The organism is Mesorhizobium sp. P2_E6 (assembly GCF_056403835.1).
Genome location: NZ_JBFUEQ010000005.1, coordinates 280,199 through 393,677, shown reverse-complemented (window position 1 = coordinate 393,677; position 113,479 = coordinate 280,199). Strand labels below are relative to the sequence as shown.

At 63.3% G+C, this 113,479-nt stretch carries 102 protein-coding genes, 1 tRNA gene and 1 pseudogene (2 of these 104 cut by a window edge); 40 read left to right on the top strand and 64 right to left on the bottom strand.

Annotation, left to right across the window (positions count from 1 at the left end):
• A protein-coding gene (locus AC1D08_RS15325) for a DUF535 family protein (protein WP_457151832.1) crosses the window boundary here: on the bottom strand, window positions 1–406 show its 5' portion. 383 nt of this gene lie to the left of the window's left edge; 406 of the gene's 789 nt are visible here — the first part of the coding sequence; it begins with the start codon at window positions 404–406; its stop codon lies beyond the left edge, outside the window.
• Between the two features lie 227 nt (window positions 407–633).
• On the bottom strand, window positions 634–2,466 hold the full coding sequence (gene recQ / locus AC1D08_RS15320) for a DNA helicase RecQ (RefSeq protein ID WP_457151833.1): 1,833 nt from the start codon (window positions 2,464–2,466) through the stop codon (window positions 634–636).
• A 287-nt stretch (window positions 2,467–2,753) separates the two neighbouring features.
• Between recQ and AC1D08_RS15315 the strand changes: the two genes are divergently transcribed.
• Entirely contained in the window at window positions 2,754–4,175 is a 1,422-nt protein-coding gene (locus AC1D08_RS15315) for a coniferyl aldehyde dehydrogenase (RefSeq protein ID WP_457151834.1), read from the top strand.
• Between the two features lie 314 nt (window positions 4,176–4,489).
• Here the strand turns inward: AC1D08_RS15315 and AC1D08_RS15310 are convergent, their stop codons facing one another.
• The 5 genes from AC1D08_RS15310 to uxaC all read right to left on the bottom strand — a co-directional run bounded on the left by AC1D08_RS15310 (window position 4,490) and on the right by uxaC (window position 8,822).
• The gene (locus tag AC1D08_RS15310; protein ID WP_457151835.1) at window positions 4,490–4,828 is read right to left on the bottom strand and encodes a cupin domain-containing protein; all 339 of its coding nucleotides are present in this window, start codon (window positions 4,826–4,828) and stop codon (window positions 4,490–4,492) included.
• A 10-nt stretch (window positions 4,829–4,838) separates the two neighbouring features.
• Window positions 4,839–5,603 (bottom strand): 2-dehydro-3-deoxy-D-gluconate 5-dehydrogenase KduD, encoded by a 765-nt coding sequence (gene kduD, locus AC1D08_RS15305; protein WP_457151836.1) that lies wholly within the window; start codon window positions 5,601–5,603, stop codon window positions 4,839–4,841.
• On the bottom strand, window positions 5,600–6,451 hold the full coding sequence (gene kduI, locus AC1D08_RS15300; protein WP_457151837.1) for a 5-dehydro-4-deoxy-D-glucuronate isomerase: 852 nt from the start codon (window positions 6,449–6,451) through the stop codon (window positions 5,600–5,602). Before kduI ends, kduD begins: the two co-directional genes overlap by 4 nt.
• A gap of 22 nt (window positions 6,452–6,473) precedes the next feature.
• Window positions 6,474–7,250: a FadR/GntR family transcriptional regulator gene (locus tag AC1D08_RS15295; RefSeq protein WP_457151838.1), complete on the bottom strand. Its 777-nt coding sequence runs from the start codon at window positions 7,248–7,250 to the stop codon at window positions 6,474–6,476.
• 111 nt (window positions 7,251–7,361) lie between these two features.
• Window positions 7,362–8,822: a glucuronate isomerase gene (uxaC, locus tag AC1D08_RS15290; protein ID WP_457151839.1), complete on the bottom strand. Its 1,461-nt coding sequence runs from the start codon at window positions 8,820–8,822 to the stop codon at window positions 7,362–7,364.
• A gap of 96 nt (window positions 8,823–8,918) precedes the next feature.
• Between uxaC and AC1D08_RS15285 the strand changes: the two genes are divergently transcribed.
• Window positions 8,919–10,472: a mannitol dehydrogenase family protein gene (locus tag AC1D08_RS15285; protein ID WP_477423474.1), complete on the top strand. Its 1,554-nt coding sequence runs from the start codon at window positions 8,919–8,921 to the stop codon at window positions 10,470–10,472.
• Window positions 10,473–10,861: 389 nt separating this feature from the next.
• On the opposite strand, the gene AC1D08_RS15280 is transcribed toward AC1D08_RS15285, so the two are convergent.
• From AC1D08_RS15280 to AC1D08_RS15255, 6 genes are all read right to left on the bottom strand, one after another.
• Window positions 10,862–11,269, bottom strand: a complete 408-nt coding sequence (locus tag AC1D08_RS15280; RefSeq protein WP_457153767.1) for a F0F1 ATP synthase subunit epsilon — start codon at window positions 11,267–11,269, stop codon at window positions 10,862–10,864.
• Between the two features lie 99 nt (window positions 11,270–11,368).
• Complete coding sequence (atpD, locus tag AC1D08_RS15275; protein WP_477423472.1) at window positions 11,369–12,964, bottom strand: F0F1 ATP synthase subunit beta; 1,596 nt, start codon at window positions 12,962–12,964, stop codon at window positions 11,369–11,371.
• A 70-nt stretch (window positions 12,965–13,034) separates the two neighbouring features.
• On the bottom strand, window positions 13,035–13,919 hold the full coding sequence (locus tag AC1D08_RS15270) for a F0F1 ATP synthase subunit gamma (RefSeq protein WP_477423470.1): 885 nt from the start codon (window positions 13,917–13,919) through the stop codon (window positions 13,035–13,037).
• A gap of 46 nt (window positions 13,920–13,965) precedes the next feature.
• Complete coding sequence (gene atpA / locus AC1D08_RS15265; protein WP_457153764.1) at window positions 13,966–15,495, bottom strand: F0F1 ATP synthase subunit alpha; 1,530 nt, start codon at window positions 15,493–15,495, stop codon at window positions 13,966–13,968.
• Window positions 15,495–16,055 (bottom strand): F0F1 ATP synthase subunit delta, encoded by a 561-nt coding sequence (locus tag AC1D08_RS15260; RefSeq protein ID WP_457153763.1) that lies wholly within the window; start codon window positions 16,053–16,055, stop codon window positions 15,495–15,497. The genes atpA and AC1D08_RS15260 overlap by 1 nt, the downstream gene beginning before the upstream one ends.
• A gap of 245 nt (window positions 16,056–16,300) precedes the next feature.
• Window positions 16,301–16,699 carry an AGROH133_08824 family phage infection protein gene (locus AC1D08_RS15255; protein WP_477227634.1) on the bottom strand — a complete coding sequence of 133 codons (399 nt, stop codon included), beginning with the start codon at window positions 16,697–16,699 and terminating at the stop codon, window positions 16,301–16,303.
• Window positions 16,700–17,079: 380 nt separating this feature from the next.
• Between AC1D08_RS15255 and AC1D08_RS15250 the strand changes: the two genes are divergently transcribed.
• Window positions 17,080–20,049 carry a hypothetical protein gene (locus AC1D08_RS15250; RefSeq protein ID WP_477423468.1) on the top strand — a complete coding sequence of 990 codons (2,970 nt, stop codon included), beginning with the start codon at window positions 17,080–17,082 and terminating at the stop codon, window positions 20,047–20,049.
• A gap of 48 nt (window positions 20,050–20,097) precedes the next feature.
• On the opposite strand, the gene AC1D08_RS15245 is transcribed toward AC1D08_RS15250, so the two are convergent.
• Both AC1D08_RS15245 and AC1D08_RS15240 read right to left on the bottom strand, forming a co-directional pair.
• Window positions 20,098–20,793: an aspartate/glutamate racemase family protein gene (locus tag AC1D08_RS15245; RefSeq protein ID WP_457152737.1), complete on the bottom strand. Its 696-nt coding sequence runs from the start codon at window positions 20,791–20,793 to the stop codon at window positions 20,098–20,100.
• A gap of 52 nt (window positions 20,794–20,845) precedes the next feature.
• Complete coding sequence (locus tag AC1D08_RS15240; protein WP_477423465.1) at window positions 20,846–23,029, bottom strand: primosomal protein N'; 2,184 nt, start codon at window positions 23,027–23,029, stop codon at window positions 20,846–20,848.
• 90 nt (window positions 23,030–23,119) lie between these two features.
• On the opposite strand from AC1D08_RS15240, the gene fsa reads away from it, so the two are divergent.
• Window positions 23,120–23,776: a fructose-6-phosphate aldolase gene (fsa, locus tag AC1D08_RS15235; protein WP_457152735.1), complete on the top strand. Its 657-nt coding sequence runs from the start codon at window positions 23,120–23,122 to the stop codon at window positions 23,774–23,776.
• 107 nt (window positions 23,777–23,883) lie between these two features.
• Here the strand turns inward: fsa and AC1D08_RS15230 are convergent, their stop codons facing one another.
• The 3 genes from AC1D08_RS15230 to leuS form a co-directional block, all read right to left on the bottom strand.
• A complete protein-coding gene (locus AC1D08_RS15230) occupies window positions 23,884–26,592 on the bottom strand; it encodes a DNA translocase FtsK (RefSeq protein ID WP_477423463.1) in 2,709 nt (902 codons plus the stop codon).
• A 299-nt stretch (window positions 26,593–26,891) separates the two neighbouring features.
• Complete coding sequence (gene lptE / locus AC1D08_RS15225; protein WP_095084169.1) at window positions 26,892–27,473, bottom strand: LPS assembly lipoprotein LptE; 582 nt, start codon at window positions 27,471–27,473, stop codon at window positions 26,892–26,894.
• Window positions 27,460–30,084, bottom strand: a complete 2,625-nt coding sequence (gene leuS / locus AC1D08_RS15220; RefSeq protein ID WP_477423461.1) for a leucine--tRNA ligase — start codon at window positions 30,082–30,084, stop codon at window positions 27,460–27,462. The genes lptE and leuS overlap by 14 nt, the downstream gene beginning before the upstream one ends.
• 153 nt (window positions 30,085–30,237) lie before the next feature.
• Between leuS and AC1D08_RS15215 the strand changes: the two genes are divergently transcribed.
• Together AC1D08_RS15215 and AC1D08_RS15210 are read left to right on the top strand one after the other, a co-directional pair.
• Window positions 30,238–30,900 carry a YggS family pyridoxal phosphate-dependent enzyme gene (locus AC1D08_RS15215; protein ID WP_457152910.1) on the top strand — a complete coding sequence of 221 codons (663 nt, stop codon included), beginning with the start codon at window positions 30,238–30,240 and terminating at the stop codon, window positions 30,898–30,900.
• A gap of 108 nt (window positions 30,901–31,008) precedes the next feature.
• Window positions 31,009–32,058 carry an aldo/keto reductase gene (locus tag AC1D08_RS15210; RefSeq protein ID WP_457152909.1) on the top strand — a complete coding sequence of 350 codons (1,050 nt, stop codon included), beginning with the start codon at window positions 31,009–31,011 and terminating at the stop codon, window positions 32,056–32,058.
• A gap of 55 nt (window positions 32,059–32,113) precedes the next feature.
• Here the strand turns inward: AC1D08_RS15210 and AC1D08_RS15205 are convergent, their stop codons facing one another.
• Window positions 32,114–33,022, bottom strand: a complete 909-nt coding sequence (locus tag AC1D08_RS15205) for a LysR family transcriptional regulator (protein WP_457152908.1) — start codon at window positions 33,020–33,022, stop codon at window positions 32,114–32,116.
• A gap of 119 nt (window positions 33,023–33,141) precedes the next feature.
• On the opposite strand from AC1D08_RS15205, the gene AC1D08_RS15200 reads away from it, so the two are divergent.
• Both AC1D08_RS15200 and AC1D08_RS15195 read left to right on the top strand, forming a co-directional pair.
• A complete protein-coding gene (locus AC1D08_RS15200) occupies window positions 33,142–34,323 on the top strand; it encodes an MFS transporter (RefSeq protein ID WP_457152907.1) in 1,182 nt (393 codons plus the stop codon).
• 58 nt (window positions 34,324–34,381) lie between these two features.
• Window positions 34,382–35,416 (top strand): aldo/keto reductase, encoded by a 1,035-nt coding sequence (locus AC1D08_RS15195; RefSeq protein WP_457152906.1) that lies wholly within the window; start codon window positions 34,382–34,384, stop codon window positions 35,414–35,416.
• Window positions 35,417–35,578: 162 nt separating this feature from the next.
• Here the strand turns inward: AC1D08_RS15195 and AC1D08_RS15190 are convergent, their stop codons facing one another.
• Entirely contained in the window at window positions 35,579–35,851 is a 273-nt protein-coding gene (locus tag AC1D08_RS15190) for an usg protein (protein ID WP_457150557.1), read from the bottom strand.
• A 317-nt stretch (window positions 35,852–36,168) separates the two neighbouring features.
• On the opposite strand from AC1D08_RS15190, the gene acs reads away from it, so the two are divergent.
• A complete protein-coding gene (gene acs / locus AC1D08_RS15185; protein WP_477423458.1) occupies window positions 36,169–38,124 on the top strand; it encodes an acetate--CoA ligase in 1,956 nt (651 codons plus the stop codon).
• Window positions 38,124–38,873: an MOSC domain-containing protein gene (locus tag AC1D08_RS15180; RefSeq protein ID WP_457150555.1), complete on the top strand. Its 750-nt coding sequence runs from the start codon at window positions 38,124–38,126 to the stop codon at window positions 38,871–38,873. The genes acs and AC1D08_RS15180 overlap by 1 nt, the downstream gene beginning before the upstream one ends.
• Here the strand turns inward: AC1D08_RS15180 and AC1D08_RS15175 are convergent, their stop codons facing one another.
• From AC1D08_RS15175 to AC1D08_RS15165, 3 genes are all read right to left on the bottom strand, one after another.
• Window positions 38,874–40,136 carry a class I SAM-dependent methyltransferase gene (locus AC1D08_RS15175; protein ID WP_457150554.1) on the bottom strand — a complete coding sequence of 421 codons (1,263 nt, stop codon included), beginning with the start codon at window positions 40,134–40,136 and terminating at the stop codon, window positions 38,874–38,876.
• 420 nt (window positions 40,137–40,556) lie between these two features.
• On the bottom strand, window positions 40,557–41,975 hold the full coding sequence (locus tag AC1D08_RS15170) for a pilus assembly protein TadG-related protein (protein ID WP_457150553.1): 1,419 nt from the start codon (window positions 41,973–41,975) through the stop codon (window positions 40,557–40,559).
• Between the two features lie 331 nt (window positions 41,976–42,306).
• Complete coding sequence (locus tag AC1D08_RS15165) at window positions 42,307–43,176, bottom strand: transglutaminase-like domain-containing protein (RefSeq protein WP_457150552.1); 870 nt, start codon at window positions 43,174–43,176, stop codon at window positions 42,307–42,309.
• 166 nt (window positions 43,177–43,342) lie between these two features.
• Between AC1D08_RS15165 and AC1D08_RS15160 the strand changes: the two genes are divergently transcribed.
• The gene (locus AC1D08_RS15160) at window positions 43,343–44,014 is read left to right on the top strand and encodes an HAD-IA family hydrolase (RefSeq protein ID WP_457150551.1); all 672 of its coding nucleotides are present in this window, start codon (window positions 43,343–43,345) and stop codon (window positions 44,012–44,014) included.
• 98 nt (window positions 44,015–44,112) lie between these two features.
• Here AC1D08_RS15160 and AC1D08_RS15155 read toward each other — a convergent pair whose 3' ends face one another.
• The gene (locus AC1D08_RS15155) at window positions 44,113–44,334 is read right to left on the bottom strand and encodes a DUF1674 domain-containing protein (protein ID WP_457150550.1); all 222 of its coding nucleotides are present in this window, start codon (window positions 44,332–44,334) and stop codon (window positions 44,113–44,115) included.
• Between the two features lie 105 nt (window positions 44,335–44,439).
• Here AC1D08_RS15155 and htpX point away from each other — a divergent pair, with 105 nt between their 5' ends.
• From htpX to purH, 4 genes are all read left to right on the top strand, one after another.
• On the top strand, window positions 44,440–45,459 hold the full coding sequence (gene htpX / locus AC1D08_RS15150; protein ID WP_457150549.1) for a zinc metalloprotease HtpX: 1,020 nt from the start codon (window positions 44,440–44,442) through the stop codon (window positions 45,457–45,459).
• The gene (locus tag AC1D08_RS15145; RefSeq protein ID WP_457150558.1) at window positions 45,450–46,844 is read left to right on the top strand and encodes an RsmB/NOP family class I SAM-dependent RNA methyltransferase; all 1,395 of its coding nucleotides are present in this window, start codon (window positions 45,450–45,452) and stop codon (window positions 46,842–46,844) included. Before htpX ends, AC1D08_RS15145 begins: the two co-directional genes overlap by 10 nt.
• 147 nt (window positions 46,845–46,991) lie before the next feature.
• Window positions 46,992–48,716, top strand: coding sequence for a heparinase II/III family protein (locus tag AC1D08_RS15140; RefSeq protein WP_095084153.1), 1,725 nt, complete (start codon window positions 46,992–46,994; stop codon window positions 48,714–48,716).
• A 375-nt stretch (window positions 48,717–49,091) separates the two neighbouring features.
• On the top strand, window positions 49,092–50,708 hold the full coding sequence (gene purH, locus AC1D08_RS15135; RefSeq protein ID WP_477396538.1) for a bifunctional phosphoribosylaminoimidazolecarboxamide formyltransferase/IMP cyclohydrolase: 1,617 nt from the start codon (window positions 49,092–49,094) through the stop codon (window positions 50,706–50,708).
• A 152-nt stretch (window positions 50,709–50,860) separates the two neighbouring features.
• On the opposite strand, the gene AC1D08_RS15130 is transcribed toward purH, so the two are convergent.
• Entirely contained in the window at window positions 50,861–52,237 is a 1,377-nt protein-coding gene (locus AC1D08_RS15130) for an MFS transporter (RefSeq protein ID WP_477423455.1), read from the bottom strand.
• A gap of 281 nt (window positions 52,238–52,518) precedes the next feature.
• Window positions 52,519–57,309, bottom strand: coding sequence for an NAD-glutamate dehydrogenase (locus AC1D08_RS15125; RefSeq protein WP_477423453.1), 4,791 nt, complete (start codon window positions 57,307–57,309; stop codon window positions 52,519–52,521).
• A 136-nt stretch (window positions 57,310–57,445) separates the two neighbouring features.
• Between AC1D08_RS15125 and AC1D08_RS15120 the strand changes: the two genes are divergently transcribed.
• Both AC1D08_RS15120 and AC1D08_RS15115 read left to right on the top strand, forming a co-directional pair.
• The gene (locus AC1D08_RS15120) at window positions 57,446–58,009 is read left to right on the top strand and encodes a peroxidase-related enzyme (RefSeq protein ID WP_457150545.1); all 564 of its coding nucleotides are present in this window, start codon (window positions 57,446–57,448) and stop codon (window positions 58,007–58,009) included.
• A 130-nt stretch (window positions 58,010–58,139) separates the two neighbouring features.
• On the top strand, window positions 58,140–58,463 hold the full coding sequence (locus tag AC1D08_RS15115) for a YciI family protein (RefSeq protein WP_095084148.1): 324 nt from the start codon (window positions 58,140–58,142) through the stop codon (window positions 58,461–58,463).
• Between the two features lie 100 nt (window positions 58,464–58,563).
• On the opposite strand, the gene AC1D08_RS15110 is transcribed toward AC1D08_RS15115, so the two are convergent.
• Complete coding sequence (locus AC1D08_RS15110; RefSeq protein WP_457150544.1) at window positions 58,564–59,175, bottom strand: LysE family translocator; 612 nt, start codon at window positions 59,173–59,175, stop codon at window positions 58,564–58,566.
• A gap of 476 nt (window positions 59,176–59,651) precedes the next feature.
• On the opposite strand from AC1D08_RS15110, the gene AC1D08_RS15105 reads away from it, so the two are divergent.
• Window positions 59,652–60,278 carry a DUF1062 domain-containing protein gene (locus tag AC1D08_RS15105; protein WP_457150543.1) on the top strand — a complete coding sequence of 209 codons (627 nt, stop codon included), beginning with the start codon at window positions 59,652–59,654 and terminating at the stop codon, window positions 60,276–60,278.
• Between the two features lie 65 nt (window positions 60,279–60,343).
• Here the strand turns inward: AC1D08_RS15105 and typA are convergent, their stop codons facing one another.
• A complete protein-coding gene (gene typA / locus AC1D08_RS15100; RefSeq protein ID WP_095084146.1) occupies window positions 60,344–62,173 on the bottom strand; it encodes a translational GTPase TypA in 1,830 nt (609 codons plus the stop codon).
• Between the two features lie 196 nt (window positions 62,174–62,369).
• Between typA and AC1D08_RS15095 the strand changes: the two genes are divergently transcribed.
• Window positions 62,370–62,651, top strand: coding sequence for a hypothetical protein (locus tag AC1D08_RS15095; protein ID WP_245331066.1), 282 nt, complete (start codon window positions 62,370–62,372; stop codon window positions 62,649–62,651).
• 45 nt (window positions 62,652–62,696) lie between these two features.
• On the opposite strand, the gene AC1D08_RS15090 is transcribed toward AC1D08_RS15095, so the two are convergent.
• Window positions 62,697–64,271: an alkaline phosphatase D family protein gene (locus AC1D08_RS15090; protein ID WP_477423451.1), complete on the bottom strand. Its 1,575-nt coding sequence runs from the start codon at window positions 64,269–64,271 to the stop codon at window positions 62,697–62,699.
• A gap of 153 nt (window positions 64,272–64,424) precedes the next feature.
• Window positions 64,425–65,708, bottom strand: coding sequence for an MFS transporter (locus AC1D08_RS15085; RefSeq protein ID WP_457150612.1), 1,284 nt, complete (start codon window positions 65,706–65,708; stop codon window positions 64,425–64,427).
• Window positions 65,709–65,781: 73 nt separating this feature from the next.
• Between AC1D08_RS15085 and AC1D08_RS15080 the strand changes: the two genes are divergently transcribed.
• Both AC1D08_RS15080 and AC1D08_RS15075 read left to right on the top strand, forming a co-directional pair.
• Complete coding sequence (locus AC1D08_RS15080) at window positions 65,782–66,399, top strand: TetR/AcrR family transcriptional regulator (protein ID WP_095084415.1); 618 nt, start codon at window positions 65,782–65,784, stop codon at window positions 66,397–66,399.
• 45 nt (window positions 66,400–66,444) lie between these two features.
• On the top strand, window positions 66,445–67,038 hold the full coding sequence (locus AC1D08_RS15075; protein ID WP_457150614.1) for a hypothetical protein: 594 nt from the start codon (window positions 66,445–66,447) through the stop codon (window positions 67,036–67,038).
• Between the two features lie 196 nt (window positions 67,039–67,234).
• Here AC1D08_RS15075 and ppa read toward each other — a convergent pair whose 3' ends face one another.
• From ppa to AC1D08_RS15045, 6 genes are all read right to left on the bottom strand, one after another.
• Entirely contained in the window at window positions 67,235–67,768 is a 534-nt protein-coding gene (gene ppa / locus AC1D08_RS15070) for an inorganic diphosphatase (protein ID WP_457150615.1), read from the bottom strand.
• Between the two features lie 114 nt (window positions 67,769–67,882).
• Window positions 67,883–68,389, bottom strand: coding sequence for a GNAT family N-acetyltransferase (locus AC1D08_RS15065; protein ID WP_457150616.1), 507 nt, complete (start codon window positions 68,387–68,389; stop codon window positions 67,883–67,885).
• A gap of 242 nt (window positions 68,390–68,631) precedes the next feature.
• Window positions 68,632–69,270 carry a TPM domain-containing protein gene (locus AC1D08_RS15060; RefSeq protein WP_457150617.1) on the bottom strand — a complete coding sequence of 213 codons (639 nt, stop codon included), beginning with the start codon at window positions 69,268–69,270 and terminating at the stop codon, window positions 68,632–68,634.
• 9 nt (window positions 69,271–69,279) lie between these two features.
• Window positions 69,280–70,158: a TPM domain-containing protein gene (locus AC1D08_RS15055; RefSeq protein ID WP_457150618.1), complete on the bottom strand. Its 879-nt coding sequence runs from the start codon at window positions 70,156–70,158 to the stop codon at window positions 69,280–69,282.
• Window positions 70,159–70,162: 4 nt separating this feature from the next.
• A complete protein-coding gene (locus AC1D08_RS15050) occupies window positions 70,163–70,978 on the bottom strand; it encodes a TPM domain-containing protein (RefSeq protein WP_457150619.1) in 816 nt (271 codons plus the stop codon).
• A 200-nt stretch (window positions 70,979–71,178) separates the two neighbouring features.
• Window positions 71,179–71,817 carry a LemA family protein gene (locus tag AC1D08_RS15045; protein ID WP_095084414.1) on the bottom strand — a complete coding sequence of 213 codons (639 nt, stop codon included), beginning with the start codon at window positions 71,815–71,817 and terminating at the stop codon, window positions 71,179–71,181.
• 163 nt (window positions 71,818–71,980) lie between these two features.
• On the opposite strand from AC1D08_RS15045, the gene AC1D08_RS15040 reads away from it, so the two are divergent.
• The 6 genes from AC1D08_RS15040 (at window position 71,981) to AC1D08_RS15015 (ending at window position 77,503) form a co-directional block, all read left to right on the top strand.
• The gene (locus AC1D08_RS15040) at window positions 71,981–72,232 is read left to right on the top strand and encodes a hypothetical protein (protein WP_457150633.1); all 252 of its coding nucleotides are present in this window, start codon (window positions 71,981–71,983) and stop codon (window positions 72,230–72,232) included.
• A gap of 13 nt (window positions 72,233–72,245) precedes the next feature.
• Window positions 72,246–73,130 (top strand): pyridoxal kinase PdxY, encoded by an 885-nt coding sequence (pdxY, locus tag AC1D08_RS15035; RefSeq protein WP_457150620.1) that lies wholly within the window; start codon window positions 72,246–72,248, stop codon window positions 73,128–73,130.
• Window positions 73,127–73,921, top strand: coding sequence for a DUF429 domain-containing protein (locus tag AC1D08_RS15030; RefSeq protein WP_457150621.1), 795 nt, complete (start codon window positions 73,127–73,129; stop codon window positions 73,919–73,921). The genes pdxY and AC1D08_RS15030 overlap by 4 nt, the downstream gene beginning before the upstream one ends.
• A gap of 253 nt (window positions 73,922–74,174) precedes the next feature.
• Entirely contained in the window at window positions 74,175–74,819 is a 645-nt protein-coding gene (locus tag AC1D08_RS15025) for a carbonic anhydrase (RefSeq protein ID WP_457150622.1), read from the top strand.
• A gap of 95 nt (window positions 74,820–74,914) precedes the next feature.
• Window positions 74,915–75,328, top strand: coding sequence for a nuclear transport factor 2 family protein (locus AC1D08_RS15020; protein WP_477227832.1), 414 nt, complete (start codon window positions 74,915–74,917; stop codon window positions 75,326–75,328).
• Window positions 75,329–75,448: 120 nt separating this feature from the next.
• On the top strand, window positions 75,449–77,503 hold the full coding sequence (locus AC1D08_RS15015; protein WP_457150624.1) for a M3 family metallopeptidase: 2,055 nt from the start codon (window positions 75,449–75,451) through the stop codon (window positions 77,501–77,503).
• Between the two features lie 79 nt (window positions 77,504–77,582).
• Here AC1D08_RS15015 and AC1D08_RS15010 read toward each other — a convergent pair whose 3' ends face one another.
• From AC1D08_RS15010 to AC1D08_RS14995, 4 genes are all read right to left on the bottom strand, one after another.
• Window positions 77,583–79,058 carry a M81 family metallopeptidase gene (locus tag AC1D08_RS15010; protein WP_457150625.1) on the bottom strand — a complete coding sequence of 492 codons (1,476 nt, stop codon included), beginning with the start codon at window positions 79,056–79,058 and terminating at the stop codon, window positions 77,583–77,585.
• Between the two features lie 123 nt (window positions 79,059–79,181).
• Entirely contained in the window at window positions 79,182–80,006 is an 825-nt protein-coding gene (locus AC1D08_RS15005) for a carbohydrate ABC transporter permease (protein WP_095084132.1), read from the bottom strand.
• Window positions 80,003–80,872 carry a carbohydrate ABC transporter permease gene (locus tag AC1D08_RS15000; RefSeq protein ID WP_457150626.1) on the bottom strand — a complete coding sequence of 290 codons (870 nt, stop codon included), beginning with the start codon at window positions 80,870–80,872 and terminating at the stop codon, window positions 80,003–80,005. Before AC1D08_RS15000 ends, AC1D08_RS15005 begins: the two co-directional genes overlap by 4 nt.
• A gap of 207 nt (window positions 80,873–81,079) precedes the next feature.
• Window positions 81,080–82,315 carry an ABC transporter substrate-binding protein gene (locus tag AC1D08_RS14995; protein ID WP_457150627.1) on the bottom strand — a complete coding sequence of 412 codons (1,236 nt, stop codon included), beginning with the start codon at window positions 82,313–82,315 and terminating at the stop codon, window positions 81,080–81,082.
• A gap of 181 nt (window positions 82,316–82,496) precedes the next feature.
• On the opposite strand from AC1D08_RS14995, the gene AC1D08_RS14990 reads away from it, so the two are divergent.
• Genes AC1D08_RS14990 through AC1D08_RS14980 form a run of 3 tightly spaced genes read left to right on the top strand, consistent with a single transcriptional unit; the run spans window position 82,497 to window position 85,265 of the window.
• On the top strand, window positions 82,497–83,303 hold the full coding sequence (locus tag AC1D08_RS14990) for an SDR family oxidoreductase (RefSeq protein WP_457150628.1): 807 nt from the start codon (window positions 82,497–82,499) through the stop codon (window positions 83,301–83,303).
• A gap of 2 nt (window positions 83,304–83,305) precedes the next feature.
• Window positions 83,306–84,373 carry an ABC transporter ATP-binding protein gene (locus tag AC1D08_RS14985; protein WP_457150629.1) on the top strand — a complete coding sequence of 356 codons (1,068 nt, stop codon included), beginning with the start codon at window positions 83,306–83,308 and terminating at the stop codon, window positions 84,371–84,373.
• Window positions 84,374–84,383: 10 nt separating this feature from the next.
• Entirely contained in the window at window positions 84,384–85,265 is an 882-nt protein-coding gene (locus AC1D08_RS14980; protein ID WP_457150630.1) for a MurR/RpiR family transcriptional regulator, read from the top strand.
• A gap of 12 nt (window positions 85,266–85,277) precedes the next feature.
• Here AC1D08_RS14980 and AC1D08_RS14975 read toward each other — a convergent pair whose 3' ends face one another.
• Window positions 85,278–85,595 (bottom strand): DUF167 domain-containing protein, encoded by a 318-nt coding sequence (locus tag AC1D08_RS14975; protein WP_457150631.1) that lies wholly within the window; start codon window positions 85,593–85,595, stop codon window positions 85,278–85,280.
• Between the two features lie 12 nt (window positions 85,596–85,607).
• Window positions 85,608–85,898, bottom strand: coding sequence for a YggT family protein (locus tag AC1D08_RS14970; RefSeq protein ID WP_095084411.1), 291 nt, complete (start codon window positions 85,896–85,898; stop codon window positions 85,608–85,610).
• 160 nt (window positions 85,899–86,058) lie between these two features.
• On the opposite strand from AC1D08_RS14970, the gene AC1D08_RS14965 reads away from it, so the two are divergent.
• A tRNA-Ala gene (locus AC1D08_RS14965) sits at window positions 86,059–86,134 on the top strand.
• Between the two features lie 307 nt (window positions 86,135–86,441).
• Here the strand turns inward: AC1D08_RS14965 and ccoS are convergent.
• Genes ccoS through ccoN form a run of 8 tightly spaced genes read right to left on the bottom strand, consistent with a single transcriptional unit; the run spans window position 86,442 to window position 93,400 of the window.
• The gene (gene ccoS / locus AC1D08_RS14960) at window positions 86,442–86,588 is read right to left on the bottom strand and encodes a cbb3-type cytochrome oxidase assembly protein CcoS (protein WP_095084125.1); all 147 of its coding nucleotides are present in this window, start codon (window positions 86,586–86,588) and stop codon (window positions 86,442–86,444) included.
• On the bottom strand, window positions 86,585–88,879 hold the full coding sequence (locus AC1D08_RS14955; RefSeq protein ID WP_477423447.1) for a cation-translocating P-type ATPase: 2,295 nt from the start codon (window positions 88,877–88,879) through the stop codon (window positions 86,585–86,587). Before AC1D08_RS14955 ends, ccoS begins: the two co-directional genes overlap by 4 nt.
• A gap of 37 nt (window positions 88,880–88,916) precedes the next feature.
• A complete protein-coding gene (locus AC1D08_RS14950) occupies window positions 88,917–89,699 on the bottom strand; it encodes a DUF2189 domain-containing protein (RefSeq protein WP_095084123.1) in 783 nt (260 codons plus the stop codon).
• Window positions 89,700–89,749: 50 nt separating this feature from the next.
• The gene (locus tag AC1D08_RS14945) at window positions 89,750–89,980 is read right to left on the bottom strand and encodes a hypothetical protein (protein ID WP_245331065.1); all 231 of its coding nucleotides are present in this window, start codon (window positions 89,978–89,980) and stop codon (window positions 89,750–89,752) included.
• Entirely contained in the window at window positions 89,977–90,858 is an 882-nt protein-coding gene (gene ccoP, locus AC1D08_RS14940) for a cytochrome-c oxidase, cbb3-type subunit III (protein ID WP_477227600.1), read from the bottom strand. The genes AC1D08_RS14945 and ccoP overlap by 4 nt, the downstream gene beginning before the upstream one ends.
• Entirely contained in the window at window positions 90,849–91,019 is a 171-nt protein-coding gene (locus tag AC1D08_RS14935) for a cbb3-type cytochrome c oxidase subunit 3 (protein WP_095084121.1), read from the bottom strand. The genes ccoP and AC1D08_RS14935 overlap by 10 nt, the downstream gene beginning before the upstream one ends.
• Window positions 91,016–91,753: a cytochrome-c oxidase, cbb3-type subunit II gene (gene ccoO, locus AC1D08_RS14930; protein ID WP_095084120.1), complete on the bottom strand. Its 738-nt coding sequence runs from the start codon at window positions 91,751–91,753 to the stop codon at window positions 91,016–91,018. Before ccoO ends, AC1D08_RS14935 begins: the two co-directional genes overlap by 4 nt.
• A 3-nt stretch (window positions 91,754–91,756) precedes the next feature.
• The gene (gene ccoN, locus AC1D08_RS14925) at window positions 91,757–93,400 is read right to left on the bottom strand and encodes a cytochrome-c oxidase, cbb3-type subunit I (RefSeq protein WP_477227599.1); all 1,644 of its coding nucleotides are present in this window, start codon (window positions 93,398–93,400) and stop codon (window positions 91,757–91,759) included.
• A 296-nt stretch (window positions 93,401–93,696) separates the two neighbouring features.
• On the opposite strand from ccoN, the gene AC1D08_RS14920 reads away from it, so the two are divergent.
• The gene (locus AC1D08_RS14920; protein ID WP_477227598.1) at window positions 93,697–95,340 is read left to right on the top strand and encodes a SulP family inorganic anion transporter; all 1,644 of its coding nucleotides are present in this window, start codon (window positions 93,697–93,699) and stop codon (window positions 95,338–95,340) included.
• Between the two features lie 49 nt (window positions 95,341–95,389).
• On the opposite strand, the gene AC1D08_RS14915 is transcribed toward AC1D08_RS14920, so the two are convergent.
• Complete coding sequence (locus AC1D08_RS14915; protein WP_477227597.1) at window positions 95,390–96,940, bottom strand: CYTH and CHAD domain-containing protein; 1,551 nt, start codon at window positions 96,938–96,940, stop codon at window positions 95,390–95,392.
• A gap of 84 nt (window positions 96,941–97,024) precedes the next feature.
• On the opposite strand from AC1D08_RS14915, the gene AC1D08_RS14910 reads away from it, so the two are divergent.
• Both AC1D08_RS14910 and ppk2 read left to right on the top strand, forming a co-directional pair.
• A complete protein-coding gene (locus AC1D08_RS14910) occupies window positions 97,025–98,704 on the top strand; it encodes a SulP family inorganic anion transporter (protein ID WP_457154170.1) in 1,680 nt (559 codons plus the stop codon).
• A 48-nt stretch (window positions 98,705–98,752) separates the two neighbouring features.
• Window positions 98,753–99,577 carry a polyphosphate kinase 2 gene (gene ppk2 / locus AC1D08_RS14905; protein ID WP_457154169.1) on the top strand — a complete coding sequence of 275 codons (825 nt, stop codon included), beginning with the start codon at window positions 98,753–98,755 and terminating at the stop codon, window positions 99,575–99,577.
• A gap of 29 nt (window positions 99,578–99,606) precedes the next feature.
• On the opposite strand, the gene AC1D08_RS14900 is transcribed toward ppk2, so the two are convergent.
• Window positions 99,607–100,071, bottom strand: a complete 465-nt coding sequence (locus AC1D08_RS14900; RefSeq protein WP_425352276.1) for a histidine kinase — start codon at window positions 100,069–100,071, stop codon at window positions 99,607–99,609.
• Window positions 100,072–100,348: 277 nt separating this feature from the next.
• On the opposite strand from AC1D08_RS14900, the pseudogene AC1D08_RS14895 reads away from it, so the two are divergent.
• A pseudogene (locus AC1D08_RS14895) lies at window positions 100,349–100,545 on the top strand (adenylate/guanylate cyclase domain-containing protein); the annotation flags it as partial.
• Between the two features lie 389 nt (window positions 100,546–100,934).
• On the opposite strand, the gene AC1D08_RS14890 reads toward AC1D08_RS14895, so the two are convergent.
• Window positions 100,935–101,075, bottom strand: coding sequence for a hypothetical protein (locus tag AC1D08_RS14890; protein WP_457153731.1), 141 nt, complete (start codon window positions 101,073–101,075; stop codon window positions 100,935–100,937).
• Between the two features lie 381 nt (window positions 101,076–101,456).
• Between AC1D08_RS14890 and AC1D08_RS14885 the strand changes: the two genes are divergently transcribed.
• The 3 genes from AC1D08_RS14885 (at window position 101,457) to AC1D08_RS14875 (ending at window position 102,280) form a co-directional block, all read left to right on the top strand.
• Window positions 101,457–101,717, top strand: a complete 261-nt coding sequence (locus tag AC1D08_RS14885) for a nitroreductase family protein (protein WP_457153732.1) — start codon at window positions 101,457–101,459, stop codon at window positions 101,715–101,717.
• Window positions 101,718–101,775: 58 nt separating this feature from the next.
• Entirely contained in the window at window positions 101,776–102,027 is a 252-nt protein-coding gene (locus tag AC1D08_RS14880; RefSeq protein WP_457153733.1) for a hypothetical protein, read from the top strand.
• A gap of 64 nt (window positions 102,028–102,091) precedes the next feature.
• Complete coding sequence (locus tag AC1D08_RS14875; protein WP_457153734.1) at window positions 102,092–102,280, top strand: hypothetical protein; 189 nt, start codon at window positions 102,092–102,094, stop codon at window positions 102,278–102,280.
• On the opposite strand, the gene AC1D08_RS14870 is transcribed toward AC1D08_RS14875, so the two are convergent.
• Genes AC1D08_RS14870 through AC1D08_RS14855 form a run of 4 tightly spaced genes read right to left on the bottom strand, consistent with a single transcriptional unit; the run spans window position 102,277 to window position 104,526 of the window.
• Complete coding sequence (locus tag AC1D08_RS14870; RefSeq protein WP_457153735.1) at window positions 102,277–103,200, bottom strand: TonB family protein; 924 nt, start codon at window positions 103,198–103,200, stop codon at window positions 102,277–102,279. The two genes, AC1D08_RS14875 and AC1D08_RS14870, sit on opposite strands and share 4 nt — an antisense overlap.
• Window positions 103,197–103,664 carry a TonB system transport protein ExbD gene (gene exbD / locus AC1D08_RS14865; RefSeq protein ID WP_457153736.1) on the bottom strand — a complete coding sequence of 156 codons (468 nt, stop codon included), beginning with the start codon at window positions 103,662–103,664 and terminating at the stop codon, window positions 103,197–103,199. The genes AC1D08_RS14870 and exbD overlap by 4 nt, the downstream gene beginning before the upstream one ends.
• 26 nt (window positions 103,665–103,690) lie before the next feature.
• Window positions 103,691–104,407: a tonB-system energizer ExbB gene (gene exbB / locus AC1D08_RS14860; protein WP_457153737.1), complete on the bottom strand. Its 717-nt coding sequence runs from the start codon at window positions 104,405–104,407 to the stop codon at window positions 103,691–103,693.
• Window positions 104,398–104,526, bottom strand: a complete 129-nt coding sequence (locus AC1D08_RS14855) for a hypothetical protein (RefSeq protein ID WP_280952795.1) — start codon at window positions 104,524–104,526, stop codon at window positions 104,398–104,400. Before AC1D08_RS14855 ends, exbB begins: the two co-directional genes overlap by 10 nt.
• A gap of 232 nt (window positions 104,527–104,758) precedes the next feature.
• Here AC1D08_RS14855 and AC1D08_RS14850 point away from each other — a divergent pair, with 232 nt between their 5' ends.
• Window positions 104,759–105,433: a cysteine hydrolase family protein gene (locus AC1D08_RS14850; RefSeq protein WP_457153738.1), complete on the top strand. Its 675-nt coding sequence runs from the start codon at window positions 104,759–104,761 to the stop codon at window positions 105,431–105,433.
• A gap of 16 nt (window positions 105,434–105,449) precedes the next feature.
• On the opposite strand, the gene AC1D08_RS14845 is transcribed toward AC1D08_RS14850, so the two are convergent.
• Together AC1D08_RS14845 and AC1D08_RS14840 are read right to left on the bottom strand one after the other, a co-directional pair.
• A complete protein-coding gene (locus AC1D08_RS14845; RefSeq protein ID WP_477423446.1) occupies window positions 105,450–106,391 on the bottom strand; it encodes an LLM class flavin-dependent oxidoreductase in 942 nt (313 codons plus the stop codon).
• Window positions 106,392–106,528: 137 nt separating this feature from the next.
• Window positions 106,529–106,684: a hypothetical protein gene (locus AC1D08_RS14840; RefSeq protein WP_095084108.1), complete on the bottom strand. Its 156-nt coding sequence runs from the start codon at window positions 106,682–106,684 to the stop codon at window positions 106,529–106,531.
• Window positions 106,685–106,975: 291 nt separating this feature from the next.
• On the opposite strand from AC1D08_RS14840, the gene AC1D08_RS14835 reads away from it, so the two are divergent.
• The gene (locus tag AC1D08_RS14835) at window positions 106,976–107,743 is read left to right on the top strand and encodes an SDR family NAD(P)-dependent oxidoreductase (protein WP_457154248.1); all 768 of its coding nucleotides are present in this window, start codon (window positions 106,976–106,978) and stop codon (window positions 107,741–107,743) included.
• 28 nt (window positions 107,744–107,771) lie between these two features.
• On the opposite strand, the gene AC1D08_RS14830 is transcribed toward AC1D08_RS14835, so the two are convergent.
• From AC1D08_RS14830 to pcaF, 5 genes are all read right to left on the bottom strand, one after another.
• Window positions 107,772–108,716: an ABC transporter permease gene (locus AC1D08_RS14830; RefSeq protein ID WP_457154249.1), complete on the bottom strand. Its 945-nt coding sequence runs from the start codon at window positions 108,714–108,716 to the stop codon at window positions 107,772–107,774.
• Window positions 108,713–109,768 (bottom strand): ABC transporter permease, encoded by a 1,056-nt coding sequence (locus AC1D08_RS14825; protein WP_457154250.1) that lies wholly within the window; start codon window positions 109,766–109,768, stop codon window positions 108,713–108,715. Before AC1D08_RS14825 ends, AC1D08_RS14830 begins: the two co-directional genes overlap by 4 nt.
• Window positions 109,768–111,279, bottom strand: coding sequence for an ABC transporter ATP-binding protein (locus AC1D08_RS14820; RefSeq protein ID WP_457154251.1), 1,512 nt, complete (start codon window positions 111,277–111,279; stop codon window positions 109,768–109,770). Before AC1D08_RS14820 ends, AC1D08_RS14825 begins: the two co-directional genes overlap by 1 nt.
• 278 nt (window positions 111,280–111,557) lie before the next feature.
• Window positions 111,558–112,589: a BMP family protein gene (locus tag AC1D08_RS14815; RefSeq protein ID WP_457152151.1), complete on the bottom strand. Its 1,032-nt coding sequence runs from the start codon at window positions 112,587–112,589 to the stop codon at window positions 111,558–111,560.
• Window positions 112,590–112,742: 153 nt separating this feature from the next.
• On the bottom strand, window positions 112,743–113,479 hold the 3' portion of the coding sequence (gene pcaF / locus AC1D08_RS14810) for a 3-oxoadipyl-CoA thiolase (RefSeq protein ID WP_457152154.1). It continues 469 nt past the right edge of the window; only the last 737 of its 1,206 coding nucleotides appear in the window; its start codon lies off the right edge, out of view; its stop codon occupies window positions 112,743–112,745.

Below are 113,479 nucleotides of genomic sequence, written 5' to 3'. Positions count from 1 at the left end.
CAGCCTCCCTGTACAACTTGTCCTGGCCGGTCAGTTCAACCGTGACGTTGCCCGCCGTGGTCGAGAGATCCAGCAACTGTTGGCCGCCAGTGTGGCTCCTGATCAGGGCGGCGTCGGTGAAGAGTTGCGCCGCCGCGACGTAATGACCGACGACGGCGACCCGGCGATGTCCGCGCCTCAGCGAGGTCGTCAGGTAGCATCGGACGGGCTTCAGGGGAATGTCTGGATACTTCTCGAGGATCGCCGCGAAGGGTTCGGCACCGAGTTTGGACTGGATGGCGGCGATGTCGCGGCGGAATATCCAACGAAGCGCCGCCCACTTGATCGTATGGACGCATCGGTTCAGTCCGCGTCGAAAGCCGGAGGTCTGCCGTTTGCGATGAACCCGCGGCGGCGATGGCGACATTGCCCCATTCAAATGCTCACCCTTCGCATTCTCCGTGCCTCATTGTTGGAATCTTTAGCTTATCGGCGCTGCCCCGCGACATTACGGATTTGTAAGGTGGCCACGAAAATGGCCGGCTTGCGGATCGGTTTCGCCGCCGGAAAAATGGCAGTGCGCTTGTTCCCGTCGGATGCACGAAGAGTGCGACAATGAGATGCGCTGCTGCCGACGCGTGTCGCCCTCAGCCCTCAGCCACCCGACTGGTGGCCCGCGATTACGGCAAGAAAAACCTGGCCGAATTCCTTGAGCTTCGCCGCCCCGACGCCATTCACTTCGGCGAAGGCGTCGAGATCGGTTGGCCGGCGCTCGGCCATGTCGATCAGCGTGCGATCGGAAAACACCACATAGGCCGGCACCTGGCGCTCCTTGGCGAGGCGCAGCCGCAGCGTCTTCAGCGCGGCCAGCAGCGAAGCATCCACGCCTTCCATGTCCGCGGCCTGGGCGGACCGCATCTTGCCGCGCAAGGCGGGGCTGCGCACTTCGACGCGGTAGTGGAACGGCATTTCGCCACGGCCAAGCGCATGGCCTTTTTCGACGATGGCGAGGCCGCCATGGCCGCTGGGATCCGGTATCAGGAAACCACCCGCGACGAGCTGCCGTATCAGCGACAGCCAGAAATCCTTCTTGTGCTCCAGTCCGCTGCCGAAGCTTGAGAGCCTCTGGTGGTTCCTGGCCAGCACCTTCTCGGTTTCATGGCCGAGCAGGATATCGATGACATGGCCCGCACCGAAGCGTTCTCCGCTCTGCGCGACAGCTGACAGGATGATCCGCGCCTCCGCTACGCCATCGGCGCGTGGCGCCTGGTCGAGGCAGGTGTCGCAATTGCCGCAAGGCGGCGCTTCCTCGCCAAAATAGCCGAGCAGCACCTGGCGGCGGCAGTGCGCCGTCTCGCAATAGCCGATAAGCGTGTCGAGCCGGCCATGCGAGCGCCTCTTGTGCTCGGGCGGCGCATCCTCGTCGTCGATGAACATCCGCCGCATGCGGATATCGCCAAGGCCGAACAGCATATGCGCCTCGGCTGGTCGCCCGTCGCGACCGGCGCGGCCGATTTCCTGATAATAGGCCTCCAGGCTGCCCGGCAGATCGGTGTGGAAGACATAGGCGACATCAGGCTTGTCGATGCCCATGCCGAAGGCGATGGTCGCCACCATGACGACACCGGACAGGGTCATGAAGCTGTTCTGGTTGGCGTCGCGCGCGTCCTTGCTCATGCCGGCATGGTAGGCGAGCGCGGTGACGCCGTTCTTCTCGAGGAAGGCCGCCATCTCTTCCGTCTTCTTGCGCGACAGGCAATAGACGATGCCGCTGCGGCCGGGATGGCGCTCGACGAAGCTCAGCAACTGGCGCTTGCTGTCCTGCTTGGCCGCGATGCCAAGCTTGATGTTCGGCCGGTCGAAGCCCAGCACCAGGGTCTCGACCCGCTCGGCGAACAGCCGCGCCTCGATGTCGGTGCGCGTGCCCTCGTCCGCCGTCGCCGTCAGAGCGATGATCGGCACGTTGGGGAAGATGCCGCGCAGCCGCGACAGATCTTCATATTCGCGCCGGAACGCCGGCCCCCATTGCGAGATGCAATGCGCCTCGTCGACGGCGATCAGGCTGACGTCGAGCCTGGCCAGCGCATCGAGCATCCGCTCGGTCATCAGCCGCTCCGGCGCGAGATAGAGCAGCCGAGTCTGGCCCGCCGCGACGCGACGCCAGGCGGCGACATTGGCCTCGCGGTCGATCGAGGAATTGATCGTATCGGCGGCAACGCCGGCAAGGCGCAAGGCGGCGACCTGATCCTGCATCAACGCCACCAGCGGCGAAACGACGATGGTCAACCCGCCCAGAACCAGCGCCGGCACCTGGTAGCAAAGCGACTTGCCCGCACCCGTCGGCATGACGGCCAACACATGACGCCCGGCCAGCAGCGCGTCCATGACATCGGCCTGGCCGGGGCGAAAATCGTCGAAGCCGAACACGTCCTTCAGGACGCGCCGCTTGGGGTCCTCGGCCCGAACGCTCGCTGCCTGTGCCTGCATCAGTCGGACACCGGGCCGGAAACGATTTTTGGTGGATTGGAGAGGATGTGGAAACCGATCAAAACGACTCTCCGCGTGACGCCTTGGAGTAGCGCAGCCGTCATCCAACCACAACGGCCCTTTGCGGGAACCTCGGTTCGTTGACATCGCCGGGCTGCACCATGGCGGCGATGGGACCCATGTTGGAGACAGAGGCTGTCCCTTCCCTTGCGACACCTGCACTCCGCTGGATTCCCTCACCCGCTGCGATGTAAGCTTGTCCCGACCAAGGCCAGGGAGGGCGCTCTATGCTGCAGACCAGACAAGATGCTCTCGGCGAGCGGTTTCAGCTGCAGCGTACCGCCTTCGAGGCGCAGCCTTTCCCGGACATTGGCGTCCGCAAGGACCGCCTGAAACGCCTGTTGGCGCTGACCGAGAGGCATGAGGCTGAGATCTGCGCGGCGATCGACGCCGACTTTGGCGGCCGCTCCGCGCATGAGACGCGCCTGGCGGAACTGTTTGTCGTGCGCGCCGGCATCCGCCACACGCTGTCTCACCTGAAGGGCTGGATGCGAGAACGTCGCGTTGCCACCACCATGCCGTTCCTGCCCGGCAGAAATCGCCTCGTCGCGCAGCCGCTCGGTGTCGTCGGGATCGTCTCGCCCTGGAATTATCCCTTCCAGCTCGCCGTCGCGCCGATGACCGCCGCACTTGCCGCCGGCAATCGCGTGCTCGTCAAGCCGTCCGAACTGACGCCGGCTTTTTCGGAGTTGCTGGCGCAACTGGCCGGCGAGCATTTCGCACCCGACGAGCTCAGCGTCACCACCGGCGATGCGGAGATGGGCAAGGCCTTCGTGTCGATGCCTTTCGATCATCTGCTGTTCACCGGTTCGACCGCGGTCGGCCGCCAGGTTGCGATCGCCGCCGCCGCCAACCTGACCCCGGTCACGCTCGAACTCGGCGGCAAATCGCCGGCAATCTTCGATCCGTCCTGCGACCTCGATGCGGCGGCAGCCAGCATCGCCTATGGCAAGCTGTTGAATGCCGGGCAGACCTGTATCGCGCCGGACTATCTGCTGGTGCCGCAAGGGCAGGCAGGCACCGTCGCCGCGAAGCTCGCGACGGCGATAGCGCGGCTCTACCCGACCTTGCGTGACAACCCCGATTATACCGCCATCATCAGCGAGCGGCATTACCGGCGCCTGCGCGACATGATCACCGAAGCCCGCGATACCGGCGCCGATGTCATCGAAATCAACCCGGCGGGCGAGGCGTTCGGGGCCGCCAGCCGGAAGTTGCTGCCGACCTTGGTTCGCAATGCCGGCCCGAATCTGCGGCTGATGCGCGAGGAGATTTTCGGGCCGGTGCTGCCGATCGTCGAATACGCCACCGTCGACGAGGCGATCGACCATGTGAACCGCGCGGACCGGCCGCTGGCGCTCTATTGGTTCGGGCGTGACAGCCGCAACCGTCAACGCATCCTGCACGAGACGGTCGCCGGCGGCGTCACCATCAACGACTGCATGCTGCATCTGGTGCAGGAGAACCAGCCCTTCGGCGGCGTCGGCGCCAGCGGCATGGGCGCCTATCACGGCGAATGGGGTTTCCGCACCTTCAGCAAGCAGAAGCCGATTTTCCTGCAGTCGAGGCTGAGCGCGGGAGGCTTGCTGCGCCCGCCCTATGGCAAGACGTTCGAGCGGATTTTCAGCCTGCTCCGGCACATCACCTGACCTCGAGCAATTCCAAAAAAGTTGTCAAACGATTTTCCCGGGAAAAGCGCGTAGCGCTTTCCCTGAGGGAATTGCGTCAAAACAAAGAGATAGAGCGGTTCTCCGTTTCCGTGAAACGATGAAACCGCTCTGGAACAGCCATCGGTTGTAGGCGCGTTAAGCCTATGTTCACGATGATACGGCAGGCTCCACATCCTGCGGTCATGTCTAGAGTACCGCGGCGCCACAAGCGCCCAGGCAACAACCCGCGCCTCTTTGGGGCGCGGGTCATTCCCCGCGCTCGATCTCGCAGCCTTGGCTAAGCAAATCGTGGACTAGGCGAGAAAATCGGCGCGATGCGGCGTGAAACTGTCGACCAGCCGCCCCGCCTCCAGTGCCTTGACGCCGTGCACCAGATTGGACGGCACGATGAAGCTGCCGCCGGCCGCGATGATTTCGGTCCGGCCGCCGATGGTCACCTCGAAGCGACCCTCCGCGACATAGCTTGCCTGGACATGCGGGTGCGAATGCAGGGCACCGACGCCGCCCTCGTCGAAACCGAATTCGACCATCATCAGTTCATCGGTGTGCAGCAGGACGCGCCGCCTGTTGCCATCCGGCGTCGCCGTCCAGACGCCCTCGCCGGCATGCGCGAAAATCTTCGGGTCAGCCATCGTCATCTCCTCATCGCGCCAGCCAGCCGCCATCCACCGGCACCACCGCGCCATGCATGTAGTTCGACGCCGGCGCCAGCAGGAAGACGGCGGCGTCGCCAATGTCTTCCGCTTCGCCCCAGCGCCCGGCAGGGATACGCGCCAGGATGGCGGCACTGCGGTCGGGATCGGCACGCAGCGCCTGCGTGTTGTTTGTCTCGATATAGCCGGGCGCGATGGCGTTGACGTTGATGCCTTTTGCCGCCCATTCGCAAGCGAGCAGCCGGGTGATACCGAGCACGCCATGTTTCGAGGCGGTGTAGGACGCGACGCGGATGCCGCCCTGGAAGCTCAGCACCGAGGCGATGTTGACGATCTTGCCTTGCCGCTCGCCAGCAAGCGCGAGTCTGGCGAAGGATTGGCAGAGCAGGAAGGCCGTCTTCAAATTGACGTCCATGACGTCGTCCCAGTCGGTTTCGCTCAAATCGACGGCATCGGCGCGCCGGATGATACCGGCATTGTTGACCAGCCCGTCGAGCGGGCCGCTTTCGTCCCAGATCCGGTCCAGCATCGGGCCGGCGGCTGCCGTGTCGGCAAGGTCGGCGCTTACCGCCTCGAATTGCCCACCGGCTGAGGCAACCTTGCTTGCCGTATCGTCCATAGAGGAGCGGCCGACGCCGATCACCGCGCCGCCGGCACGCGCGATCGAGACGGCTATGCCTTGACCGATACCGGTGTTGGCGCCGGTGACGAGAATGCGTTTGCCGGCCAGGCTGAAGGCGGAAAGGTCGCTCATCGCAAGTCGTCCAATGCCACCGGGTCAACATCGGTATAGTCGACATTGTCGCCGGCCATCGCCCAGATGAAGGCGTAGTTCGAAGTGCCGGCGCCAGAGTGGATCGACCAGCCCGGCGACAGCACCGCCTCCTCGTTGCCCATGACGATATGACGGGTCTCGTCCGGCTCACCCATGAAGTGGAAAACACGCGCCGTCTCGGCCAGGTCAAAATAGAGATAGGCTTCCATGCGCCGGTCATGCACATGGCAGGGCATTGTGTTCCACACCGAGCCCGGCGCCAGCTGGGTCATGCCGACCACCAGCTGGCAGGTTCTTGCACCCTCGGCATGGATGAACTGGAAGATCGAGCGCTCGTTGCAGCTATCCTTGCTGCCGAGGTCGAGACGCTTGGCGTCACCGATGCGGATCAGCCGGCTCGGCCAGGCCTGATGCGCCGACGCGCTGAGCAGGTAGAATTTAGCCGGCGCGGTTTTATCCGCCGAGGCGAACGACACATCCTTGCTGCCCATGCCGAGATAGAGCATGTCGCGCGCCTGCAATTCATAAGGTTGGCCGCCGGCCGTGACGACACCGGCGCCGCCGATGTTGACGGCGATCAGCTCGCGGCGGTCGAGAAAATCCTTGGTCCCGGTCGGCTTGATCGCCTCCAGCTGAAGCGGTGCCTCAGTCGGCACGGCGCCGCCGACGATCATGCGATCGTAGTGGGTGTAGGTCAGGCTGATACGGCCGGGCTGGAACAGGTCGTCGATGTGGAAATTGTGCCGCAGTTCGTCGGTTCCCATCGCCGCGGCGGCAATAGGATCGATGGCGAAGCGCGATGTGTAGTCGGTATGGCTCTGGCTCATTGCAGTCCTGACTTGAGATGGGTCATTCGCCGGCAGCGCCCTTGACCGAACTGGCATAGAAAACCTGCCTTGCATGCAGCCGCTCGCGGTAGCGCTGTTGGCTGGCGCTGAGGTGCGCGCGCATCGCCTCGCGCGCGGCTTCGGCATCGCCTGATGTGATCGCATTGAGGATCACCAGATGCTCGCGCTGCAGCCCGCGCTGATATGTGTCGGATTGCACCAGCTCGGTCGACCAGGGCGAGGTCACGTCACACGGAATGGCGCGCCGGCCGAGCACGTCGAGCATCTCGACATAGAAGGGATTGTTGGTGGCGCTGGCGATCGCCCGGTGGAAGGCGAGGTCGGCCGGCCCGGTCGGCTCGCTGGCGAGCAGCAGCCGTTCGAACTCGAAGAAGGCTTCCTGGATCGCCGCCTCCTGCGCGGCGTTGCGGCGGATGGCGGCAAGCCCGGCCGATTCGATTTCGATCGCCAGCCGCACTTCGAGCACGTTGAGCGCGATCGAATCCTTGCTGCCCATGTCGGCGGCCAGCGCGCCGAACATCGTCGAGATGTGCTCGGTGACGAAGACGCCGGCACCCTGTCGCGGCTCGACCAGGCCGTCGGCGGCAAGCTTGGCCAGGGCTTCGCGGATGACGGTGCGGCTGACGCCGAAGGTCTCGGTCAACTGGCCTTCGGTCGGCAATTTGTGGCCTGGCAGGACCTCGCCCGCCTGCAGCTGCTTGCGGATCGCCGCGACGACGGTCTCCGACAGCTTTGGTTTTCTCTCGACCCTGAGGTCGGTTGCGGTATCCGATGCCATGTCGCCCCCTATTTGAACACGCCGGCAACCAGAGCGAGATGGCCGGAATATAGGTCATAAGCCCGAGAACCACGGCACTCGCGCCGGATCGAGCGCATCGCTTCCCCCGGTTCAGAGCCGGTACGCCTTCTTGGCAAGCGTGTAGGCAAGGTCCCGCGCCAGCTCGTGCGCCTCGTCCTCGCGCAGCCGATGCTCGGCGACGAGACGCGCCAGGAACGCGCAGTCGACCCGCCGCGCCACATCGTGGCGCGCCGGTATGGACGGAAAGGCGCGGGTGTCGTCGTTGAAGCCGACGGTGTTGTAGAAACCGGCCGTTTCGGTGGTCATCTCGCGGAAGCGACGCATGCCCTCCGGGCTGTCGTGGAACCACCAGGCCGGCCCGAGCTTCAGCGCCGGATAGGTGCCGGCGAGCGGCGCCAGTTCGCGCGCATAGCTGGTCTCGTCGAGCGTGAAGAGGATGATTGTCAGGTCCCGTTCCAGGCCGACGCAATCAAGCAGTGGCTTCAGCGCCGTGACATAGTCGGTCCGGGTCGGGATATCGAAACCCTTGTCGCGACCGAACTTCTGGAAAATAGACGGCGAATGGTTTCGCCATGAACCGGGATGGATCTGCAGCACAAGCCCGTCATCCCGGCTCATCTTGGCCATTTCGGTCAGCATCTGGGCGCGGAACAGCCGCTTTTCGCGCTCGTCGTCCGAACCATGGCGCACACGGTTGAACAGTTCCTCGGCCGCCGCATCGGAAAGATTGGCGGTCTCGGCCGTCGGATGGCCGTGATCGGACGAGGTCGCACCATAGCTTTTGAAGAAAGCACGTCGCTGACGGTGGGCATCGAGATAGCCGGTCCAGTTGCCGGTGTCGCAGCCGGTGATTTCGCCAAGCTTGTCGAGATTGGCCGAAAACCCTTCGAAGTCCGGATCGACGACGGCGTCCGGCCGGTAGGCTGTGATGACCTTGCCTTCCCAGCCGCTGTCGCGGATCATCTGGTGCCATCTGAGGTCGTCGAGTGCGCCTTCCGTCGTTGCGATGACCTCGATGTTGAAGCGCTCGAACAGCGCGCGCGGGCGGAAATTCTCCCATTGCAGCACCGTCGCGATGGTGTCGTAGTGACGGTCGGCAGTCGCCGCGTTCAGCGGTTCGTCGATGCCGAACAGATGCGCCAGCACATGGTCGAACCACAGCCGGGTCGGCGTGCCGCGGAAGAGGAAGTAGTTGTCGGCAAAACGCCGCCAGATCGCCCTGCCATCGGTTTCCACCGGCGCGCCGTCCAAGGTCGCCACGCCGAGATCCTCGAGGCGAACGCCCTGGCTGAACAGCATGCGGAAGATGTAATGGTCGGGCACGATGAGCAATTGCGCCGGATCCGGGAACGGCTCGTTCAGCGCATACCAGCGCGGATCGGTGTGACCATGCGGGCTGACGATAGGCAGGTCCTTTATCCCGGCATAGAGATCGCGGGCGATGGAGCGCGAATGCGCGTCGGCGGGAAACAGCAAATCCGCATTGGTCAGTGCCACGACGATCCTCCCAAGGCCGCTATCGGTAGGGTCGGCAAGAAATAATGTCAACATACAAAAATTAGATTGTTGTATGATGACTGTTCCTACCATTGTGTGGCAAGAAATCGGATGTTACGTCGCTTGCCGACCCATCTCAGAGGCGATCTCATGCCGTCCAGCCAGACTAGCCGCGCCACGCCAACCAGGCGCCTTTCCGCGATGACGGCACATACTTTGCCGGCGTCGGCCGCGACTCCTTTGTATGATCGCAGCCTCGTCGTCCCCGGTATCGTGCATCTCGGCGTCGGCGCCTTCCATCGCGCCCATCAGGCAGCCTATGTCGACGACTGCCTGGCGGCAGGAGACACGAGTTGGGGTATCGTCGGCGTTTCACTGCGCAGCGCCGACACACGCGATGCGCTCTCGCCGCAGGACGGGCTCTACACGCTGGCGATCAGGAGCAGCGGCGAGGAAAAGCTTCGCGTCATCGGCTCCATCGCGTCGATGCTGGTGGCGCCGGAGGACCCGGGCGCGGTGCTGGCCGCGCTGACCGATCCGCGCACCCGCATCGTGACGCTGACGATCACCGAAAAGGCCTATCTCAGGGCCGCCGGCGGCGGGCTGGACACCGCTCATCCCGATATCGTCCATGATCTGGCAAATCCGCAAATGCCGAAGACAGCGCATGGTTTTCTCGCCGAGGCGCTTGCGCGGCGACGCGCCGCCGGCACGCCGCCCTTCACCGTGCTCTGCTGCGACAACCTGCCGGCCAATGGTGCGACGCTGCACCGGCTGCTGATCGAGTTCGCCGAATTGCGCGATGCCAGGCTCGCCCAATCAGGCGATGCCAGGCACGCAGCGAAGGCCGATAGCGGCCTCGCCAGTCACATCGCCGACCAGGTCGCTTTTCCCTCCAGCATGGTCGATCGCATCGTGCCGGCCACCACAGACGCCGACCGGGCGCGGATTGCTACCGAACTCGGCGTCGAGGACGCCTGGCCGGTCATGACCGAGCCGTTCTGCCAATGGGTGATCGAGGACAATTTTCCGGAGGGCCGGCCAGCCTGGGAACGGTTCGGCGTCACCATGGTCAGCGATGTCGGCCCCTTCGAGGACATGAAGCTCAGGCTGCTGAACGGCGCGCATTCGGGCATCGCCTATCTCGGCCTGCTCAGCGGTCATGCCACCGTCGACCGCGCCTTCGCCGACCCGGCAATCCGGCAGTTCGTCGATGCATTGTGGGCCGAAGCCATTTCAACGCTGCCGGAGGATGCCGGCCTCGATACATCAGCCTATACGGCCGAGCTTACCGAGCGTTTTTCGAACACCGCTCTTGCCCACCGTACGGCGCAGATCGCCAATGACGGCAGCCAGAAGCTGCCGCAACGCATCGTCGCATCGGCATTGGAGTGCTTGGAAGCCGGCACCGAATTGGTCCATCTCACGCTGGTGGTCGCCGCCTGGATCGCCGCCTGCGCTGCGCGGGGAAAGACCTTGCCGGAGGGCCATTTCACCGACCCACTCGATGCAGCATTAACGGAGCTTTTGAGCCAGCAGCTACCGGCGAATGAGACCGTGACGGCGGTGTTCGAACTCGCCGGCTTCGCCAGCGACCACGCCGAGCGCCAGACGCTGATTGAACTCGTGGCCGTCCATCTTGTACACCTGCGACGGGATGGTCCAACACTGGCCTTCGCCGCGTTGGGAATAGGAAGTGAATAGTCGAGGCGGGACCCGATACGGCTCAGATCGCGACGCAAAGGCAGGACGAGCGCCACCCACACGATCATCAAAGCGATACCTGAAAGATTGGCCAGCCAAGCCAGATCGACGCCCGGAAACACCGGAAAGCCGATGTAGATAAGCACCAAGCTGATGGCACTGACCACCACTAGGCTGGCAGCCGCCAGTCTGCCGCTGCCGATCCAGAGGAACCCACCGAACGGACCGCCAAAGGCGGATACCAAAGCGGTCGACCAGCGGGATCGCGAAGCTGTTTCTCGCGCAGCTGTTTCTTCATCATCGGCCACCCCCATACCCAAGGCAGCCGGACTGTCCGCCAAACAAAAAAGCGAGGCAAGGCCCCGCTTTTCACTCATCTGAAGCGAATTTTAGGCCGGCAGGATGGCGCCTTCCAGCGTCGTAAGCTGGCTAAGGAACTGTTCGGCCTTGCTGCGGGCCTCGTCGTCCTTGGCGTCGGCGGCGTCTTCCTTGGCTTCCTGGATGCGGCGGGCGAGATCGGCGCGGTCGACATCATTCACCGCCACAGCCGACTCCGCCAACAGCGTGCAGCCAGCCGGAACGATATCGGCGAAGCCGCCGAACACGACATAACGCTCTTCCTCGCCCGACGCGGTCTTAACAGTGACCACACCCGGCTTGATCGTGGTCATGACCGGCGCGTGATGCGCCATCACGGTCATCTCGCCCTCTGCACCTGGAATGACGACGGATTCGACCTGCTCGGAAACAAGCAGGCGCTCCGGCGAGACCAGTTCGAACTTGAAAGCTTCGGCCATGATCAATCTAGCAAACGGGGAATAGTGAGTAGCGAGTAGTGAAGAAACTCGCTCGTCTCATAAACCCCTATTCGCTACTCCCTATTCGCTATTCGCTTCTTATGCCGCTTCGGCCGCCAGGCGCTGTGCCTTCTCGACCGCTTCCTCGATGCCGCCGACCATGTAGAAGGCGGCTTCCGGGAGGTGGTCATAGTCGCCGTTGCAGAGGCCCTTGAAGCCCTTGATGGTGTCGGCCAGGTCGACCAGCTTGCCAGGCGAGCCGGTGAACACTTCGGCGACGAAGAAGGGCTGCGACAGGAAGCGCTCGATCTTGCGGGCGCGTGCCACCGTCTGCTTGTCCTCTTCCGACAGCTCGTCCATGCCCAGGATGGCGATGATGTCCTGCAGCGACTTGTAGCGCTGAAGGATCGACTGCACCTGGCGCGCGACGGCATAGTGCTCGTCACCGACGACCAGCGGATCGAGCATGCGCGAAGTCGAATCCAGCGGATCGACGGCCGGGTAGATGCCCTTTTCGGCGATGGCGCGGTTGAGCGTCGTGGTCGCGTCGAGGTGGGCGAACGAGGTCGCCGGCGCCGGGTCGGTCAAGTCGTCGGCGGGCACGTAGATCGCCTGCACCGAGGTGATCGAGCCCTTGGTGGTGGTGGTGATGCGTTCCTGCAACGCGCCCATGTCGGTGGCGAGCGTCGGCTGATAGCCCACGGCCGACGGGATACGGCCGAGCAGAGCCGACACTTCCGAACCCGCCTGCGTGAAGCGGAAGATGTTGTCGACGAAGAACAGCACGTCCTGGCCCTGGTCGCGGAAATATTCCGCAACCGTCAGGCCGGTCAGGCCGACGCGGGCGCGGGCGCCCGGCGGCTCGTTCATCTGGCCATACACCAGAGCGGCCTTGGAGCCTTCACCGCCGCCCTTCTTGTTGACGCCAGACTCGATGAACTCGTGATAGAGATCGTTGCCTTCGCGAGTGCGCTCGCCGACGCCAGCGAACACCGAGTAGCCACCATGCGCCTTGGCGATGTTGTTGATCAGCTCCTGGATCAGCACGGTCTTGCCGACGCCGGCGCCGCCGAACAGGCCGATCTTGCCGCCCTTGGCGTAGGGAGCCAGGAGGTCGAGCACCTTGATGCCGGTGATCAGGATCTGTGCTTCCGTCGACTGCTCGACATAGGTCGGAGCCGGCTGGTGGATGGAGCGCATTTCGATCCCGTCGACCGGGCCTTCTTCATCGACCGGCTCGCCGATGACGTTGATGATGCGGCCGAGCATGCCCGGGCCGACCGGGACGGTGATCGGCGCGCCGGTGTCGCGCACTTCCTGGCCGCGCACCAGACCTTCGGTCGAGTCCATGGCGATGCAGCGCACGGTGTTTTCACCCAGATGCTGGGCCACTTCGAGCACCAGGCGGTTGCCGACATTGGTCGTCTCGAGCGCGTTCAGGATCGCCGGCAGGTGATCGCCGAACTGCACGTCGACAACGGCGCCGATGACCTGGCGGACCTTGCCGACAACGCCGGTTGCCTTGGTGGCCACTGCGGATGTCTTGGTCGCTGCGGCCTTGGCCGGTGCTGATGCCGTCTTGGCCGGAGCTGCCTTTGCGGCTGCTGCCGGAGCCTTTGCCGCCTTCGCGGGGGCTGCGGCCTTGGGGGCTGCCGTCTTGGGTGTTACCTTCTGGGGGGTCGCTGCTTTCGCCATCGTCTTTACCCTTTTTCGTCCTTTGTTTCTCACGCGGTCCGCTCGCGGGTCGATGACCCGCAAACCGCGCCTAGAGCGCCTCGGCGCCCGAAATGATTTCGATCAGTTCCTTGGTGATCTGCGCCTGCCGCTGGCGGTTGTAGGTGATCGACAGCTTGTTGATCATCTCGCCGGCATTGCGCGTCGCATTGTCCATGGCGCTCATCTTGGCGCCCATTTCGCCGGCCGCGTTTTCGAGCAGCGCCCGGAAAACCTGCACCGAGATGTTGCGCGGAATGAGATCGGAGAGGATTTCGCCCGGCTCCGGTTCGTATTCATAGACGGCGCTGCCGCCATCCACTGCCCGGGCCGGAGCCGAAGCGATACCGGCTGGAATGATCTGCTGCGCGGTCGGGATCTGGCTGATCACCGACTTGAACTGCGAATAGAACAAAGTGCAGATGTCGAAGCCGCCCTCGTTGAAGAGCTGGACGACTTTCTTGGCGATCGCGTCGGCATTGACGAAGCCGAGCGTCTTGACCTCCCGCAGATCGACACGATCGAGAATCATAGACGCATAGTCGCGGCGCAGGATATCGAAACCCTTCTTGCCGACGCAGATGATCTTGACCTGCTTGCCGTCGGCCAAAAGCTTGCGGATATGGTCGCGGGCAAGGCGGGCGATCTGCGAATTGAAGCCGCCGCACAGGCCGCGCTCAGCGCTGCAGACGACGAGCAGATGCACGTCGTCCTTGCCGGTGCCGGTCATCAGCGCCGGGGCATCGCCGCCGCCGCCGATTGCCTGTGTGATGTTGGCCAGCACGGAACCCATGCGCTCCGAATAGGGGCGCGCCGCTTCCGCAGCCTCTTGCGCACGGCGCAGCTTCGCCGCGGCGACCATCTGCATCGCCTTGGTGATCTTCTGCGTCGCCTTGACCGAGGCGATACGGTTACGAAGGTCTTTTAATGAAGGCATGCTTCAAACCTGATCCCGTCTTGTCTCATCCCGACTGGCGCTTCGCTCAGGCGAAGGTCTTGGCGAAAGCGTCGATCTCGGCCTTCAGCTTGGCGCGCAGACCGTCCGACAGCGCCTTTTCCTTGCGGATGGCATCGAGCACGTCCTTGCCCGCCGCACGCATGTGGCTGAGCAGGCCATGCTCGAACTTGCCGACCTGGTTGACCGGCAGCTTGTCGAGATAGCCGTTGACGCCGGCGAAGATCACCGCGACCTGCTCTTCCGTCTTCAGCGGCGAGAACTGCGGCTGCTTCAGGAGTTCGGTCAGGCGCGATCCGCGGTTGAGCAGGCGCTGCGTGGCGGCGTCGAGATCGGAGCCGAACTGCGCGAACGCCGCCATTTCGCGGTATTGCGCGAGCTCGCCCTTGATCGAGCCGGCAACCTGCTTCATCGCCTTGATCTGCGCGGCCGAGCCGACGCGCGACACCGACAGGCCGACGTTGACGGCCGGACGGATGCCCTGGAAGAACAGGTTGGTTTCGAGGAAGATCTGGCCGTCGGTGATCGAGATCACGTTGGTCGGGATATAGGCCGACACGTCGTTGGCCTGCGTCTCGATGATCGGCAGGGCGGTCAGCGACCCACCGCCCAGATCGTCGTTGAGCTTGGCGGCGCGCTCGAGCAGGCGCGAGTGCAGGTAAAAGACGTCGCCGGGATAGGCTTCGCGGCCCGGCGGGCGGCGCAGCAACAGCGACATCTGGCGGTAGGCGACGGCCTGCTTCGACAGATCGTCATAGCTGATCAACGCATGCATGCCGTTGTCGCGGAAATACTCGCCCATGGTGCAGCCCGCGAACGGCGCGAGGTACTGCATCGGCGCCGGGTCGGACGCGGTGGCGGCGATGATGATCGAATATTCGAGCGCGCCGCGCTCTTCCAGCACCTTGACGAACTGCGCCACGGTCGAGCGCTTCTGGCCGACGGCGACGTAGACGCAGTAGAGCTTTTCCTTCTCAGGGCCGTTGTCGTGCACCGACTTCTGGTTGAGCATCGTATCAAGGATGATGGCGGTCTTGCCGGTCTGGCGGTCGCCGATGACCAGTTCGCGCTGGCCGCGGCCGACCGGGATCAGTGCGTCGATGGCCTTGAGGCCGGTCGACATCGGCTCGTTCACCGATTTGCGCGGGATGATGCCGGGCGCCTTGACGTCGACACGCTTGCGCTCGACTGCCTTGATCGGGCCCTTGCCGTCGATCGGATTGCCGAGCGCGTCGACGACGCGGCCGAGCAGACCCGGACCGACCGGAACGTCGACGATGGCGCCGGTGCGCTTGACGATGTCGCCTTCCTTGATGTCGCGGTCGGCGCCGAAGATGACGACGCCGACATTGTCGGCTTCGAGGTTGAGCGCCATGCCGCGAGTGCCGCCGGGGAATTCGACCATTTCGCCGGCCTGGACATTGTCGAGGCCGTAGACGCGGGCGATACCGTCACCGACGGACAGCACCTGTCCAACTTCGGAGACCTCGGCCTCCTTGCCGAAATTCTTGATCTGGTCTTTCAGAATTGCGGAAATTTCCGCGGCGCGGATGTCCATCAGCCGACCTCTTTCAGTGCAAGCTTGAGCGAGTTGAGTTTGGTTTTGAGCGACGTATCGATCTGGCGCGAGCCCATCTTGACCACCAGCCCGCCGAGCAGCGACGGATCAACGGTGATTGAGATGGCCACGTCCTTGCCGGCAACGCCCTTCAGCGCCGCCTTGAGTTCGTTCTGCTGGGCATCGGTCAACTCGTGCGCCGACGTCACTTCAGCAGCGGTCTCGCCACGGTGTTCGGCGGCAATCTGGCGGAACGCCCTGATCATGCCGGGGATGGCGAACAGACGGCGGTTACGGGCCACGACGCGCAGGAAATTGCCGGTGAGGCCGGTGATCCCTGCCTTGTCGGCGATCGCCGCGATGGCCTTGGCCTGATCCTCGCTGGAAAACACCGGGCTGCTGATCAGCCGGGTAAGGTCGGCACTGCCCGCGAGCATCGCCTCGAAACTGTTGAGGTCTGCCTCGACCTTGGCGACCGAATTTGCCTGCAGGGCGAGTTCGAACAGCGAACCCGCGTAGCGTTCTGCGACACCTGAGATTGGCGATGACGATTGGGCCACGGACCGTCTTTTCTCTTGTCTGACAGGCCGCAGATTGTTGGCGCGAGCAAAAACTCTGGCTAAATCTTTGACCTTACTGCATTTTTCCAAGCACGGAGACGCGGCTTCCGCTATCCCCGGCCGAAAGTCGATTGCCGTCTACCACAGGCATTTTAAGACCGCAATGCGTCGTTCCGCATGGTTTTCAGGCACTATTGTCGCATCCGGCAAAAGAGTCCTGCCTTCCGCCCCGGAAACCCAGGGATTCAAGGCAGAAAGCCGAAGGCAAAGGCGAGCGGCAACGCCGCCAATGCCAATTCCACCACAATGGACACCCAATTGAAAGGCGTATTGGCGCCATCCGACATCATCGACAGCAGCCGGCCGAAGGCAGTGAACAGCCAGGAGAAGCCAAGAGCCATATAGAGAAAGGGCTGTGGGCCGAGCAGGAGACAGCACAGGCCGACGCCGAGATAGAAGCCCGACATCCTGCCGCGCCCCTCGGCGATCGCCGCCACCTTCTCGGGCCTGACCTGCAAGCGAAGAATCCGGAAGGCCAGGTGGGGCGCCAGAAAAAACAAAAGCCCTTGCAGAACGGTGACGACGGCGCTCGACCACGCCAGCCATTCGCCCTGACTCGTCGGCCATGGAAGCGCAAAATCCATCTTGTCTCGACCCCCCTCACAGTAATTCCGGATGCATTGAATGTCGCCCGTGGAGGAAGTCAAGCGCACCCCCGGAAAGCCGGGGCTCGGCAAGGCCGCCTTGGAATGCCGTCGCCTGATACGAGCTTCACGCTTGGAAGCCGCGGCTTGGCAGGCGATTCGGTTGGCAGGGAAACAATTCCTTGGACAAGAGATACGCGGACAATTTCTTCGATAGTATAGATCGCTGTCTTGCCGCTGCGTAACGCAAGTATTATGCTTCGAATGTTCCTTTCGTCGACTTCTTGTTTATTTTAGCAACTTCACATGTTGTGCGATCACCTGTGAAATCTGCGCGGACGGAAGTGCGGCAGGCAGGATCTCGAAATTCGGAGACGATCATGCCGGATCTTTGTCGGACATTGCATCTGGCCAGCATCTGGATCGCAGCGGCAGCCCTTGCCGGGATCGCGCAGGGTGCGCGCGCGGACTGTATCGCCGAACGGCCGACGGTCATGGCTCCCGCCGATCCCTTGGTCTGCCAGCAGCTCGAGGCCACGATCAAGAAGCCTTCGGCGCTGCCCCTGGGCGACTACGAGAACAAGCTCAACCAGTATCTCGGCAGTTACTGTTATCGCAACGAAGCTGCCGGATGGGTGCACGACAAATATGTGCGCCAGGCCGGGCCTCGCATCGCGACCCAGGCCAACGGCGCCTGGCAGGGCAAGGATTTCGGAACCCATGCGCCTGTCATGATCTGGTATTCGCCGGAGATGACGGACTGGCTTCGCAAGAATCGCTCCGCCGAAGGCGAGGTCGATCATCCGCCACCGGTTCCCGACGGTGCCATCATGGTCAAGGAGATGTTTTCGGAGCCGGCGTCGGATTGCCGGACGGTCGATCCTCTGAAACTTTTTCCAACCAGCGGCGCCGCGATCATGATCCGCGATGCCAGCGCCTCTTACGATGGCTGGTTCTGGGGCTGGTACGGCTTTGGCAGCCAGAGCGGCTGGACACCGGATTGGCCAGCCCTGCCGGCCGACAACAACAGCCTGCCCAATATGGGCTTCGCCCAGTACTGCATGAACTGCCACGCCTCGGCGGCCGACAATCTGACTTTCGCATCGCCCAAGAACATCGCGGGCGAACCAGGCAAGCCGCTCAACTATCTCGCTCAGGATTTCTTTAAGGGAGCGCCGGCAGAAACCTTGCACCAGACCGTCGTTTTGCCGGTCAATGCCAACCCGCGTCTTGGCCAACCGCTCTACAGTCCGAACGCCGACGTGATCGCCGCGCTGCAGGCCTATGTCCGCGAGATGCCGACCTATGAGACGGTCTCGCGGATGCCTTCCGAAACCTACGACAACACCTGGGTCGGGGCCAAGGGTCCCGATGCGTCCGATACGTTCCTGACCTCGAGCCAGTGCCTGGGTTGTCATGATGCCGGCAGCACCGGGCTGCAGTTCGACATGACCAGGCCAAACCCACATGGCGATGGCTTGATCAATCTGTCTCCGCTGGCGACCTGGCGAACCTCGCCGATGGGGCTGGGAGGCCGCGACCCGATATTCTTCGCGCAGTTGGCCAGCGAAACCCAAAGCTTTCACCCCAAAATGTCCGGTGTGGTGCAGGACGTTTGCCTTGGCTGCCACGGCATCGCCGGTGAACGGCAGTTCCACATCGACGAGAAGGCGCGCTCGGGCAAATGCGAATTGTTCACGCGCGACATGGTCGATGCGACGCCCTGGCCGGCCGACAATCCGAGTGCCGCGCACGCCAATTACGGCATGCTTGCCCGCGATGGCATCACCTGCACATCCTGTCACCGCATGGTGCTCAACAGCAAGGCCAGCGGACCGCTGGGCGATCAGCCGCAGAACGCCTGCGTCGACGAGCGGCAGGCGCTGCTCAATCCGCACGCGACGGGCTTTGCCAAGACCTTCACCGGCAGCTTCATGGTCGGTTCGCCCGATACGCTCATTGGCCCGTTCGAGAAACCGGAAGTCGGGCCGATGCATACGGCGCTCGGCATCAAACCGGTCCACGACGCCACGATCATGAGCTCCGAGGTCTGCGGAACGTGCCACACGGTTCACTTGCCGGTTCTGCAGGGCACCAACACCCTGGCGCATATCTACGAGCAGACAACCTATCCGGAATGGGCGTTCAGCGCCTATCGAACCGGCAGCACGCCGGACGGCCCGCTTCCACTGGGCGCCGGCGCCACGCCGCGCAGCTGTCAGGGTTGTCACATGCCATCGACGGAACAGGACGGATCGCCGACGATGAGCAAGATCGCCAGCATCCAGGAAAATCTCAATTTCCCGCAGACCGAGTCCAGCAACGCGCCGGATCTTTCGGTTCGCGAGGGATTTGCCCGCCACACGCTCGTCGGTCTCAACGTCTTCCTGGTCAAGATGGCGCAGCAGTTTCCCGAAGTTTTCGGCATCCGGACGCGCGATCCGATGATGGGCAAGAAGGCTCTCGATCCTCTCGTCCTCACCGAGCAGGCGATGCTGGACCAGGCCTCGCAGGCAACCGCCACCGTGGCCGTCAGCGACCTTGCCGTGACCACCGACGCGCTCGATGCCAAGGTGACGGTGAAGAACCTGGCTGGTCACAAGTTTCCCTCCGGAGTGGGTTTCCGGCGTGCGTTTCTCACCTTCAGCGTGCTCGACCAGAATGGCGAACAGCTTTGGGTTTCCGGCCGCACAAATGCTGCCGGTGTGATCGTCGGCGCCGACGGCCAGCCGCTTGGTGGTGAGCTCTGGTGGAAAGACGATTGTTCCGGCCGCCTCCATCCTGGCGAACGGCCGCATCAACCGCATTACCAGAAGATCACGCGACAGGATCAGGTTCAGATCTATCAGGAACTGGTCTCCACGCCGCCCGCCAATACGCCCAATCCGGTCTGCAATGCACAATCCAAGCCTGAAGGCGAACTGACGACCAGCTTCCTGTCGATCTGCACGGAGGTGAAGGACAACCGGATACTACCGGCGGGTTTCCTGCCGGTCGAAAGCCGGCTCGAAATCGCCAAAGCATTGGGGGCCGATGAGGAACTCGCCGTCGATGTCGGCGGGACCGCCGTCGAGGACGATCCCGACTACGTATCGGGCGGGAGCGACACGCTTAGCTACTCGATACCGCTTGCCGATTTGCCGAAGGGCGCACGCCCTGCCAGCATCGAGGCGGACCTCTACTACCAGGCGACGCCTCCGTCCTATCTGCAGGATCGCTTCTGCACCGCCAAGGGCCCCGACACCGATCGCCTGTATTTCCTGGCCGGGCATCTCAATCTTGCTGGCACGCAGGCAGACGGATGGAAGCTGAAAGTGGTCGGCAGCGGCACTGTCGCCATCCAGCCCTGATCTCTGACTTCCCAAGGGAAATCGCTGCGCGATTTCCCTCGAATTGCTTCAGGGCAGCATGAAGGCCACCGCCGCCTCGGCATGGATGCGCGTCGTGTCGAAGACAGGTATGTCGAAGTCCGGCTGGCCGATCAGCATGGTGATCTCGGTGCAGCCCACGATGACGCTGTCGGCAGCTTCTTCTCGCCTTAAGCGTTCGGTCTCGGCGATGTAGGCCGCTTTCGACGATTCGGTGACGACGCCCTGGCACAGTTCCTCGTAGATGACGCGATGCACCATGTCGCGGCCGGCGGCATCGGGCACAATGGGCTGCAACCCATGTTTGTCGGCGAGCCGGCCCTTGTAGAAATCCTGTTCCATGGTGAAGCGCGTCGCCAGCAGCGCCGGGCGCTGCATGCCGGCACGCTTGACGGCGACTGCGGTGGCGTCGGCAATGTGGATCAACGGGATCGATACCGACGCCTGCACCTGGTCGGCCAATTTGTGCATGGTGTTGGTGCACAGAAGCAGGCCCTCCGCGCCGCCCGCCTCGAGCTTGCGTGCCGCGTCAGCCAGAAGCACGCCGGCGCCGTCCCAGTCACCATGATGTTGCCGCTCGGCGATCTCGGCAAAATCGAACGACCACAGCAGCAGTTTGGCTGAATGCAGCCCGCCGAGCCGCTCGCGCACGATCTCGTTGAGCAGACGGTAGTAGATGGCGGTCGATTCCCAGCTCATGCCGCCCAGAAGGCCGAGGGTTTTCATGTGATCTTCCTGTCTTGCCGGCTTGGCGGCAGCCTATCGCCTAATCGCGCCCTTACAAAAAACTCTGCGGGTCGATATCGACCTGTACCCTGACCGAGCCGCGCTGTTTTGGCCCGTTGGCCAGCATGGCGCGGATGAAGCCTTGCATATCGGCGCGCCGTTCACCCTGGATCAGCAGGCGAAAACGGTGGCGCCCGCCGAGCAATGACAGCGGCGCCTCCGCCGGTCCCAGCACGAAAAGATCGGTGGCCTCGGGTGCGGCGCGGCGCAGGCCTCGCGCATGGCCCTCGGCCTCCGCCCTCGTCACCGCGCTGACGATAACGCCGGCGAGCCGGCCGAATGGTGGCAGTGCCGCCCGCTCGCGCTCGGCGATCTCGCGCTCGTAAAAAGCCTCGGCGTCGCCGGAGACGATCGCCCGCATCACCGGATGGTCGGGCTGGAAAGTCTGCAGCAGGCCGAGGCTCTTCTTGCCAGTGCGGCCGGCGCGGCCGGTCACCTGGCTGAGCAGCTGGAAGGTGCGCTCGGCGGCGCGCGGATCGCCATTGGCAAGGCCGAGATCGGCATCGACGACACCGACCAAAGTCATGTTGGGGAAATTGTGACCCTTGGCGACAAGCTGCGTTCCGATGACGATGTCGGCCTCGCCATTGGCGATCGCTTCCAGCTCCAGACGCAACCGCCGCACGCCGCCCATCAGGTCGGACGACAAGACGATGGTGCGCGCGGCCGGGAAATGCGCGACGACCTCTTCGGCGATGCGCTCGACGCCGGGTCCGCAAGCGACCAGATGGTCCAGCGTGCCGCATTCCGGACAGGCTTCGGGGCGGCGTTCATTGTGCCCGCAATGATGGCAGACCAGCTGGCCGCGAAACCGGTGCTCGACCAGCCAGGCCGAGCAGACCGGGCAGCCGAAGCGATGGCCGCAGACGCGGCACAGCGTCAACGGCGCATAGCCGCGCCGGTTGAGGAACAGCAGCGATTGCTCCTTCCTTCCCAGCGTCTTGCGCATCTGGTCGAGCAGCACCGGCGACAGGAAGCCGCCACGTGCCGGCGGCGCCCGCCGCATGTCGACCGCCTTGAGATGCGGAAGAGCCGCCTCGGCAAAGCGGGCGGAAAGCACCGCCCTGTTGTAGCGGCCCTGGCTGGCATTGACCCGGCTTTCGACGGATGGCGTCGCCGACGCCAGCACCACCGGGAAGCTGCCGATATGGCCGCGCACCACCGCCATGTCGCGCGCATTGTAGAAGACGCGGTCTTCCTGCTTGTAGGCGGGGTCATGCTCCTCGTCGACGACGATCAGGCCAAGCTCCCTGAACGGCAGGAACAACGCCGAGCGAGCACCGGCGACGACGCGCACGCCGCCTTCCGCCACTTGCCGCCAGACGCGTTCGCGCATCCGCGGCGGCAGGTCCGAATGCCATTCGCCCGGCTTGGCGCCGAACCGCTGCTGGAAACGCTCGAGAAAGGCGTGCGTCAGCGCGATTTCCGGCAGCAGGATCAGCACCTGCTTGCCCTGGTCGAGGGCGGCCGCCACCGCTTCGAAATAAACCTCGGTCTTGCCCGACCCGGTGACGCCGTCGAGCAGCGCGACATTGAACACACCGGCCGCGACATTGGCGCGCAGCATCCGCGCCGCGTCGCGCTGGTCCGGCATCAATTCCGGCACGGCGTAGCTTGTGTCGGGCGCGGCCACCACCGGGCGCGGCGGGATCATCACCGTCTCGAACACGCCTTGCGCCCTCAGGCCGTCGATCACCGTCGACGACACACCTGCCGCGTGCGCCAGGCCGGAGCGCGTCCAGGCAAGTCCGCCTTCGGCCGTCTCCAGCACGCGCTCTCTCGCACCCGTCATCCGGTCAGGCGTCAAGAGGGTGCGCTGCAGCCCCTCGATCCATGGTTCGGGGTCGAAAGCTTCGGGCGCCCTGAGCAGCATGCGCGCCACCATGCCGGGCGGCGACAGCGTGTACTGCGCCACCCAGTCGACGAAGCGGCGCATTGCGCGGTCGATCGGCGGGCAATTGAAAACCTGTTCGATCGGGCGCAGCTTTTTCGCGTCGACCGTCTCGACCGCGCCATCCCACACGATGCCGGCAACCTGGCGCGGGCCAAGCGGCACGCGCACGATCGAGCCCGGCACCACGCGCATGCCGGCCGGCACTGCATAGGTGTAGGGGCGTTCGGCGGGCATCGGCACCAGCACGGGTGCGGCTGCGACAAAGGGCGAATCTTCGATCATGAAGCGTGACCTTGCCCCGACTTTGGTCTAGATCAAAGGGCAACGCTGAACGTGCCTTTCCCAGCACGACGAAATCGTCAGGAGACCGCCATGAAATTTTTTGTCGACACCGCAGACGTCAAGGATATCCGTGAGCTCAACGATCTGGGCCTACTTGACGGCGTCACCACCAACCCGTCGCTGATCCTGAAATCCGGCGGCAAGATCGCCGAGGTTACCAAGCAGATCTGCGACATCGTCAAGGGTCCGGTCTCGGCTGAAGTCACCGCCACCGAATATTTCGAGATGATGCAGCAGGCCAAGGTTCTGGCCAAGATCGCCGACAATGTCTGCATCAAGGTGCCGCTGACGCTCGACGGCCTGAAGGCCTGCAAGACGATCCGCACCGAGATGAACCGCCTGGTCAACGTCACGCTGTGCTTCTCGGCCAACCAGGCGCTGCTCGCGGCCAAGGCCGGTGCGTCCTTCATCTCGCCCTTCGTCGGCCGCATCGACGACATGGGCATCGACGGCATGGAACTGATCCAGGAGATCCGGCAGATCTACGACAATTACGATTTCCAGACCGAGATCCTGGTAGCTTCGGTTCGCACCGTGAACCACGTCAAGCAGGCAGCACTGATCGGCGCCGATGTCGCCACCGTGCCGGCGGCGACGCTGAAGGCACTAGTCAAGCATCCGCTGACCGACAAGGGCCTGGAACAGTTCCTCGCCGACTGGGCAAAGACCGGCCAATCGATCGGCTAAGACCGCGATCGGCGGAAGTCACACCGCTTCCAACAGAAAAGGCCGGGCAACCGGCCTTTTTTATTGCGCTCCCGAAGACTTCAAATCGCCAAGGGCGCGCCTGCCGATCAATCGGTGCCATCATCGTCGGATGGGCTCACCGGCTGGCGCCGGCCCATGATGATCTCGCGTTTGCCGACATGGTTGGGTGCACCGACCAGCCCTTCCTTTTCCATGCGTTCCACCAGCGATGCGGCGCGGTTGTAACCGACACCGAGGCGGCGCTGGATGTAAGACGTCGAGCACTTCTTGTCACGCACCACCACCTTGACCGCCTCGTCATAGATGGAATCATTGTCTTCGGCTGCAACGGAGCCCTTGTCGAAGACCGCACCCTGATCGGCTTCGGCTTCTTCCTCATCCTCGTCGGCTGTCACCGTCTCCAGATATTCGGGGCGACCCTGGGCCTTCAGATGCGCCACGACATGCTCGACTTCCGCGTCGGAAACAAACGGGCCATGCACGCGCGAAATGCGCCCGCCACCCATCATGTGCAGCATGTCGCCCTGGCCAAGCAGCTGTTCGGCGCCCTGTTCGCCCAGGATGGTGCGGCTGTCGATCTTGGATGTCACCTGGAAGGAAATCCGGGTCGGGAAGTTGGCCTTGATCGTGCCGGTGATGACATCGACCGAAGGGCGCTGCGTTGCCATGATCAGGTGGATGCCGGCAGCACGCGCCATCTGCGCAAGACGCTGGATTGCGCCTTCGATCTCCTTGCCGGCGACCATCATCAGGTCGGCCATCTCGTCGACGATGACGACGATATAGGGCATCGGGGCAAGGTCGATTTCCTGCTGTTCGAAAAGCGGCTCGCCGGTGCCCTTTTCGAAGCCGGCCTGCACGGTCATCACCACCGTCTCGCCCTTGTCGCGGGCGGCAGCCGCGCGCTCATTGTAGCCGTCGATGTTGCGCACACCGAGCCGCGCCATCTTGCGATAGCGGTCCTCCATCTCGCGCACCGCCCATTTGAGCGCGGTGACCGCCTTCTTGGGGTCGGTGACGACGGGGGTCAAAAGATGCGGGATGCCGTCATAGACGGAGAGCTCCAGCATCTTGGGGTCGACCATGATCAGGCGGCACTCTTCCGGCTTCAGCCGGTAGAGCAACGACAGGATCATGGTGTTGATGGCAACCGACTTGCCGGAGCCGGTGGTGCCCGCCACGAGCAAGTGCGGCATCTTCGCCAACTCGGCGATGACAGGCTCGCCGCCGATGGTCTTGCCGAGACAGAGCGCCAGCTTGCAACTGGTCTTGCGGAAGCCTTCCGATTCGATCAGCTCGCGGAAATAGACCGTCTCGCGCATCTCGTTCGGAAGCTCGATACCGATGACGTTGCGGCCAGGCACGACGGCGACGCGCGCCGAAACCGCCGACATGGAGCGGGCGATGTCATCGGCGAGCCCGATGACGCGAGAGGATTTGACACCCGGCGCCGGCTCGAACTCATAGAGCGTGACCACCGGGCCCGGGCGAACATGAATGATCTCGCCGCGCACGCCGAAATCTTCGAGCACGCTTTCCAAAAGATCGGCGTTCTGCTCAAGCCGCTCCTGCGACATGTAGAACCCCTGCCCCTCCGGTGGCTGCTGCAACAACTCTTCGGAGGGGAGCTGATAGGAATCCCCCGCCATTGAAGGCACGATTTTGCCGGCCAGAGGCAAGCGTGGGGACGCGGCCGCGGCCCGCACGGCGACGTCTCGACTCCGAACGATTGGCACGGCAACGGCATCCCTTGCCGCAGCGGGGATTGCGGCGGTCTCTGCCTGCAGAGGCGCATTGCTCGCCGGCACGTGCGGCTGGGCGACAGCTTCGTTCGAGTTGGACGGCCAGACATCGGGTGAAGGTTTCGAGGGCTGGCCTGGAAGCCATTCGATGACGCGAAACAGCGAGGTGGTGTCGGCCACCATCGATGGGATGATACCAAAGCGCGGAGCGGCGGCCGGCGCCGGATTGGCCGGCCTGGCTGGCCGGGCCTGGGACGAAACGTCGACTAGGTAGGGTGCCATGACCTCGAAGAAGGCATGATCGGAGAGATGAGGCCAGCGCAGTGTCTCGGGGTTGGCTGTCTTGGCCGCGGCGCTGCCTGCAGAGACGGCGGCCATGCGCACGGATGCTCGTCCCGTTGCGGCGGTCATCGGAGGTACCGACGGCACACGTCGTGCCTTGTCGTTGGCACGCCCCGGCGCAGCAGACGCTGCAGCCAGCGGCGACGTCCTTGATGCGGCCGGTTCGCTACTGCCCTGCAACCGGGCTGTTTCCAAATTGCGGCTTTTCACCGAAACCGGCAATGCCAGCAGCGAGGGAGCAACTGGTGCCTTGTCAACGATGGGCTGTGTGACGGCCTGCTGCGTTGGGAGCGCGTCTGGAGCGCCCTGTTCGACGACAGGGTCGCTCTGCTGGCGATGCTTCTTGGTCTTGTAGTCAGGCGTGCGCGTAAAACGCACGTTGGGCGCGAGGAAGAAATATTCCTGCCAGGCAGGACTTTCGATGTCGCCGATTTTCGGGGACACATGGCTCGTCCCCTGGTCAACGCGCGGCTCCATATAGGGCCGCCTGCTGCCGCCAAGATCAACAACCCGCGCGGAATAGCCGGTCTGGTGTATGCCGGACTGCCGGCCGTCCTGTCCCTGGTGAGTTGGGCGATCATGGCCGCCTGTCGCGGCTGAAGGAGCTTGCCGACCGGCCCTGCCACTCACGCCCTCGAAACGCTCTACCCCGGGGTCATCGGGCGAAGTTGCCTTCAATGAATTGACCCGGGAAAAACGCTTGGATTCCATTCTCACGACTCGCTCTGAAACACCTGCCGAGCAATAGGGAGCGAGTGGTTAACAGTTGCTTCCCCGGCGGCGCGATCGTCGACGATCTTGGGACAGCAAGTCATCGTACCGGTCGCAACGAGCGACCCGTTGTCAGGCAGCACTCACGCCGGCGCAGTCTGGTTGCGGGAACCACAAGGCGTGACGTAGGCCACCTCCACGGAATCTCGGGCGGACTGACTTTGCGCGCGCGTGATCAATGTCACCATTGCCCGCCATACCCGCATTTTGAGGCGGAGAGCGTTCGAAACGATGATGCGCTAGCCGGCCGTCTTGCCGTACTTGACCAGGTCCTGGGCGATGGACAGCTGCAGCGCTTCGGCCAGCTCGCGCGCGGCACGGTTCTCGGCGTCGATCTGCGCCCGGTATGCGGCGAATTCCTGACGCGGCCTGTCGAAGGACGAGGTGATCGAGCGCCTCCCGGACGCGATCTTTGCACCGGTCTTGGCATCGCTCAGCGTGTAGTTGGCGGTCAGCGTCACGGAGCCGGCGGTCGGCTCGTCTTCGTCGGTTCCGACCTGCACGAGTGCCGCGGATTCGACGGCTTCGCCCACGCCGAGGAAGAGCGAATAGGCCGGCGAGGCCGGTTCGCCGGCGCCTCGTCCAAACCCGAAGATCAAATTGTTGCGCACCTGCTGCCCGAAACGCGTGTTGACCGGCTTGATGCCGATCGACGCCAGTTCGGAATTGGCGCTGCCGGTCGAGCTGGTCGACAGCGGCGCGCTTGAATAGAGCGGCCGCACCGTGCAGGCCGAGGCCAGCGCAAGCGAGCCGAGCAGGCCGGCAAGCGCCACGCGGCGCAGCAAACGGCCCAGCTCTGTCTTTCGATCAGGCAACGACATTGACGATCCTCTGCGGCACGATGATCACCTTGCGCGGAGCCTTACCTTCGAGTGCTTTCTGCACGAAGTCGAGAGACAGTACCGCTTTTTCGACCGCACCTTGGTCCGCGTCGCGGGCAATTGTCAAATCCCCCCGCTTCTTGCCGTTGACCTGTACCGGATAGGTAACTTCGTTGTCGACGACCAGTACCGGATCGAAGACCGGCCACGGCCGTTCGGCGACCAGATCGGTGCCGCCGAGCGTTTCCCAGCACTCCTCGGCCAGATGCGGCATGACCGGCGCGATCAGATGCACGAGTATCTCCACGGCCTGCCGGCAAGCGCCTTTCAGCGCCGCATCGGCCTTGCCTTCGGCCACATCGTTGAGCGGCGTGGTCAGCGCATTGGCCAGTTCGTAGATGCGGGCGATGGCGCGGTTGAAGGCAAGCTTCTCGATATCCTCGCCGACCGCCTTCAGGATCTTGTGCGCAGCTTTCGAAACTACTGCCGCCTCGCCGGCATTGGCCGCCACGGGCCCGACGCCGGCCAGCGTCTCGGCCGCCGTCGACACCAGGCGCCAGATGCGCTGAATGAAGCGATGCGCGCCGGCGGCGCCATCGTCGGTCCATTCGACATCGCGCTCGGGCGGTGAGTCCGACAGCATGAACCAGCGCGCCGTGTCGGCGCCGTAGCCGTCGGTGATGTCTTCCGGGCTCACCGTGTTCTTCTTCGACTTCGACATCTTTTCAAGCGGGCCGATCGTCACCGCCTCGCCGGTGGCGATGTCGATGGCGCGGCGCTTGCCGTCGTCGTCCTCCAGCCGCACTTCCGTAGGCGCCAGCCAGCGGCCATTCGACGCCGAGCCGACGCGATAAGTTTCGTGCACCACCATGCCTTGCGTGAACAGGCCCTTGAACGGCTCGGCCAAATCGACATGGCCGGTCTCGCGCATGGCGCGGGTGAAGAAGCGCGAATAGAGCAGATGCAGGATCGCGTGCTCGATGCCGCCAATATACTGGTCGACCGCCAGCCACTCATTGGCTGCCTTGGGATCGGTCGGCTCATACGCTCTGGGCGCCGTGAAGCGCGCGAAATACCACGACGAATCGACGAACGTATCCATCGTGTCGGTTTCACGACGCGCATCCTTGCCGCATTGCGGGCATTTGACATGGCGCCAGGTCGGATGGCGGTCGAGCGGATTGCCGGGCCGGTCGAAATCGACATCGTCGGGCAGCCTGACCGGCAGGTCGGCCTTCGGCACCGGCACCACGCCGCAATCCTCGCAATGGATCATCGGGATCGGGCAGCCCCAGTAGCGCTGGCGCGAAATGCCCCAGTCGCGCAGGCGGAAATTCACCTTGCGCTCGGCCATTGGCCGGTTGCCGATGGTCTTCTGCTCCAGCAGTTTCGCGACCTCGTCGAACGCCTGATCCGGCTTCATGCCGTCGAGGAAGCGCGAATTGATCATCACGCCGTCGCCGACATAGGCTTCATCGATGATCTGGAAGCTGCCTGGATTCTCGCCTTCCGGCATCACCACCGGGATCACCGGCAGGCCGTATTTGTTGGCGAAGTCGAGGTCGCGCTGGTCGCCGGACGGACAGCCGAAGATGGCGCCGGTGCCGTATTCCATCAGCACGAAATTGGCGACATAGACCGGCAGCGTCCAGCTGTCGTCAAACGGATGAACGACGCGGATGCCGGTGTCGAAGCCCTTCTTCTCAGCCGTTTCCAGCGCCGCCACCGAAGTGCCCATATGGCGGACCTCGTCGATGAACTTGGCCAGCGCCGGATTTGTCTCGGCAGCCTTCCTGGCCAGCGGGTGATCGGCGGCGACAGCCATGAAAGAGGCGCCGAAAATGGTGTCGGGCCTTGTCGTATAGACTTCCAGCTCATGCTCGCCGCCGATGGCGTCGGCCAGCGGCCAGCGAATCAGCAGGCCCTCGGAGCGGCCGATCCAGTTCTGCTGCATCAGCTTCACTTTTTCCGGCCATTCGGTGAGGCCGTCGAGCGAATCCAGCAGGTCCTGGGCGAAATCGGTGATCCTGAAGAACCACTGCGTCAGTTCGCGCTGTTCGACCAGCGCCCCCGAACGCCAGCCGCGTCCGTCGATGACCTGCTCGTTGGCGAGCACGGTCATGTCCTCCGGATCCCAGTTGACCTTGGAGGATTTGCGCGTCACCAGGCCCTTCTCGACGAAATCGAGGAACAGCATCTGCTGGCGGTGGTAGTAGTCGACGTCGCAGGTGGCGAATTCGCGCGCCCAGTCCAGCGACAGGCCCATGACCTTGAGCTGCTCGCGCATAGTGGCGATATTCTGGTAGGTCCATTCCTTGGGATGGACCTTGTTCTGCATCGCCGCGTTCTCCGCCGGCATGCCGAAGGCGTCCCAGCCCATCGGGTGCAGCACGTTGAAGCCCTTGGCCCGCTTGTAGCGCGCCACCACGTCACCCATCGTGTAGTTGCGGGTGTGGCCGATATGGATGCGCCCCGACGGATAGGGGAACATTTCCAGCACGTAGTATTTCGGGCGCGGATCGTCATTGTGCGCTTCGAAAAGCTTCCTGGCGTCCCAGGCCTTCTGCCATTTGGGCTCTGACGCGCGCGGATTGTATCGTTCGGTTGCCATGGGACGTTTTTCACTTAAAAGCATGCGGACTGCGGGCGACAGCTCGGCAGTTCATTGGATATGGTCCGGGTGTTCACCATGGTTTGGCAAACCCGTCAACCATATGGGTCTCGCGTCGGTCAAAAACGCGGATCAAAACAGCGGGATTTGCATATGGGTGACGCCGTTCAGCAGTTTTTCGCGGTCAAGGCCAAGATCGCCGCCGCCGAGCGCGAAGCCGGCCGCGATCCTGGCGCGGTAACGCTGGTCGCGGTTTCCAAGACCTTTGACGCCGCCGACATAAGCCCGGTCATCGAGGCCGGCCAGCGCGTCTTCGGCGAAAACCGCGTGCAGGAGGCGCAAGGCAAATGGCCGGCACTGAAGGAGACTTTTGCCGACATCGAGCTGCATCTGATCGGTCCACTGCAGTCGAACAAGGCAAAGGAGGCGGTGGCGCTGTTCGATGTCATCGAGACGGTCGATCGCGACAAGATCGCCGTCGAACTCGCCAGGGAGATCGCCAGGCAGGGCCGCGCGCCGAAGCTCTATGTCCAGGTCAACACCGGGTCCGAGCCGCAGAAGGCCGGCATCGAACCGCGCGACGCGGTAGCCTTCGTCACCCGCTGCCGTGGTGTCCACGGCCTCGCCATCGAAGGCCTGATGTGCATCCCGCCGGCCGACGAGAACCCAGGTCCTCACTTCGCCTTGCTGGAGAAGCTTGCGCATGAGGCCGGCGTCGCCAAACTGTCGATGGGCATGTCCGGCGACTACGAGACGGCGGTCGCCTTCGGCGCCACCAGCGTCCGGGTCGGATCGGCGATCTTCGGCAGCCGCTGACACCGCGGACTTTGGGCCAATCTGGCAGCCTCGTTGTGCCAAGACTGGAAACGAAACGTATCGTTCCTATTTGCTTGGTGTCATCACCATTCTCCTGGAGCCTCCACTATGCGTTACAACCAGCTTGGAAATACGGGGATGTTCGTCTCCGAACTTTGCCTCGGCACCATGACCTTCGGCGCCGCCGGCGAGAACGCCCAATGGGGCCTGATCGCCAGCCTCGACCAGAAGGGCGTCAACGAGATCGTTGCGCGCTCGCTCGCCGCCGGGGTCAATTTCTTCGATACGGCCGACGTCTACTCGTTTGGCGAGTCCGAGCGGCTGCTCGGCCAGTCGCTGAGGGATCTCGGCGTCGACAGGCAGAAAGTGGTCATCGCCACCAAGGTGCATGGCGCCATGGGCGACGGTCCCAACCAGCGTGGCTCGTCACGCGGCCACATCATGGACTCGGTCGATGCCAGCCTCGAGCGGCTGCAGCTCGACCATATCGACCTCTATCAGTTGCACGGCACCGACATGGTCACGCCGATCGACGAGACGATGCGGGCGCTCGACGATCTGGTTGCCAGCGGCAAGGTCCGCTATGTCGGCGTTTCCAACTGGCAGGCCTGGCGCATCGCCAAGGCGCTCGGCATCGCCGACCGCAAGGGCTCTGCCCGTTTCGAGACCATCCAGTCCTATTACTCGATCGCCGGCCGCGATCTCGAGCGCGAAATCGTGCCGCTCATCAATGAGGAAAAGCTTGGCCTGATGGTATGGTCGCCGATGGCCGGAGGCCTGCTGTCCGGCAAATACGGCCCCGGCGCGCCAGGCAATGGCGAGGGCCGCCGTGCCTCCCTCAACTTCCCGCCGGTCAACGAGGAGCGCGCCTGGGCGGCCGTCGCCGTCATGCGCGAGATCGCCAAAAAGCACAATGTGAGCGTTGCCACGGTGGCGCTCGGCTATGTTCTGACCAGGCCCTTCGTGATGAGCGTCATCATCGGCGCCAGCCGCATGGAGCAGCTCGAACAGAACCTTGCCGCCACCCAGCTGAAGCTTGACAGCGACGATCTCGTCCGCCTCGACGAGGTCAGCGCCCTGCCGCCCGAATATCCCGGCTGGATGGTGGAGCGCCAGGCCGCCGGCCGCCGCCCGGCGCCGTTCACGCCGAAAGCCTAGCCGCCACCAGCGCAGACATCTCGGGAGCCCATGGGCTCCCGAGAGCCGCCTCGCCTTAGGTCAGCCGCACGCTCTCGCCAAGGAAATCGAGAAAGGCCCGCACCCGCGCCGGCAGGTGCCGGCCCTGGCCGACATAGACGGCGTGGGTGGCCTCCTCGTCGCCCGGATTGAAATCCTCGAGCAACCGCACCAGCCGGCCGGCCGCGATATCGGCTGCCACGTGCCAGCGCGCTAGCCGGGCAATGCCCGCGCCCGCCAGTGCCATCAGCCGCATCGCCTCGCCATCGCTGACCAGCGTGTTGCCGATGATCGGAACCATGATGGCGTTGCCAGCCGCGTCACGGAATGGCCAGCCGTCGAGATGCCGCACGAAACCGAAGCCCATGCGGTTGTGCCTGTCGAGATCGGCCGGTGTTAGCGGCGTGCCATGCATCTGGAGGTAGGAAGGTGCTGCAACGACCGCCACCGGGCCTTGCCCGAGCTTGCGCGCCACCAGCCGCGATTCGCCGAGCGGCCCGGCGCGGATGGCGACATCGGCGCGTTCCGCCATCAGGTCGATGACGCTGTCGGTCAGCACCAGATCGACCGAAATCTCCGGGTAACGTTCGAGGAAGCGCGGCAGGAGCGGGATCAGCCGATGCACCCCGAAGGGAACGTAGGAGTTGACGCGCAGCCGTCCGCGTGGCGCCGCCCCTGCCGCGGCTTCCTGCTCGGCCGCCGCCATGTCGGCCAGGATGCGCAGGCCGCTGTCGTAGAACGCGGTGCCTTCCGGTGTCAGTTGCAGTTTTCGCGTCGAACGGCTGACCAGCCGCGCGCCAAGCCGAGCTTCCAGCCGCGCGATCAGCTTGCTGACCGCCGACGGCGTCATGCGCAACGCGCGTGCCGCGGAAGAGAAACTACCTTCCTCGACGACGCGCACGAACACTTCGATCTCGCCGGAGCGATTGATATCAGGCCTGGCCATTTGTGAATCTATTTCACAGAAAATGTGCCCGGCGCAAGTCTGGTTCACAATGCATGGCGACACGATCTTTCGGGTCGGGGCGCGGGACGGCGCTCATCCTCATCGAAGTGGAAATCGCCATGCCTCTTGCTCTTTACGCCCTCGCCGCCGGCGCCTTCGGCATTGGCGTCACCGAATTCGTCATCATGGGTTTGCTGCTCGACGTCAGCAAGGATCTCGGCGTCTCGATCTCGGCCGCCGGCCAGCTCATTTCGGGCTATGCGCTCGGCGTCGTCATCGGCGCGCCCTTGCTGACCATCGCTACCGGCAACTGGCCGCGCAAGACCGTGCTTCTGGCGCTGATGGCGATCTTCACGCTTGGCAATCTCGCCTGTGCGCTAGCGCCCGACTATTGGACGCTGATGGGCGCCCGCGTCATCACCGCCTTTGCCCATGGCACCTTCTTCGGTGTCGGTTCGGTGGTCGCCACCGGGCTGGTCGCGCCCAACAAGAAGGCCTCGGCGATCGCACTGATGTTCACCGGCCTGACCATCGCCAACATCCTGGGCGTGCCCTTCGGCACCTGGCTCGGCCAGGCCTTTGGCTGGCGGGCGACCTTCTGGGCGGTAACCGTGGTTGGCCTGGCGGCCTTCGCCGTCATCTTGGCTCTGGTGCCACGCAGCCGGACGGCGCCCGAAAAGAGCGACCTGCGCGCCGACCTCGCCGTGCTGCGCCGCACGCCCGTGCTGCTCGGCCTCGCCACCACCGTGCTCGGCTATGCCGGCGTCTTCGCCGTCTTCACCTACATTGCTCCGTTACTGACGCAGATCAGCGGTTTTGGCGAAGCCGCCGTGTCGCCAATCCTGCTCGTCTTCGGCGGCGGTCTCATCGCCGGCAATCTCGCCGGCGGCAAGGTCGCCGATCGCTGGCTGGTGCCGGCCGTGCTGGGCAGCCTCGTGGTGCTGGCCCTGGTGCTCGCAACCATGACCTTCGCCATCCACAGCCAGGTAATGGCCGTGATCTATGTCGGCCTGCTGGGTGCCGCCGCTTTCGCCACCGTGGCGCCGCTGCAGATGTGGGTGCTGGAAAAGGCGCAAGGTGCGGGCCAAAGCCTTGCCTCTTCCTTCAACATCGCCGCCTTCAATCTTGGCAACGCCGCTGGCGCCTGGCTTGGCGGCGCGGTGATCGCCCAGGGCCTCGGCTTGGGTTCGCTCACCTGGATCGCCGCCCTGCTGCCGCTCACCGCACTCGCCGTGGCGGGACTGGCACTGCGCCTCGATCGCAGCCCTACGATCGGCGAGCCTCTCTCGGTCCGCTCATAACGCCGGCAAAACCGGATCGCCTTCGACATCCCTTTCCAAACCACCAGGAGCCACGAAAATGGACTATCGACGTCTCGGTGCATCGGGCCTGAAAGTGCCCGCACTCTCATTTGGCGCGGGAACCTTTGGCGGCTCCGGCCCGCTGTTCGGCGCCTGGGGCAACAGCGACGCCAGCGAAGCGCGGCGGCTGGTCGACATCTGCCTCGAAGCCGGCGTCAATCTGTTCGACACCGCCGACGTCTATTCGAACGGCGCGTCGGAAGAAGTGCTTGGCGAAGCCATAAAAGGCCGCCGCGATGCCGTGCTCATCTCCACCAAGACCGCGCTGCCGATGGGTGACGGCCCGGCCGATTACGGCTCGTCGCGTTCGCGACTGATCAAATCCGTGGACGACGCGCTGCGGCGGCTCGGCACCGATTACATCGACCTGCTGCAGCTGCATGCTTTCGATGCCGGCACGCCGATCGAGGAGGTTCTGTCGACGCTGGACGAGCTGGTGCGTTCCGGCAAGCTTCGCTATGTCGGCGTCTCCAACTTCTCCGGCTGGCAAGTGATGAAGTCGCTGGCGCAAGCCGACAGGCACGGCTACCCGCGCTATGTCGCGCACCAAGTCTACTATTCGCTGGTTGGCCGCGACTACGAGTGGGAGCTGATGCCGCTTGGCCTCGACCAGGGCGTCGGCGCGCTGGTGTGGAGCCCGCTCGGCTGGGGCCGCCTGACCGGCAAGATCCGCCGGGGAGCAAAACTGCCGGACAAGAGCCGGCTGCACGACACCGCAAGCTTCGGCCCACCGGTCGAGGACGAGCATCTCTACCGGGTCATGGATGCCCTCGACGCAGTGGCCGAAGAAACCGGCAGGACAGTACCGCAGATCGCCATCAACTGGCTGCTGCAGCGCCCGACCGTATCCTCGGTCATCATCGGCGCCCGCAACGAAGAACAGCTGCGCCAAAATCTCGGCGCCATCGGCTGGACCTTGACGCCGGAGCAGATCGGGAAACTCGACGCGGCCAGCGAAGTCACCGCACCCTACCCATATTTCCCCTATCACCGCCAGGAAGGTTTCGCCCGGCTGAACCCGCCGGCGGTTTAACACATCAACCGTTCGGGATCGGGGTGTGTCGAGATTCAGGTCAGGCCGAGTCGAGAATGGTGGCTTCCGAGAACCGGAGCGGAGCGTACTTAAAGTACGTGAGCACCGGAAGCGCAGGAAACCGCCATTCGCAGGCCGGCCTCACCTGAATATCGGCACACCCTAATGCAGCACGAACTCGCCATCGACTTTGCGCCATTCGTTCGGCGCGATCAGCTTCTGATGCGTGTAGACAACCGAATGCAGGGGGCCGTCGAGCCTGGTCTTCCAGAATTCGATGAACCGGATCAGCACCGGAAACTTCGGAGCGATGTCGTAGTCCTGCCAGATGTAGCTCTGCAGCAGATGCGGATGATCGGGAAAATGGTAAAGAATCTTGGCCGTGGTCAGGCCATATCCCCTTAGCATCAGGTCCATTTCGGAATGGTCGTGCATTGCAGTCCCCCTTGGACGGTCCCTTGGTTGAGTCTCCGTTCCTCCCAACGCTGGATTGTGCGCGCCGTTGCTTAACTGTCTATTGATTTTTCCTGATCAAGAACGGGTTTTCCGCGCGAAAACATGCAGTTAGCAGCGACATTGCCTGAGTGCTGACAGGCGGCGCAAGTCTGTCTGCGGCATCCCGCCGCGCAAACCCAATGTCTAATATTGCCGTAACGGAGGAACTGGTAATAATGCCGCCGAATTCGCGGCCGCGTCGCCGCGATCCCGCCGGCGTTTCAAGCCGGTGGATTGGTTCGGGAGGAAACTGAAGAATGTCCGAGGTTCATGTCCATCGCGTCCAGCCGGCGTGGAAGAAAAACGCACTGATCGACAATGACACCTACCTGAAATGGTATGACGACAGCGTTAAGAACCCGGACAAGTTCTGGGGCAAGCATGGCAAGCGCATCGACTGGTTCAAGCCCTTCAGCAAGGTCAAGAACACCTCGTTCGATGGCAAGGTCTCGATCAAGTGGTTCGAGGATGGCCTAACCAACGTCTCGTACAACTGCATCGACCGCCACCTGAAGAAGCGCGGCGACCAGACCGCCATCATCTGGGAAGGCGACAATCCCTACGACGACAAGAAGATCACCTACAACGAGCTTTACGAGCATGTCTGCCGGCTCGCCAACGTGATGAAGAAGCACGGCGTCAAGAAGGGCGACCGGGTCACCATCTACATGCCGATGATCCCGGAAGCGGCCTATGCGATGCTGGCCTGCACGCGCATCGGCGCCATCCACTCGATCGTCTTCGGCGGCTTTTCGCCCGACGCGCTGGCCGGCCGCATCGTCGACTGCGAATCGACTTTCGTCATCACCGCCGACGAAGGCCTGCGCGGCGGCAAGGCCATCCCGCTGAAGGAGAACACCGACAAGGCGATCGATATCGCCGCCAGGAATTTCGTCATGGTCAACAAGGTTGTCGTCGTGCGCCGCACCGGCGGCAAGGTCGGCTGGGCGCCGGGCCGCGACGTCTGGTACCACGACGAAGTCGCTTCGGTGAAAGCCGAATGCAAGCCGGAGGAGATGAAGGCCGAGGATCCCCTGTTCATCCTCTACACCTCGGGCTCGACCGGCAAGCCGAAAGGCGTGCTGCACACCACCGCCGGCTATCTTGTCTATGCTTCGATGACGCACCAATATGTCTTCGATTACCATGACGGCGACATCTACTGGTGCACCGCCGATGTCGGCTGGGTCACCGGCCACAGCTACATCGTCTATGGACCCTTGGCCAATGGCGCCACCACGCTGATGTTCGAGGGCGTGCCGAACTATCCGTCACAGTCGCGCTTCTGGGAAGTCATCGACAAGCACAAGGTCAACATCTTCTACACCGCGCCGACGGCATTGCGCGCGCTGATGGGCGCCGGCGATGCGCATGTCACCAGGACATCTCGCAAGTCGCTGCGCGTGCTGGGTTCGGTCGGCGAGCCGATCAATCCGGAAGCCTGGGAGTGGTATTTCAACGTCGTCGGCAACGGCAAGGTGCCGATCGTCGACACCTGGTGGCAGACCGAGACCGGCGGCATCCTGATCACCCCGCTGCCCGGCGCCACCGACCTCAAGGCAGGTTCGGCCACGCGGCCCTTCTTCGGCATCAAGCCGCAGCTGGTCGACGGCGAGGGCAAGGTGCTGGAGGGCGCGGCTGACGGCAATCTGTGCATCACCGATTCCTGGCCGGGCCAGATGCGCACCGTCTATGGCGACCACGACCGCTTCGTGCAGACCTATTTCTCGACCTACAAGGGCAAGTACTTCACCGGCGACGGCTGCCGCCGCGACGCCGACGGCTACTACTGGATCACCGGCCGCGTCGACGACGTCCTCAACGTCTCCGGCCACCGCATGGGCACGGCGGAAGTCGAATCCGCACTGGTCAGTCACGACAAGGTTTCGGAAGCGGCCGTCGTCGGCTACCCCCACGACATCAAGGGCCAGGGCATCTACTGCTATGTCACGCTGATGGCCGGCGAACAGCCTGGCGAGGAATTGCGCAAGGAGTTGATTGCCCATGTCCGCAAGGAGATCGGCGCCATCGCTTCGCCCGACAAGGTCCAGTTCGCGCCCGGCCTGCCCAAGACACGCTCGGGCAAGATCATGCGCCGCATCCTGCGCAAGATCGCCGAGGACGATTTTTCGGCCCTCGGCGACACCTCGACACTCGCCGATCCGGCCGTCGTCGAGGACCTGATCGCCAACCGGCAGAACAAGAAAAGCTGATGCAATCGACAGTCGCGGTGGGTTCGGTCATCGAGCTTTGGCGCTACCCGGCGAGTTCGCTCGCCGGCGAGCGCCTGGACGCGATTTCGGTGGATCAGGAAAGCATCGACGGCGACCGCATGTTCGGTCTCGTCGATGCCACCGACAACGAAATCGCGCGACCCGACCGCGATGCGAAATGGCACAAGGTACCGCGCATCAGGACCCGGTTGTCGCCAACCCGTGAACTGGAGGTTGCCATTCCCGACGGCGACTGGCTGGCGGCGCCAGGAGCCGAAAGCGATCGCGCCGTTTCCGCCTATCTCGGCTTCGCGGCCTCGATCCGGCCGTTTCGGAGGGAACACGCGGCGCCTGGCTATTCCGGACCGCTGACCGCCGAGCGTTACCGCAAGGCCCCGATCCACCTTTTGACCACGGCTTCGCTGGCACGGCTGAAGGCATTGCACCCCGAAGGCGTGCCCGATCCGCGACGCTTCCGCCCCAACATTGTCGTCGACATGGCGCCGGTCGAAGGATCGTTCCCGGAGACGGAATGGATCGGCCGCAAGCTGGCGATCGGCGATCTGCACTTGACCATCTCCGAGCCGTGCCGCCGCTGCGGCTTCACCATCATTGCCCAGGATGATTTCGACCACGACCCGGCCATCCTGCGCAATCTGGTCCGCCACAACGCGCACAATCTCGGCGTCTACTGCACGATCGATCGACCGGCCCGCGTCGAAATCGGCGCGGCGATGCGATTCGTCTGATCACCGGTAAAGATCCGCCCGCGTCGGCGGCAAGCCGCTCGATCCCCGCGCACGCTTGGTGACGACGGTCTGGAAAATCTGCGCCGAGGCGCGTTCGAAGGTGATCGAACAGCCCGTCAGGTAAAGCAGCCATAGGCGTGCCTTGGCTTCGCCGACCTCGGCGATCGCCTCATCGAACCGGTCGTGCAGACGTTCCGCCCAAAGCCTGCAGGTGCGGGCATAGTGTTCACGCAGGTTTTCGACGTCGTGGACGAGAAAACCATGCGCCTCGAGATTGCCGAGCGTCATGCCTATGGTGTCGACCTCGCCGCCGGGAAATATGTATTTGATCAACGCCTTGTATTCCGCGCCCTTGCGCAGCGTCTTTTTCGCGCTACCCTTGCCGCGTCGGGTGATGGCATGGTGCAGGTAGATGCCGCCTGGCTTGAGCAAGCGATGGATGGTCGAGAAATAGGTGCCGTGGTTGGCGAGGCCGACGGCCTCGAACATGCCGATCGACGAGATCTTGTCGTAGCTGCCGCTCAGTTCCGTATAGGATTTTATGTCGATGGTGATCCGATCATCGAGACCCTCGGCGCGGATGCGCTCGCGCGCCAGTCGGGTCTGCTCCTCCGACAACGAGACCCCATGGCCGATGGCGCCATAGTGCTTGGCGGCATGGATCAGCATCGCACCCCAGCCGCAGCCGATGTCGAGCAGCCGGTCGCCGGGCTTCAGCCTGAGTTTACGGCAGATATGGTCGAGCTTGTCTTGCTGCGCCTGGTCGATGCCGTTGGCGAAATCGGTGAAATAGGCGCAGGTGTAAACCATGCGTTCATCGAGGAAGAGCCCGTAGAACGCGTTCGAAATGTCGTAATGATGCTCGATCGCCTGCTTGTTCGAACCGCTGACGAAGGGGTTGCGGCCGGCAAGATCGGCCCGGCGCGTCATCTGCTTTCGCGAGAACAGGACGGCAGGCAGATCGCGCAGGATCGCCAGCTTCGGCAACGCCTTCAACCTCAGCTTGCCGTGTGAGGGCAAGGCGTAGAGATCGAACAGCGACCCGTCCTCCACGTCGATCGTCTTTGAAATCCACATCTCGAGCAGCGTCGAAAAATTTGGCCGGCGCGCCAGTTGCCAGACGATGTCCTGGTCGTTGATGGCCAGCACCGGACCGTCGGCGGGACCGATCCGCTCGCCGGTCCACAATCTGACGGCAAAGCCCGGCTTCAGCGTTTCAACAACCGTTCGAACGATCCGCGCGGCCTTGTCGGTGGCGTCCATGCTTCCTCCCCGAAGCCAGAGCGCCAATGTTGTCCGTTTGCCCCCGGACCGCAAGCCACCCCGTTTGGTCAGCCCATCTGGCCAGCCCGTCTGGCAAGCATGTCCGGAAAGACACACACCCGGCTTTTTGAGGGTGACGCCTTGCCATTTGCCAAATCAGACCCCATCATCTCTGTGTGTTCAACAAATCGAAAGGAGGTGATCCGATGTCGAGTGATTTCGTTTTCCAGAACGTGGCCTCAGCGGATTGCACTTTCGGGAAGCAGACTTCCCGTTAAGGCGCGAGATGCGCGGTAGGTGACCTCACGGGTCACCGCCATTGGCCGCGCCACGGACGGAAACACGGAAGGCCGCCGGCTTCGAAAGAAGCGGCGGCCTTTTCCTTTTGGACCAATAACCCGCGGAACTGTCCGCAAAGGCTCATTTGGTGACGGTGATCTTCTCGATGTTCTGGACGATGTCGTCGAACGCCTGCTTCAATTCCGCCCCTGTCGCTGCCTCGTAGTAGTGCTTCAGCGACGACGTGTCCGCTGTGGAGCAGTCCCGGAGCACGCTTTTTGCCTGGTCCCGTTCGGTCGCCGTCATGGTTGGATCGTTCAGATCGAAGCCGATCGTGAAGATCTCGATGCCGACGCGCTTCATGTCGTCGCAAATGCCTTCGGCATTGTCGCGCGACATCTGGCCGGCATTCTGTGAGTTTGGCGCACCGTGCTCGCCGGCGAAGGCTGTGTTGAACTGGCCGTCCGTCATCAGGATGGCGACCTTGGCGACTTTCCTCCTATCGAAATTGGCGGGACCCGCACCCAGCCCAGCATTGACGATGGTCGAGCGCCACGAGGGTGAAAGCATGTAATAGCCCCACTGCGCGGCGATGCCGCCGGCGGTCACGCCAGCCGCGCTGAAATCATCGATCGTGTCGAGCAGCTTGTCCTCGTCGGCCGACAGCGGGATGAGTTCCGGCGTCGGGCAGGTTCTCATGTGATCGTCCCGATTGATTTTGGCCAGGTACTCCTTGCCGTTGCTGTCCCACCGCGACGTGGAAGGTCCGTCGGACGAAGTGTCGGCATAGCCATCCTTGTCCTTGCGTTCGGTGGCACATTTGTCGGGCGCTGGTGTCACCGACACCGAAACCGGAGCATCCAAGGGTGGCGGCAGGTCCGGCCCACCCTTGTCCTCGACGAAGACACTGCCAGCAAGACCGCCCGTGTTCACAGCTTCGGCATAGGGAACAATCGCGACACGCACACGCGGATTTCTCGGATCGATGTTGTTGTCCAGCAGATCCTTGACAGCCCCGGAGGCGGCAATCTGCAGGTCGCCGATCTTGTTGGTCTTGGCCCAGATGTTCGGCCCCATCGACCCGGTCACATCGAGCATCATCGCCACTTCGATGGTCTTGTCCGAGTAGAGCGCCGTTGTGGAAGCGGCAACGCGCTTTGTGCCACCCATGTTGAACATCGGGAAATACAGGGCGACATCGACATGGGCGTCCGCCTGGACGGTCTTGGCGGTCCTGTTGACAACCAGCCTGTCGAGCACGATCTGATCGGCCTGCAGGATACCTGCCTGGCTGTTGGTATCGAGAAAGGCCTGCACCGATCTGTTGGCATCGGCTTCCCTGATGACGCCGGTCGTCAGGTCGCGCGCCGTCGACGTGACTGCGGCGTCGACCACGCCCTGCAGGCTCGATCTGGCATTGTAGAGCTGCGTTACGTTGACGGAAAAACCAACAGCCAGCGCCAAGACAGAAGCGGTAAGGCCGGACAGGACTGCGAAATTTCCACCGCGATGTCTGGCGAAGACGCCAGCCGCGTGAACAAGACCCCCGAAATTCCGCATCCTGCAGCCTCCACTCGCCTCGGCCTCGTCGCCGCGGGAAGGACAATGCAGGATTCCGGCCGGGTGACGCCGCTACGGGACAGAAGGCCAGCCGTTCGCCAACAACCTATTGTTTTTGTTAGGTTGAGAGCTGCGCAAAGGTGAATGACCGGTAAATAGAAAAATACTCTTCCGGCTTCGTTTACCAGCCGCTTACCATGATCGAGCCAAGGGATCACGCAATGCCCGATGACGTCCTGTTGCGGCACAGGGCTCCTGTGCCGAAGCGGACCAGCTGTTAGAAATCGCAGGGCGTCAAACTTGCCGGATCACATGCCCGGCTACCGGGAGATCAGGCCAGCATCTGCGCGCTGACCGTCCTGTCGATGGCATGATAGGGCGGATTGAACAAATTGCCTTCCTGTTCGTAGGTCCACACCTTGAACAGGCTGAGCCGATGCGGGCCGAAGCTGTGCAGCAGCGGCACGTCGGTAGCGTCGCGGCCGCGCGCGATGACGACGCGGCCGACCCTCGGCGTGTTGTGACGAGGATCGAATGCGTACCATTTGCCGTCGAGGAACGCTTCCATCCACGCCGAGAAATCCATCGGCGCCGGATCGGCCGGCACGCCGATGTCGCCGAGATAGCCGTTCACATAGCGCGCCGGAATGTTCATGCAGCGGCAGAGCGTTATAGCCAGATGAGCGAAGTCGCGGCAGACGCCGACGCGCTCGTCATGCGCCTGGGCCGCGGTGCGGGTCGAACGCGCGTAGCCGTAGCCGAATGATAGCCGGTTGTGGACATAGTCGACGATCGCTTGCACCCGCGCCCAACCCGAGGGGACATGGCCGAAAAGCTGCCACGCCAGGCCGCTGAGGTGATCGGTCTCGCAATAGCGGCTGCCGAGGAGATAGCCGAGCACCTCGTCGGGCAGTTCCGCCACCGGCACTTCCCTGGCCAGCGTGTTGACTTCGTCGGTCTCGCCGCTGTCCTCGACGACCGCGTCATAGAGGATGCGAAAACCGCCGGCGGGCGCGGTGAAGCGGCGGCAGCCATTGCCGTAGAGATCGTGGTAGAGCCTGGTCGACACCGCAGGCGACGTCAACACCCGCGTCTGCCGCTTTATGTCGGCCTGCCTGTCCTTGTGGATCTCGAGCAGCGAAATCACCGGGGTGGCCGCGGTGCACTCAATGGCGATTTCGTAGCCGAGCCGGATCAGCATCGCAGTCCCCCTTCGATCGTCGTGGAAAACAGTTTTGCTCAAACGCGAGAGGACGGACTGTGGTTCCCTGGGACTATCGAAAAGGTGGCCTCGTGCCTTCCCATACCGACGCCGCGACGTTAGGTTCGGCGACCGCCATAAGTGCTCCCCCAATTCAAGGAAAACCATGTTCGCAGGCAAGAAATTCGCGGCCTTCCTCTTCGATATGGATGGCACGCTGCTCAATTCGACCGCGGCCGCGGAACGCGTCTGGAGCAATTGGGCGATGGGGCACGGCCTCGACGTGGCGACTTTCCTGCCAACGATGCATGGCAGGCGCGCCATCGAGACCGTCCGCCGGCTGGCACTTCCCGGTATCGACCCACAGCACGAGGCGAACGAGATTACACGGGCCGAAATCGCCGATGTCGAAGGGGTCAATGCCATCGCCGGCGCCGCGGCATTCCTGGGTGCGCTGCCGCCGGATCGCTGGGCCATCGTAACATCTTCGCCGCTCGCGCTTGCGCTGGTGCGGATCGAAGCGGCGGGCATCCCGCGTCCGGCGACAATGGTCACGGCGGAAGACGTGGTTCACGGCAAGCCTGCTCCCGACTGCTTCCTGTTGGCGGCCGAACGGCTTGGCTTCGACGCCCACGACTGCGTGGTTTTCGAGGACGCAACGCCGGGCATCCAGGCGGGCGAGGCAGCCGGCGCCACGGTGGTGGTGATAACCGCGACGCATCAGCACAAGATGGAGACGCCGCACGAAACCATTTTTGACTACAGCAACCTGACGGCGGTCACCGACGCCCAGGGCCGGCTTGGTCTGGAGCAGATACGAAGCGCGGCGGCTTCCTAAAGCGCGTCGCGTTGAGACCGATTCAAGCGACGCGCTTTAGGCCTTCTTGTTGTGCATGTCGATATCGCAAAACCGAGGCCACTTTTGCGCGACATGCATTAGAAATCGCTGGTCAGGCCCTTGACCTCCCAGTCGCCGTAGCGGCCGGGTTCCTTGCCGCCACGGCCGCCGATTTCCTTCGGCGTCGCGGCTTCCTTCTCCAGATATTTCACGCGCCTTGCTTCGGCTTCCGCGAGCGCACGGCTGGCCTCCGGCGTCAGCGCCTTCGGCTGGAGGTCATGACCAAGGTCGGCATCGGTTTTACTGGTCTCGTCGTTCATGCGATATTTCCGGCGGATTGAAACAGGAACTGGCGTTTCCCATCATATAGCGATGACCTCGCAACGATCGACCCCTTTTCACCGCCACAGGAACAGGAGCAGACGATGAACACACTTCGCACCGCCATGCTGCTTGCCGCGATGACGGCGCTGTTCATGGGCGTTGGCTTTCTGATCGGCGGATCGGGCGGCATGATGATCGCGCTGGTCATTGCCGCCGGCACCAATCTGTTCAGCTACTGGAACGCCGACAAGATGGTGCTGTCGATGAACCGCGCCGTTGAAGTCGACGAAAAGAACGCGCCCGAATATTACGCCATCGTTCGGTCACTGGCCCAACAGGCAGGCCTGCCGATGCCGAAGACCTACCTGATCGAGAATCCGCAGCCGAACGCCTTCGCCACCGGTCGCAACCCGCAGAATGCGGCCGTCGCCGCCTCCACCGGCCTGCTGCAGAGGCTGAGCCATGAAGAAGTCGCCGCGGTGATGGCGCATGAACTCGCCCATGTGCAGCACCGCGACACGCTGACCATGACCATCGTCGCCACCTTTGCCGGCGCCATCTCGATGCTTGGCAATTTCGCCTTCTTCCTTGGCGGCAACCGCGACAACAATCCGTTCGGCTTTGTCGGCGTGCTGGCGGCGATGATCGTGGCGCCCTTTGCGGCGATGATCGTGCAGATGGCGGTCAGCCGCACCCGCGAATACGAGGCCGATCGGCGCGGTGCCGAAATCTGTGGACACCCGCTCTGGCTGGCGTCCGCCCTTGACAAGATCGCTCGCGGCGCCGAACGCATTCCAAACCCCGATGCCGAGCGCAATCCGGCAATGGCGCACCTCTTCATCATCAATCCTCTTTCCGGCGAGCGCATGGACAGTCTGTTTTCCACACACCCGAGCACCGAAAACCGCATCGCCGCCTTGCAGGCGATGGCGCGCCAGATGGAAGGCAGCGACACTCGAGTCGCACCACGCCAGGCCCCGGCCCCCCGGCAGCTGGACGAACAGCCGCCGTCAGGTCCATGGGGCCAGGCAGCGCGACCTGAACAGCCGGCGGAATCGGCCGAACCGAAGCCCAATCCATGGGGGCGCAACCCGACCGGGCCCAAAGGCCGGTGGTCGTGAGCGTGGCGGACAGAGGACCTCGACGCACAGTTTCAGGCGATCAGGAACACAAGGATGGCGGCGACTTCGTTGCCGGTCTCGCCGCCCGCAAGGCGGCGGCACGCCTGCTTGCCGCGGTTATCGACGCCAGGACGCCGCTCGACGGGCTCACCGACCACGAGAACGGCCATCCGCAGTACAGAGCGCTCGACCTGCGCGATCGCGGCCTGGTGCGTGCCATCCTGATCACCGCACTGCGCTATCGCATGACCATCACCGGGTTGCTGGCGCGCCGGCTGGAAAAGCCACTGCCGCCCAACGCCACCGCGCTGTCGCACATATTGCATGTGGCGGCGGCACAGATCCTGTTCCTCGACATTCCCGACAGCGCCGCCGTCGACCTGGCGGTGACCCACGCCAAGTCCGATCCGCGCACGGTGCGCTTTTCCGGCCTGGTCAACGGCGTGCTGCGCACGCTCGCCCGCGCCAAGGAAACGGAGTTACCTGCCGCCCTTGCCGCCACCGACGAAGCGCCCAAATGGTTCTCCGACCGGCTGAAGGCTTCCTACGGCAATGAAAAGGCCAGACAGATTCTCGCAGCGCATCGGCACGAAGCGCCGGTCGATTTCTCAGTCAAGGCCGATCCCGAACTGTGGGCCGAGCGGCTCGGCGGCATCGTCCTGCCGACCGGCACAATTCGGGTGGAAAAGCTTGCCGGGCCCGTCACCGAATTGCCCGGCTTTGCCGACGGCGCCTGGTGGGTCCAGGACGCCGCCGCCAGCCTGCCGGCGAGGCTGTTCGACGATGTCAGGGGACTTCGCGTTGCCGATCTCTGCGCCGCTCCCGGCGGCAAGACCGCGCAGCTCATTCTCGCCGGCGCCAAGGTCACCGCCGTCGACACGTCGAAGAACCGGTTGGTGCGGCTGACGCAAAATCTCGACCGCCTCGGCCTGTCCGCCGACATCGTCCAGGCCGACCTCACCAAATACGAGCCGAAGGAATTGTTCGACGCCGTGCTCCTCGACGCGCCCTGCTCGTCGACCGGCACGGTGCGGCGACATCCCGACGTGCCATGGACCAAGACGGCGGCCGATGTCGAAAAGCTCGCCGACCTGCAACGCAGGCTGCTCGCCCGCGCCGTGACGCTGGTAAAACCCGGCGGCAGGATCGTCTTTTCCAACTGTTCGCTCGACCCGCTCGAGGGCGAGGACCTCTATCGCGCCTTTCTGGCCGGCACGGCTGAAATAGCCGACGATCCGCTGCAGCAAGGCGAGATCGCCGGCATCGATCCATTCCTGACGCCGCAAGGCACATTGCGCACCACGCCCGCCGATCTGGACCTCGGCGCGCCGGAACGCTCGGGCCTCGACGGCTTCTTCGCTGCCCGCATGCGCAGAGCCGGCTAAATATTTAACCGCCGGGATTTACTGACTTTTTTAGGGAGAGTCGCGGGCGGGACCGGGTGAGCCGGAGCCGTCCGATGGAATTCGCCTTCGCACGAGTCGTGCAATCATGTAAACTTGCGCCGGGGTAGAAGACGATCAGGAGGGGTTTTGGCACTTGCTGCCAGCAACACGACGCGTCTGTGGACGCTTGTCGCGAAGGAGTTCTGGCGCAAGACGCGCCGGCGCTTGCGTGCCGGGCCGATCTATCGTTGGCGCTATTCCGGCCGCACGCCCGAACGTGTGCTGATCGCACCGCCGGACCTGCGTCTGGCCGACCCGCAGATCGCGCTCGAGATCTACTACGGCCGTTATCCCCTGTCGGGGCATCTGGTCGAGACCGGCGGCAAATCGCCCTTCCAGATCAACGTGCCCAACCATGGCTGGCAAAAGACGCTGCACGGTTTTCGCTGGCTGCGCCACATGCGCGCCGCCGGCACCGAACTGGCCGCCGCCAACGCCCGCGCGCTGGTCTCCGACTGGATCACCATCCATGGCAGCCATATTTCCGGCATCGCCTGGGAGCCCGGCACGACGGCCAAGCGCATCATCGCCTGGCTGCAGCATTCCTCTGTCGTGCTGCAGGGCGCCGAATTCCCCTTCTACCGCGCCTTCCTGAAGACGCTTGCCGTCCAGATCCGCTACCTCAGGTCGATGGCGCGCGAAATGCCGGATGGCAAGGACAGGCTGCGCGCCCGCATCGCGCTGGCCTTCGCCGCCCTGTCCTTGCCAGCGCCGGCATCGGCGCTGCGCGGCGCCACCCGCAACCTCGCCGCGGAGCTCGACCGCCAGATCCTTGCCGATGGCGGTCACATTTCACGCAATCCGATGGTCGTCCTGGAAATCCTCGCCGACCTTTTGCCGCTGCGCCAGACCTATGCCAACCAGGCCGAAACGCCGCCGCAGGCCCTCATCGGCGCCATCGACCGCATGCTGCCGGCGCTGCGCTTCTTCCGCCATCAGGACGGCAGCCTCGCCCGCTTCAACGGCATGGGCGCCACCATCCATGATCGCATCGCCACCATCCTGCGTCACGACGACACCGCTGGCTCGCCGCTGCTGCATGCCCCGCATTCCGGCTATGAGCGCCTGTCGATGGGCGGCGTCACCGTCATCGCCGACACCGGGCTGCCGCCGCCGGTCGACGTGTCCAATGCCGCGCACGCCGGCTGCCTCGCCTTCGAACTGTCGTCCGGTCGCCAGCACTACATCGTCAACGCCGGCATCGACACCTATGGCGTCGCCGAGTTCAGGCCGCTGGCGCGGGCCACCGCCGCGCACTCGACCGCCACCATCAACGATACCTCGTCGGCACGCTTCAGCCATTCGTTGCGTGTCAACGACCTGCTCGGCTCACCATTGATCGGCGGGCCGCAGCAGGTGCAGTGCAAGCGCACCGACCAGAAAGGAATTCAAGGCTTTATCGCCCGCCATGACGGCTATGTCCCGCGCTTCGGCTTCCTGCATGAGCGCGAGCTGAAACTGTCGCAGAACGGCAACGTGCTGGCCGGCAGGGACCGCTTTCTGCGGCCCGGCAATGCGGCGATCCGAAACAATGGCCGCGACTTCGTCACCATCCGCTTCCACGTCCATCCCGACGTCAACCTGCTGCAGGACGAGCACGATCGGCTGGTCCTGGCCGGCGATCAGGCCGACACCTGGGTGTTCACCTCCAGCGAAGTGGTGCCGGAGGTCGAGGAATCGATCTATTTCGCCGGCCTTGGCGGCCCGCGCCGCAGCCGCCAGATCGTGCTTGCCTTCAAGGCCTCGGACGTCGCCGAAGTCCACTGGCAGCTGACACGCACCAGCATCGCCGGTTACCCGGAAAACAACTGATCGTATCTACGAAGGCAGTGGGTAGTTTTTCAATTTGAACCAATGGAAAATCTTGCGAGAAGATGGATGCTGTTGGCTCGAAGCCGAATCGGCGTGGCCTATACAAGAAGCGAGCCGTTCAGGGGCGCGGAATGACTAGCAATATACGCAAGAGAGCAGCAGCAAATATAGTGATCACCATACTTGCCGGCATCGCGGCCTTCGCCATGTTTCTCGCGGTTTTGTTTGTCGCCTTGATCGTAGCAATTCCTTTCATGAACTCCTAAGCCGAAGTTCAAACTGAGACACTATCCGGCAGCGCTTCCAGTTTGATTTCCCGATGTCATGTGCTACGGCGCGGGCACCCACCACACCAGCCGTGAAAGGCCGCCGCCCATGGCCGTCGCCGCCAAGAACATTCCAGCACCTGACCTCGTTCCGGTGCGTCGCGCCCTGCTCTCCGTCTTCGACAAGACCGGGCTGATCGATTTCGCCAGGGCGCTGGCGGCTGCCGGCGTCGAACTGGTCTCGACCGGCGGCACGGCAAAGGCGATCGCCGAGGCTGGCCTGGCGGTGCGTGACGTCTCCGAGCTCACCGGCTTTCCCGAGATCATGGATGGCCGCGTCAAGACCTTGCATCCCAGCGTGCATGGCGCGCTGCTTGGTGTGCGCGACGACCCCGAGCACTCGGCTGCGATGCGCAAATACGGCATCGAGCCGATCGATCTCGTCGTCTCCAATCTCTATCCCTTCGAGGAAGTCCGCCGCTCCGGCGCCGACTATGCCGCGATTGTCGAGAACATCGACATTGGCGGCCCAGCGATGATCCGCGCCTCGGCCAAGAACCATGCCTATGTCGCTATCGTCACCGATCCTGGCGACTACGCCTCGGTGCTGAACGCACTGGAGATGAACATTGGCTCGCTGTCGCTGGATTTCCGCAAGAAGCTGGCGGCCAAGGCCTTTGCCCGCACCGCCACCTATGACGCGGCGATCTCCGGCTGGTTCGCCGAGGCGCTCGAGATCGAGCATCCGATGTGGCGCGCCTTCGGCGGCAGGCTGGTCGAGGTGATGCGCTACGGCGAGAATCCGCACCAGAGCGCCGGCTTCTACCTCAATGGCGACAAGCGGCCGGGCGTCGCCACGGCGCGCCAGCTGCAAGGCAAGCAACTCTCCTACAACAACATCAACGACACCGACGCCGCCTTCGAACTGGCCGGCGAATTCGATCCGAACCGCTCCGCCGCCGTCGCCATCATCAAGCACGCCAACCCGTGCGGCGTCGCCGAGGGCGCGTCGCTGAAGGCAGCCTATGCCAAGGCGCTCGCCTGCGATCCGGTCTCGGCCTTCGGCGGCATCGTCGCCATGAATCGCACCCTCGACGCCGAAGCCGCCGAGGAGATCGTGAAAACCTTCACCGAGGTGATCATCGCGCCCGACGCGACCCACGAGGCAGCCGCAATCGTCGCCGCGAAAAAGAACCTGCGCCTGCTGGTCACCGGCGGCCTGCCGGACCCGCGCACCCCAGGCACGACGGTCAAATCCGTCGCCGGTGGCATCCTCGTCCAGGGCAGGGACAATGCCGTGGTCGACGACCTCGAGCTGAAAGTGGTGACCAAGCGCGCACCGACAGCGGCCGAAATGGCCGACCTGAAATTCGCCTTCCGCATCGCCAAGCACGTCAAGTCCAACGCCATCGTCTACGCCAGGGACGGCGCCACCGTCGGCATCGGCGCCGGCCAGATGAGCCGGGTCGATTCCTCGCGCATTGCCGCGCGCAAGGCGCTCGACGCGGCCGAGGCGGCGGGCCTTGCCGAACCGCTGACCAAGGGCTCGGTTGTCGCCTCCGACGCGTTCTTCCCCTTCGCCGACGGATTGCTGTCGGCGATCGAAGCCGGCGCCACCGCCGTCATCCAGCCCGGCGGCTCGATGCGCGACGACGACGTCATCGCCGCCGCCGACGCGCACGGCATCGCCATGGTGTTTACCGGCGTGAGACACTTCCGGCACTAGCTGCCGGCAGAGAGATGCTTGAGAATTCGCTCCGCTGAGTCGGATGGCGTGGTTTTCGAGAACCGGAGCGGAGCGGACATTCAAGTCCGTGAGCACCGGAAGCGCAGAAAACCGCGCCAGCCGGCCGGCGGAGTAGAATTATCGAACGTCTCTCATTCCACCGGCTGGTCCGCCGGATAGGGCGTCCTGATCAGGATCGCCATGCCGATGCCCAGGAACAGGATGATCACCGCCATGCCGAGCCGCGCCGAGCCGCTGACGGCGGTGATGGTTGCCACCAGGAACGGCGCCAAGAAGCTGGTTGCCCGCCCGGCCAGCGCATAGATCCCGAAATAGCGGCCGGATTCCGCCGCCGTGACGCTACGCGCCATGTAGGAGCGCGACGATGCCTGCACCGGCCCGAAGGCTAGGCCGATCAACAGGCCGTACAGGATGTAGGCCTTTTCGGCCGCAGTGCCGAACAGGCCGCCCGAATCGGCTGTCGAGAGCTGTATCAGGCCGAGCAGCGTGAAACCCGGACCGGTCGAGACGACGCCGACGGTGGCGATGGACAGCATGACCAGCGCAATCATCACCACTACCTTGGAGCCGAGCGCGGTGTCGAGGCGCGCCGCGACCCAGCAGCCCAGGATGGCGACGACATTGAGGATGATGCCGAACATGCCGATCTCGGTGATCGACCAGTGGAACATCGCCGCCGCGAAGGTGCCGCCCAGCGCCAGCAGCGCGTTGACGCCGTCCTGGTAGATCATGCGGGCGACGAGGAAGCGGAAGATACTGCCACGCTGGCGCACCTCGGCCAGCGTTGATTTCAACTCCGACAGGCCTTCGCGCACCGCCGGCCCGATCGGGATGCCCTTGATGGCGTCCGGCGTGAAGAAGAACATCGGCAGGATGAACAGGAAGTACCAGCCGGCCGACAGCGGCCCGGTGGCGCGCGCGTCCTCGCCGAGTTTCGGGTCGAGGCCGAACAGCGGGTCGAGGCCGATGATCGTCTTGCCGGTCTCGGGCGAGCCGGCCATGCAGGTGACGACGAAGATCAGCGCGATCATGCCGCCGAGATAGCCGAGGCCCCAGGCGATGTTGGAGATGCGGCCGATTTCGCTTTTCGGCACCAGCCGCGGCATCATCGAATCGTTGAACACGGTCGAGAATTCCGCCGCCACCGAGGCCAGCGAGAACAGCGCCACGATGAGGAACAGATTGGATCCGGGGGCCGCGAACCACAGCAGGCAAAGACTGGTGATCTTGATCGCGGCGAAGAACGCGATCCATGGCTTTCGCGGTCCGGTCTGGTCGGCGATCGAGCCGAGGATTGGCGACAGCACGGCGATGACCAGCCCGGCCGCGGCAATGCCATAGCCCCAGACCGCCTGGCCGGTATTGGGATCGCTCGCCATGCGCGAAACGAAATAGGGGCCGAAGATGAAGGTGGTGACGACGGTGAAGAACGGCTGCGCCGCCCAGTCGAAGAACATCCATCCCCAGATGCCGCGCCCGGACGCACGCTGCACGGTTACCTCGGTCATGTCCCCTCCTCAGCGTCTGCTCCACGCGTCGCGCGCCATGTCTGCATGTTTTTTCGTGATGGTGCAAACGAACAAGCATGGCGCCGCCCCTCATTGCCCTGCCGGGCATTTCTCCCCGTATAGTGACGGGAGAAAGACGCGGTCATCGACGTTTCGCCAACGGTCAGCGTTGTAGTAAGGCGCCGACGATCGCGACAGGCTCCCTTCTCCCCGTCACAATACGGGGAGAAGGTGGCGGCAGCCGGATGAGGGGCAGCACCAGCCTTGTAAAGCGAATGGGTTCACATCCCCGTCAGATCGCTCATCAGCCCCGACGCGACCGACAGCCGCGACACGGTGATGTCGCCGCCTTCGGTGAGCGCCTGAAGCCGCTCGCGGATGCGCGCCACCCGCTCGCCGCCGGCTTCCAGCCAGGCCGCCACCGGATCCGCGGCCTTGGCATGACCGGTGAGTGCCGCCACCGCAATGCCGCGCCGCGCCGCCCCGATCGTGTCGGTGGCGCGCGACAGCGCCAGCTGATCGTAGTAGTCGGGGGGTGTGATCGAACGCGCCGCGTCCTCGACGCGCGGGATACGGAAGGCATCGCTGACCGCGAAGAACGCCTTGGCCGCGGCAACGATGTCGGCGCCGGCCGTGCGCGCCGTCAGCGCGATGTCGGGGATGAGCTCCGCCACCTCGTTCAGCGCCAATTGCCCGGCCAGCTTTTCCGGCGCACCGCTCTTGAACAGCCCGTGCCGCTTCTCCTCGATACGCTCGCGCGAGAAGGCCGGCAGCAGCGAAACGAGCTTGGGTTCCAGTGCCTTGCGCGCTTCCATGAGTTCGCCAATGCGCTGACCAAGTGGTGCGGTGCCGGCGTCGTTCTTGAGATACCAGCCGCTGGTCACGTAGATCAGCCGGCTGACCGCCTGGTAGAGATCGAGCTGCACCTGGCCGTCGACGAGATTGTCAAGCGCGTCGATCTCGCGATAGAGCGCCGGCAAGGCAAAACCGTCGCGCACCACAGCAAAGGTGCGTACCACGTCGGCCGCGGTGCGGCCGGTCGCTTCCTGCAGCCGGTTGACGAAGGACGGGCCGCCGCGATTGACCAGGTCGTTGGCGACGACCCGGGCAATGATCTCGCGGCGCAGCCTGTGGTCGTTGATCTCGGCTGCGTATTTCTTCGCCATCCGGTCCGGGAAATAGCCCATCAGGTCGCGATCGAAATGCACGTCGTCCGGCACGTCGCTGGCGACGATATCGGAAAACAGCACGATCTTGGCATAGGCCAGCAACACGCCGAGCTCGGCCCTGGTCAGCGGCTCGCCGCGTGCTTCGCGCTCGGTGAGCGCCGCCGGCGACGGCAGCGTCTCGACGGCGCGGTCGAGCAGGCCGCGTCCCTCCAGCGCCGTCATGAAGCGGCTTTGATGCGCGATGTCAGCGAGGCCGCGCTTGCGGGCGATCGAAAGCGCCAGTGTCTGCTCGTAATTGTTGGACAGTACCAGTCCGCCAACCTCCCCGGTCATTTCGGCCAGCAGCTTGTTGCGCGCAGGGCGCGTCAACGATCCCTTGCGCATGGCCGAAGCCAGCGCAATCTTGATGTTGACCTCGACGTCGGAGCAGTTGACGCCGCCCGAATTGTCGATGGCGTCCGAGTTGCAGCGGCCGCCATTCATGCCGAACTCGATGCGGGCCCGCTGCGTCACGCCTAGATTGGCGCCCTCGCCGATCACCTTGGCGCGCACGTCGAGCGCGGTGATGCGGACGGCATCATTGGCGCGGTCGCCGACCTCGGCGTTGGTTTCGCCGGATGCCCTCAAATACGTGCCGATGCCGCCGAACCAGAGCAGATCGACCGGCGCCTTTAGGATGGCGCCCATGATCTCGACCGGCGTGGCGGTCGTCTTGGCCAGACCGATCGCCGCCGCCGCCGCCGCCGGCAAGGTGATCGACTTCTGGTTGCGCGACACGATGATGCCGCCTTCCGACAGTTTGGTCTTGTCGTAGTCCTGCCAGCTCGAACGCGGCAGGGCGAACATGCGCTCGCGCTCGGCCATCGAAGCCGCCATGTCGGGATCGGGATCGATGAAGATGTCGCGATGGTCGAAGGCGGCGATCAGCCTGGTCTTCGGCGACAAAAGCATGCCGTTGCCGAACACGTCACCCGACATGTCGCCGACACCGACGACGGTGAAGGGCGAGGTCTGGATGTCGCGGTTCATCTCGCGGAAATGCCGCTTGACCGCCTCCCAGGCGCCTTTGGCGGTGATGCCCATCTTCTTGTGGTCGTAGCCGGCCGAACCGCCGCTGGCGAACGCGTCGTCGAGCCAGAAGCCATGCTTCTCGCTGATGGCGTTCGCCGTGTCGGAGAAGGTCGCCGTGCCCTTGTCGGCGGCAACGACGAAATATGGATCGTCCGGGTCGCGGCGCACGACGCCGGCCGGCGGGATGACGCCGTCGAGGCCGATATTGTCGGTGATCGACAGCAGGCTGGAGACGAAGTTCTTGTAGGCCGATGTGCCGGCCTCGAAGATCGCATCGCGGCTGCCGCCCGCCGGCAGGCGCTTGGGGAAAAAGCCGCCCTTGGCGCCAACCGGCACGATGACAGCGTTCTTGACCTGCTGCGCCTTGACCAGGCCGAGAACCTCGGTGCGGTAGTCCTGGGCGCGGTCTGACCAGCGCAGGCCGCCACGCGCCACCGGGCCGAAGCGCAGATGCAGCCCCTCGACCTCGGAACCGTAGACGAAGATCTCTCGCCACGGCCGCGGCGCCGGCAAGCCGTCGACCGCATGCGAATCGAGTTTGATCGCCAGCGACTGGCCTTTCTCTTTCGTATCGGCAACGAAATGATTGGTGCGCAGCGAGGCTTCGATCAGATTGAGGTAGCGGCGGATGATGGTGTCGTCGTCGATGTTCGGCACATCTTCCAGCGCATCCTTGATCTTGGCCTTGAGGTGCTTTGCCGCCACCACGCCTTCTGTCTCGGCCGTCGGGCCAAGCCGGGCGATGAACAGGGCGTGCAGGCCGCGCGCGATATCGGGATAGCGGTTGAGCGCGGCGGCGATGAAGTCCTGGCTTTGCGGAATGCCGACCTGCTGCAGATAGCGGCCATAGGCGCGCAGGATGGTGATCTCGCCCGACCACAGGCCTGCGGTCTGGGCAAGGCCGTTATAGCCGTCATTGTCGACGTCGCCGCGCCAGACGGACAGGAATGCGTCTTCGAACAGCGCGCCGCCATCGGCAAGGTCGATCGGCTTGCCGTAGCTGTTCTCCAGCTCCATGTCGTGGATGAAGACCATGCCGGACTGGTCGTCGCCGACCTCGAAGGTGCGCTCGCTGATGACCCGGAAGCCGATGTTTTCCAGCACCGGCACGCGCCGTGACAACGCCACCGGGCTGCCGTGGTGATAGATCTTCAGCGACGCCTGATGCGGCTTCTGCTCGGCATTGCGATAATAGTCGATGGCGATCGGATTGCTGGCGCTGATCTTGGCGATGCGCCCCGCATCGGCCAGCGCCACCGCTGCGCTGAACGTATCGCGGTAGCTTTCCGGCAGCCGTGCGGCGATGCTCTTCAAAGCCTGGTTGCCGCCATTCGCGTCGGCCGCATCGGAAAGGGCATCCTCCCAGGTGCGCACGATGTCACGGATCGCCGCCTCGATCGCCGCTTGCTCGACCTTCGGCGTCTTGCCGCCGGAGCGGCCGATGATGAAATGGACGCGCGCCAGCCCGCCTTCGGGGAAGGCCGGGTAATGGGCCGACAGCCGGCCTTCGAAGACGGTCTTGAGATAGCTGCCGATCTTCTCGCGCACGACGCTGTCGTAGCGGTCGCGCGGCACGAAGACGAGGATCGAGACGAAGCGATCGAACTGGTCGACACGCACCAGCGCCCGGACCCGCGGCCGCTCGACCAAGCCGAGAATGGCTGCGGCGTGCTTCCTCAGGATCGGCACCGGCACCTGGAACAACTCGTCGCGCGGATAGCTCTCCAGCACATTGATCAGCGCCTTGCCGGAGTGATCGTGCCGATCGAAACCGGACTTGGCGATGATCGTTTCGGCCTTCGACCGCAGATACGGGATCTTCATCACGGAGCGCGTGTAGGCGGTCGAGGTGAACAGGCCGACGATGCGCAATTCGCCCGCCAGCGTGCCCTTGGACGTGTAGGTCTTGACGCCGATGTAATCGAGATAGATGCGGCGGTGCACCGAAGACTTGGCATTGGCCTTGGTGACGATCAGCGGCTCCGGCCCATGCAGGAAGGCGCGGATTTCCGGCGTTGTCGTCACAGCTTCCGTGCCGCGCCTCAGCACCAGCACATCCGGATCGGACAGGATACCGAGACCGGGCTTGTCGGCGCGCTCCAGCGTGCCGCTTTCCTCGCCGCCGGTGTATTTGAACTCGCGCATGCCGAGGAAGGTGAAATTGTCGTCGCGCAGCCACTCCAGGAAGGCGATCGCCTCGGCAACGCTCTTCTTGTCGAGCGGCACCGCCGAATAGCGGAACTCCGAGATCGCCTGGTCGAGGCGGGCCAGCATCGGCCGCCAGTCGTGGACAGCAGCGTGCACCTGGCCGAGCATCTTGCGCAGCCGCTCGGTCAATCCGGCCGCCTGCTCGGCGGTCAGCCGCGGGATATGGACATGGATGACGCTCAGCCGGTCGTGGCTGCCGTCGTCCTTGGCGAAATTGCCGTCGCCGAGGATTTCTTCCACACCGCCTTTGCCGCGGCGAACGGTGATGACCGGGTGGGTGACCAAGGTCGGTTCACCGGCGCTTTCGGTGATCTCGCCGAGGATGGAATCGAACAGGAACGGCATGTTGTCGTTGACGACCGTGATCACCGTCACTGGGCGGCCCTGGCTGACGACGCCTGAATCGGCATCGACGGCGACGACGCACTCACTCTTCTTGTGGCCGGCGACCGCCTGGCCGGCAAGATCGGCGGCGCGTTCGAGGTCGGCCGCCTCATAGGCGGCGATGTCTTCGGCCGGCGCGCGGGCGAGCAGGTAGTCGGCAAGCCTGGCTGGTCTTTCCTCCGTCCTTGCTGCTGCGGTGGCCTTTTTCTTCGACTTCGCTGCGGATTTCACGCTGGCCATGATGCCATTCCTCCCGTCGCATGCTTTTGTGACTATGGTAGCAGATGAGCGCTGTTTGGCGACAAAGGTTTGACGGCTTGCCAAGATTTATCGGAATTCGGCGACAGGACATCGCCCAACGAGGAGAAGCCACCCCATGACCGGCAAAATCACCGCGCTTGACCTTGCTTCGGGAGAGTTGAGCGATGCGACAAAAACCTATTTCGCCAAATGCGAGGAGAAGCTCGGCCTCGTTCCCAACGTGCTGCGCGCCTACGCCTTCGACGACAAGAAGCTGCGTGCCTTCACCGACATGTACAACGACCTGATGCTGGGCGAGTCCGGCCTGTCGAAACTGGAACGCGAGATGATCGCGGTCGCCGTCTCCTCGATCAACCATTGCTATTATTGCCTGACCGCGCATGGCGCGGCGGTGCGCCAGCTCTCCGGCGACCCGACGCTCGGCGAGATGATGGTGATGAACTTCCGCGCCGCCGAGCTATCGCCGAGGCAGACCGCAATGCTCGAATTCGCCGTCAAGCTGACCGAAGAGCCGGCTAAGATCGTCGAGGCTGATCGAGCCGGACTGCGCAAGGCCGGCTTCACCGATCGCGACATCTGGGACATCGCCTCGACCGCTTCGTTCTTCAACATGTCGAACCGCGTGGCGGCGGCAATCGACATGCGGCCGAACGACGAATACCACGCGATGGCGAGGTGAGCTGCTGGAGCCAGCCGCGCCCTACATTAGCCCTTTCGCATTCTCGTTGCATGTTCGCCGCTTTGGTCCGATGATTGCCAGGCGGCGTGACCGCATGCCGGTTCGATGCCGCTGATCAAGGGAGGAGAACATGGCGAAGTTTCTCTACGTCTATCACGGCTCGGGCAAGATGCCGACCGAGGAGGCCGAACGGCAGGCGGCAATGGACGCCTGGACGCACTGGTACGGCAAGCTCGGCTCGGCCGTGGTCGACGGCGGCAATCCGGTCGGCATGTCGAAGATGGTGCTGCCCGGCGGCAAGGTCGAGAACAATGGCGGCAGCAATCCAACCGCCGGCTATACGATCGTTGAAGCAAAAGACATCGACGATGCCGTCGGCAAGGCCAAGGATTGTCCTATCCTTATGGACCCGGCTTTCAGCGTCGAGATCGCGCCGATCATTGAAGTGATGTGACGCGGCGTTTTAAGCGTGATCCTCCTAACCGAGGGTCTGCGAAGCAGAAAACGTTCCCGCTTTTCGCTGACGCCGTCCTTCGGTTCGGATGCATGCCCTATCACCGCGCCGCGATCGCCGCGGCGGCACCGGCCATCGTCGTGGCGCTGACGCGGTTGGCGATCTTCATGGCGCGCTTGCTTTTCAACAGCTTGCGCGCCTGCGAGGCGGCGAGCACCCAGGCGAGATTGATGACGATGAGGACCACCGCCATGGTCGCCGTCAATTCGACCCAGCCGAGGATGCTCACCGACGCGAGGTCGATGATCGTCGGCAGCAGCGCCAGGTAGAACATCATGATCTTCGGATTGCCGAGCGTCACCGCCATGCCGGCGAAGAACAGTTTTGCGGGCGAATCCTCGCGCGGCATCTCGCCCTCTTTGGCGTCAACCGGCGCGGTCCACATCTTGAAGGCGAGATAAGCGAGATAGGCGACGCCGATCCATTTCACGACGACGAAGGCGAAGTGAAAACTCTGCGCCACGACAGCCAGTCCGAACACCGCCAGCGACAGCCAGATGCCCTCGCCAATCCACATGGCGAGCAGGAACGGGAACACGTCACGATACCCTTTCGAGATGACCCGCGCGACGAGCGCCGCGATCGACGGGCCCGGCGAACCGGCGGCAACGAACAAGGCGGCGGCGAAGATCAGCAGCGAAGTGAGGTGCATGGTCAGGATCTCTGCTTGAGGTTCGATCCGCCACACTAACCCGACAGCTGTAACGCTGGCAAAGGCAAGATAATCGCTGGAGCTTCTCCCTTCTCCTCCATCCCTTACGGGGAGAAGGTGCCGGCAATGAAGGGTAGCACCAACGTGAGATAATCAGGTGCCTTGCACCTCTGGCATCTCGCAGCTAGAAGGGCCGCCGCGAAACAATTTCGAGCGTCACTTTGCCTCAGTAACCGCCGGTCTCGTCAACTCCCCCGACACACTGCATGGCGCCGCATTCGCGGTGCCTGTTTTCAATTCATGTGTTCCTCTGGGCGGCGGTTCGAGACCGGTTTGGCACTGCTGAACCGCTGTCGCGCGCTTTCCGCCCGTGACACCTGATTTCCGATCGCCACAGCCTGCCGCCACGCCGCGCCCGCATGGGCATCTCGACATTGCCGACCTGATGAACTTCCCGACGGGAAGGGCTTATCGGCATGTCTGCACTCCTGCGTATCCGCTGGGCGATCGCGCCCAAGACCGCACCTCGACCACTCATCAACTGCAATCGCTGCGGCACCGTCAAGGCCTATCGCTGCAGCGAAAAATTCCGCGTCAACGCCAACGGCAAGCGCATCGACGTCTGGCTGATCTACCGTTGCATCGACTGCGACAATTCCTGGAATTTCGGCATATTGGAGCGCTGCAGCCGCCGCGATATCGAACCGGCGCGGCTCGCGGCGCTCGAAAGCAATGATCCGTCACTCGCCCGGCGCCATGCTTTCGATGTCGTCGCGCTGCGGAGCCGTGTGGGACGCGTTGAAGAATTTGCCGACGTCGTCGTCCGCAAACAAGTGCTCGGCTCCCCTCAAGAGGCCGCAACCATGTTGGAACTCCTGCTCGGGCTCGAAATGCCGACATCGCTGCGGCTTGACCGGCTGCTCGCGAGCGAACTCGGCCTCCCGCGATCGCGGCTTCAGGCGTTGGAAGAAAGGCGATTGCTGGTCGTGGACCCTGACGGCGCCAAAGCCCTGCGCAAGCCGGCCCGCGCGGGGACCACGATCCGCATCGACCTCGCCGGCCAACCCGATCGTCAGGCCATCATCTCGGCCGCCGGCGGGTGAATGAACAGAGGGGCGAAGCACTTGTGCACTCCGCCCCTCTCAGCTGTGAGAAAAAGAAAATAAGGTTATGCGGCGCCGACTGCCTTGGCTGACTTCTCGAAGCGCTTGCGCTCGTTCGGATCGAGATAGAGCTTGCGCAGGCGGATAGTCTTCGGCGTCACCTCGACCAGCTCGTCGTCCTGGATCCAGGCCAGCGCGCGTTCCAGCGTCATGCGGATCGGCGGGGTGAGCTTGACCGCCTCGTCCTTGCCGGCGGCGCGGATGTTGGTCAGCTTCTTGCCCTTCAGCACGTTCACTTCGAGGTCGTTGTCGCGGCTATGGATGCCGATGATCATGCCCTGATAGACCTTGACGCCGGGATCGATGACCATCGGGCCGCGATCTTCCAGGTTCCACATGGCATAGGCCACCGCCTCGCCCTGCTCGTTGGAGATCAGCACGCCATTGGTGCGGCCCGGCAATTCGCCCTTATAGGGCTCGTAGGCGTGGAACAGCCGGTTCATCACGGCGGTGCCGCGCGTGTCGGTCAGCAGTTCCGACTGATAGCCGATCAGGCCACGCGTCGGCGCGTGGAAGACGATGCGCTGGCGGTTGCCGCCGGACGGGCGCAGCTCGACCATCTCGGCCTTGCGCTCCGACATCTTCTGCACGACGATGCCGGCATGCTCCTCGTCGACGTCGATGACGACTTCCTCGACCGGCTCCAGCAATTCGCCGCTTTCGCCCTTCTGCATGACGACGCGCGGACGCGATACGGCGATCTCGAAGCCTTCGCGGCGCATCGTCTCGATCAGCACGGCCAGCTGCAATTCGCCACGGCCGGAGACGAAGAACGAATCCTTGTCCGGCGATTCCTCGATCTTCAGCGCGACATTGCCTTCGGCCTCGCGCAGCAGGCGGTCACGGATGACGCGGCTGGTCACCTTGTCGCCTTCGGTGCCGGCAAGCGGGCTGTCGTTGACGAGGAAGGACATGGTCACGGTCGGCGGATCGATCGGCTGCGCATGCAGGGGTTCGGTCACGGACGGGTCGCAGAACGTATCGGCGACGGTGCCCTTCGACAGGCCGGCGATGGCGACGATATCACCCGCCTGGGCCTCTTCGATCGGCTGGCGCTCGAGGCCGCGGAAGGCGAGGATCTTGGAAATACGGCCGGTCTCGACCAGCGTGCCGTCATGGTGCAGCACCTTGACCGGCTGGTTGGACTTCAGCGTGCCGCTCTCGATGCGGCCGGTGATGATGCGGCCAAGGAAAGGATTGGCTTCCAGGATGGTGCCGATCATGCGGAATGGGCCGGGATGAACGGTCGGCGTCGGCACATGCTTGATGACGAGATCGAACAGCGGCGCCAGGCCCTGGTCCTTGGGGCCTTCCGGATTTTCCGAAACCCAGCCATCGCGGCCTGAACCGTAGAGGATCGGGAAATCGAGCTGCTCGTCGGTGGCGTCGAGCGCCGCGAACAGGTCGAACACCTCGTTGACCACCTCGACATGGCGGGCGTCCGGACGGTCGATCTTGTTGATGACGACGATCGGCTTCAGGCCGACCTTGAGCGCCTTGCCGACGACGAATTTGGTCTGCGGCATCGGCCCTTCGGCGGCGTCGACCAGCACGATGGCCGAATCCACCATCGACAGGATGCGCTCGACCTCTCCGCCAAAGTCGGCGTGGCCAGGGGTGTCGACGATGTTGATGCGGGTGTCCTTCCAGTCGACCGAGGTCGCCTTGGCCAGGATGGTGATACCGCGTTCCTTTTCGAGGTCGTTGGAATCCATGGCGCGCTCGGCGACGCGCTGATTGTCGCGGAAGGAGCCGGATTGCCGGAGCAACTGGTCGACGAGGGTGGTTTTTCCATGGTCGACGTGCGCGATGATCGCGATATTACGAATTTTCATGTTCTGGTCTCGGAAGCGTTGCAGGCAGCAGGCCAAAGGCGCTGCCTCTTTCGGTTGCGCGGCTCATACAGGGTTTTTCGCAGTTGCGAAAGAGGACGCGCGACACCAAATACTCATCAAATCTTAAGCATCTGCGTGTGAAATGATTTTGTTAACCAAGGCGGGAACCTTTCGAGGCCCGGACAGTTCGAACGTCATGACCGATAAACTCAACCGATTTTGGCCGCTCATCGCGTCCGCTGCCTTTGCTATCCTGCTGGCGGCCAACGCCGCGCAGTCGGCTGCGACGCAGAAGGAAGCGCGGCCTGCCTTGCCAACCGTTGCGCCATCCGCCGAGCAGGTCTTTGCCGACGCACCCGACGGGGTCGACCCGATGGTGACCGGCCCGGTCAGCGCCGCCTTCAAGCAGAGGCAGGACGCCGCCAACTGCGACACTGCCGTCTGGCCGAACGTCCCGATGGTCTGCTATCCCGACTGACGACCGCCGGCAGCGGTCGTCATCCCACAGATGACGAAGGTCGGCTTACGCCGACCGCACCGGGTCGAGCGTGACCTTGTAGAGTTCGTTGTCGTCGCGATCCATCAGCCGCACAGTCATCTGCTCGCTGGCGCCATTGATATCGACCAGCCCGAAGAATTGCAGGCCAGCTGACGGCGGCAGGTTCTGGCCTTGCTCGGCAGTTGGCGCCTTGATGAATTTCAGCTCCGGACCGAAGGTCATGTCGAAATCGTTCGGGCCGAACGTGCCTGCATGGATCGGGCCCGAGACGAATTCCCAGAACGGATTGAAATCCTGGAACTGCGCCTTGTGGGGATTGTAGTAGTGCGCGGCGGTGTAATGCACGTCGGCGGTCAGCCAGACGGTGTTGCTGATGCCGGCGTTCTTGATGAACCGCAAAAGGTCGGCAATCTCGAGCTCGCGTCCCTTGGCCGGACCGTTGTCGCCGTTGCTCACCGCTTCGGCGCCCGCTTTCTTGGCGGCATCGTCCCAAACGACGAGGCCGAGTGGCATGTCGGCGGCGATGATTTTCCAGGTTGCCTTCGAATTTGCCAGTTCGCGCTTCAGCCATTTCGTCTGCTGTTCGCCGAGCATGCGCGATTGCGGCGTCATCTCATCTTGCATGTCCGGACCGTTGGGGCCGCGATAGGAACGCATATCGAGGAAGAACACGTCGAGCAGCGGCCCATAGGCAATCTTGCGATAGACGCGGCCCGGCTCGGACGGTTCGTAGCGGATCGTCGTCATTTCATGGAAAGCGCGCGCCGCGCGTGCCGCCAGCACATGGATGGATTTCTCGGTGTACCGGTTGTCGGCACTGAGATCCTTCGAATCCGACCAGTTGTTCAGCACTTCGTGGTCGTCCCACTGGTAGAACGTCGGGCAAATAGCGCTGAGGCCCAGCACGTTCTTGTCCATCATGTTGTATTTCCACTGGTCCCGGTATTCGTCCAGCGTCTCGGCGACCTTGCGCTTGCCGTCGATCAGCACGACGTTCTTCCACTTGCCGCCCCCGGGCAGGTCGACCTCGTCCTTCATCGCGCCGTCGGCATAGATGGTGTCGCCCGAATGCAGGAAGAAGTCGGGCGTGTGCTTGCCGATCGTGGCGTAAGTCTTCATGCCGGTCTCGTCGATACCCCAGCCTTGGCCGGCGGTGTCGCCCGACCAGGCGAACTTGATGTCGCGCCTGGAAGCGGGCGCGGTGCGGAAGCGGCCGGTGATTGGCTCGGAAACCGCATTGACGTCGGCGAGATCGGCCGCCGTCATGCGATAGAAGATGTCCTGGTCGGAAGCGAGGTCGGTGAGCAGACGCTTGACCGTATAGTCGCTGGCCGGCGAGGTATCGAGCGGCGCAAGGCGGACGGCATCAGTGAAACTTTCGGTCGACGACACTTCGAACATGACGCGCGACGGCCGATCCGTGCGCGTCCACACCATGCCGCTGGTGGCGTCGACATCGCCCGACTGGACGCCATGGGTGAAGGCCGGGCGCTGGCTGGCGCGTGAATAGTATGGCAGCGCCAGGCCGGAGACGCCGACCAGGCCAACGGCGCTGGCCGAGGTGACGAAAGCACGGCGGGTCATCGAGAGCTTGTTCATGGCTGTCTCCTGGATGGCTTGAACGGTGCCACCAAGGTCCAGCCTCAATGTTTCAGGCGCATCTCGAAACCATGACGGTTTGATAACAACCAACAGGCTGGGCACGTTCTCCCCTTCTCCCAGGGGGAGAAGGGGAGAACGCACCCAGTCGCCTTAAGCCGCTTGCGGTTCCGGATCGAAGGCCGGTCGGCTGGTGTTGATCAACAGCGAGATACAGGCGGCGGCGATTGCCGTCATGCCGGCGATCATGAAGGCCAGCTCGTAATTGCCCTGAAGCTCGCGCATCGTGCCGCCGAAGGCTGCGGCAGCAGCTGCGCCGATCTGATGTCCAGCGACGATCCAGCCGAACACGATCGGACCGCTGCGATCGCCGAATGCCTCGTTGGCGAGCCTCAGCGTCGGCGGCACGGTGGCGATCCAGTCGAGGCCGTAAAGCACCGCGAAGATGATCAGGCTGGTTGCCGAGAAGCCGGAATAGGGCAGGTAGATCAGCGACAGGCCACGGATCCCATAATAGACGCCGAGCAGCTTGCGCGGGTCGAAACGGTCGGTGAGCCAGCCCGACAGCGTCGTGCCGATCAGGTCGAAAATGCCCATCATCGACAGCAGGCCGGCGGCCTGCACCTCGCCGATGCCCATGTCGCCGCAGAAGGCGATCAGATGCGTGCCGACCAGTCCGTTGGTGGTGAAACCGCAGACGAAGAAGGTGGCGAACAGATACCAGAACACGCGCGTGCCGGCGGCGCGGCGCAGCGTCGAGAACGTGTGGGCTAGGAAATTGCCCTGCGATGCCGGTGACACCGGCGGCACATCGTCGGCCGCGGCACCATAGCGCACCATGCCGATCGAAGCCGGCCGCTCCGGCACCAGCAGCCAGACCAGCGGCACCAGAGCAGCGGTGGCGATCGAAACGGCGATGACAACCGGCTGCCAGCCGCCCGACTGTGCCAGCGAGGCGATCAGCGGCAGGAACACCAGCATGCCGGAGGCACTGGAGGCCGACATCAGCCCCATGACAAGGCCGCGATTGGTCTTGAACCAGCGGTTGACGATGGTAGCGCCGAGCACGCTGGCGACAGCGCCGGAACCAATGCCCGAGAACACGCCCCAGGTGATGAACAGATGCCAAGGCTTGGTCATCAAGAGGCTAAGCGCGGTCGAGCCTGACATCACCACCAGCGAGGCAAGCAGCGTGCGGCGCAGCCCGATCCGCTCCATCAGGGCGGCGGCGAACGGCCCGGTCAGGCCGTAGAGCAGGATGCCGACACCGGCGGCCAGCGAAACGACGTCGCGGCGCCAGCCGAAACTGTTCTCCAACGGCAGCATCATGACGGCGGGCGCCGAGCGCAGGCCGGCCGCGACCAGCAGGCAGAGGAAGATGACGCCAACCACGACGAAAGCGTAGCGCTGGCCAAACGGACGGGATTGAGCTATCATGTTACTGACCGGTACGTTGCAGATGGGAGAAGGTATACGTACCGATCGGTAACATTGTCAATCGAGTTCCATGATGCCAACGGACAAAAATATTGAACTGACCATCAGCGACGGTCATGCATCGGCGCCACCGAAGGCCGCCAAGAAGATCCTCGACGTGGCCTACGAGCTGTTCTACCGACGCGGTATCAGGGCGATCGGCGTCGACGAGATCGTCAAGCGCGCCGGCGTCACCAAGCCCAGCCTCTATCGCAGCTTTCCCTCCAAGGATGAGCTGGCGGCCTCCTATCTCAGGCAGTACGACCAGGAATACTGGGAGCGTTTCGATGAGGCGGTCGCCGCCCATCCCGGCGACCCGCGTGCGCAGATCAAGGCATTCCTGACCCGCATCGGCAAGCGAACGCAGGTGGCGGACTATCGCGGCTGCGGCATGACCAATGCGGCGGTCGAGTACCCCGAACACAGCCATCCGGCCCGCGTGGTCAGCGAGGCCAACAAGCAGGAATTGCGCCGCCGCCTGCGCGCCATGGCGGTTGCAATGGGTGCGCAGGATCCCGATACGCTGGGCGACGGCCTGCTGCTGCTTATCGAAGGCGCCTATATCAGCGGCCAGCTGTTCGGGCTCGGCGGCCCGGCGCAGTCGGTCGCTCGCAACGCCGATCTGCTGATTGAAGCGAGCTTGAAGAAATAGCGTTTGACGCTACGCTGCGATGGCTTGCAACGGAGATTGTCGGCCATGCGCGCTCTTCTGATCCCGTTCGTCTTGGCCGGTTTCTGCCAGGCTGCGCAGGCGAGCGATATATCTAGCGCCTATACCGATCTCGACTGGAAGAAGGACTGCGTAACCTACGCGCAGGCCGAAGAAGGCGACGGCGACTGGGCCGATCTCGCCTGTTCAGGCTATCGCGGCTACCCCGTTCTGATCGCCTATGACGACGCGCGCGAATCGCTGTTTTATGGCTTTCCGCCCGGCAGCGACATGACATCGGTCTGGGAGAGTTTCTCCGGCTTCAATTCGTCCGGCGCCAGGATCGAGTGGCGCATCGAAACCACGGGCGACAAGGCTGTGCCCTTTGCCGCGATCCACCGCCGCTCGATCAGCAACCCGGACGACGAAAAGAAGCCGACCGAGGTGCTGCTCATCGCCAAGGTCGGCCAGATGGACGCCCGCGATGGCTGCACGGTCGGCCTGGTGCTGGCCACCGGCAATCCCGCCGCCAACGATCAGGCGCGCAAACTGGCCGACGAGAAAGCGCGGACGTTCGCCTGCGGCAAGGACCGGCACACCGTCATCGGCAACGTGCCGGCTTTCGGTCGGGTCGATAACTAAGCTCGTCGGATTGGCCGCAGCGTCCGCAACTTCGTCATCCACGGGCGGAGCAACGAGCGTAGCGACGCAGCGCAGACCCGAGGATCCATGCCGCGAAATCACAACGCCGTAGCGGTGCAGAATTCTGTTCCGCCGCGTCCGCGACAGGCATCACGGCATGGATCCCAGGGTCTGCGCGTGGGATGACGAAGCTGAGCTACTTGCTCGCCTTGGCCCGAGCGATCGCCTCGAGGATCATCTTCTTGGCGTATTTGGAATCGTGCCAGCCTTCGATCTTGACCCATTTGCCGGGCTCGAGATCCTTGTAGTGCTCGAAGAAGTGCTGGACCTGCTGGCGCGTGATGTCGGGCAGCTGCGTGTACTCGGTGACGTTTTCGTAGCGCAGCGTCAGCTTGGGTGACGGCACGGCGATGATCTTTTCGTCCTGGCCGGCATTGTCTTCCATGATCAGCACGCCGATTGGCCTGACATTAATGACGCAGCCCGGCACCAGCGCACGGGTGTTGCAGACCAGCACGTCGATCGGATCGCCGTCGCCCGACAGCGTGTGTGGCACGAAGCCGTAATTGCCGGGGTAGCGCATCGAGGTGTGCAGGAAGCGGTCGACGAACAGCGTGCCGGCCTCCTTGTCCATCTCGTATTTGATCGGCTCGCCACCGATCGGCACCTCGATGATGACGTTGACGTCCTCAGGCGGATTCTTTCCGCTGGCTATGGCTTCAATGCGCATGGCTTTGTCCCTCTTATCGATGAAAGATCGATAGCGGGCGAGGCGCGGCGGCGCAATGCGGCGAATGGTGCTGGGTAGGGTCCAGGTGGACACAGTGGCCGAAAGGCCTGGCCGTCACTCCCAGACGAAAGCGACCTTCTTCAGCGCCTTCTGCTCGAAGATTTCGACACCCTCGGCAACGTCACGGCCGCCGGCGCCGGCGTAGAAGGCGAGCGCGTTCTGGTTGTCTTCCAGCGCCCACACTACCATGCCCTTCAGCCCGTGATCGGCCAGACGCGCCTTGGCTGCCGCGAACAAACGGCTGCCGAGCCCGATACCCTGGTATTCCGGGCGCAGGTACAATTCGTAGATTTCGCCTTGCTGCCTGAGTTCCCGGGCCCTGTTCTTGCCGATCGTGGCATAGCCGGCGATCTTTCCGCCGATTTCGACAACCAGCACGGTGGCGGCGCGGCGGATGGCATTCGCCCACCAATCGGCGCCACGGCGGTTGATCATCGATGTCAGCGTGCGGTGTGGAATGATGCCGGAATAGGCGCCGCGCCAGGCCTGCAGGTGCACCTCGGCGATGGCGCCTGCGTCGCTCGGTTCGGCCTTCCTTATGTCGATCGTCAGCGTATTCATGATTTCTTAACCATAAACCCGCATTGCCCGATTGCAAGAGTCAGCGCGGCCCGCCGACCGCTTTCTCACAGACGATCATCGCGTCGGTGACATCGGCGAGAGCCTGTCTGAAAACGCGCTCAGCCGAGATGGATGGGGTGGTTTTCGAGAACCGAAGCGCCGCGGACTTTCAGGTCCGTGAGCATCTGAAGCCCAGAAAACCGCGCCAGGCGTCCGGCTGAGTAGCGTTTGCAGGCAGGCTCTCAGATCTCGACGAGATGGTCGTCGAGTTCGTTGGTGTCGCCCGACGTGACCGGGAAATGCTCGGCCAGCACCGCGCCCACCGTTTCGATCGCTTTGACGAAGCCATCGGCAAGCCGGTCGTCGCCGGCGTGCGCGGTCAAGTCGCGCACCACGCCATCCCAGACATGCTGGCCGACTTTGGCATCGATGCCCGAATCGGCGACCACCTCGGCGTAACGTTCGGCGATCGAGACGAACACCAGCACGCCGGTGCGCGCCGCGGTGCGGTGGACGTTGCGGGCGAGGAACTGCTTGATCGCATTGGCGTGCGCCGCCTGATAACGCATCCGCCTTGGTACCAGATGGATGCGCAGGCCGGGCAGCACCCACAACAAGGCCAGCACGCAGGCCAGCGCCAGCAGCTGGGCGATAACGAAATGCGGCAGCCGGATCGACAGCCACCAGGCCTCCAGCCCATAACCAACGGCAAGGCTGACGATCAGCATGCCTGCCGTCGCCATGAAGGCGGCCGGGAAGAAATAGCCGTCGCTGGCATGCGCCATGACGCAGTAGATCTCGCCATCGGTCCTGGTTTCGGCGGCGCGGATCGCAGTGGCGATGCGCTCATGATCTTCCGGGCTGATCGGTCGTGTCGCCATGATCATGTCTCACCAGCTTCCTGAAGAACCGCCACCACCGGATGAGCCACCGCCACCCGAAAACCCGCCGCCGCTTGAGCCGGACGACCACCCGCCACCGGAACTTCCCGACGACCAGCCGCTGCCCGACGACGAACCCGTTGTCCAGCTGCTGCCCGAGGATCCGCTCGGTCCGCGGCCGTAACGAAACGTCATGCCCAGCCATTTGTATACGCCCGGCGACAGCTTTGTGCCGAACGTCGGCGGCAGGAACGCCATCGCCAACCCGCCAAAGAACATCGTGCCCCACAGGATCAGGAACACCGCGACGATGGGGTCGATGGGCATGCTGTTATGGGCGGGATTGCGCTGACCGCGCGCCTCCAGCTCCTCCGGATTGCCTTCCAGCACCATAACCATGTCGTCGACGGCCTTGCTGATGCCGCCGGAGAAGTCGCCGGCCCGGAAGGCCGGCACCATGTCGTTTTCAATGATCAGCTTGGTGTGCAGGTCGGTCAGCGTGCCTTCCAGCCCATAGCCGACCTCGATGCGCATCTTGTGGTCGTCCTTGGCCACCAGCAAAAGCACGCCATTGTTCTCGCCGGCCTGACCGAGCTTCCAGAAGCGGAACAGCCGGTTGGCGTAGGGTTCGATCTCCTCGCCGTCGAGACTGTTGATGGTGGCGACGACGATCTGGTCGGAGCCCTTTGTCTCGAAATCGGCGAGTTTCTGCGTCAGCGCCGCCTTGGTCGCGGTGTCGATGATGCCGGCATTGTCGACGACACGGCCGGTCAGCGCCGGCAGCTCGGCGGCGAAGGCCGTGAACCCGACGAACAGCGCCGCCACGGCCACCAGGACTGCCGCGGCGAACCGGCAGGGTCTCGACAGGCTGACGGTGCGTGTTGTCATGCGATCACCAGCTTCCCGAGGAACCGCCACCGCCGGACGAACCGCCGCCGCCGGAAAAGCCGCCACCGCCACCGCCCGAAGACCAGCCGCCGCCGGAGCTTCCCGACGACCAGCCGCCACCAGACGACCGCCGGTGTGGCTCGAACGTCATGCCGAGCCAGCGGTAGCGGCCGGGACCAAGCTTCTGGCCAAAGATCGGCGGCAGGACGGAGACCGCGATGCTGCCGAAGAAGATGATCGCCCAGATGCTGATGAAGACGGCGAAGAACAGATCGTCGGAATTGAATGGCGCCTGCTGGTTGCGCTCGCCACGCGCCACCAGCTCCTCCGGATTGCCTTCCAGCACCATAACCATGTCGTCGACGGCCTTGCTGATGCCGCCAGAGAAGTCGCCGGCGCGGAACGCCGGCACCATGTCGTTTTCGATGATCAGCTTGGTGTGCAGGTCGGTCAGCGTGCCTTCCAGGCCATAACCGACCTCGATGCGCATCTTGTGGTCGTCCTTGGCCACCAGCAGCAGGACGCCGTTGTTTTCCTTCGCCTGGCCGAGTTTCCAGAAGCGGAACAGCCGGTTGGCGTAAGGTTCGATCTCCTCGCCGTCGAGACTGTTGATGGTGGCGACGACGATCTGGTCGGAGCCTTTTGTCTCGAAATCGGCAAGCTTTTGCGTCAGCGCCGCCTTGGTGGCGGCGTCGATAATGCCGGCATTGTCGACGACACGGCCCGTCAGCGCCGGCAGCTCGGCGGCAAAGGCTGAGAACGGGAGGAAAAGGAGGCTGAGAAATAGCGCAAGGAATGCCAGGTTGGCGTTTCTTCCCACCCCCCTCTGGCCTGCCGGCCATCTCCCCCGCAAGGGGGGAGATTGGCTGTCATCACAGGCAGCGTACTCTCCGCAACGCAAACGATTGGCGAAAGCGCCAAAGCTGCCGATCTCCCCCCTTGCGGGGGAGATGGCCGGCAGGCCAGAGGGGGGTGGGACGGAGCTCAAGGTCGACAGAGACCAGACTCACCAAGCGCTCGTTACCCGCCCTGCTTGGTGCCGAAATCGACCTTCGGCGTCTGCAGCTTGTCATCGTCGATGGTGAAGTTGGCGAAGGGCTGGTTGCTGCGGAACCAGAAGGTCGCCCACAGCACCGAGGGGAAGGTCTTCAGCGTCAGATTGTAGTCCTTGACCGCCTGGATGTAGTCGCGCCGTGCCACCGCAATGCGGTTTTCGGTGCCTTCGAGCTGTGCCTGCAGCGCCAGGAAATTCTGGTTGGCCTTGAGGTCGGGATAGGCCTCCGATACCGCGATCAGCCGCGACAGCGCGCTGGTCAGCCCCGCCTGGGCATCCTGGAACTTCTTGAGGGCTTCGGGATCCTTCAGCGTTTCCGGCGTCACCGTTATCTGCGTTGCCTTGGCGCGGGCCTCGACCACCGCATCGAGCGTGTCCTTTTCGTGCGAGGCATAGCCCTTGACCGTCTCGACCAGGTTGGGGATGAGGTCGGCGCGGCGCTGATACTGGTTCAGCACCTCGCTCCATGCCGCCTTGGCGTTTTCCTCCGCCGTCGGGATGGTGTTGTAACCGCAGCCGGCCAGCAGCGGCAGCACGATCGCCATCATCAGGAAGGCGGGCAGCGTGCGGAACATGGATGGTGGAGCAAGGCGCTGGGCAAACATGATGGGGTCCCTCGGGAGAAGTTGCATGCGAAGCATTACCACAATCAGCGGGCAAGAAAACCGCCCGACCGGCTGCCGCTTGCCTGGCACGCCCGGTGCCGTTGCAAGGCCCTGTGATTGGCCGCGCGAACGCGATAAGATCTTGACGAAACGGGACATCATCATGGCGGACCGCCAGGACAGCGAGAGGGAATCGCGCCGTATCCTCGAGCGCATCGCGCGCGAGACGGATCCGGCCGGCAATTCGTTTGTGGCGCGCAGCACGAAAGGCATGCGCGACCACGTCACCGCGGCCGATGCCGACCGTGCCGACCCGATCGAACTCTGGGGCACACGCATTGGCCGCACACTCGGCCTGCTGTTGACGCTGGGCCTGATGGTCTGGCTCGTGCTTTACGTCATCCGGGGCAGTTAGGAATCAAAGAACAATGAGCGCCGAAAAAACCGACGCGCCGCGTGCGGTCATCGTCATTTCCAGCCATGTCGCGCGCGGCTCGGTCGGCAACCGCGCGGCTGTCTTTGCGCTGGAAACACTGGGCTTTCCGGTGTGGGCGGTGCCGACGATCATCCTGCCCTGGCATCCCGGCCATGGGCGGGCGACGCGGATCGTGCCACCGCTCGACCAGTTCAAGGCGCTGATGGCCGATCTCGAGCGTGCGCCATGGCTGGGCGAAGTCGGCGCCGTTCTGTCCGGCTATCTCGGCGAGGCCGGCCAGGCCGAGGCCGTCGCCTCGCTGGTCGCCGCGGTCAAGGCAAAGACGCCTGACGCCGTCTATATCTGCGACCCGGTGATGGGCGATTCGGGTGGCCTCTACGTGCCGGAACTGACTGCTGCCGCCATGCGTGATCGGCTGATGCCGATCGCCGACATCGCCACCCCCAACCGGTACGAACTGGAATGGATGGCCGGCGCACCCTTGCCCGACCTGAAATCGGTAATCGCAGCCGCCCTTCACGCCGGGCCATCGACCATGCTGGTCACCTCGGCGCCGTCGCTGATGACCGGTGGCACGGGCAACCTGCTGCTCGACGGCAACCAGGTGCTGCTGGCCGAGCACCGCCTAATCGACAAGCCGCCGAACGGTCTCGGCGACCTGACGGCGGCCGTCTATCTGGCGCGCATCCTGTCCGGCCAGCCGGCGATCAAGGCGCTGCAGTCGACCACGGCGGCGGTCTACGAGATCCTGGCGCGCACCGCCAAGCGCGGCGGCGACGAACTGCAGCTCGAAACCGATGCGCAGAGCCTAGCGAACCCTATGGCGATGGTGCAGCTTCGCCACCTCACGCATCCGGGGAGGGACCGGCGGGCGTGACCCTGGCCACGACCGCCGTGACCGTCGGCGTCGACGGCTGCAAGGCCGGCTGGATCGCAGTACGGCGCGATCCCGGCTCGATACCTCGTTGCCCGGGTTCCACACCCTCTGTCGATGTCTTTGCAAGCTTCACAGCCCTGCTTGCATCACTGCCTGCCGACGCGGTTCTCGCCGTCGACATGCCGATCGGTCTGCCCGAGTTTTCGAGCAAAGGCGGGCGCGGACCGGAAGCGCTGGTGCGGCCATTGCTCGGGCAACGGCAATCCAGCGTCTTTTCGATCCCGTCCCGCGCCGCGCTCTATGCCGATGCGGGCGACTTCACCACCATCGAAGCATGGTATGCCGCGCATCGCCGGGCAAGCGAGGTGGCCATGACCACATCAGACCCGCCGCGCGGCGTTTCGATCCAGGCGTTCGGTATTTTTGCCAAGATCCGCGAGATCGACGCCTTGCTCATCGCCCGGCCCGAATTGCGTGGCCGCATCTTTGAATCGCATCCGGAAGTCGCTTTCTGCCGGCTGAACGGCGACCAGGCCATGCAGCTGCCGAAGAAGATCAAGGGCAGCATCAATCCGGCCGGCATGGCGGAACGCAAGGCGCTGCTGAGCCGGCACGGCTATGAGATGGGCTTTCTCGATCAGCCGCCGCCGCGCGGTGCAGCCGCCGATGATTTTCTCGATGCGGCGGCGATGATGCTGATTGCCGGTCGCATTGCCGGCGGTGAGGCACGGCCATTTCCCGACCCGCCGGGCCGCGACGGTTTTGGCATCCCCGTCGCCATCTGGGCGTGAACCCAATAGCTCAAGCCATGCGTCTTGGATGGCGATTGGCGGGCAGCCATCTGCAATTCGGCATTGCCCGCAAGAGGCTTTTGCCGTTAGAGGCTCTCTGGAGCAATTCTAGGAAAAGTGTGAAGCGGTTTTCCGTTCGGAATTGCGCCAAAGCAAAACAGAAAGAGCGGTTCGACGTTTCCGTGAAACGGTGACCCGCTCTAGACCGCAACGAGCTGCCGCATCCAACCCGGAAAGGCTCCAGACGCCACCCATGCCCCATCTCCCCGACCACCTTCTCGCCGGCTACCGCAGTTTCATGAGCGGCCGCTATCTCACCGAGAGCGGACGCTATCGCGAGCTTGCCCGCGAAGGCCAGGCACCGGAAACGATGATCGTCGCCTGCTGCGACTCCCGCGCGGCCCCCGAAGCGATCTTCGACGCCGGCCCGGGTGAACTCTTCGTGCTGCGCAATGTCGGCAATCTGGTGCCGCCCTACGCGCCGGACGGAGAGTTCCATTCGACCTCTGCCGCACTTGAATTCGCCGTGCAGAGCCTCAAGGTCAAGAACATCGTCGTCATGGGCCATGGTCGCTGCGGCGGCATCCGCGCCGCGCTCGACACCACGTCCGCACCGCTGTCTCCCGGCGACTTCATCGGCAAATGGATGAGCCTCATCGCCCCAGCGGCCGAGACCGTGTCCTCCAGCACCTTCATGACGGCGTCGGAGCGCCAGACCGCGCTGGAGCGTATTTCGATCCGCTATTCCATCGCCAATCTCAGGACCTTTCCTTGCGTCTCGATCCTCGAAGGCAAGGGGCGGCTGTCGCTGCACGGCGCCTGGTTCGACATTTCGACCGGCGAACTCTGGGTGATGAACAAGGAGACCGGCGATTTCGAACGACCGGAGTTGGCATAGACACATGATCCAGAACCGAAGGAACGCGCCAGCGAAAGGTGACAACCGGCTCTTCGGGTAGCTGATAGCCGATAGGAAGACGGAGGCAGCACATGATGGGAGATCGCCGTTCGATCACTTTCGTCGCGGCAGCGTTGCTGTTTTCGATCATTCCAGTCCATGCCGACGATGGCGCCATCATCAGCCGATGGTATTCGGCCCTCCTGGTCGCCGACCGCACTGAACTGTCCGACCTGCTCGCCGACGACGTCCGCATCAAGCTGGACGACCTCGGCATCGTGCAGAGCAAGCAGGAATTCATCGCCTCGATCGATGAATGGCAAGGCGCCGTCGCGGGTGCGGAGATCCGGCACCGGATCGAAAAAAGCGAAGGCGGCGTCACCACCGTGATCGCCTGCTATGATTTTCCCAACAACGACATGCTGATGCAGGAAACCTTCGCGGTGACCGACAATCGCATCACCGCGAGCTCGCAAGCGGCGATCGCCGAGAATTGCGACGGTTACTGACGAAAACCTGACCGGTGGCACTGTTGCGCGCGGTAAACCTGCGCCCTACATCGGTACCAACTCACCCTGCCCACCGCCTTCACTGGCGCCCGGCCTGCCTTCACCAAGGAAAGATTGTCCATGCATTCCACGAAAGCCGTCGACCTCGCCATCCATCCGCTGACCGCTTGGCAAGGGCCGCTCGGCCTGCCTGATTTCACCCGCATTGGCGACGACGACTTTGCCCCGGCCTTCGACGCGGCGCTGAAGGAGCATGAGGCGGAGATCGAGGCGATCGCCGGCAACAAGGACGCGCCGACCATCGACAACACGCTGCAGGCGCTGGAACTCGGTGGCGAGGCACTCGACCGTGTCTCGTCGATCTTCTGGTGCCGCGCCGGCGCACACACCAATGACACGTTCCAGGCACTGGAGCGCGACATCTCGCCAAAAATGTCCAGACATTTCTCGGCAATCTCGATGAACGAGCGGCTGTTTGCCCGCATCGACGACCTTTACCAGCGCCGGAAAAGCCTGAAGCTCGATGCCGAGACGCTGCGGGTGCTGGAGAAGACCTGGAAGGGGTTTGTACGCTCCGGCGCGAAGCTCAGCGCCGACGGCAAGAAGCGGCTGGCAAAGATCAACGAGGAATTGTCCTCGCTTGGCACGAATTTCGGCCAGAACGTGCTTGCCGACGAGCGCGACTGGGCGCTGTTCCTCGACGCGGTCGACCTTGCCGGCCTGCCGGACTTCCTGAAAAGCTCGATGGCCGAAGCCGCCGAGATGCGCGGCCAGAAGGGCCGCTATGCGGTCACCCTGTCTCGTTCGATCTACGAGCCGTTCACGACCTTCTCGGAACGCCGCGACCTGCGCGAGATCGCCTTCCGCGCCTTCACCATGCGCGGCCAGAATGGCGGCGCCACCGACAACACAATCGTCGTGCGCGACATGCTGAAGCTGCGCGCCGAAAAGGCAAAGCTGCTCGGCTACGGCTCGTTTGCCGCGCTGAAGCTCGACGACACCATGGCCAAGACGCCGAAGGCAGTGCATGCGCTGCTCGATCCGGTCTGGGAGAAGGCAGTGGAAAGGGCCGCCGCCGACCAGAGCGAACTGCAGCGGCTGGCGACGGGGGCCGGCAGCAACGAGACATTCGCCGCCTGGGACTGGCGGTTCTACCAGGAGAAGCTGCGCGCCGAAAAGTTCGCCTTCGATGAGGCCGAACTAAAACCCTATCTGCAGCTAGACCGCGTCATCGACGCCTGCTTCGACGTGGCGACAAGGCTGTTCGGCATCACCTTCGAGGAAAAGCAAGGCATTGCCGTATGGCATCCGGATGCGCGCGTCTTCGTGGTGAAAAACGCCGATGGCAGCGAACGCGGCCTGTTCCTCGCCGACTATTTCGCGCGGCCATCAAAGCGCTCCGGCGCCTGGATGAGCGCGCTCAAGTCCGGGTACAAGCTTGGCCACGGGTCGAAACCGGTGATCTACAACATCATGAACTTCGCCAAGCCGCCGGCCGGCGAGCCGGCCTTGCTGTCGGTCGACGAGGCGAGAACGTTGTTCCATGAATTTGGCCACGCACTTCACGGCATGCTGACCGATGTCACCTGGCCGTCGGTTTCCGGCACCTCGGTCAGCCGCGATTTCGTCGAATTGCCCTCGCAGCTCTACGAACACTGGCTGACGGTGCCGGCGGTTCTGGAAAAGCACGCGCTGCATGTGAAGACAGGCAAGCCGATGCCGAAGGCGCTGCTCGACAAGATGCTGGGGGCGCGCACCTTTGGCGCCGGCTTCGCCACGGTCGAATTCACCTCTTCGGCGCTGATCGACATGGCCTATCACGCGCGGCCGGATGCGCCAGAATTGCCGCTTCGTTTCGAAGCCGAAACGCTTGAAAAGCTCGACATGCCGGACACCATCGCGATGCGTCATCGCACTCCACATTTCGGCCATGTGTTTTCCGGCGACGGCTATTCGGCCGGCTATTACTCCTACATGTGGTCGGAAGTGCTCGACGCCGATGCCTTCGCCGCCTTCGAGGAGACCGGCGACCCCTTCAACCCGGGTCTCGCCGAGAAGCTGAGGAAGAACATCTACGCCGCCGGCGGTTCGAAGGACCCCGAAGAGCTCTACACGGCGTTTCGCGGCAAGATGCCGTCGCCCCATGCGATGATGGTCAAGCGCGGGCTGGTGTAGCGCCTGTTTCTTCCTTCTCCCCTGGGGGAGAAGGACAGGCCGCGAAAGGTCGCAAAGCTGGCAATCCCTGATCCCAGCTTTATTTCGCCCACGGATCCGGGACCCTCGGCCAAACCGGCCGCATCAGCTTGGTGTAGTTGGTCACCGCCGGATTGCTCGGATACGAACTCGGCGCAGAGACATAGATGATCTCGACGGCGATCGGCTCGAAGCCGGCATAGAAATGATTGGTCGACTTGATCAGCAGGATGTCCTTGGCCATCGGATCGACACCGATGTTGGAAAAAATATCCGGCTCGAAGGTCTGCGTGCGATTGGTGTTGAGGATGATGTCGACCTCGGTGCCTTCGATGCGCACCAGCGCCGTCGGCCCGAGCGTCACCCGGCTCGGCCCGAAACTCTGCCAGCCCTCCGGAACGGCCTTCAGCACCCGCACCCGCGCGTCGATCGGCTCGCCGGCCTGCGGCCCGGCTTTGCCGCCGAAACGCAGGTCGATGACGGCTCCCTCGCCTGCCGCCAGGCAGAAGGTCACCGCGATCGGATCCCAGATCGTCGCCACGCCGACATTGCTCAGGCCGCGCCCCAGCATCTGGCGCAGCACGATGGTGCCGTCGCCGGGCACACCGCCGCCCGGATTGTCCCAGATGTCGGCGATGACCACCGGCTTGCCCGGGTTTTCGGCGCACACAGCCAGAGCCCGATCGATGCCGTCAGCGGCGCTCAACATGGTCATCGCCGTCTGTTCGCGCAGCGCGTAGAGCTCCCGCCCCAGCCGTTCCGCCAGCGCATCGCCCTTGGCCTTGTCGTTGTCGGTAACGACCAGGATGCGCGTGCCCATTTCGGCCACGTCGGCCGCCATGAAGCCGTGGACGATCGAAATCGACAGCACGCGATCTCTGCCATGCAGCGCCTTGATGCGGTCGACGAAGGAGCGCATCGGCTCGCGGCTGGTCGGCAGCACCTGGATCATGCGGCAGTCGAAGGTCGAGATGACAGGCCTGATCTCACCACGCGCCGCGGCGAGGCCAAGCTCGACGACATGTTCGCCACGCTCGTAGAAATCGGTGTGCGGGAACTCGAGGAAGTAGGCCATGATGTCTGACGCGGCGACACGCTTGGGTGTCAGATGGCTGTGCGGATCGAACTCAGAGGCGATCACCACCTTCGGACCCACCACCTCGCGGATTCGTTCAAGCAGATCGCCTTCGCAATCGTCATAGCCTTGAGCCACCATGGCGCCATGCAGGCCAAGAATGACGGCATCGACCGGCAGTGCCGCCTCGAGCTGGCCGAGGATCTCGTCGCGCAGCGCCTCATAGGTCTGCCGCTGCACCAGGCCGCCGGGCTCCGCCCAGGTGGCGGTGCCCTCGATGATGGTCAGGCCTTCGGCCGCCGCGCGCCGGCGCAGGGAGACCATCGGCGAGGAACACAGCGTCGGCGTCTCCGGATGCTTGCCGGGTCCGGCATAGAACGCCATCTCGAACGAGGCCCTGTCGGTTGGCACCGGCGAGAAGGTGTTGGTTTCCGTCGCCAGCGAGGCGGTGAAGATGCGCATGAGAACTCCGTGGATGCTGGAGCAATTCCAGGAAAAGTGTGAACACTTTTCCATCCGGAATTGTGTCAAGACAAAGAGATAAAGCGGCTCCGCGTTTCCGCGAACGATGAACCGCTCTAGCGGCTATTTGACCGCCCCGAGCGCCAGCCCCCTGACGAGGTAGCGCTGCAGCCAGATGAACAGGATCGCCACCGGCAAGGTCGCCAGCAGCGTGGCCGCCATGACATGGTGCCATTCGATGGTGTAGCGGCCGGCGACCAGCGAAAACACCTGGATCGGCAGCGTGTAGCTTTCCTGGCTGCGCAGCATGGTGAGCGCCACGACGAATTCGTTCCAGGCATTGATGAAGGTAAAGATGGCGGTCACCGCGATCGCCGGCAGGCAGAGCGGCAGGAACACCTTGCGCAGGGTCAGCCAGCGGCCGGCACCTTCCATCCAGGCCGCTTCCTCGAGATCGCGCGGGATGGTGTCGAAATAGCTCTGCAGCATCCACACCGTGAAGGCGACGTTGAAGGCCATGTAGATGAAGCCCAGCGCCGTGGTGCTTTCGACCAGGCCCCAGGCCGCCATCAGCCGGAACAGGCCGAGCACCAGCACGATCGGCGAGATCATCTGCGAGATCAGCAGGAACTGGCGCAAGGCGCCGTAGCCGGCAAAGCGGAAGCGCGACATCGCATAGGCCGCCGGAACCGAAATCAGGATGGCGCCGACGGTGGCGATAACAGACACGTAGAGCGAATTGAGCAGCGCCTGGCCGAAGCCGGTCGCCACCCACATGTCGGAGAAATTCGACCAGCGGAATTCGCTCGGCCACCAGGTCGGCGACAGCACTTCCTGCCTCGGCTTGACGGCAGTCAGGAACATCACCGCAAAGGGAAAGATCGTCACCACGATCAGCGGCGCCAGCAGCAGCCAGGCAATGATCGAACGCTTCAGCTTGCTCGTCATCCGCGTTGCTCCCGCATCGCCAGCCGCACATAGATCATGGTGAAGACCAACAATATGGCGAACATCACCAGCGAGACCGCGGAAGCCTCACCCAGTTTGCCGATGCGGAAGGCCAGCTTGTAGAGATGGGTGACCAGGATGTCGGTCGAATTGGCCGGCCCGCCCTGCGTCATCACCCAGATGATCGGGAATGAATTGAAGACGTAGATGGTGTTGAGCACAATGGCGATGTTGATGAACGGCTTCAGAAGCGGAAAGGTGATCTCGCGGAACTGCTGCAGCGGTGTCGCGCCTTCGAGTGCTGCCGCCTCGTAAAGGTCGTCCGGGATCGACGACAGACCGCCGAGGAAGATCGTCGTCGTGAACGGCACCGTCACCAGGATGCCGATCAACACCTGCATCGGAAAGGCGGTCTCGGCGCTCGCCAGCCACTGGATGTTGTGCTCGATGAGGCCGAGGCCAATCAGCGCCGAGTTCAGCATGCCGCTTTCGCCGCTCAGCGCCCAGCGCCAGACCACGGCGGTCATGGTCAGCGACACCGCCCAGGGCAGCATGATGATGACGCGGGCGACGCCGCGGCCATAGAAATCGGTGTTGAGGATCATCGCCACCGGGATCGACAGCAACAGCGCGCCACCGACGACCAGCACCGTCCACTGTCCGGTGCGCCAGAGCGCGGCCATGAAATCGGGATCGGCAGCGAGCGCCGCGAAATTGGCGAAGTCGTTGAATTCGCGAAGCTGACCGAAGCGACTGACCTCATGCGTCGAGATCTGGACCAGGTCCCACACCGGCCAGAAGATGACGACAGCCGCCAGGAACAGGCTGGGCAAGGTCAGGAGATAGGGCAAGAAGCGATTTTGCATCGGCTGACCTAGAGCAATTCCAGGAAAAATGTGGAGCGGTTTTCCGTCCTGGATTGCGTTGAAAACGGAGAGATAGAGCTGTCAGGCGTTTTCTGTTGAACGATGACCCGCTCCGTGGCGAATTCGAAATTCGCCTCGGAAAAGTGTGGCGCGCCCGATCGTCTGGGCGCGCCACGGGCGCGGGAGAGACGCCCTATTTCCTCAGCACTATTTCTTCAGCACTGCATTGGCCTTGGCAGCGGCGTCCTTCAGCGCTGCCTCGGGTTCGGCGCTGCCGAGATAGATTTTCTGCATGGCGTCCGACGTGATCTGGGCGACTTCTTCCCAACCTGGGATGATCGGTGCGAAGCGGGCGTCGGGCAGCAGGGCGGTGAACGCCGCCAGATCGGCATTGTTCACATAATAGTCCATTTTGGCCTCTTCCTTGTTCACCGGCAGGAAGCCTTCGCCTTGCGTGAACTTGGCGCGCTGCTCGGTGGTGAACAGGAAATCGAGCAGCTTCCAGGCCTCGTCCTTGTTCTTGGAGTTCTTGAACATGATGATGGAATCGGTCACGCCATAGGTGCCGCGCGCACCGGTCGGTCCGGCCGGAATGGCCGCCACGCCGTATTTCAGCTTTGGCGCCTCGTCCTTGATCTGGTTGGACAGGAAGGGTGCCGTGATCATCATGCCGACCTTGCCCTGCTTGAACAGGTTTTGCACATCCTCGCGGTTGTTGGAGGTGACGCCCGGCTCGGTCAGGCCCTCGTCGATCATCGACTTATAGAGCTTGGCGGCCTCAAGCGCGCCCGGCGTGCCAAGGCCGGAAGTGCCATCCTTGTTGAGGATTTCGGTGCCTTGGGACCACATTGCATAGTAGTAATAGACGTCGGTCTCGATCTCCTTGCCCTGCAGGCCGAAACCGAAGGTGCCGGAGCCGAGCGCCTTGATCTTGCGTGCGTCCTCCTGCAGCTCGGTCCAGGTTGCCGGCGGATTGGCGATGCCGGCTTTCTCGAACAGCTCCTTGTTGTAGTACAGCGCGCGCGCCGAGGCCGCGATCGGCAGGCCGTAGGTCTTGCCGTCCATGATCGAGGGTGACAGGAAGGTGTCGATGAAGCGGCCCTTGAAGTCGGGCTTGATATAGCTGTCGAGCGGCTCGGCGACATCCTGCTGGACAAAGTCGATCAGCCAGCGCGTGCCGATGATCGACAGATCGGCATTGGTGCCGGCGGTGATGTCGGTGGTCAGCTTCTGCAGCAGCACATCCCACGGTACCACTTCGAACTTGACGGTAGTGCCGGGGTTTGCCGCCTCGAATTCCTTCTTGACGCTGTCGAAATAAGGTCCAGTCTTGGCGCTGTACTCGGCGACAGTGACGCGCACCTCGCCCGCATTTGCCTGCGCCGCAAATGCCAGCATGCTCATTCCGGCCATCAGGCCGACAGTCCATTTTGCAAGGCTCATTTGATGTCTCCCGTTTTGATTTTGCGCCTGCGCGCCTCTTCGCGACCGGCGCAGAAGATTTATGTTACTTTCCTACATTATCGATGATTTGAAGGCTTGCAAGCAGATTATTCTGTTGCTTAATTACATTTCGTGGACTAGGCCTGATACGATTGTCAGCGCTCCCTAAGGATGATGCACGGTGGTTTCGCAAGCCGAATTCGATGGCAGGGCCAAGTTCGAAAGCAGGGCCGAGTTCGAAGGCAAGACTGTCGTGGTGACCGGTGCTGGCGGCGGCCTCGGCACCGCCATCGTGGCGCTGATGGCGCAACGGGGCGCCAGGGTCATCGGTTGCGACCAGTCCAGCGAAGCGTTGAACAGCCCGCACCTTGCCTCCCGCCATGTCTTCGACCTTCTCGACCGGGCTGCGATAGACGCGGCGATCGCCGCGATCCTCGACCGGGATGGCGTGCCGGACATTCTCATCAACAATGCCGGCTGGACACGCGCCGAGACGCTTGCCGCCCTCAACTCCGACAAGATCGAGCAGGAACTCGACCTCAACCTGACCGGCGTAATGACTTTCGCCGATCCGCTGGTCAGGGCGATGGCCAGCCGCGGCTCGGGTAGCGTCGTCTTCATCTCATCGGTCAATGCAATCGCGCATTTCGGCAATCCCGCCTATGCGGCGGCCAAGGCCGGGATCAACGCCTATGCCAAGGCGATAGCCGTCGAGCTCGGCCGCAGCGGCCTGCGCGCCAATGTGGTTTGCCCCGGATCGATCCGCACTGCCGCCTGGGACCATCGCCTTGCCAAGGATCCTGAAATCCTCGGCAAGCTGCAGCGCCTCTATCCGCTCGGCCGCATCGTCAACGCTTCGGAAGTGGCCGAAGCCGTCGCCTTCCTTGCCTCCGATCGCGCATCGGGCGTAACTGGGGTGGTGATGCCGGTGGACGCTGGCCTGACGGCCGGTTGCCTGCCATTCATCGACGACATATTGGGAGCGTGATCATGACCGACGTCGAGTTCCGCGACCTGTCGAAATCCTTCGGCCAGCACAAGATCCTTGAAAACGTCAGCCTCGACATCAAGAGCGGCGAGTTCGTCGTGCTGGTCGGGCCATCCGGCTGCGGCAAGTCGACCCTGCTGCGCATGCTGGCCGGGCTGGAGACGATCAGCTCCGGCGACCTGTTGATCGGCGGCGTACGCGCCAACGCGCTGCCGCCGCAGCAGCGCAACATCGCCATGGTGTTCCAGTCCTATGCGCTGTTTCCGCATCTGAAGGCGTCGGACAATATCGGCTTTGGCCCGAAGATTCGCGGCGAAGCGCGCGCCACGGTCGATGCAAAGGTCAAGAAGGCGTCCGGCGTCCTCAATCTGTTCTCCTATCTCGACCGCTATCCCCGCCAGCTATCCGGCGGCCAGCGCCAGCGCGTCGCCATGGGCCGCGCCATCGTGCGCGAACCATCGGTGTTCCTGTTCGACGAGCCCTTGTCCAACCTCGACGCGCAATTGCGCGTGCAGATGCGCGTCGAGATCAAGGCGCTGCACCAGCGGCTGAAATCGACGATCGTCTATGTCACTCACGACCAGATCGAGGCCATGACCATGGCCGACCGCATCGTCGTGATGGACCGCGGCAGGATCCAACAGGTCGGCGCGCCGCTGGAGCTCTATGACCGACCGGCCAACAAATTCGTCGCCAGCTTCCTCGGCTCGCCTTCGATGAGTTTTGTTTCCGGTTCTCTCAAGACAACGCCTGAGAACACCTGGTTCGAGTCGACAGGTGGCGGGCGGCTCGCGCTTACCGGCAAGCAGGTGTCGGCGGGTAGTGCGGTGGAGGCCGGCATCCGGCCCGAACATTTTGTTATCGGCGAGGCCGCCGACGCGATGGCGATCAAGGTGGATGTCGTCGAGCCGACCGGCTCCGAAACCCATGTCTATGGCGCCATCGGCACCGACACGGTGCGCGCCGTGTTCCGCGACAGGGTGCCGGTCAGGCCGGGCGACGTGCTGCCGGTGAGCGTCGATCCCGGCAACATCCACCTGTTCGACAAGGCGACGGGTCTGCCCGTATGAAAACACGAATATGAAGACGCCGGCCGACATCATCACACGCCTGCAACTGATGTTGCAGGACGGCACGAAGTCGGATCGCAAGCTGGCCGCCTTCGTGCTTGCCGACCTCGATCTGGTCTCCAAGGCGGCCATCTCGGAAATTGCCGCCCGCGTTGGCGTCAGCGAGCCAACGGTGACCCGGTTCTGCCGCAACCTCGGTTGCGAGGGCCTGCGCGACTTCAAATTCTATCTGGCGCAAGCCATCGCCATCGGCGGCCAGTATCTGTCGCCGGAGCCGTTGAGCCGGGATGCCCGCGAACAGCGCATCGCTTCCGCCATCACCGAGGCAGCGATATCAGCCATCCAGCGCGCCAGCGAAAACCTCGACATGACGACGCTGGTCGCCGTCGCCGCGCGCATCGCCGTCTCCGGCAACGTTCTATGTATCGGGTCGGGCGGCATTTCCTCGATGATGGCGACCGAGATGCAGAACCGGCTGTTCAGATTGGGCGTTTCGGTGCTTGCGCAGATCGACGGGCAACTGCAGCGCATGTACGCCGCCGTTGCCACCCCCGATACCACGCTGATCGCCTTTTCGGTTTCCGGCTATGCCCGATCGGTCATCGATGCGGTGCAGGTCGCCCAGCAGTATGGCGCCACCACCATCGCCATCACGCCGCCTGACTCGGCACTCGCCAAAGTCGCCGACACGGTCATCCATTTCCAGTCGCTCGAGGACGGCAACATCTACAAGCCGACATCGTCGCGCTATGCACTGCTGTCGATCGTCGACATGATCGTCACATCCGTCGCCGAGACGCGCGGACCAAAGGTTTTGGAAAACCTGCGCCGCATCAAGCAGAGCGTGAACACGTTGAAAGTCGACGATCCGCGTTTGCCGCTGGGGGATTGAACCGCCAGGGCATCAGGACTGCTGGCCGAGCGCCTCGATGCCTTTCGCCAGCGTCGCCGGGTCGCCTGCAATGCGCACGGTCTTCAGCCGGGCGGTGCCGCCGGCGACAATCGAGACGGCGGACGCCGACACGCCCAGCGCCTTGGCCAGCAAACGCTCAAGCGCCTGATTGGCGGCGCCGTTTTCCGGCACTGCGCGGACGCGGGCCTTCAGGTGGCTTCGCCCATCCGCCAAGGTCTCGATGCCTTCAAGCCTGTCCAGCGCCGCTTTTGGTGTCAGCCGGACGAACAGGTCGATACCGTCATCGCGCAGGCGGAACGGCGTGCTCATGCAGTCATGGGTTCACAAGACCAGAGGCGCCACTGTGGTGAGCAGGAACTGCCGGAGGAAGAACAGGATCAGCAGGAGGATGATCGGCGAAATGTCGATGCCGCCGAGGTCCGGTATGAAGCGGCGGATCGGTCGCAACGCCGGCTCCGTCAGCCGGAAGAGCATGTTGCCGATGCTGCCGACGAACTGGTTGCGCGAGTTGACGACGTTGAAGGCGTAGAGCCAAGAAAAGATCGCCGAAGCGATGATGACCCACCAATAGAGGTCAAGCGCCATGACGATTGTTTGAATGAGGGCGAGCATGCCGGTCTCCAATTGTTGCCGACATGTAGCCATTGCAGGCGAAACCGGCAAGGGCCGCCGTCCTCCGCGTGCTGGCCTGACGACCGGCAGCCGCGGATTTCGGCAAAACGCCGCCTTGACAGGAAAGCGCGGCGCCCGATAAATGCGCCATCCGCTGGACGGGGCTGTAGCTCAGCTGGGAGAGCGCGTCGTTCGCAATGACGAGGTCAGGAGTTCGATCCTCCTCAGCTCCACCAGCGGATTTTGGCGAACCTTTGGCCACAATACTACTCGGAAAAGCCTCGTGTTGTCCGAGGCTTACACCCTTTGCTCTTTGGTTCGGCCGTAACTGAGTCCAGATCTCGAGGCCTTCTGCAGGTGTATTTGCTTCCCGTCTCCCCGGGTCCATTTCCGTGCCCACAATTTTCCAAGGAAGATGCGAAGCAGACCTTTCGACAACCCCCGCAGGCTGCCGGTCACCTCAGTCGAAACTTCTCCTAAACTGGCCCTTTGAATTTGAATCGTAGATCGACCGTCCGCAAGAAGGTTTGCTTCCTCGCTGTTTCATTCCTGGTCGTCATCCATAAGGATTCGCTCGGCCGCCCCGTCGAGATCGTCATACTGTCCTGAACGCAGCGCCCACATGAAGGCGGCGAGCCCTGCAAGGCCCATCAGAATTGCGATCGGCACGAGAACGGACAGGTAGCTCATGATCCTGTAGCCATCGCTTGAATGTTGGCGTGAGTCGATGCGGCTTGCCAGCGGGGCGGTTTTCGAGATGGGCGATTGCTGAGACGAAGAGCGTTGGACACAACGACAATCGAAGACAGCGACATCGCGACCGCTGCCACAAGTGGAGTCACGTGGCCGAGGATGGCGACCGGTACCGCGATGATGTTGTAGCCGATCGCCAGGGTGAAATTCTGGCGAATCAGGATTCCTGCATTGCGCGAGATTTCGAGAGCGTCCGTCACAGCCGAAAGACTCGGGTGCAAGAAGACGAAGTCCGCGGCGTTGCGGCCGACATCGGCTGCCGTCGCGGGCGCCATAGACACGTGCGCGGCCGCAAGCGCTGGAGCATCGTTCAGGCCGTCGCCGACCATCAGAATCGTGCTTCCGGCCTTGCGCAGTTCGGCGATGCGCGCAACTTTTCCGGATGGAAGCAGTTCCGGCATGAAGCTGTCGATCCGGAGAGATGACGCAAGTTCTTCGACGACAAGTCGTCGGTCCCCAGAGAGGATTCCGACAGCAAGGCCTTGCCGCTGCAACCGGCTCACCGTCTCTCGAACATCAGGACGATTGCCGTCCTCGAATACGAAGCTGGCCAACGGCGCGCCGTCTTTCACGAGGAGCGAAACGGAGAAAGCGCGCTCATCGGAAATTGCGGCTTTGCGGCCAAGCGCCCAGTCCGGTCGGCCGATGCGATAGATATTGTTTCCCGCTCGCGCTTCCACTCCACAGCCCGGATGTTCTGAAATCCGGTCGAACTCCGGAAATGCCTGACCGTTTTGTACAGCGTCCGAGATCGCCGCAGACATTGGATGCCTGGAACGGGCGACGATCGCCGCCGCGATTCCCAGGGCATACGGCTCGATGTCGCTGGCGTTGACGAGGCGCGGCTTTCCAAGTGTCAGGGTTCCCGTCTTGTCGAAAAGCACGGTGTCGACTTCCGCAAGCCGCTCCAGCGCCGAGCCGTCCTTGACCATGATACCTTTCTCGAAGAGGCGGCGCGCGGCCACGACCTGTACGATCGGCACGGCAAGGCCCAGCGCGCAGGGGCAGGTGATGATCAGGACGGCTATCGCGATCGTGACCGATGCGTGCCAATCGCCGGTAGCCGATATCCAGCCGAGGAACGACAGCAGGGCCATCACGTGCACCACCGGAGAATAGAGGGCGGCGGCCCGGTCGGCCAGCCGGCGGTAACGCGCCCGTCCGCCCTCGGCTGCCTCCATCATCCGGACCATTTCGGCAATGAATGAGCTGTCCGTACGCGCAATGGTCCTGACCGTCAACGGACCCGTAAGGTTCGTCAACCCTGCCTGGATCATGGTCCCTGGTCCGGCGTGCTTGGGTGCGGCCTCGCCCGAAACCAGCGAGCAATCGAGTTCGGAAGCGCCTTCCGTCACCACCCCGTCGAGCGGGATTCGATCACCAGCGGCAACGAGTAGGGACGCTCCGGGCTCGATCTCGCCAACCGGGACGTAGCGCCGCTGGCCATCGGCTTCGATGATCGTTGCGCCTGCAGGCGCCAGCCTGGCCAGGCCAGCCACCGCCGAGCGGGCCTTTTCACGCATCAAATGGTCGAGTGTACGGCCGATCAGCAGGAAGAACAGAAGCGAAGTCGCAGCATCGAAATATGCATGAGTGGCGTTGTGGACCGTGTCGTAGAGGCTAAGTGCGAAGGCAAGCGTCACACCGACCGAAATCGGCACGTCCATATTGGTCCGTCGCTGGCGAAGCGCAGACCACGCAGAGGCATGGAAAATCCGCCCCGAGTAGATCAAGGCAGGCAGCGCAAGCACCGCCGATATCAAGTGGAAGGCTTGACGTGTGCCCGCATCGGCGCCCGACCACACAGACACGGACAGAATCATGATGTTCATTGCCGAGAACCCGGCAACTGCGAGCGCCCGGATGAGCCGCGAATACTCAGGATCGCGCGGATCGGATTCGATCGAGAATACATGTGCATCGTAGCCGGCGGCGCGCAGAGCCCCGATCAGATCGGGCGAGCTGATTTCCGCCGCACGCCAATTCACCGTGACGCGCTTCATGGAGAGGTTCACGCGGGCAAATTCCACACCGGGCAATGTCAACAGGGTACTTTCGACCGTTGCGATGCAGGCCGCGCAATGAATACCGGGAACCGAAAGAGCGGATTGGCGGGCGCCGTTACCGAGATCACGACTGGCCAGCCGGATTTCCTCCGCCGGGTTCGACCCGGCATCAATCCCGGCGATCGACAACGCGGCCTCCGCACCGGGCGCGCAACAGGTCATGGGTCAGCAGCCTTTTGCGGCCTGAGCATAGCCGACGTCATTTGATTGCCTTGTAGGCGTGCCAGGTAGCGTGCCCGAGCAGTGGAAAGACGACGATCAGGCCGATCATTGCTGTCAGCAGGCCGACCGCGGTCAGCGCAAGCACAATCGCTCCCCAAGCGATCATGACAGGCCGATTGTTCCAGACGCGGGAAATGCTCATGCCCATTGCCGTAAAAGCGTCCGTCCGCTCGTCGAGGAGCATCGGCACCGAGAAAACGCTGATCGCAAAGGAAAACGCCGCGAAAACCCCGCCGACGACGGTGCCCGTGGCGAGCATGGCCCATCCGATGCCCGTGGTGAATAGCATCGAAGCAACATGGTCGAGGCCTGGAAACGGCCGCAAACCGAAGAACAGCGCATAGATAATGACTGCGGCTCGCATCCACAGCAAGGCCAGCCCCAGCATGATGACGCCGGTGAACAGGACCTGGGCGCCGGAGGCCGGCCTGACGAAGATCATGCGCTGCAGCGAAACCGGCTCGCCGGCCTCGATCAGCCGGCTCTTTTCGTAGAGACCTATGGCGACGAGCGGACCGACGACCATGAAGGCAGCGATGGCGGGAAACAGGATGTAGTCGAGACCGAGGAAGAAAAGGCCTCCGACGATCGCGACTGAAACGATGAACACAGCGAGGCCGTAGGCGAGGCTGGAACCCGGCTCTGCCATGAGGTCACGCCAACCGGCGCGCAGCCAGCCGAGGGCGGCGCCGGCTGGAAGATGGCGATTGCGGGCCCCCACGTAGGTAGGGCCATCCGCTGTCAAATCGACATTGCCCATTGTGATGTTCCTTCCTGCCCTGCCTGGTTCATTGCCGTGTTCGCAAGGCCCTAGCAAGCCGGATCGGCGGCTTGGTAGAGGCCTCCCGGAATGGCGGCTCGTGACACCTTGCTGTGTGGAACGCAGTCCGGCTGCGACATGAATGCCACGTAGAGGAAATGCGCGTTTGCAACGGTGAATGTGGCAAGTCCAGCGGCAACCAAGGCGACCGCCAAGGCCTTGCCGCGCGAGAATGCCCGTGGAGCGATCCCTGCTTCTGTTTTTTCAGCGGCGACCGTCACGATCTTTTCTCCGAAAGTGACAGGACATAAAGTGCGAGGATCTTGCGCTGGGTCGTCGAAAGGCGCTGCTCCCAGGACGGCATCTGTCCTTGGTGCCCCGAATAGATCGACGTGTGGATCGACTGGCTATCTCCCCCATAGATCCAATTGGCATCGGTGAGATCAGGAGCGCCTACGTCTTGTTTGCCTTTGGCATCCTCGCCATGACAGGCAACACAGTTCGCGACAAAGACTTCCTTTCCGCGAGAAACGGCCTCAGGCGAAGCGACGGTGGGTTCGGTCGACCCGCCGAGAGACTGAACGTAGGCACGCACATCGTTGATCTGCGCTAGGCTGAGGATTCCGTCACGGCCGAAGGCGAGCATCTGCGAGACCCGTGTTTCGTCATGCGCCGAATTGATCCCAACGCGCAGCGTTTCGACGATCGTCTCTGGATTGCCGCCCCACAGCCATGCGGCTGCCGTCAGGTCGGGAAAACCCTTACCTCCTGTGCCACGAGCTCCGTGGCACGCCGCGCAATTGTCCTTGAAGAGCGTCGCTCCGGCTTCGCGCACGGTTTCCATCAGCGCGGGGTCCGCCCTGATCGCCGGGAAATCCATCTCGTCAATCCGCTTCGTCCATACCGCGCGTTCGGCGGTGGCCTCTTCGACCTGACGTTCGACCGTCGTTTTCTGATCGACCCCAAGCAGGCCCTTCGTGTAGGTCCGCCCCAAGGGCCAAGCAGGCATAAGGATCCAGTATCCCACCGCGAACAGGGTCGTGAGGACGAGAAACAAGATCACGACCCGCGGTACCGGAGTGTAGAGCTCCTTTATGCCGTTCCATTCATGACCCGTCGTCAGCTGCCCGGTGACGGGATCGCGTTCGCCTACTTCCATGGCTTGTCGTCCTCATCGAGGATGTTCTTCTTGGCCGCGTGGAACCGCTCTAAGTTCGAAGGCCAGAAAACATAGATCAGGACGCCAACTGCCATAGCGATCAGGTAGAACAGCCCCCAGCTCTTCGTGAAGCCGACGACGGTGTCATGGTCGAAGTTCATTTTGCAGGCTCCGCGGCTGCCGCCTGTTTGTAGGCAGCGTCGGTGAGATGGCCCATGATCTGGAGATAGGCGACCAGCGCATCCATTTCCGTGATGGTTCCCGGATCGCCGTCAAAAGCCCTGACCTGCGTTGCCTGCCCGTAGCGCTTGACAACGCCGGCGGCGAAATCACCGTCCGGAGCGGCCTGGCCGAGAGCATCCTGGGTCGCGTTGGCAATCATGTCGTCCGTATAGGGAACGCCGACGTCCCTGAGAGCGGCCAAATGCTCGCCGAGGTCGTCGATGCGCAGGGCGTTGCGCTGCAGCCAGCCATATTTCGGCATGACGGATTCCGGCACGACGTCGCGGGGATTGATCAGGTGGGCGACCTGCCAGGCGTCAGAATATTTGCCGCCGATGCGGGCCAGATCCGGTCCCGTGCGCTTTGATCCCCACAACATCGGATGATCGTATTTAGATTCAACGGCGAGCGAATAAGGACCGTAGCGTTCGACCTCGTCGCGCAGTGTTCGGATCATTTGAGAATGGCAGGCGTAGCAACCTTCGCGCGTGTAGATGTCGCGCCCAGCCTGCTCCAGCGGGGTGTAGAGCCGCATGTCCTGCACGTTCTCGACCGTGTCGTCGATCGTGAACAGTGGAGCGATCTCGACAAAGCCGCCAATGCTGGCGACGACGACGATGGCCAGAACGAAGCCCATGGCGTTGCGTTCAATCTTGCGATGAAATTCGGCCATGTCCTACTCCCCCGGCGCGGACGCGAGCCTGGGCTCGGGGAGGTCTGCGGACTCAGAGGCGACCTCCGCCTCGCCACCGATCGTCATCCAGATGTTGTAGGAACCGACGATAGCGCCCATAAGGAACAGAAGACCGCCAAAGGCGCGCGCGATGTAGTAGGGATGCATGGCGACCATGGACTCCACAAAGGAGTAGGTCAGCGTTCCGTTCTCGTTGTAGGTCCGCCACATCAGGCCTTGGATGATGCCCGAATTCCACATCGCGAAGACGTAGATAACCGTTCCGATAATGGCCAACCAGAAATGGACTTCGACCAGCCGCGCTGAATACATACGCTCGCGCTTCCAGAGCCACGGAACAATACAGTAGATCGAGCCGAACGTTATCAGCGCGACCCACCCAAGCGCGCCGGCGTGTACATGTCCGACGGTCCAGTCAGTGTAGTGGGATAGCGAGTTGACCGGGCGAATGGCCAAGAACGACCCCTCGAACGTGGTCAGTCCGTAAAAGACCGCCGCGGCCATCATGAAGCGCAGGGTCGCATCGTCGCGGACCTTGTGCCAGGCGCCGTTGAGCGTGGCGAGTGCGTTTCCGGCCGAAGCCCAGGAAGGTACCAGCAGGATCAGCGAGAAGGTCATGCCTAGCGTCTGAACCCATTGTGGCAACGCCGTGTAAAGCAGGTGGTGGGAACCCGCCCACATGTACATGAAGGTGATGCCCCAGAAACTGATAATGGAAAGCCTGTAGGAATAGATAGGCCGCCCGGCCCTCTTTGGCAGGTAGTAATACATCATGCCGAGAAAGCCGGCCGTAAGGAAGAACGCGACGGCGTTGTGGCCGTACCACCATTGAACCATCGCATCCTGGACACCTGAAAAGACGGAATAGCTCTTGGCGTGTCCGAACGATACCGGGACGGCAAGATTGTTCACGATGTGGAGGATCGCAACAACCAGGATGAAGGCCATATAGTACCAATTGGCGACATAGATGTGCGGTTCCTTCCGCCGCGCCAGCGTGCGGATGTAGATGGCAAAATACGTTACCCAGACGACGACCAGCCAGATATCAGCATACCATTCAGGCTCGGCGTATTCCTTCGATTGTGTCACGCCCATGAAGTAGCCGGTCGCCGCGACCACGCAGAACAGATTGTAGCCGATGAGCACGAACCATGGGCTGAACTGGTCCGGCAGCCGCGCCCGGGACGTGCGCTGGAGAACGTGGAAGGAGGTGGCGATCAGCGCGTTGCCGCCAAACCCGAAGATGACGGCGCTGGTATGGGCGGGGCGCAGGCGGCCGAAGCTCGCCCACGCTGCATCGAAGGTCAGGTCCGGCCACGCGAGCAGGCTTGCGACCCAAACGCCGAGGAACATGCCGACCACCGCCCAGGCCATCGTCAGCACAATGCCGACCTTGCTGGGGTCGTCATAGTAATGCTCCAGCCGTTCTGGAGACGGCTCCGGTGCGTAATACGCGCCGAGCACCACAAAAATGAGACCACAGCAAATTGCCAAAACGATGAAGCCATGCACGCCGATTGGGTCTGCGCGCCCGGCGGCAGCCATGGCCAGCCCTAGGAGGGCGACAAGCGAGAGAACAACGATCGCAAGCTGGCGTTCGCCTGTTGTGAGCTGTGCAACCATATCAAGTGTCCCCCACTTGGTTGAACACAAATACGCCTACGTGCATTTCATATGATCCCCTTGTTACCGCATTGTCCAGAATAGTTTCGGCTGCCCGGCACCACTGGATCGCCCGCCCGTCAAGCTGCCGCTGCCTCATCCGCTTTCATTTGAAGGCGGACCGCACTGCCAACTGATTAGAGCCCAGGACGGTGCGTAATTGAGCGCCCTTCCTTGCCGAGGAGTTACGCGCTATGTTGAGAACCCATAACTGACATCAACAAGGTCGCTCGATTAACGAGCGCTGGCAAAGCGGCGTGAGAACTCCCTCGGTCGTTGCAGTCCAACGCCTCGATGTGGTCGCAGGTCTGACGGCCGCAGCCGTCGTCCTGCCTAAGGCGATGGCCTACGCGACGGTTGCGGGCCTGCCGGTAAGTATCGGGCTTTACACGGCGTTCGTGCCGATGATCGTCTATGCGCTGCTGGGCACATCGCGCGTCCTGAGTGTAAGCTCTACGACCACACTTGCGATCCTCGCCGGGACACAGCTCGGGCTCGCAGTTCCGGACGGTGACCCGGGCAGGCTGATCACCGCGACTGCGACGCTCACCGCGCTGACCGGAGCCCTGCTGATCGGGGCCTCCGTGCTTCGCCTCGGGTTCATCGCCAATTTCATCTCGTCTCCCGTTCTAACCGGCTTCAAGGCCGGCATCGGCCTTGTGATCGTACTCGATCAGGTGCCGAAGCTGCTTGGCGTGCACATTGCGAAGGAAGGCTTCCTCCGCGACATTTTGAGTGTGGCGCACCATTTGCCCGACATGTCGGTGCTCACTCTGATCATCGCCATCGCGGCAATACTCGCGCTGTTGGCCATGGAGCGGCTTTGGCCCCATTCGCCAGCTCCCCTGGTCGTGGTGAGTGCCGGGATCGTGCTTTCGTGGTTCCTTGGCTTGGATTCCTTGGGTGTTGCCACCGTGGGGTTCATTCCACAGTCGCTCCCGTCGGTCACCTTGCCCAGTCTCAGCCTTGTCCAGCAACTCTTGCCCGGCGCTCTCGGCATCGCATTGATGAGCTTCACCGAAACGATCGCCGCCGGCCGAGCCTTTGCCGACCCCGCCGAGCCACCCATCAAGCCCGACCGCGAGCTTCTTGCAACTGGCGCCGCCAACCTGGCAGGCGCTTTGTTCGGCGCCATGCCGGCGGGGGGTGGTACCTCCCAGACCGCCGTGGTCCGCGCGGTCGGCGGACACACGCAGATGGCGTCGCTCGTCACGGCCGCCGCCGCAGCGGCCACCATGCTGCTGCTTGCCCCTCTGCTCAGCCTGTTGCCGCAGTCCGTGCTGGCGGCAATCGTGATCGTCTACTCGATTGGACTAATTCAGCCGGCCGAGTTCATCTCCATCCGCAAGGTCCGGCGAATGGAGTTTCGATGGGCGCTGGCGGCCTTCCTTGGCGTGCTTGCTTTCGGCACGCTCCAGGGCATCGTCGTGGCGATTGTCCTGTCGCTGGCGGGCTTGGCCAGTCAGGCGGCGAACCCAAACGTCTACGTTATCGGCCGCAAACGGGGGGCCGACGTACTCCGGCCGTTGTCGTCCGAGCACCCGGACGACGAGACATTCGAGGGCCTGTTGATCCTTCGGCCTGAGGGACGGCTCTTCTTCGCCAATGCTCAACGGGTCGCGGATCGGATCCAGACCCTGGTCGCCGAGCACAAGCCGCGTGTCCTCGCGCTCGACATGAGCCGGGTTTTCGACATCGAGTATTCAGCCCTCCAGATGTTGATGGAGGGTGAACGCCGCATGACTGCGCAAGGCGTGACGTGTTGGCTGGTAGGGCTGAACCCCAGCGTACTTGAATACATCCGGGCCTCAGGCTTCGCCAATCGGCTGGGACCCGAGCGCCTATTTTCCAATGTACGGGCGGCCATTCAGCATTATACGACGCGTTTCAACCAAGACTAATTAGGCACCCATTGGCGCTTGTGTCAGACATGTCGGTCGCGGTGCCGAGTTACTTCCAGAAGGGGCGGATCTCATCCAGGTTTTCCCACAAGGTTTTTGCGCCGGCCCAGCCGAATTCGGCACGCGCCTGGCTCGCCCCGATCACCCATCCGATGGCGCGTTGCGCGGTCGGATCGCCGGCGCCGTGCGCTTCCGGCCCCGTCAACATGGCTCTGACCATCGCCGCGTCGTTCAGGTCGCCGCAGACCGCCTGAAGTTTCTTCAATTGCTTCAGGAACTGTTCAACACGTTTCGCCGGGTACAAGGGAGAGAAGAACTCAACCGTATAGCGCAGCGTCTTCAGCTCTTTCCGCAGGTCGTGGCGTTGCTCAACCGTCAAGGTCTCAAGTCCGTGCGCGCGCTTGCTAACCTTTTTCCAGCGCTTGCTGAGTGCCTTGCCGGCCAACTCGACGACCGGCGCTGCAAGCCGCTCGGTCTGGCCAAAATCCTGAGGAACGAGCCAGCCTCGCGCCTCCACGAACCGCGCCAGGTCGATCAGGAACGCCTGCACGCGCGCCTCGGGGAGAAGCTTGCGAAGGTGATCACGCTGCCGCCCCGCCTGCTGCGAGAGAGCATCGGCCAGGGGCGGCAAACCCGGTTCATCCACGTGGGCCTCGGCCTCCCGTCGCACGATGTCGTTCGCCACCACGTCGATATCCCTAAGACGCCCGACCTCCTGACCAAGCCAGCGGGCTTCCATGTTGAGCCGCGTCATTTCCGGGCTCTTCAGAACGGAAACGCAGGCAGAGAACGCGCTTCGCAATCGGCGCAGGCCGATCCGCAACTGATGCGGCCCTTCGGGATCGTCCAGCTTCCGGATGACCACGACATTCGTGGCGATCTGCTCGAGGCACTCGCGAAGGACGTCGCGTGCCGCCTGCTCGGCGATCTGAGCCCGATCGAGCGCAACGTCCTCGGCATTGCGGGGCGCGAGCGGCGGGTCGATCCATCCCTGTTCCGCGAGGAGATAGCCGCGCGCCGCCTTGGAAAGGCAGGAGAACCTCAGGCCCCCGTCAGGAAACAGTAGATGCGCGATGTCGAAAAGTCCGCCCAGGCTGCCCTCGATGAGTTCGATCTCGAGTTCACGCAACTCGGCCGAGCGCTCCCCCGCGTGGATTTCGCCGATGTCTATTGCCAGTTCCGCACGCGTGCCGTCCTCAAGGGACAGCTCGCTGACGGAACGCCTGATCACGGTCTCGCAGACGGGCTCAAGCGGCGCGCCGTTCACGCGGCGAATGACCTCCTCCCGGACCGCTGCGTCGGGAATCGCTTCGAGACATGGCCGTCCGCCCGGAGCCGGATTCTCCACCTCGCCAACCTGCGACAAGCCGCCATGCAGCTCTGGCTTGGTCTTGACGGTCTGTATCCAACGTCGCCCGTCGCGCCGGAGTCTGAGCGCGACTCCTGCCTTCTTCAGCGCATGACCAGGGGTGTCGAGATAGATGCTTCTGAGCGTCCTGGTTTTCGGGTGGCCAGTAGCCAGCTTAAGCGCCTTCACGCGCGCGCTCAGTTGGGTCGACGTCGGTTCGTCGAGGAGAAATTTTAACTCGATCTCGCTCATGGCTGATTGTTGTCAGGCCTTTTACAAATCTGTAGACTTAGTTTACGCTAATAAAATTACTATGCCAGCTAAGGATTCAACCCGGTGGGCGTTCGCCTTCCCGTGCCTGCAAGCCTTTCCGGTTATCAACTGGGCTGGCTGCGAAGCGATGTTTCCGCCGGGCTTGCAGTTGCCGCGGTTGGGCTTCCCAGTGCCATCGCCTACCCCGCGATAGCGGGCCTGCCGCCAGAGACCGGCATCTACGCGAGTATCGCGCCGCTGGTGGCCTACGCGATCTTTGGCCCCTCGCGTCAGCTCATAGTCGGCCCGGACGCGGCTACGATGACGGTGCTCGCGGCGGTTTTAGTTGCCGTTACAGCGAGCGTGCCAGTCGGACTCGAAGTGGACCGAACAGCGGTCGCAGCAGTCCTTGCGCTTGGCGTTGGGCTGTTGTGCCTGGCGGCGTGGGTGCTTCGGCTCGGCGTTCTTGCGACCTTCCTCTCGCGCCCCATTCTGACGGGGTTCTTCATCGGTATTTCGTTTTCGATCCTGATCGGGCAAATCGGTCGCTTCACCGGAGTCAAGATCGAGGCGGAAGGCCTGCTCGGACCGGTCCTCGAACTTCTGCGCAAGGCCGGATCGATACATTGGCAGTCTCTCCTGCTGGCCATGGGGATGTTCGGTTTGTTGCAGATCGTACGGATCATGCGTTTTCCGGTTCCCGGGCCAGTGCTGGTTGTAGTCCTCGCCGTAGTGCTTTCAGCCGTCTTCGACTTTGAAGGACGCGGCATTGCCGTAGTCGGCGATATTCCGACAGGGTTGCCCTCGTTGTCGTTGCCAGCGATTGCTGGCCTTCCGATCCAGACGCTGGTCCTCGGCGCTGCGGCGATCTTCGTCGTGAGCTACGGCGCCGGCATCATTACAGCCCGCAGCTTTGGGGCAATAGGCGGCTACCCGGTCGATCCAAATCGCGAGCTCATCGGATTTGGCGCTGCGAACATAGGCGCGAGCCTTTTCGGCGCCTTCCCGGTTACGGCCTCCGACTCGCGCACGGCGGTTAACTTGTCCGTTGGCGGACGCTCGCAAGTTTCGAGCATCGTGGCTGCCGCGGCCCTGATCGCGACACTGCTGTTTCTCGGGCAGACCCTAAGGATTATCCCGATCCCTGCGCTCGGGGCGATTCTTGCGGCTACTGCAATCAGCCTGATCGATCTCGCGGCCCTTAGGCAGATTTGGCGCATCAGCCGCATGGAGTTCGTCTTCGCGCTGATCGCGATGTGGGGTCCGATCGGTCTGGGCGTGCTCAACGGGGTCGTCATCGCGATCGGTGCGACGCTCGTCTATGTTCTGCGCAAGCTGATGTTTCCCCGCGACGCCATGCTCGGCCGTGTTCCAGGCCATGACGGCTTCTACAAACTGCATCGAACGCCCGAGGCCCGTCAGGTGCCCGGCCTTGCTGTTTGCCTTGTCCAGGGCAGCCTGCTGTTCTTCAACACCGATTACGTCGCATCGCGGCTGCGGTCCATTGCCGAGGAATTGCCGATCGACACCCGCTGGCTGCTGATCGATGCAAGTGCAATTTCCCAGATCGACAGCTCGGCAGCGGCAATGCTGGAGGAGCTATTTGACGAATTGCGCAATCGCGGGATCAGGTTTGGCCTAGCGGACCTTCATGCCGAAGCGCGGGACATCCTTGTTCGGGCCGGCGTGATCGAGCACATCGGCTCAGACATGGTTTTCGACATTCTCGAAGACGCGTATCATGCGTTCGAGGCCCGCGGATGATAGTTCAAGGAATTTGCACCGTGTGAGTTGTGTTGAAGGGAGGAACCCATGGGTAAGAAGAAGAACAAGTCGGCCGTCGTATCTGAGCATGTGGAGGAAAAATCGGAAGGGAAAAATTATGCGAAAGAACTCGCCCGGTTGCATGTTGAGCTTGCTCACCTTCAGGCTTGGGTGAAGAAGACTGGCGCCCGCATCGCAATCGTTTTCGAGGGCCGTGACGCCGCCGGGAAAGGGGGAGTGATCAAGCGCCTGACCGAGCGGGTCAGCCCGCGGGTGTTCCGGGTCGTCGCGCTGCCGGCGCCGACCGATCGGGAGAAGACCCAACTCTATATGCAGCGCTACTTCGCGCACTTTCCTGCGGCAGGCGAGGTCGTCATATTCGACCGCTCCTGGTACAACCGTCCCGGCGTCGAACGCGTCATGGGTTTCTGCAGCGACAAGCAGGCGCGACGCTTTCTCGAACAGGTGCCGACTCTTGAGGCCGCCATTGTAGAAGGCGGCGTAACGTTGCTCAAATACTTCCTCGATGTGAGTGAGGAAGAGCAGGAACGGCGTTTCCGGCAGCGTGCCGACGACCCCCTTCGGCAGTGGAAACTGAGCCCGATGGATGTTGAGTCATACAATCGTTGGTGGGAGTACACCCACGCCTACAACGAAATGATCCGTGCAACAGACACAAGGCATGCGCCTTGGTGGATCGTGCCGTCGAACGACAAGAAGAGCGCGCGCATCAACTGCATCTCGCACATTCTGAGCTCAATCCCCTATGAGCACGTCGAGTTCGAAAAACCGAACTTCAGCAAACGCCAAAAGCGACCCGACGACTTCGTGGACGATGCAACTCCGCGCAACGTGGTGCCGGACGTGTCCTGACCAGCCACTTCAGAAACCACCACTGGTTTTTATTTGCGTTCCGGCGCCCAATTGAGGAAGAGGCCGATGTCACCAGGAACTCCGCCCGGGAAGTTAATAACCATGGCTTTGAGCTTGTAACCTTGCGGCTTCCCAATGTCCAGGTAGCGCTGGTAGAATTGCTTGGCTTTACCCTGGAGGGTTTCCGTCCATTGCGGATCAGAGCTGTTGATGGCTCGGCCGCTGTCGGTACACAGGTCCGAAGGGAAGCTGTATACTAGTGCTTCGTACTTGCCATTCTTGACAGCGTTCATCACCAGGCGGCGGACCATTGCGATTTCATCGTCGTTCACTTGGTCCTTCAGGAAACTGTTCGTAAACTTCGTGAGTTCCTCATTCTCTCTCGCTCGCAGTTTTTCCTGCTTGTCTACCTCTGCCATCTGCTCCTTCAGAAGAGCCAATCGCAGTTGCTCAGCACTTGGCGGGGCTGCACTTGTGTCTACGTCTTTGGCCATTTGCTCCCTCCACCGAACCGTCCGAGAATTGAACACCAAAGCCGTCGTCGGCCTCGTTCGTTGGGCTCAATTCATGTCACCCAACCGCAAGACGCAAATCAGCATGGGTAGTCGACTAAGGCAGGCTGCCAGCCGCGCGTTTAAGGGGATCGGCCGCCGCGGCAAGAAGTCTTGTCTTCGCAATCAGCTACCATTCCATAATGGCATCTGGGGACATCAAGGTCAATTCGCGACAGGCGGCAGACTGTGCCGCGACAGAGATGCCGCTACGACCGGTCGCTTGATCGTCGACGCGGTGCGCTACGCCATCGAGGTGCAGGCCGCCATGCTCGAACGCAATGCAGGTGTTACGATCGAGCGCCCTATTGAGTTTCGCATCGGAATCCACACAGGAGACGTCGTTGAGGAGAGCGACGGCGACCTCATGGTGACGGCGTCAACATCGCGGCGCGCCTAGAAGGCGTCGTTACCGCGGTTCGAACGCTACCTGCAAGCACAGACCGTTCCTAACAAGGCCGCCGCCAAGCTGATATGCGACTACTTCCGGGTCGATGGAGCTGAACTGTACCGGGATCCCGGTGTCCCCGAGCCCAGGGGGCGTGGCCTGCCGCCAATTTCCGAGAGCCTGTTCCCTCAGATGATCCGCCCTCCCAGTCCATCGATCGCGGGAGGCACCTATTTCGTCTATTTTTTCGATTCCGCACCGCCCCGACCCGTTGATGCGATCGGTGACCTTCGTGCGGCGCGAAGCCGAAACTGGTCACCTTCAGAAGGGTCACCGGACGGTCGGAACGGCGGGGATCGGCATGGGCACAGGCGCGCGGCAACCACCATGGGGAGGCGAACTTGCGTCTGAACTGGATCTATTTCAGCGGCATCAACCGCCGCCAGACTGGCGAGCCGTCGCTGATCTCCGTGCAATAGGCCCCCATCTCCGAACCGACGCTGACGGGCAAGGCCATGCTTCTGACCGAGGCTTGGCCGGCATTCGTGTCCGTCATCATGCGGCGCGACATATCCAACATCCGCCCGAGGCACGCCATCAGCATGGAAAATGTCGTCAGGCTCGGCCATTCGAGCGTCGACCAGCTGGTGGTCAGCCTCACCCGGGACGGGCTAAGCCCTCCCGGCCACGCTGTTTACGCTAAATAAGAATAAAAATGCACCAAAAGAGCGCATACCAACGATTGTCAAACTCTGCATCTGAACAAAATCGATATTTTACACTTAACCGCCAGGAAAGATAAGTCGCAAGACCGCCTTTTGCGCGCTGCTTTACTATAATTTTAACAAACCATTAACTCTTTCGACCTTACCTTTCTTGTCGTGGATCCCCGTTTTTAGGGTCTTTCAACGGATCCCATGAGGGTCAAGAAGGGATGAAAATGGCCAAGAAAGCGACCCCCGCTCCGAAGCTGACGATTGCCGCCGGCACGCAGACTGTCTTCTTTTCGCAGGCCGGGGATATCGGCCAGAACATGATGCCTGCGGCGACCAATCATGGCCCGTCGGCGTGCCCCACCGCCGCGCTCGGTCATTCGGCGATCAACCGCTTGCTTGGTCTCGTTCGCCTCGCCGATGCGCCGATCTATGACCATATCGACACCGCAGACTGCCCACCTCCGGTGGGTCGGTCGATTAATTAGTCGGCTAAATATGTCAGTGACGCGTTCCCTGAGTTCCACCAGATGACAGGAGAAGCACGTGCCAAACCAATCCTTACGTCAGTCGGAGATCGATAGTCTTCAATACATCTCGTCGATGACCAATGAGCTCGTGCAGATGGCTGAAGCAAACCGCTTTCCCATGATCTCCTATCTGCTGGGCATGGCCTATGCCGAAGCCTTCGACGTCCTTCGCGGCGCACGGCCGGCCAGGCATCCGCAGCTCAGCGGCAACCCGCTGCACCCCAAGGCGCAGCCAAAAGACAATCGCGCTCACGCAAGGAGAGCGTAGCCGCATGCAAGCGCCAGCCGCATGCGCGGCGGCAGGTTCGACCCGTTGGGAGACACTGTGCGCGTTGCAAAGCCTGCTGCCGCTGCTGAAAAGAGCCGCCGCAGATCTCGGCAGCGCCGACATGGTCTCCTGGTTCGAACAGGCCGATACCGTGGTCGCCAACATCATCAAGGGCAGGCCGTCCGATGCGGCCGCCATTGCGGCCTTGATTGCATTTGCAGGCCGGCCTCATCTGAATATCAACAGACCTTAGTTGCGCAGGCTGAACACGAATGGTGCCGTGCGGCTTTGGCGCGCGCCAAGTTCCGACGGCGGTGCCGGCACGGTGGCGCCTTGCAACACGGCGAGCGCAGCACGGTCCAGATCGGCATCCCCGGAGGAACGGGTGAGCCTGGCAGACAGGACCCGGCCGGACGAGTCGACCGTGAAGGCGACATACGGCTTGCCTTCCACGCCTCGGGCCTTGGCTGAACTGGGATAGCGCGTGTGCCGCTTGATCCAGGCCCCCAGGCGGGAGTCCCATTTGCTGGAATCGCCGGACCGCGATACCGATTCCGCCGACTTCGGCGCGGCCGTCCTGGCGGCCGGCCTCGCATCGGCGCTGGCGATGCTCGCCGTGTTCGGCGGCGCCGCCGTCTCCTTCCTCGGCCGCGGTTTTGGTCTGTCGACAGGCTTTTTCGCCTTGGCCTCGACCGGTTTCTTGTCCTTGGGGGCCTCGACCGGCTTGGGTTGTGGCAATGGAATAGCCCCGTCGGGTGCGACGGCCTCGACAATATCGGGGACGACCTCATCCGGCGACGGCTGGTCGACCTGTTCAGCCACCTCGGTCCGGGTGGGTTCGGTCTCATCGGGCGGGACGACTTGCCGCTGTTCGACAACCGGCTGTGCCTTCTCGACCAGTTCGGGCGTCGGCTCGGTCTGATCGGGTGTCACCGCGTCCAGCACGGCCACCTGTTCCTCGACCGCCGGCATCACCACCATCGCCGCCATCTCGATCACCTGGGCCGGTGGCGGGCCACCATCGGCTTCGTCAACCATGCTGAAGGTCTGCACGGCATAGGCGACCGCGACATGGGCTCCAAGGACCAGCGCGGCCGCACCCGCCCACAAGCCAAGGTCGCGCCGGCTGAAGCGCGACAACTCGACCAAGGGCAAGGCGGCCACTTGCGTCATGGCACTGCTGCTCTGGTGGTGGCGGGCGCCGGGGCGTCGGCCGCGGGACCCGTTTCCAGGCCGACCAGCGCAATCTTCAGATAGCCCGCTCCGCGCAGCAGGTTCATCGCCTCCATCAGGTCGCCATAGGCCACCGCCTTGTCGGCGCGCAGGAAGATGCGCGTTTGCTTGTCGCCCTTCGTCCTGCTGTCCAACGTGGCGGCGAAAGCCAGGCGCGGGACGCTGTCGTTGCCGATCGCCAGCGTCAGATCGTCCTTCAGCGTCAGGAACAACGGTGTTTCCGGCCGCGGCGCGGGCGTAGCGGTCGAGCCCGGAAGATCGACATTGACATCCACCGTCGCCAGCGGTGCGGCGACCATGAAGATGATCAACAGCACCAGGATGACATCGATGAACGGGGTGACGTTGATCTCGTGGCTTTCCTCGAGATCGTCGTCCATGGTCTGTCGGATTCTGCTTGCCATCGCCTTGCTCCGCTAGCCCGCCGCCATCATTCCGCAGCCAACGCCGTTGCCGGCGCGACAGTGCGGAAGTCGAGGTCACGGCTGACCAGCCGTTCGACACCCGCCGAGGCATCGGCGAGGATCTGCCGGTAGCCGGCTATCGAGCGCGCAAAGACGTTGTAGATGACGACAGCCGGTATGGCAGCGACAAGACCCATCGCCGTGGCCAGCAGCGCTTCGGCGATGCCAGGCGCGACCACAGCGAGATTGGTGGTCTGCGCCTGCGAGATGCCGATAAAGGCGTTCATGATGCCCCAGACGGTACCGAACAACCCGACGAATGGCGCGGTCGAGCCGATCGTCGCCAGCAGGCCGGTGCCGCGCGACATGCGCCGTGACGCCGCCGCCTCGATGCGCGACAGGCGCGAGGTGACCCGTTCCTTCAGCCCGTCTCCCGAGACATGATCGAGCGCTCCGGCCGAGAGTGCGACCTCCTCTTCCGCCACCCGCGCCAGAAGCGCGCCGGGGCCGCTGCTGCAGTCGAGCGCACGGCTGGCCTGCTTCAAGGTGGCGGCATCGCTGATCGCCCGTACGGCATGACGGATGCGCAGCTTGCCGGCGAAAATCTCCAGCGATTTGGCCAGCCATACCGTCCAGGTGACGAGGGAGGCGAAGGCCAGCCCGATCATCACCGCCTTGACGATGATATCGGCCGCCATGAACATGCCCCATGGCGACAGATCGTGCGGCAAGGTCAATTCCATTGCTGTCGAAGGCCCTCCAGATCGAGCGAAACCGGAGCGAGCAGCGTCCGCTCGCCGACAGCAAAGCGCACCGCGTCGATGTGGAAGGCCGTCTGGGCATCAATTCCAGCCACGGTCATGGCTCTTCTCCAGTACGGCCGCCGCAATTCCAGATACTGGTTGTCGGCAGGCCGATGCCAGGTTAATTATAAAACATGATATTGCTAGTCAACATTGAAGGTGAGTGTAACGATCAATAATTGGTCGCGACCGTCAATATCGGCGCGAAATTCGGATCCGCGCCGCCGGCATCTGGTGTCGTCGCGTTGTTGCAAAGTGCTATGGTGCCGGCCCAAAAACCGGGAGCCAAAGATGATCAAGGCGACGCCCTTCGACTTCCCTTATGACGGCAGGCTGGTCGCCGAAAACACCGCGCTTGTCGTCATCGACCTGCAGCAGGATTTCCTGTCGACGACGGGCTATTTTGCCAGGCAGGGATATGACCCCTCGCCGCTGAGGGCGATCCTGCCGACCGTGGGCCGGCTGATCGCCGCCGCCCGCAAGGCCGGTGTCAGGATCATCCACACGAGGCAGGGTTATCGGGCTGACATGGCCGACATGACGCTTTACGAGAAATGGCGCCGCAAGCGCGCCGGTCTCGAAGGCACCGAGATCCTGCTTCGTTCAGGCCCGGGGTTTCAGATCGTTCCAGAGATCGACGTCGCGCCGCAGGACATTATCGTAGACAAGACCTGCAACAGCGCCTTCACCTATACGGATTTCGAGCTTGTGCTGCGCGCGCAAGGCATCACACATCTGATGTTTACCGGCTGCACGACGGATGTCTGCGTCCACACCACGCTGCGCGAGGCCTGCGACCGCAACTTTCAGTGCCTGACGATTTCCGATGCCTGTGCCAGCGGCGATCAAAAGGCCCATGAGGCAGCGCTTCATATGGTGACGGTCGAGGACGGCGTCTTTGGCGCGCTGGCGGAATCTGCCGCCGTCATCGAAGGCCTGTCGCGGCTGAGTGGCGCGACAGGTTGATGCCAAGGGCGCTTGCTCAGCCCGCTGCACGCACCACTTGCGGCACGCGCGGCGCATATGCACCGGGCTGCGGCACCTCCGCCTCACGACGCGCCAGCGAATTGCGCAGCAGGGCGATCGTTTCACGGCCGGCCGTTGCAATCTCGCGCGGCGTGTCGACGCCGACAATCATGAATTCATCGATCCCGAGAGCTGCATAGGCCAGTAGTGACAGGGCCGCCTGGGCCGACGGCCCGACAACATCGACCGCCTTGTGGCCGGCGGCGGAAGCGCCCCGGTGAATCCTGACCGGAAGCGCAAAGCGAAGCTTGCCGGCTCGGCCATGTTCGGCTGCGGCGCCCCGCACGCGCTCCATCAGCTGCCGGACCTCGTCGATCGAGCCTGGCGCCAGTTCGAAGACATCAGCATGCCGACCGGCCACCTTGAGCGCCGTTCCGGACTGCCCGCCCATGCGGATGACGAGATCGGCGCCGTGCGGACCCTTGCGCGGCACATAACCGCCCTTGATGCTGTAGAATGCGCCTTCATGGTCGAACGGCCGGTCGTTCGACCACAGCCGCTTCAACAGCACTAGATATTCGTCGATGCGCTGCCAGATGACCGTGTGCCCGACCGGCCGCGTTTCGGCATCGTCGTCGTTCAGCGGTTCGCTGATCATCCTGAGCGCCAGCCGTCCGCCGCTCTTCCTGTCGATCGACGCCAGCTGCCGCGCCGCCACCGTCGGTTCGACCACGCCCGCCCAGTGGGTGAGCACGACTTCCAGCGACGACGTCCGGTCCAGCACCTGGGCTGCAAGATCCATATTGGTCAACAGCCCGGCCGAATCGTCGACGACGATCTTTCTGAAGCCGCCATCCTCGATCAGCCCGAGCTTGGTCGCGGTCTCGGCAAAGTCGTAGAAAAAGGGAACAGCGGCGTCGGCGGTCTTGCTGGGGACATGCGTGAACTCGATCGGCATTGCCATCTCCTCCATCTCTGGAATCACTGATGCTGTGAAATTCGAATCCCAGCCGCGCGAAAGCGCACCGAGGATCCGGTTCATTCAACTCCGATTGCCTGAAAGCGTGGGCGGCTAGTCCCGGTCGATCTGACGACTCAGGGAATGAGGCCCAGAACAACTGCCCCGGTGAACACGAACGCAAGGGCAAAGACGATATAGGCGAAAGCACCGGCATAGGCCGGACGAAAGGCCTGGGCGTTGACCAGCCGCTGGCTGCTGCGATCCGTCTGGGCGTTCTGGATATAGGACATATCGACCTCCGTCTCGCCGGTTAATCTATAAAACTTGTAGACTTTGTCGATTGCTATTTTTCGACCATGGGTAGAATAATTTTCTGACATCTGATCAGGAATTGGTACCGAGTTGCTGGGACTGCGTGCTTTGGCCACAGCTCGACCCGTCACGCCGTGCATTGCTCTTGCCCTGAATGAACCTATGGCCTTGTCCTCGCTGCACCCAAATCATGCATTGGCCGCCCGGAGCGCGCACGATAGCATCGCGCGATCGGCGAACATGAAATCGTCAGACAGGGGAGCAGGAAAATGGGTGCAAGACTGGCCGGCAAGGTCGCCATCATTTCGGGCGGCGCGACGGGGATGGGCGGAGCGGCTTCGGAGCTGTTCGCCGCGGAAGGTGCCAAGGTGGCGATCATCGACCGCAACGGGGAGGCGGCGGCCGCAACCGCGGTGGCGATCCGCGCGCGGGGACACATAGCCGAACACTGGGTCGCCGACGTGTCCGATGAAGCCCAGGTCGAGGCGGCGGTGAAGGGCGCGACCGAAAAACTCGGCCCGATCACCGTCCTGTTCAACCATGCCGGCACCATCGTCATAAAGCCGTTCCTGGAGACGACGGTGCAGGAATGGGACTGGCTGCATGCCGTCAACGTGCGCTCGATGTTCCTGATGACGCGCGCCGTGCTGCCCGGCATGATATCGGCCGGTGGCGGCTCGATCGTCTGCACCTCGTCGATCTCGGCAGTGGCGGCAACACCGATGGAGGTGCTCTACGACACCACCAAGGGCGCCTGCCACATGTTCGCGCGCGCCATCGCCGTCGAGTTCCGCGACCGCAACATCCGCTGCAACGCGGTCTGCCCCGGCTTCATCCGCACGCCGCACGGCCTGCGCGAGGTTGCCGATCTCGGTCGGCTCGGCATCGATGTCTCAGACGCCGCACTGGCCGCGCAGCAGGGCCGTATCGGCGAGCCGGAAGAGGTGGCCAGGGCCGCGCTTTACCTGGCCAGCGACGAATCCAGCTTCGTCAACGGCACGCATCTGTTCGTCGACAACGGCTTTACCGCCATGTGACCAGCTGGACGCTGACAGCCCTTGGCTGTCAGCGCTCCTCGCGACGAAACGGCTTGAGCAGGGCCGACGGCGCCACCGCGTTGCGCGACATGACAGCCATGGCGACTATGGTGAAGATGAAGGGCAGCATCAGGAATGCCTCGTAGGGGATATGCCCCAGCCCGCTCGCCTGCATACGCAGTTGCAAGGCATCGACAAAGGCGAACAGCAGCGCAGCCCCTGCCGAACGCCACGGATCCCAGCGGCCGAACACGACGAGCGCGATCGCCACCCAGCCGCGCCCCGACACCACGCCGAAGGTGAAGGCGTTGAACTGCGCCATCGACAGGAAGGCGCCGGCCAGCCCCATCAGCGCACCGCCGAGGATGACCGCCTGGAAGCGCGTGGCGATGACGCTGACACCGGCCGAATCGGCGGCGCGCGGATTTTCGCCGACCATGCGCACCGACAGGCCCCAGGGCGTGCGGTAGAGGACGAAGGCGGCCAGCGGAATGGCAAGGATCGCCATGTAGACCAGCGCAAACTGGTTGAACACCGCCGGTCCGAGCACCGGAAAGCTGGAGAGGACCGGGATAGGCAGCGTCTCGAACCCCTTGATGCTTGGCGGCACCGATTGCTGGCCGAAGATCAGCCGATAGAGGAAATAGGCGAGGCCCGAAGAGAACAGCGTGACACCAATGCCGCAGACATGCTGGCTGAGGCCCAGCGCCACCGTGAACAGCGCATGCAGCGCGCCCATCAGCATGCCGGTCAGCACGGCGACGAGCACGCCGAGCCACAGGCTGCCGCTGAGGCTGGTGGCGGTGAAGCCGGTCATCGCCGACAACAGCATGATGCCTTCGATGCCGAGATTGAGCACGCCGGCGCGCTCGGAGAACATTTCGCCAAGCGTCGCGAAGGCAAGCGGCGTGGCGATCCGGATGATCGCGGCCAGGAAGCCGACCTGAAAGATCTGTTCGAACACGGCACTCATCGGGTCACTCCGACGCGGCGGATGCGGTAGGCGGTGAACAGCAGCGCCACCAGCATGGCAAGCAATGCGGTGCCTTGGATGACATCGCTGAGGAAGGCCGGCACTCCGGTCGCGCGCGACATCGCCTCGGCGCCGGTCATCACGGCGGCCAGGAAGATCGCCGCCGGCACCACGCCGAGCGGATTGAGCCGCGCCAGCATGGCGACGACGATGCCGGAATAGCCGTAGCCCGGCGAGATGTCGCTCATCACCTGGAAATGCACGCCGCCGACCTCGCCGACCCCAGCGAGCCCGGCCAGAGCCCCGGACAGCAGCGCGGTCGAGATCAGCACCCGCTCGACATGGATGCCGCCATAGCGTGCGGCTTCGGGATTCTCGCCGGTGACCCTGATCCGGAAGCCGAGCGTCGTGCGCACGATCAGGAACCAGATCAATGGCGCCGCCAGCAGCGCCACGACAACGCCGAGATGCAGCCGCGTGCCTTCGAGCAGCACCGGGAAATTCGCCGAATCCTCGATCGGCGGCGAGATTGGATAACCGCTGAAACTGTCTTTCCACGGCCCTTCGATCAGTGCCATCAGCGCATAGTAGATGACCGAGTTGAGCAACAGCGAGCTGACCACGTCGTCAACCTTGAATTTGACCCGCAGTGTCGCCGGCACCAAGGCAACCGCCGCGCCGGCAGCGGCACCGGCCGCCGCCATCAACAGCATGGCGAGCGGCCCCGGCATCGGGATCGCGCCGACAAAGCAGCTGGCCACCGCGCCGGCCAGCAATTGCCCCTCGGCACCGATGTTCCAGAATTTTGCCCGGAAGGCGACCGCCACCGCCAGCCCGGTGAAGATCATCGGCGCGGCACGCACCATCGTTTCGGTGATGGCGTAGCTGTCGCCCAGCGAGGCGGTGAACATCACGCCATAGGCATCGATGACGCCGGCGCCGGCCAACGCAATCAGCCCACTGCACAGGACAAGCGTGGCTGCGATCGCCAGCAGCGGCAGGGCCAAATTGAACCAGGCGGGCGTCGAGGTGCGGACTTCCAGGCGAAACATCAGCTGTGCCCCTCCGCGCCGGTCATCATCAGCCCAAGCCGGGCCACCGTCGCATCGGCGCTGTCGAGCGTGCCGGCGATTCGGCCCTCATACATCACCGCGATGCGGTCGCAGAGCACCAGCAGTTCCTCGAGATCCTCGCCGATGACGATGATGCCGCAGCCCTTGGCCCGCATGTCGAGGAATTTTTCATGGATGAAGCGGGCGGCGCCGATATCGAGGCCCCGCGTCGGCTGCGAGACGATCAGCACCTTCGGATCGAAGGCGAGTTCGCGAGCCAGCAGCGCTTTCTGCAGATTGCCGCCCGACAGCGCCCCGGCGCGGGTCATCGGTCCGGGGCAGCGAATGTCATAGGCCTTGATCTGCGCCTCGGCGAAGGCACGGATCGCATCTGGCTTGAGCAGGCCCCTGCTGCTGAACGCCGCCGTGCCGATGCGCGGCAGCACCATCGAATCGGCGAGCGGCAGGTTGGTGACCAGGCCGGTCGTCATGCGGTCTTCCGGGATGCGGCCGAGACCGAGCGCCTGCACCTCGCGCGGCGAATACACAGACACTTTCTGGCCGGCAATGGTCATCTGGCCTGCATCGGGCACGCGCACGCCGGAGATCACTTCCGCCAGGGCGCGCTGACCATTGCCCGAGACACCGGCAATACCGAGGATCTCGCCAGCGCGGACCGAAAGCGACACGTCGCGCAACGCCGTGCCCGAATGCCGCGATGTCGAAATGCCGTCGAGCGTCAGCACCGCTCCACCGGGGGTCGATGGCCCCCTGGCCGGCGGCACGATCTCGTGGCCGCACATCAGCTGCGCCATTGCGGCAGATGTCGTGTTGGCGGGGTCATCGACACGGCCGGCGACGCGGCCATGCCGCAGCACCGTGCAGCGATGGGTCAGCGCCCGCACTTCATTGAGCTTGTGCGAAATGAAGATGATGCCGAGACCCTGTGCCGCCATCGAGCGCAGCGCCGAAAACAGCCCGTCGACCTCCGTTGGCGCCAGCACCGCTGTCGGCTCGTCGAGGATCAACAGCCTGGCACCGCGAAACAGCGCCTTGACGATTTCGAGCCGCTGCTGCTCGCCGACCGACAGCGCCGACACCGGAAGGTCGGGATCAAGCGTCAACCCATGTTGGCGGCCGATCTCCGCCAGCCGCGCCATCCCGCCGGCGCGGTCGATCCGCCCTGATCGGCCTGATATGCCGATGAGCAGGTTTTCCAGCACAGTCAGCCTCGGCGCCAGGTGGAAATGCTGATGCACCATGCCGATGCCGGCGGCCAGCGCATCGGCCGAACTGGCGATCCGCACCGGCTGGCCCTGGATGAGGATCTCACCTGCATCGGGCGCATAGGCGCCGAACAGCACGTTCATCAGCGTCGTCTTGCCGGCGCCATTCTCGCCCAGAAGACCGAGAATCTCGCCCGGCGCGACGCTGAGATCAACGGCCTCGTTCGCCTTGACGGCGCCGAAGCTCTTGGTGATGCCGAGCATTTCGATGAGTGGGGCGGGCAAGATGGCTCCCGGTGAGATGGCGTTGGCGCAGCTCTTCACCCTCCCCCTTGTGGGGGTGAGAAACGGTCCGCGTAGCGGACGAAAAGCCAATTTCTTGGCTTTTCGAGTTTCGAACGCCCTGAGCCTGCGAAGGGCTGGGCTGATAATTGGCAAGCCCCGCCGGGTCCCCGCTGCTTCGCAGCGTCCGGCGTTCGCTAGCCTTCATCGTGCCACTGGCACGATGAATTCGCCTGCGGCGAACCGGCTGCTCACCCCCACAAGGGGGAGGGTGAGAAAAATCAATCCGAAACCGGCGTATTCTCATCCACATCGACGCGGAAATTGCCTTCGAGGATTTCGGCCTTCTTCTTCTCGACCAGTTCTTTGACGTCCGCCGGCAGCGTCTTGTCGAACTTGTGGTAGGGCGCGAGTTGCGAACCGCCCTTGGCCATGCGCGAGAAATCGCCATAGTCCTGCGCGGTGAAGACGCCGGCCTTGACGAGTTTGATCGCCTGCTGGACGGTCGGATACATGTCCCAGACCGGGCCGGTGATGACCGTGTCGGGGCCGAGGCTCGACTGGTCGGACATGTTGGAGATGGCGAGGATCTTCTTGTCCACCGCCGCTTCGATGACGCCGAAACGCTCGGCATAGATCACGTCGACACCGGCGTCGATCTGCGCGACCGCCGCTTCCTTGGCCTTCGGCGGATCGAAGAAGGAACCGATGAAGGCGACCTTCTTCTTGATGTTGGGATTGACCTCCTTGGCGCCGGCGAAGAAGGCGTTGACCAGCCGGTTCACTTCCGGAATGCCCATCGCCGCGACAGCGCCGATCGTGCCCGACTTCGACATCTTTCCGGCGATCATGCCGGACAGATAGGCCGGCTCGTGGATCCAGTTGTCGAAGACGCCGAAATTGGGTTCCGCCGGTCCGGCGCCGGAGCCGAAGAGGAAGGCGGTCTTCGGGAACTGCTTGGCGGTGCGGCGCGATTCACGCTCGGCTGCGAAGGCATCGCCCAGCACCAGCTGGTAGCCGCCTTGCGCATATTCGCGCATGACGCGGCTGAAATCGGCTGTCTGCACCTTCTCCGACCATTTGTACTCGATGCCGAGTTCCTTCTCGGCCTTCTGCAAGGCGACATGGATCTGGTTGTCCCATGGCTCCTCGATCGGCGTGGCGAAGATCGCCGCTACCTTCAGCTTCTTGTCCTTGCCGAAGGCGGCGCCTGGCAGCATGGCCGCAGCCAGGCCAAACGCGCCCAATTCCAGCACATTGCGTCGCGAAAGCCCTTCGCGTTTTATCTGGATTCTATTCTTCCGGTTTTCCATTGCATTCCCCTCTGTTCGACAGCCGTGTCGAGCCGGCTGTTCGTGAAAATGTCAGACAGGGAACTATGGAACGGGTCCGCACTTTTGTCCACATGGTCAAATTTGCGCACCCGAATCAGCCTCGATCTTAGCCGGCCAAGAAGAGGCTGCCGCTCAGGCCCGTTCGAGCGCGATCGCGATGCCCTGGCCGACCCCGATGCACATGGTTGCCAGCGCATAGCGGCCGCCGCGTTCGCGAAGCTCCAGCGCCGCCGTACCGGATATGCGGGCGCCCGACATGCCGAGCGGATGGCCGAGCGCGATGGCGCCGCCATTCGGATTGACGTGCTGTGCATCCTCGGCGATGCCGAGTTGGCGCAGCACGGCGATGCCTTGCGAGGCAAAGGCTTCGTTGAGCTCGATGACGTCGAATTGCTGCGGCGTCAGCCCAAGCCGCGCGCACAGTTTTTGTGTCGCCGGCGCTGGGCCGATGCCCATGATGCGCGGCGCCACACCGGCCGCGGCGCCACCAAGGATACGGGCAATCGGCGTCAGGCTATATTTCTTGACGGCTGCTTCAGAGGCAACGATCAACGCCGCCGCCCCGTCATTGACGCCGGAGGCATTGCCGGCCGTCACCGTGCCGCCTTGCCGGAACGGCGTCGGCAATTTGGCCAGCGCATCGACCGTCGTGCCGGCACGGGGATGCTCGTCCCTCGAGACGACCACCGCATCGCCCTTGCGCTGCGGGATGGTCACCGGCGTGATTTCCTTGGCCAGCCGGCCGTTGGCCTGCGCTGCGACCGCCTTGTCCTGGCTACGCACGGCAAAGGCGTCCTGGGCCGCGCGGGAGATGGCGAACTCTTCTGCCACGTTCTCGCCGGTTTCAGGCATCGAATCGACGCCATACT

Bases quoted from the DNA above. Each gene is read 5' to 3' on its own strand.
- AC1D08_RS15010 (WP_457150625.1), bottom strand. From the start codon at position 79,058: ATGCGCATCTTCACCGCCTCGCTGGCGACGGAAACCAACACCTTCTCG.
- AC1D08_RS15205 (WP_457152908.1), bottom strand. From the start codon at position 33,022: ATGGCCAGGCCTGATATCAATCGCTCCGGCGAGATCGAAGTGTTCGTG.
- AC1D08_RS14935 (WP_095084121.1), bottom strand. From the start codon at position 91,019: ATGAACTTCGACCATGACACCGTCGTCGGCTTCACGAAGAGCTGGGGG.
- AC1D08_RS14980 (WP_457150630.1), top strand. From the start codon at position 84,384: ATGAAGACGCCGGCCGACATCATCACACGCCTGCAACTGATGTTGCAG.
- AC1D08_RS14850 (WP_457153738.1), top strand. From the start codon at position 104,759: ATGATCAAGGCGACGCCCTTCGACTTCCCTTATGACGGCAGGCTGGTC.
- AC1D08_RS15270 (WP_477423470.1), bottom strand. From the start codon at position 13,919: ATGCCTTCATTAAAAGACCTTCGTAACCGTATCGCCTCGGTCAAGGCG.
- AC1D08_RS15160 (WP_457150551.1), top strand. From the start codon at position 43,343: ATGTTCGCAGGCAAGAAATTCGCGGCCTTCCTCTTCGATATGGATGGC.
- AC1D08_RS15165 (WP_457150552.1), bottom strand. From the start codon at position 43,176: ATGCTGATCCGGCTCGGCTACGAAATCGCCATTGAGTGCACCGCGGCC.
- AC1D08_RS14985 (WP_457150629.1), top strand. From the start codon at position 83,306: ATGACCGACGTCGAGTTCCGCGACCTGTCGAAATCCTTCGGCCAGCAC.
- AC1D08_RS15090 (WP_477423451.1), bottom strand. From the start codon at position 64,271: ATGAACAAGCTCTCGATGACCCGCCGTGCTTTCGTCACCTCGGCCAGC.
- AC1D08_RS15255 (WP_477227634.1), bottom strand. From the start codon at position 16,699: ATGGATTTTGCGCTTCCATGGCCGACGAGTCAGGGCGAATGGCTGGCG.
- AC1D08_RS15025 (WP_457150622.1), top strand. From the start codon at position 74,175: ATGCCCCATCTCCCCGACCACCTTCTCGCCGGCTACCGCAGTTTCATG.
- AC1D08_RS15200 (WP_457152907.1), top strand. From the start codon at position 33,142: ATGCCTCTTGCTCTTTACGCCCTCGCCGCCGGCGCCTTCGGCATTGGC.
- AC1D08_RS15310 (WP_457151835.1), bottom strand. From the start codon at position 4,828: ATGGCTGACCCGAAGATTTTCGCGCATGCCGGCGAGGGCGTCTGGACG.
- AC1D08_RS15130 (WP_477423455.1), bottom strand. From the start codon at position 52,237: ATGACCGAGGTAACCGTGCAGCGTGCGTCCGGGCGCGGCATCTGGGGA.
- AC1D08_RS14855 (WP_280952795.1), bottom strand. From the start codon at position 104,526: ATGACCGTGGCTGGAATTGATGCCCAGACGGCCTTCCACATCGACGCG.
- AC1D08_RS14870 (WP_457153735.1), bottom strand. From the start codon at position 103,200: ATGACGCAAGTGGCCGCCTTGCCCTTGGTCGAGTTGTCGCGCTTCAGC.
- AC1D08_RS14970 (WP_095084411.1), bottom strand. From the start codon at position 85,898: ATGCTCGCCCTCATTCAAACAATCGTCATGGCGCTTGACCTCTATTGG.
- AC1D08_RS15250 (WP_477423468.1), top strand. From the start codon at position 17,080: ATGCCGGATCTTTGTCGGACATTGCATCTGGCCAGCATCTGGATCGCA.
- AC1D08_RS14950 (WP_095084123.1), bottom strand. From the start codon at position 89,699: ATGGGCAATGTCGATTTGACAGCGGATGGCCCTACCTACGTGGGGGCC.
- AC1D08_RS14815 (WP_457152151.1), bottom strand. From the start codon at position 112,589: ATGGAAAACCGGAAGAATAGAATCCAGATAAAACGCGAAGGGCTTTCG.
- acs (WP_477423458.1), top strand. From the start codon at position 36,169: ATGTCCGAGGTTCATGTCCATCGCGTCCAGCCGGCGTGGAAGAAAAAC.
- lptE (WP_095084169.1), bottom strand. From the start codon at position 27,473: ATGTCGTTGCCTGATCGAAAGACAGAGCTGGGCCGTTTGCTGCGCCGC.
- AC1D08_RS14845 (WP_477423446.1), bottom strand. From the start codon at position 106,391: ATGCCGATCGAGTTCACGCATGTCCCCAGCAAGACCGCCGACGCCGCT.
- recQ (WP_457151833.1), bottom strand. From the start codon at position 2,466: ATGCAGGCACAGGCAGCGAGCGTTCGGGCCGAGGACCCCAAGCGGCGC.
- AC1D08_RS15215 (WP_457152910.1), top strand. From the start codon at position 30,238: ATGGGTGACGCCGTTCAGCAGTTTTTCGCGGTCAAGGCCAAGATCGCC.
- AC1D08_RS15125 (WP_477423453.1), bottom strand. From the start codon at position 57,309: ATGGCCAGCGTGAAATCCGCAGCGAAGTCGAAGAAAAAGGCCACCGCA.
- AC1D08_RS15315 (WP_457151834.1), top strand. From the start codon at position 2,754: ATGCTGCAGACCAGACAAGATGCTCTCGGCGAGCGGTTTCAGCTGCAG.
- AC1D08_RS15020 (WP_477227832.1), top strand. From the start codon at position 74,915: ATGGGAGATCGCCGTTCGATCACTTTCGTCGCGGCAGCGTTGCTGTTT.
- AC1D08_RS15175 (WP_457150554.1), bottom strand. From the start codon at position 40,136: ATGGACGCCACCGACAAGGCCGCGCGGATCGTTCGAACGGTTGTTGAA.
- AC1D08_RS14975 (WP_457150631.1), bottom strand. From the start codon at position 85,595: ATGAGCACGCCGTTCCGCCTGCGCGATGACGGTATCGACCTGTTCGTC.
- AC1D08_RS15170 (WP_457150553.1), bottom strand. From the start codon at position 41,975: ATGCGGAATTTCGGGGGTCTTGTTCACGCGGCTGGCGTCTTCGCCAGA.
- AC1D08_RS15095 (WP_245331066.1), top strand. From the start codon at position 62,370: ATGACCGATAAACTCAACCGATTTTGGCCGCTCATCGCGTCCGCTGCC.
- ccoO (WP_095084120.1), bottom strand. From the start codon at position 91,753: ATGGCCGAATTTCATCGCAAGATTGAACGCAACGCCATGGGCTTCGTT.
- AC1D08_RS15120 (WP_457150545.1), top strand. From the start codon at position 57,446: ATGACCGGCAAAATCACCGCGCTTGACCTTGCTTCGGGAGAGTTGAGC.
- AC1D08_RS15110 (WP_457150544.1), bottom strand. From the start codon at position 59,175: ATGCACCTCACTTCGCTGCTGATCTTCGCCGCCGCCTTGTTCGTTGCC.
- AC1D08_RS15190 (WP_457150557.1), bottom strand. From the start codon at position 35,851: ATGCACGACCATTCCGAAATGGACCTGATGCTAAGGGGATATGGCCTG.
- AC1D08_RS14955 (WP_477423447.1), bottom strand. From the start codon at position 88,879: ATGACCTGTTGCGCGCCCGGTGCGGAGGCCGCGTTGTCGATCGCCGGG.
- typA (WP_095084146.1), bottom strand. From the start codon at position 62,173: ATGAAAATTCGTAATATCGCGATCATCGCGCACGTCGACCATGGAAAA.
- AC1D08_RS15230 (WP_477423463.1), bottom strand. From the start codon at position 26,592: ATGGAATCCAAGCGTTTTTCCCGGGTCAATTCATTGAAGGCAACTTCG.
- AC1D08_RS14830 (WP_457154249.1), bottom strand. From the start codon at position 108,716: ATGAGTGCCGTGTTCGAACAGATCTTTCAGGTCGGCTTCCTGGCCGCG.
- exbB (WP_457153737.1), bottom strand. From the start codon at position 104,407: ATGGAATTGACCTTGCCGCACGATCTGTCGCCATGGGGCATGTTCATG.
- htpX (WP_457150549.1), top strand. From the start codon at position 44,440: ATGAACACACTTCGCACCGCCATGCTGCTTGCCGCGATGACGGCGCTG.
- kduD (WP_457151836.1), bottom strand. From the start codon at position 5,603: ATGAGCGACCTTTCCGCCTTCAGCCTGGCCGGCAAACGCATTCTCGTC.
- atpA (WP_457153764.1), bottom strand. From the start codon at position 15,495: ATGGACATCCGCGCCGCGGAAATTTCCGCAATTCTGAAAGACCAGATC.
- AC1D08_RS15210 (WP_457152909.1), top strand. From the start codon at position 31,009: ATGCGTTACAACCAGCTTGGAAATACGGGGATGTTCGTCTCCGAACTT.
- AC1D08_RS15000 (WP_457150626.1), bottom strand. From the start codon at position 80,872: ATGCAAAATCGCTTCTTGCCCTATCTCCTGACCTTGCCCAGCCTGTTC.
- ccoS (WP_095084125.1), bottom strand. From the start codon at position 86,588: ATGAGCTACCTGTCCGTTCTCGTGCCGATCGCAATTCTGATGGGCCTT.
- fsa (WP_457152735.1), top strand. From the start codon at position 23,120: ATGAAATTTTTTGTCGACACCGCAGACGTCAAGGATATCCGTGAGCTC.
- AC1D08_RS15155 (WP_457150550.1), bottom strand. From the start codon at position 44,334: ATGAACGACGAGACCAGTAAAACCGATGCCGACCTTGGTCATGACCTC.
- AC1D08_RS15080 (WP_095084415.1), top strand. From the start codon at position 65,782: ATGCCAACGGACAAAAATATTGAACTGACCATCAGCGACGGTCATGCA.
- AC1D08_RS14885 (WP_457153732.1), top strand. From the start codon at position 101,457: ATGGCCAAGAAAGCGACCCCCGCTCCGAAGCTGACGATTGCCGCCGGC.
- AC1D08_RS15085 (WP_457150612.1), bottom strand. From the start codon at position 65,708: ATGATAGCTCAATCCCGTCCGTTTGGCCAGCGCTACGCTTTCGTCGTG.
- AC1D08_RS15065 (WP_457150616.1), bottom strand. From the start codon at position 68,389: ATGAATACGCTGACGATCGACATAAGGAAGGCCGAACCGAGCGACGCA.
- AC1D08_RS15115 (WP_095084148.1), top strand. From the start codon at position 58,140: ATGGCGAAGTTTCTCTACGTCTATCACGGCTCGGGCAAGATGCCGACC.
- kduI (WP_457151837.1), bottom strand. From the start codon at position 6,451: ATGAGCCAGAGCCATACCGACTACACATCGCGCTTCGCCATCGATCCT.
- AC1D08_RS15005 (WP_095084132.1), bottom strand. From the start codon at position 80,006: ATGACGAGCAAGCTGAAGCGTTCGATCATTGCCTGGCTGCTGCTGGCG.
- AC1D08_RS15245 (WP_457152737.1), bottom strand. From the start codon at position 20,793: ATGAAAACCCTCGGCCTTCTGGGCGGCATGAGCTGGGAATCGACCGCC.
- AC1D08_RS15045 (WP_095084414.1), bottom strand. From the start codon at position 71,817: ATGTTTGCCCAGCGCCTTGCTCCACCATCCATGTTCCGCACGCTGCCC.
- AC1D08_RS15285 (WP_477423474.1), top strand. From the start codon at position 8,919: ATGCCGTCCAGCCAGACTAGCCGCGCCACGCCAACCAGGCGCCTTTCC.
- AC1D08_RS14825 (WP_457154250.1), bottom strand. From the start codon at position 109,768: ATGTTTCGCCTGGAAGTCCGCACCTCGACGCCCGCCTGGTTCAATTTG.
- ppa (WP_457150615.1), bottom strand. From the start codon at position 67,768: ATGCGCATTGAAGCCATAGCCAGCGGAAAGAATCCGCCTGAGGACGTC.
- AC1D08_RS14840 (WP_095084108.1), bottom strand. From the start codon at position 106,684: ATGTCCTATATCCAGAACGCCCAGACGGATCGCAGCAGCCAGCGGCTG.
- AC1D08_RS15195 (WP_457152906.1), top strand. From the start codon at position 34,382: ATGGACTATCGACGTCTCGGTGCATCGGGCCTGAAAGTGCCCGCACTC.
- AC1D08_RS14835 (WP_457154248.1), top strand. From the start codon at position 106,976: ATGGGTGCAAGACTGGCCGGCAAGGTCGCCATCATTTCGGGCGGCGCG.
- AC1D08_RS15040 (WP_457150633.1), top strand. From the start codon at position 71,981: ATGGCGGACCGCCAGGACAGCGAGAGGGAATCGCGCCGTATCCTCGAG.
- AC1D08_RS15105 (WP_457150543.1), top strand. From the start codon at position 59,652: ATGTCTGCACTCCTGCGTATCCGCTGGGCGATCGCGCCCAAGACCGCA.
- AC1D08_RS15295 (WP_457151838.1), bottom strand. From the start codon at position 7,250: ATGGCATCGGATACCGCAACCGACCTCAGGGTCGAGAGAAAACCAAAG.
- AC1D08_RS15015 (WP_457150624.1), top strand. From the start codon at position 75,449: ATGCATTCCACGAAAGCCGTCGACCTCGCCATCCATCCGCTGACCGCT.
- leuS (WP_477423461.1), bottom strand. From the start codon at position 30,084: ATGGCAACCGAACGATACAATCCGCGCGCGTCAGAGCCCAAATGGCAG.
- AC1D08_RS14995 (WP_457150627.1), bottom strand. From the start codon at position 82,315: ATGAGCCTTGCAAAATGGACTGTCGGCCTGATGGCCGGAATGAGCATG.
- atpD (WP_477423472.1), bottom strand. From the start codon at position 12,964: ATGGCGAAAGCAGCGACCCCCCAGAAGGTAACACCCAAGACGGCAGCC.
- AC1D08_RS15060 (WP_457150617.1), bottom strand. From the start codon at position 69,270: ATGGCGACACGACCGATCAGCCCGGAAGATCATGAGCGCATCGCCACT.
- pdxY (WP_457150620.1), top strand. From the start codon at position 72,246: ATGAGCGCCGAAAAAACCGACGCGCCGCGTGCGGTCATCGTCATTTCC.
- ccoP (WP_477227600.1), bottom strand. From the start codon at position 90,858: ATGGAAGTAGGCGAACGCGATCCCGTCACCGGGCAGCTGACGACGGGT.
- purH (WP_477396538.1), top strand. From the start codon at position 49,092: ATGGCCGTCGCCGCCAAGAACATTCCAGCACCTGACCTCGTTCCGGTG.
- AC1D08_RS15055 (WP_457150618.1), bottom strand. From the start codon at position 70,158: ATGACAACACGCACCGTCAGCCTGTCGAGACCCTGCCGGTTCGCCGCG.
- AC1D08_RS15240 (WP_477423465.1), bottom strand. From the start codon at position 23,029: ATGATCGAAGATTCGCCCTTTGTCGCAGCCGCACCCGTGCTGGTGCCG.
- AC1D08_RS15180 (WP_457150555.1), top strand. From the start codon at position 38,124: ATGCAATCGACAGTCGCGGTGGGTTCGGTCATCGAGCTTTGGCGCTAC.
- AC1D08_RS14900 (WP_425352276.1), bottom strand. From the start codon at position 100,071: ATGGCCAAAGACGTAGACACAAGTGCAGCCCCGCCAAGTGCTGAGCAA.
- AC1D08_RS14915 (WP_477227597.1), bottom strand. From the start codon at position 96,940: ATGAGCGAGATCGAGTTAAAATTTCTCCTCGACGAACCGACGTCGACC.
- ppk2 (WP_457154169.1), top strand. From the start codon at position 98,753: ATGGGTAAGAAGAAGAACAAGTCGGCCGTCGTATCTGAGCATGTGGAG.
- exbD (WP_457153736.1), bottom strand. From the start codon at position 103,664: ATGGCAAGCAGAATCCGACAGACCATGGACGACGATCTCGAGGAAAGC.
- uxaC (WP_457151839.1), bottom strand. From the start codon at position 8,822: ATGTTGACATTATTTCTTGCCGACCCTACCGATAGCGGCCTTGGGAGG.
- AC1D08_RS15075 (WP_457150614.1), top strand. From the start codon at position 66,445: ATGCGCGCTCTTCTGATCCCGTTCGTCTTGGCCGGTTTCTGCCAGGCT.
- AC1D08_RS14890 (WP_457153731.1), bottom strand. From the start codon at position 101,075: ATGATGACGGACACGAATGCCGGCCAAGCCTCGGTCAGAAGCATGGCC.
- AC1D08_RS15280 (WP_457153767.1), bottom strand. From the start codon at position 11,269: ATGGCCGAAGCTTTCAAGTTCGAACTGGTCTCGCCGGAGCGCCTGCTT.
- ccoN (WP_477227599.1), bottom strand. From the start codon at position 93,400: ATGGTTGCACAGCTCACAACAGGCGAACGCCAGCTTGCGATCGTTGTT.